The 115,343-nt window shown below is 62.2% G+C and carries 104 protein-coding genes, 7 pseudogenes and 1 other annotated feature (1 of these 112 running past the window's edge); of the genes and pseudogenes, 36 read left to right on the plus strand and 75 right to left on the minus strand.

The features are described 5' to 3' along the window. Both A9977_RS28180 and A9977_RS28185 read right to left on the minus strand, forming a co-directional pair. A pseudogene (locus A9977_RS28180) lies at nt 1-613 on the minus strand (hypothetical protein); the annotation flags it as partial. A 468-nt stretch (nt 614-1,081) separates the two neighbouring features. Next, on the minus strand, nt 1,082-1,303 hold the full coding sequence (locus tag A9977_RS28185; protein WP_183028123.1) for a hypothetical protein: 222 nt from the start codon (nt 1,301-1,303) through the stop codon (nt 1,082-1,084). Nucleotides 1,304-1,462: 159 nt separating this feature from the next. Here A9977_RS28185 and A9977_RS34785 point away from each other — a divergent pair, with 159 nt between their 5' ends. After that, nucleotides 1,463-1,663, plus strand: a complete 201-nt coding sequence (locus A9977_RS34785) for a transposase (RefSeq protein WP_183028124.1) — start codon at nt 1,463-1,465, stop codon at nt 1,661-1,663. Between the two features lie 231 nt (nt 1,664-1,894). Next, a protein-coding gene (locus A9977_RS28195; RefSeq protein ID WP_183028125.1) for an IS3 family transposase occupies nt 1,895-3,138 on the plus strand; the annotation gives its coding sequence in 2 pieces (ribosomal slippage) (nt 1,895-2,195 and nt 2,195-3,138; 1,245 coding nt in all). A gap of 508 nt (nt 3,139-3,646) precedes the next feature. Here the strand turns inward: A9977_RS28195 and A9977_RS28200 are convergent. The 10 genes from A9977_RS28200 to A9977_RS28245 are packed head-to-tail and all read right to left on the minus strand — an operon-like array spanning nt 3,647 to nt 13,549. Continuing rightward, entirely contained in the window at nt 3,647-4,801 is a 1,155-nt protein-coding gene (locus A9977_RS28200; protein ID WP_183028126.1) for an acyl-CoA dehydrogenase family protein, read from the minus strand. A 14-nt stretch (nt 4,802-4,815) separates the two neighbouring features. Then, nucleotides 4,816-5,646, minus strand: coding sequence for a CoA ester lyase (locus A9977_RS28205; protein ID WP_183028127.1), 831 nt, complete (start codon nt 5,644-5,646; stop codon nt 4,816-4,818). Beyond that, entirely contained in the window at nt 5,643-7,004 is a 1,362-nt protein-coding gene (locus A9977_RS28210; protein ID WP_183028128.1) for an MmgE/PrpD family protein, read from the minus strand. The genes A9977_RS28205 and A9977_RS28210 overlap by 4 nt, the downstream gene beginning before the upstream one ends. A gap of 14 nt (nt 7,005-7,018) precedes the next feature. Beyond that, on the minus strand, nt 7,019-8,179 hold the full coding sequence (locus A9977_RS28215) for an acyl-CoA dehydrogenase family protein (protein WP_183028129.1): 1,161 nt from the start codon (nt 8,177-8,179) through the stop codon (nt 7,019-7,021). A 44-nt stretch (nt 8,180-8,223) separates the two neighbouring features. Further along, nucleotides 8,224-9,099 carry a MaoC family dehydratase N-terminal domain-containing protein gene (locus A9977_RS28220; protein ID WP_183028130.1) on the minus strand — a complete coding sequence of 292 codons (876 nt, stop codon included), beginning with the start codon at nt 9,097-9,099 and terminating at the stop codon, nt 8,224-8,226. Continuing rightward, nucleotides 9,066-10,436, minus strand: coding sequence for a class I adenylate-forming enzyme family protein (locus A9977_RS28225; protein ID WP_183028131.1), 1,371 nt, complete (start codon nt 10,434-10,436; stop codon nt 9,066-9,068). Before A9977_RS28225 ends, A9977_RS28220 begins: the two co-directional genes overlap by 34 nt. A 1-nt stretch (nt 10,437) precedes the next feature. Next, a complete protein-coding gene (locus tag A9977_RS28230) occupies nt 10,438-10,731 on the minus strand; it encodes a hypothetical protein (protein WP_183028132.1) in 294 nt (97 codons plus the stop codon). Between the two features lies 1 nt (nt 10,732). Next, nucleotides 10,733-11,926 carry a thiolase gene (locus A9977_RS28235; protein ID WP_183028133.1) on the minus strand — a complete coding sequence of 398 codons (1,194 nt, stop codon included), beginning with the start codon at nt 11,924-11,926 and terminating at the stop codon, nt 10,733-10,735. Beyond that, nucleotides 11,923-12,318, minus strand: coding sequence for a Zn-ribbon domain-containing OB-fold protein (locus A9977_RS28240; protein ID WP_183028134.1), 396 nt, complete (start codon nt 12,316-12,318; stop codon nt 11,923-11,925). The genes A9977_RS28235 and A9977_RS28240 overlap by 4 nt, the downstream gene beginning before the upstream one ends. Before the next feature lie 46 nt (nt 12,319-12,364). Next, on the minus strand, nt 12,365-13,549 hold the full coding sequence (locus A9977_RS28245) for a CaiB/BaiF CoA-transferase family protein (RefSeq protein WP_183028135.1): 1,185 nt from the start codon (nt 13,547-13,549) through the stop codon (nt 12,365-12,367). A gap of 149 nt (nt 13,550-13,698) precedes the next feature. On the opposite strand from A9977_RS28245, the gene A9977_RS28250 reads away from it, so the two are divergent. The 6 genes from A9977_RS28250 to A9977_RS28275 all read left to right on the plus strand — a co-directional run bounded on the left by A9977_RS28250 (nt 13,699) and on the right by A9977_RS28275 (nt 19,686). Then, the gene (locus tag A9977_RS28250; protein ID WP_183028136.1) at nt 13,699-14,604 is read left to right on the plus strand and encodes a LysR substrate-binding domain-containing protein; all 906 of its coding nucleotides are present in this window, start codon (nt 13,699-13,701) and stop codon (nt 14,602-14,604) included. A 58-nt stretch (nt 14,605-14,662) separates the two neighbouring features. After that, complete coding sequence (locus A9977_RS28255; RefSeq protein WP_310936213.1) at nt 14,663-15,751, plus strand: tripartite tricarboxylate transporter substrate binding protein; 1,089 nt, start codon at nt 14,663-14,665, stop codon at nt 15,749-15,751. A gap of 89 nt (nt 15,752-15,840) precedes the next feature. Then, the gene (locus tag A9977_RS28260) at nt 15,841-16,860 is read left to right on the plus strand and encodes a tripartite tricarboxylate transporter substrate binding protein (protein ID WP_183028138.1); all 1,020 of its coding nucleotides are present in this window, start codon (nt 15,841-15,843) and stop codon (nt 16,858-16,860) included. A gap of 7 nt (nt 16,861-16,867) precedes the next feature. Next, a complete protein-coding gene (locus tag A9977_RS28265) occupies nt 16,868-17,851 on the plus strand; it encodes a tripartite tricarboxylate transporter substrate binding protein (protein ID WP_183028139.1) in 984 nt (327 codons plus the stop codon). A gap of 15 nt (nt 17,852-17,866) precedes the next feature. Further along, entirely contained in the window at nt 17,867-19,069 is a 1,203-nt protein-coding gene (locus tag A9977_RS28270) for a CaiB/BaiF CoA-transferase family protein (RefSeq protein WP_183028140.1), read from the plus strand. After that, complete coding sequence (locus A9977_RS28275; RefSeq protein WP_183028141.1) at nt 19,066-19,686, plus strand: 2-hydroxychromene-2-carboxylate isomerase; 621 nt, start codon at nt 19,066-19,068, stop codon at nt 19,684-19,686. Before A9977_RS28270 ends, A9977_RS28275 begins: the two co-directional genes overlap by 4 nt. A 1-nt stretch (nt 19,687) precedes the next feature. On the opposite strand, the gene A9977_RS28280 is transcribed toward A9977_RS28275, so the two are convergent. The 16 genes from A9977_RS28280 to A9977_RS28355 all read right to left on the minus strand — a co-directional run bounded on the left by A9977_RS28280 (nt 19,688) and on the right by A9977_RS28355 (nt 36,325). Next, the gene (locus A9977_RS28280) at nt 19,688-20,680 is read right to left on the minus strand and encodes a nitronate monooxygenase family protein (RefSeq protein WP_183028142.1); all 993 of its coding nucleotides are present in this window, start codon (nt 20,678-20,680) and stop codon (nt 19,688-19,690) included. A 10-nt stretch (nt 20,681-20,690) separates the two neighbouring features. Beyond that, the gene (locus A9977_RS28285; protein ID WP_405054713.1) at nt 20,691-21,596 is read right to left on the minus strand and encodes an SDR family NAD(P)-dependent oxidoreductase; all 906 of its coding nucleotides are present in this window, start codon (nt 21,594-21,596) and stop codon (nt 20,691-20,693) included. A 60-nt stretch (nt 21,597-21,656) separates the two neighbouring features. Continuing rightward, nucleotides 21,657-22,439 carry an enoyl-CoA hydratase/isomerase family protein gene (locus A9977_RS28290; protein WP_183028144.1) on the minus strand — a complete coding sequence of 261 codons (783 nt, stop codon included), beginning with the start codon at nt 22,437-22,439 and terminating at the stop codon, nt 21,657-21,659. Nucleotides 22,440-22,453: 14 nt separating this feature from the next. Further along, nucleotides 22,454-23,260, minus strand: a complete 807-nt coding sequence (locus A9977_RS28295) for an SDR family oxidoreductase (RefSeq protein WP_183028145.1) — start codon at nt 23,258-23,260, stop codon at nt 22,454-22,456. A gap of 30 nt (nt 23,261-23,290) precedes the next feature. Further along, complete coding sequence (locus A9977_RS28300; RefSeq protein ID WP_183028146.1) at nt 23,291-23,701, minus strand: PaaI family thioesterase; 411 nt, start codon at nt 23,699-23,701, stop codon at nt 23,291-23,293. Beyond that, nucleotides 23,701-25,263 (minus strand): class I adenylate-forming enzyme family protein, encoded by a 1,563-nt coding sequence (locus tag A9977_RS28305; protein ID WP_183028147.1) that lies wholly within the window; start codon nt 25,261-25,263, stop codon nt 23,701-23,703. Before A9977_RS28305 ends, A9977_RS28300 begins: the two co-directional genes overlap by 1 nt. 47 nt (nt 25,264-25,310) lie before the next feature. Then, complete coding sequence (locus A9977_RS28310) at nt 25,311-27,428, minus strand: long-chain-fatty-acid--CoA ligase (RefSeq protein ID WP_183028148.1); 2,118 nt, start codon at nt 27,426-27,428, stop codon at nt 25,311-25,313. A 16-nt stretch (nt 27,429-27,444) separates the two neighbouring features. Then, nucleotides 27,445-28,605: an acyl-CoA dehydrogenase family protein gene (locus A9977_RS28315; protein ID WP_183028149.1), complete on the minus strand. Its 1,161-nt coding sequence runs from the start codon at nt 28,603-28,605 to the stop codon at nt 27,445-27,447. A gap of 10 nt (nt 28,606-28,615) precedes the next feature. After that, nucleotides 28,616-29,440, minus strand: coding sequence for an SDR family NAD(P)-dependent oxidoreductase (locus tag A9977_RS28320; RefSeq protein WP_183028150.1), 825 nt, complete (start codon nt 29,438-29,440; stop codon nt 28,616-28,618). Between the two features lie 33 nt (nt 29,441-29,473). After that, nucleotides 29,474-29,896: a MaoC family dehydratase gene (locus A9977_RS28325; RefSeq protein ID WP_183028151.1), complete on the minus strand. Its 423-nt coding sequence runs from the start codon at nt 29,894-29,896 to the stop codon at nt 29,474-29,476. Between the two features lie 14 nt (nt 29,897-29,910). After that, nucleotides 29,911-30,354, minus strand: a complete 444-nt coding sequence (locus tag A9977_RS28330; RefSeq protein ID WP_183028152.1) for a MaoC family dehydratase N-terminal domain-containing protein — start codon at nt 30,352-30,354, stop codon at nt 29,911-29,913. A 7-nt stretch (nt 30,355-30,361) separates the two neighbouring features. Continuing rightward, entirely contained in the window at nt 30,362-31,546 is a 1,185-nt protein-coding gene (locus A9977_RS28335) for a lipid-transfer protein (protein ID WP_183028153.1), read from the minus strand. Between the two features lie 120 nt (nt 31,547-31,666). Further along, on the minus strand, nt 31,667-32,710 hold the full coding sequence (locus tag A9977_RS34700) for an AraC family transcriptional regulator (protein WP_310936214.1): 1,044 nt from the start codon (nt 32,708-32,710) through the stop codon (nt 31,667-31,669). Nucleotides 32,711-32,728: 18 nt separating this feature from the next. After that, a complete protein-coding gene (locus A9977_RS28345; protein WP_183028154.1) occupies nt 32,729-33,898 on the minus strand; it encodes a CaiB/BaiF CoA-transferase family protein in 1,170 nt (389 codons plus the stop codon). A 481-nt stretch (nt 33,899-34,379) separates the two neighbouring features. After that, nucleotides 34,380-35,258 carry a tripartite tricarboxylate transporter substrate binding protein gene (locus A9977_RS28350; protein WP_183028155.1) on the minus strand — a complete coding sequence of 293 codons (879 nt, stop codon included), beginning with the start codon at nt 35,256-35,258 and terminating at the stop codon, nt 34,380-34,382. A gap of 122 nt (nt 35,259-35,380) precedes the next feature. Then, a complete protein-coding gene (locus A9977_RS28355) occupies nt 35,381-36,325 on the minus strand; it encodes a LysR family transcriptional regulator (RefSeq protein WP_183028156.1) in 945 nt (314 codons plus the stop codon). A gap of 161 nt (nt 36,326-36,486) precedes the next feature. Between A9977_RS28355 and A9977_RS28360 the strand changes: the two genes are divergently transcribed. Then, complete coding sequence (locus A9977_RS28360; RefSeq protein WP_259652192.1) at nt 36,487-38,124, plus strand: argininosuccinate lyase; 1,638 nt, start codon at nt 36,487-36,489, stop codon at nt 38,122-38,124. 2,115 nt (nt 38,125-40,239) lie between these two features. Further along, complete coding sequence (locus A9977_RS28365; protein ID WP_183028157.1) at nt 40,240-40,848, plus strand: Crp/Fnr family transcriptional regulator; 609 nt, start codon at nt 40,240-40,242, stop codon at nt 40,846-40,848. A gap of 828 nt (nt 40,849-41,676) precedes the next feature. Here the strand turns inward: A9977_RS28365 and A9977_RS28370 are convergent. The 9 genes and pseudogenes from A9977_RS28370 to A9977_RS28410 form a co-directional block, all read right to left on the minus strand. Continuing rightward, nucleotides 41,677-43,212, minus strand: coding sequence for an EAL domain-containing protein (locus A9977_RS28370; protein WP_183028158.1), 1,536 nt, complete (start codon nt 43,210-43,212; stop codon nt 41,677-41,679). A gap of 315 nt (nt 43,213-43,527) precedes the next feature. Then, nucleotides 43,528-45,699, minus strand: a complete 2,172-nt coding sequence (locus A9977_RS28375; RefSeq protein WP_183028159.1) for an adhesin — start codon at nt 45,697-45,699, stop codon at nt 43,528-43,530. A gap of 648 nt (nt 45,700-46,347) precedes the next feature. Next, nucleotides 46,348-46,782: pseudogene (locus A9977_RS28380) on the minus strand (DDE-type integrase/transposase/recombinase); the annotation flags it as partial. Nucleotides 46,783-46,808: 26 nt separating this feature from the next. Then, nucleotides 46,809-48,443 (minus strand): IS66 family transposase, encoded by a 1,635-nt coding sequence (gene tnpC, locus A9977_RS28385; protein WP_183028160.1) that lies wholly within the window; start codon nt 48,441-48,443, stop codon nt 46,809-46,811. A 66-nt stretch (nt 48,444-48,509) separates the two neighbouring features. Then, entirely contained in the window at nt 48,510-48,848 is a 339-nt protein-coding gene (gene tnpB / locus A9977_RS28390; RefSeq protein WP_183028161.1) for an IS66 family insertion sequence element accessory protein TnpB, read from the minus strand. Between the two features lie 7 nt (nt 48,849-48,855). After that, nucleotides 48,856-49,209: an IS66-like element accessory protein TnpA gene (gene tnpA, locus A9977_RS28395; RefSeq protein ID WP_183028162.1), complete on the minus strand. Its 354-nt coding sequence runs from the start codon at nt 49,207-49,209 to the stop codon at nt 48,856-48,858. A gap of 72 nt (nt 49,210-49,281) precedes the next feature. Further along, a pseudogene (locus A9977_RS28400) lies at nt 49,282-50,096 on the minus strand (IS3 family transposase); the annotation flags it as partial. Continuing rightward, nucleotides 49,702-49,818, minus strand: a sequence feature (AL1L pseudoknot). (Overlaps the previous pseudogene by 117 nt.) A 298-nt stretch (nt 50,097-50,394) precedes the next feature. After that, nucleotides 50,395-50,916, minus strand: a complete 522-nt coding sequence (locus tag A9977_RS28405; RefSeq protein ID WP_183028163.1) for an IS3 family transposase — start codon at nt 50,914-50,916, stop codon at nt 50,395-50,397. Beyond that, nucleotides 50,913-51,161 carry a transposase gene (locus tag A9977_RS28410; RefSeq protein ID WP_310936215.1) on the minus strand — a complete coding sequence of 83 codons (249 nt, stop codon included), beginning with the start codon at nt 51,159-51,161 and terminating at the stop codon, nt 50,913-50,915. Before A9977_RS28410 ends, A9977_RS28405 begins: the two co-directional genes overlap by 4 nt. Between A9977_RS28410 and A9977_RS28415 the strand changes: the two genes are divergently transcribed. Continuing rightward, entirely contained in the window at nt 51,141-51,761 is a 621-nt protein-coding gene (locus A9977_RS28415) for a zincin-like metallopeptidase domain-containing protein (protein ID WP_183028165.1), read from the plus strand. The genes A9977_RS28410 and A9977_RS28415 overlap by 21 nt on opposite strands. A 14-nt stretch (nt 51,762-51,775) precedes the next feature. Then, nucleotides 51,776-52,063 (plus strand): annotated as a pseudogene (locus A9977_RS34790) (H-NS histone family protein); the annotation flags it as partial. 26 nt (nt 52,064-52,089) lie between these two features. On the opposite strand, the gene A9977_RS34505 reads toward A9977_RS34790, so the two are convergent. Further along, nucleotides 52,090-52,575, minus strand: coding sequence for a hypothetical protein (locus A9977_RS34505; RefSeq protein ID WP_259652194.1), 486 nt, complete (start codon nt 52,573-52,575; stop codon nt 52,090-52,092). Between the two features lie 339 nt (nt 52,576-52,914). Between A9977_RS34505 and A9977_RS28425 the strand changes: the two are divergent. Then, nucleotides 52,915-54,158 (plus strand): annotated as a pseudogene (locus tag A9977_RS28425) (IS3 family transposase). 39 nt (nt 54,159-54,197) lie between these two features. Beyond that, nucleotides 54,198-54,410, plus strand: a pseudogene (locus A9977_RS28430) (DUF3363 domain-containing protein); the annotation flags it as partial. 163 nt (nt 54,411-54,573) lie between these two features. Here A9977_RS28430 and A9977_RS28435 read toward each other — a convergent pair. From A9977_RS28435 to A9977_RS28475, 9 genes and pseudogenes are all read right to left on the minus strand, one after another. Beyond that, nucleotides 54,574-55,932, minus strand: coding sequence for a DUF3526 domain-containing protein (locus A9977_RS28435; protein ID WP_183028167.1), 1,359 nt, complete (start codon nt 55,930-55,932; stop codon nt 54,574-54,576). Beyond that, on the minus strand, nt 55,929-57,356 hold the full coding sequence (locus tag A9977_RS28440; protein ID WP_183028168.1) for a DUF3526 domain-containing protein: 1,428 nt from the start codon (nt 57,354-57,356) through the stop codon (nt 55,929-55,931). Before A9977_RS28440 ends, A9977_RS28435 begins: the two co-directional genes overlap by 4 nt. Continuing rightward, the gene (locus tag A9977_RS28445; protein WP_183028169.1) at nt 57,353-58,111 is read right to left on the minus strand and encodes an ABC transporter ATP-binding protein; all 759 of its coding nucleotides are present in this window, start codon (nt 58,109-58,111) and stop codon (nt 57,353-57,355) included. Before A9977_RS28445 ends, A9977_RS28440 begins: the two co-directional genes overlap by 4 nt. Nucleotides 58,112-58,139: 28 nt before the next feature. Further along, on the minus strand, nt 58,140-60,302 hold the full coding sequence (locus tag A9977_RS28450; RefSeq protein WP_183028170.1) for a TonB-dependent siderophore receptor: 2,163 nt from the start codon (nt 60,300-60,302) through the stop codon (nt 58,140-58,142). A 135-nt stretch (nt 60,303-60,437) separates the two neighbouring features. Beyond that, nucleotides 60,438-60,815, minus strand: a complete 378-nt coding sequence (locus tag A9977_RS28455) for a hypothetical protein (RefSeq protein WP_183028171.1) — start codon at nt 60,813-60,815, stop codon at nt 60,438-60,440. A gap of 37 nt (nt 60,816-60,852) precedes the next feature. Continuing rightward, nucleotides 60,853-60,996, minus strand: a pseudogene (locus A9977_RS28460) (GTP-binding protein); the annotation flags it as partial. Between the two features lie 28 nt (nt 60,997-61,024). Beyond that, on the minus strand, nt 61,025-61,453 hold the full coding sequence (locus tag A9977_RS28465; RefSeq protein WP_310936216.1) for a transcriptional repressor: 429 nt from the start codon (nt 61,451-61,453) through the stop codon (nt 61,025-61,027). Between the two features lie 55 nt (nt 61,454-61,508). Further along, on the minus strand, nt 61,509-62,210 hold the full coding sequence (locus tag A9977_RS28470; RefSeq protein ID WP_183028172.1) for a MarC family protein: 702 nt from the start codon (nt 62,208-62,210) through the stop codon (nt 61,509-61,511). Nucleotides 62,211-62,222: 12 nt separating this feature from the next. After that, on the minus strand, nt 62,223-62,564 hold the full coding sequence (locus A9977_RS28475; protein ID WP_310936217.1) for a BCCT family transporter: 342 nt from the start codon (nt 62,562-62,564) through the stop codon (nt 62,223-62,225). Between the two features lie 538 nt (nt 62,565-63,102). Here A9977_RS28475 and A9977_RS34510 point away from each other — a divergent pair. After that, the gene (locus A9977_RS34510; RefSeq protein WP_259652195.1) at nt 63,103-63,237 is read left to right on the plus strand and encodes a hypothetical protein; all 135 of its coding nucleotides are present in this window, start codon (nt 63,103-63,105) and stop codon (nt 63,235-63,237) included. A 506-nt stretch (nt 63,238-63,743) separates the two neighbouring features. Here the strand turns inward: A9977_RS34510 and A9977_RS28480 are convergent. The 3 genes from A9977_RS28480 to A9977_RS28490 form a co-directional block, all read right to left on the minus strand. Next, the gene (locus A9977_RS28480) at nt 63,744-63,953 is read right to left on the minus strand and encodes a hypothetical protein (protein ID WP_183028174.1); all 210 of its coding nucleotides are present in this window, start codon (nt 63,951-63,953) and stop codon (nt 63,744-63,746) included. Between the two features lie 918 nt (nt 63,954-64,871). Then, nucleotides 64,872-65,186 carry a UBP-type zinc finger domain-containing protein gene (locus A9977_RS28485; RefSeq protein WP_183028175.1) on the minus strand — a complete coding sequence of 105 codons (315 nt, stop codon included), beginning with the start codon at nt 65,184-65,186 and terminating at the stop codon, nt 64,872-64,874. A gap of 1,204 nt (nt 65,187-66,390) precedes the next feature. Beyond that, the gene (locus A9977_RS28490) at nt 66,391-67,368 is read right to left on the minus strand and encodes a PA2169 family four-helix-bundle protein (RefSeq protein WP_183028176.1); all 978 of its coding nucleotides are present in this window, start codon (nt 67,366-67,368) and stop codon (nt 66,391-66,393) included. A 190-nt stretch (nt 67,369-67,558) separates the two neighbouring features. Here A9977_RS28490 and A9977_RS28495 point away from each other — a divergent pair, with 190 nt between their 5' ends. Beyond that, nucleotides 67,559-67,831, plus strand: a complete 273-nt coding sequence (locus A9977_RS28495; protein WP_183028177.1) for a DUF3253 domain-containing protein — start codon at nt 67,559-67,561, stop codon at nt 67,829-67,831. Between the two features lie 186 nt (nt 67,832-68,017). Here A9977_RS28495 and A9977_RS28500 read toward each other — a convergent pair whose 3' ends face one another. Continuing rightward, entirely contained in the window at nt 68,018-68,443 is a 426-nt protein-coding gene (locus A9977_RS28500) for a MarR family winged helix-turn-helix transcriptional regulator (RefSeq protein ID WP_183028178.1), read from the minus strand. Between the two features lie 216 nt (nt 68,444-68,659). On the opposite strand from A9977_RS28500, the gene A9977_RS28505 reads away from it, so the two are divergent. The 3 genes from A9977_RS28505 to A9977_RS28515 all read left to right on the plus strand — a co-directional run bounded on the left by A9977_RS28505 (nt 68,660) and on the right by A9977_RS28515 (nt 71,081). Further along, complete coding sequence (locus A9977_RS28505) at nt 68,660-69,148, plus strand: tripartite tricarboxylate transporter TctB family protein (protein ID WP_183028179.1); 489 nt, start codon at nt 68,660-68,662, stop codon at nt 69,146-69,148. A 15-nt stretch (nt 69,149-69,163) separates the two neighbouring features. Then, nucleotides 69,164-70,681 carry a tripartite tricarboxylate transporter permease gene (locus tag A9977_RS28510; protein ID WP_183028180.1) on the plus strand — a complete coding sequence of 506 codons (1,518 nt, stop codon included), beginning with the start codon at nt 69,164-69,166 and terminating at the stop codon, nt 70,679-70,681. Nucleotides 70,682-70,826: 145 nt separating this feature from the next. After that, a complete protein-coding gene (locus A9977_RS28515) occupies nt 70,827-71,081 on the plus strand; it encodes a hypothetical protein (protein WP_183028181.1) in 255 nt (84 codons plus the stop codon). Between the two features lie 244 nt (nt 71,082-71,325). On the opposite strand, the gene A9977_RS28520 is transcribed toward A9977_RS28515, so the two are convergent. The 3 genes from A9977_RS28520 to A9977_RS28530 form a co-directional block, all read right to left on the minus strand. After that, nucleotides 71,326-72,720: an FAD-dependent oxidoreductase gene (locus A9977_RS28520; RefSeq protein WP_183028182.1), complete on the minus strand. Its 1,395-nt coding sequence runs from the start codon at nt 72,718-72,720 to the stop codon at nt 71,326-71,328. A gap of 5 nt (nt 72,721-72,725) precedes the next feature. Then, complete coding sequence (locus tag A9977_RS28525; RefSeq protein ID WP_183028183.1) at nt 72,726-73,685, minus strand: tripartite tricarboxylate transporter substrate binding protein; 960 nt, start codon at nt 73,683-73,685, stop codon at nt 72,726-72,728. 92 nt (nt 73,686-73,777) lie between these two features. Further along, the gene (locus tag A9977_RS28530; RefSeq protein WP_183028184.1) at nt 73,778-74,446 is read right to left on the minus strand and encodes a GntR family transcriptional regulator; all 669 of its coding nucleotides are present in this window, start codon (nt 74,444-74,446) and stop codon (nt 73,778-73,780) included. Nucleotides 74,447-74,856: 410 nt separating this feature from the next. Between A9977_RS28530 and radC the strand changes: the two genes are divergently transcribed. The 4 genes from radC to A9977_RS28550 all read left to right on the plus strand — a co-directional run bounded on the left by radC (nt 74,857) and on the right by A9977_RS28550 (nt 80,028). Further along, nucleotides 74,857-75,387 (plus strand): DNA repair protein RadC, encoded by a 531-nt coding sequence (radC, locus tag A9977_RS28535; protein WP_183028185.1) that lies wholly within the window; start codon nt 74,857-74,859, stop codon nt 75,385-75,387. A 401-nt stretch (nt 75,388-75,788) separates the two neighbouring features. Beyond that, a complete protein-coding gene (locus A9977_RS28540) occupies nt 75,789-76,085 on the plus strand; it encodes a helix-turn-helix domain-containing protein (protein ID WP_405054711.1) in 297 nt (98 codons plus the stop codon). Between the two features lie 699 nt (nt 76,086-76,784). Continuing rightward, nucleotides 76,785-77,306, plus strand: a complete 522-nt coding sequence (locus A9977_RS28545; protein WP_183028186.1) for a S26 family signal peptidase — start codon at nt 76,785-76,787, stop codon at nt 77,304-77,306. Nucleotides 77,307-77,895: 589 nt separating this feature from the next. Then, nucleotides 77,896-80,028, plus strand: coding sequence for a DUF3363 domain-containing protein (locus A9977_RS28550; protein WP_183028187.1), 2,133 nt, complete (start codon nt 77,896-77,898; stop codon nt 80,026-80,028). A 117-nt stretch (nt 80,029-80,145) separates the two neighbouring features. Here A9977_RS28550 and A9977_RS28555 read toward each other — a convergent pair whose 3' ends face one another. Continuing rightward, a complete protein-coding gene (locus A9977_RS28555) occupies nt 80,146-80,454 on the minus strand; it encodes a helix-turn-helix domain-containing protein (protein ID WP_183028188.1) in 309 nt (102 codons plus the stop codon). Between the two features lie 221 nt (nt 80,455-80,675). On the opposite strand from A9977_RS28555, the gene A9977_RS28560 reads away from it, so the two are divergent. The 3 genes from A9977_RS28560 to A9977_RS28570 all read left to right on the plus strand — a co-directional run bounded on the left by A9977_RS28560 (nt 80,676) and on the right by A9977_RS28570 (nt 83,446). Further along, entirely contained in the window at nt 80,676-81,224 is a 549-nt protein-coding gene (locus A9977_RS28560; RefSeq protein WP_310936222.1) for an XRE family transcriptional regulator, read from the plus strand. Nucleotides 81,225-81,549: 325 nt separating this feature from the next. After that, nucleotides 81,550-82,299, plus strand: coding sequence for an SDR family oxidoreductase (locus A9977_RS28565; RefSeq protein ID WP_183028190.1), 750 nt, complete (start codon nt 81,550-81,552; stop codon nt 82,297-82,299). A gap of 94 nt (nt 82,300-82,393) precedes the next feature. Beyond that, entirely contained in the window at nt 82,394-83,446 is a 1,053-nt protein-coding gene (locus A9977_RS28570) for a patatin-like phospholipase family protein (protein ID WP_183028191.1), read from the plus strand. A gap of 265 nt (nt 83,447-83,711) precedes the next feature. Here A9977_RS28570 and A9977_RS28575 read toward each other — a convergent pair whose 3' ends face one another. Then, a complete protein-coding gene (locus tag A9977_RS28575; protein ID WP_183028230.1) occupies nt 83,712-84,620 on the minus strand; it encodes an AraC family transcriptional regulator in 909 nt (302 codons plus the stop codon). 384 nt (nt 84,621-85,004) lie between these two features. Here A9977_RS28575 and A9977_RS34705 point away from each other — a divergent pair, with 384 nt between their 5' ends. Next, entirely contained in the window at nt 85,005-85,253 is a 249-nt protein-coding gene (locus tag A9977_RS34705) for an SDR family NAD(P)-dependent oxidoreductase (RefSeq protein ID WP_310936218.1), read from the plus strand. A 32-nt stretch (nt 85,254-85,285) separates the two neighbouring features. Beyond that, nucleotides 85,286-85,429, plus strand: a complete 144-nt coding sequence (locus A9977_RS34710; protein ID WP_310936219.1) for a hypothetical protein — start codon at nt 85,286-85,288, stop codon at nt 85,427-85,429. A gap of 349 nt (nt 85,430-85,778) precedes the next feature. On the opposite strand, the gene A9977_RS28585 is transcribed toward A9977_RS34710, so the two are convergent. After that, the gene (locus A9977_RS28585; RefSeq protein WP_183028192.1) at nt 85,779-86,042 is read right to left on the minus strand and encodes a helix-turn-helix domain-containing protein; all 264 of its coding nucleotides are present in this window, start codon (nt 86,040-86,042) and stop codon (nt 85,779-85,781) included. A 193-nt stretch (nt 86,043-86,235) separates the two neighbouring features. On the opposite strand from A9977_RS28585, the gene A9977_RS28590 reads away from it, so the two are divergent. Next, nucleotides 86,236-86,844 carry a helix-turn-helix domain-containing protein gene (locus tag A9977_RS28590; protein ID WP_183028193.1) on the plus strand — a complete coding sequence of 203 codons (609 nt, stop codon included), beginning with the start codon at nt 86,236-86,238 and terminating at the stop codon, nt 86,842-86,844. Between the two features lie 223 nt (nt 86,845-87,067). Here the strand turns inward: A9977_RS28590 and A9977_RS28595 are convergent, their stop codons facing one another. Next, entirely contained in the window at nt 87,068-87,985 is a 918-nt protein-coding gene (locus A9977_RS28595; protein WP_183028194.1) for a LysR family transcriptional regulator, read from the minus strand. 210 nt (nt 87,986-88,195) lie between these two features. Between A9977_RS28595 and A9977_RS28600 the strand changes: the two genes are divergently transcribed. From A9977_RS28600 to A9977_RS28610, 3 genes are read left to right on the plus strand one after another with little or no spacing between them, the layout of a single operon-like run. Further along, nucleotides 88,196-89,083 carry a tripartite tricarboxylate transporter substrate binding protein gene (locus A9977_RS28600; RefSeq protein ID WP_259652196.1) on the plus strand — a complete coding sequence of 296 codons (888 nt, stop codon included), beginning with the start codon at nt 88,196-88,198 and terminating at the stop codon, nt 89,081-89,083. 34 nt (nt 89,084-89,117) lie between these two features. Next, on the plus strand, nt 89,118-90,785 hold the full coding sequence (locus tag A9977_RS28605) for a carboxylesterase/lipase family protein (protein ID WP_183028196.1): 1,668 nt from the start codon (nt 89,118-89,120) through the stop codon (nt 90,783-90,785). A 22-nt stretch (nt 90,786-90,807) separates the two neighbouring features. Then, the gene (locus tag A9977_RS28610; RefSeq protein ID WP_183028197.1) at nt 90,808-92,217 is read left to right on the plus strand and encodes a dipeptidase; all 1,410 of its coding nucleotides are present in this window, start codon (nt 90,808-90,810) and stop codon (nt 92,215-92,217) included. Nucleotides 92,218-92,376: 159 nt separating this feature from the next. Here the strand turns inward: A9977_RS28610 and A9977_RS28615 are convergent, their stop codons facing one another. Further along, a complete protein-coding gene (locus tag A9977_RS28615; RefSeq protein ID WP_183028198.1) occupies nt 92,377-92,757 on the minus strand; it encodes a response regulator in 381 nt (126 codons plus the stop codon). Between the two features lie 288 nt (nt 92,758-93,045). On the opposite strand from A9977_RS28615, the gene A9977_RS34795 reads away from it, so the two are divergent. From A9977_RS34795 to A9977_RS28635, 4 genes are all read left to right on the plus strand, one after another. Next, on the plus strand, nt 93,046-93,288 hold the full coding sequence (locus tag A9977_RS34795) for a DUF1508 domain-containing protein (RefSeq protein ID WP_405054714.1): 243 nt from the start codon (nt 93,046-93,048) through the stop codon (nt 93,286-93,288). A 384-nt stretch (nt 93,289-93,672) separates the two neighbouring features. Continuing rightward, the gene (locus tag A9977_RS28625; RefSeq protein ID WP_183028200.1) at nt 93,673-94,803 is read left to right on the plus strand and encodes a polysaccharide biosynthesis/export family protein; all 1,131 of its coding nucleotides are present in this window, start codon (nt 93,673-93,675) and stop codon (nt 94,801-94,803) included. Further along, complete coding sequence (locus tag A9977_RS28630) at nt 94,800-95,234, plus strand: low molecular weight protein-tyrosine-phosphatase (RefSeq protein WP_183028201.1); 435 nt, start codon at nt 94,800-94,802, stop codon at nt 95,232-95,234. The genes A9977_RS28625 and A9977_RS28630 overlap by 4 nt, the downstream gene beginning before the upstream one ends. After that, complete coding sequence (locus A9977_RS28635; protein ID WP_183028202.1) at nt 95,231-97,459, plus strand: polysaccharide biosynthesis tyrosine autokinase; 2,229 nt, start codon at nt 95,231-95,233, stop codon at nt 97,457-97,459. The genes A9977_RS28630 and A9977_RS28635 overlap by 4 nt, the downstream gene beginning before the upstream one ends. Before the next feature lie 116 nt (nt 97,460-97,575). Here the strand turns inward: A9977_RS28635 and rfbA are convergent, their stop codons facing one another. The 16 genes from rfbA to A9977_RS28715 all read right to left on the minus strand — a co-directional run. After that, the gene (rfbA, locus tag A9977_RS28640; RefSeq protein ID WP_183028203.1) at nt 97,576-98,478 is read right to left on the minus strand and encodes a glucose-1-phosphate thymidylyltransferase RfbA; all 903 of its coding nucleotides are present in this window, start codon (nt 98,476-98,478) and stop codon (nt 97,576-97,578) included. Between the two features lie 129 nt (nt 98,479-98,607). Further along, nucleotides 98,608-99,678 (minus strand): dTDP-glucose 4,6-dehydratase, encoded by a 1,071-nt coding sequence (gene rfbB / locus A9977_RS28645; RefSeq protein WP_183028204.1) that lies wholly within the window; start codon nt 99,676-99,678, stop codon nt 98,608-98,610. Nucleotides 99,679-99,790: 112 nt separating this feature from the next. Further along, a complete protein-coding gene (locus tag A9977_RS28650; protein ID WP_183028205.1) occupies nt 99,791-101,806 on the minus strand; it encodes a nucleoside-diphosphate sugar epimerase/dehydratase in 2,016 nt (671 codons plus the stop codon). Nucleotides 101,807-101,933: 127 nt separating this feature from the next. After that, nucleotides 101,934-102,239, minus strand: a complete 306-nt coding sequence (locus A9977_RS28655; RefSeq protein ID WP_183028206.1) for a VanZ family protein — start codon at nt 102,237-102,239, stop codon at nt 101,934-101,936. Between the two features lie 70 nt (nt 102,240-102,309). Beyond that, a complete protein-coding gene (locus A9977_RS28660) occupies nt 102,310-102,900 on the minus strand; it encodes an acetyltransferase (RefSeq protein ID WP_310936220.1) in 591 nt (196 codons plus the stop codon). Continuing rightward, nucleotides 102,884-103,444: a sugar transferase gene (locus A9977_RS28665; protein ID WP_183028208.1), complete on the minus strand. Its 561-nt coding sequence runs from the start codon at nt 103,442-103,444 to the stop codon at nt 102,884-102,886. Before A9977_RS28665 ends, A9977_RS28660 begins: the two co-directional genes overlap by 17 nt. After that, a complete protein-coding gene (locus A9977_RS28670; protein WP_183028209.1) occupies nt 103,441-104,385 on the minus strand; it encodes an SDR family oxidoreductase in 945 nt (314 codons plus the stop codon). Before A9977_RS28670 ends, A9977_RS28665 begins: the two co-directional genes overlap by 4 nt. After that, nucleotides 104,382-105,512 carry a glycosyltransferase family 4 protein gene (locus tag A9977_RS28675; protein WP_183028210.1) on the minus strand — a complete coding sequence of 377 codons (1,131 nt, stop codon included), beginning with the start codon at nt 105,510-105,512 and terminating at the stop codon, nt 104,382-104,384. The genes A9977_RS28670 and A9977_RS28675 overlap by 4 nt, the downstream gene beginning before the upstream one ends. A gap of 168 nt (nt 105,513-105,680) precedes the next feature. After that, nucleotides 105,681-107,660: an asparagine synthase (glutamine-hydrolyzing) gene (asnB, locus tag A9977_RS28680; RefSeq protein WP_183028231.1), complete on the minus strand. Its 1,980-nt coding sequence runs from the start codon at nt 107,658-107,660 to the stop codon at nt 105,681-105,683. A 123-nt stretch (nt 107,661-107,783) separates the two neighbouring features. Continuing rightward, a complete protein-coding gene (locus A9977_RS28685) occupies nt 107,784-108,923 on the minus strand; it encodes a glycosyltransferase (protein WP_183028211.1) in 1,140 nt (379 codons plus the stop codon). A 59-nt stretch (nt 108,924-108,982) separates the two neighbouring features. Next, a complete protein-coding gene (locus tag A9977_RS28690; RefSeq protein ID WP_183028212.1) occupies nt 108,983-110,353 on the minus strand; it encodes an O-antigen polymerase in 1,371 nt (456 codons plus the stop codon). Nucleotide 110,354: 1 nt separating this feature from the next. Next, nucleotides 110,355-111,599, minus strand: coding sequence for a hypothetical protein (locus A9977_RS28695; protein ID WP_183028213.1), 1,245 nt, complete (start codon nt 111,597-111,599; stop codon nt 110,355-110,357). Between the two features lie 8 nt (nt 111,600-111,607). Beyond that, complete coding sequence (locus A9977_RS28700) at nt 111,608-113,122, minus strand: oligosaccharide flippase family protein (protein WP_183028214.1); 1,515 nt, start codon at nt 113,120-113,122, stop codon at nt 111,608-111,610. Nucleotides 113,123-113,126: 4 nt separating this feature from the next. After that, nucleotides 113,127-113,696, minus strand: coding sequence for an acyltransferase (locus A9977_RS28705; RefSeq protein WP_183028215.1), 570 nt, complete (start codon nt 113,694-113,696; stop codon nt 113,127-113,129). Then, nucleotides 113,696-114,871, minus strand: a complete 1,176-nt coding sequence (locus tag A9977_RS28710; RefSeq protein ID WP_405054712.1) for a DegT/DnrJ/EryC1/StrS family aminotransferase — start codon at nt 114,869-114,871, stop codon at nt 113,696-113,698. The genes A9977_RS28705 and A9977_RS28710 overlap by 1 nt, the downstream gene beginning before the upstream one ends. A gap of 132 nt (nt 114,872-115,003) precedes the next feature. Continuing rightward, nucleotides 115,004-115,343, minus strand: the final stretch of a protein-coding gene (locus A9977_RS28715; protein ID WP_183028216.1) for an NAD-dependent epimerase/dehydratase family protein. Its footprint extends 782 nt past the window's final position; only the last 340 of its 1,122 coding nucleotides appear in the window; its start codon lies beyond the right edge, outside the window — the gene reads right to left on this strand; the stop codon is at nt 115,004-115,006.

A 115,343-nucleotide genomic window follows, 5' to 3' on the forward strand; every position in this document is an offset into this window, starting at 1 on the left:
CCAATGCCAGGCCGGCGCCGCCGCCGCCCGCGCCGTCCCACATCGTGGAGCCGCCCGCGCCGCCGGTGACCGTGTGGCCCGCGGTGTCGACGGTCGCGCTCGCGCCCGTCAGCACCAGGCCGCCGCCACCGCCACCACCACCGCCCGAGTAGACGATGGCCGGCGGCGGGTTCGCGCCGGCCGTGCCGGTGAGGTCGCTGCCCAGCGTCACAGACGCGCTGGCGTTCACGGTGCCCGCGCCGCCGGCGCCGCCCGGGCTGCCGTTGGAGGTGGAGAACGCGCCGCCACCGCCGCCGCCACCGCCTGCGCTCAGGTCGGATCCGCCAGCCGCACCGCCGCCCGCGCCGCTGGCGGCGCTGTTGCTGCCGCCCGCCGTGCCGGCCTGGGCGGGCGTGCCGAACTGCGCACCCGCACCGCCGTTGCCGCCCAGCCCGGGATCGGGGTCGGTGGAATAGCCACCGGCGCCACCGCCGCCACCGCCGGCCAGCCCGCCCGCACCGCCCTGACCTTCATCACGGTCAGCCCGGCTGCCGTTGCCGCCGCCGGAAACAATCGTGGTCTGCGCCTGCACGCTGCGGATGGGAAGGGCCGAGACGGCCAGCACTGCGGCCAACGCAACCACATTAATCGCGAAGGCGGCGCTCGAACCATATTTCGGCGAACGCAAAGAATGAGTCGGCTCAGAACCAAGTCGGCCACTGTCGGCCTGCACGCAAGGGAGGGAATGAATTTTTTTCATGTTTCACAAGACGCACCGAAATGGGGCGATATGTGAGAATAGTAAAACATTAATACTACTTGTTAAGTAAGTATCCAGTACTTTTGGCGTAGGAGAAAACCTACCTTCACAAAGAGCAGCCCTAGGGCCGATGCCCAAGACCGGTATCTGACCAAGCTTCACTCACCGGCACGCATCGCTGCAACATGACCAATAACCCATCGCTGGGGGCTCTATTACACGAAGCCCACCCACCCCGTACGACGGTGTCTTGTCTACGTCAGACAAAGGACCGAGATTGAGATCAGTCTCGCGGCGGCTGGGGGTGTCCGAAAGCCCTCGGTTCCGAGCAGGGCTCATGCGTCAGCGGATGTCCAGCATTTCCCGGTGACCTTTTTCGGTGACCGCCACCACCTTGGCGTAGGGGACCTCCCCTGGCACCGCTTCTTCCGGAATCTGTGCGATGACGAGACCGGCGGCGCGTAGCAGCCTGATGGAATCGATCTCCTTTTTCCGGTAGGCGACTCTTGGCAGCGGCGCGCTGGCGACTTCCTTCAAATATTCCACGGCCGTGTTGTCCTCCATTGAATCCGGCCGAAGATACTGGCGAGGGAGGGCCTTTTGTCGGCCTTCAGGCTTAAGAAGTTGTCGGAAAAATCTGATGGAAAGTAAGCGGCCATTCGCCCCACTCGAGTAGATCCGCTGGCTAACGATGCTGTCCAGTTGACTTCTAACTGGACAGTTATGGACGTGAACCCGAAGTCGCGGCGCAGACACAGCGCTGAGTTCAAGGCACAACTTATGGCCGCGTGCGCGGAGCCTGGTGCCACGGTTGCGGCGGTAGCTCGAGCCTTCGGCCTGAACGACAACCTCGTTCACAACTGGCGGCGCGGTCGCGGCTGCGCGGGCGCTTCCAAGACCATCGGCACACCGCTGCATGAATAAGCGCCGGAGCTTGTTGCGCTGTCACTGCCTTCATCGCCGCCGCCCCCAGCACCGGCGCCGGCGGTCGCTCCGAGGGGATCCGTCTCGAGTTCAAGCGTGGGGCGATCGGCGTAAGCGTGACGTGGCGCTGAGCTGGCCCTTTGAATGACAGGACACGGTCTATCGCTTATCTTTAAAGATAGGAGTAGGACTGTGAGTACGACTAGGAATACGGATACCGTCGAAGTGATCATGAGGGACCAGCGCCGCAGGCGCTGGTCCCTTGCAGAGAAGGCCGCGCTGGTTCGTCGAAGCTACGAACCTGGCATGAGCGTGTCGCTCGTCGCACGCCAGGAAGGCGTTGCCGCCAGCCTGCTGTTCCAGTGGCGCAAGCTGGAGCGGCAAGGGGCGCTGACGGCTGTATCGGCGGGCGAGGCTGTGGTGCCGGCTTCGGAACTGGCAGCCGCTCGTGCCGAGATCGCCAAGCTACAGCGCGTGCTTGGCAAGAAGACGCTAGAGAACGAGATCCTCAAGGAAGCCGTGGAGTACGCTGCAGAAAAAAAGTGGATTGCGCGCTCGCCCTTGCTGGCCGGGGACGGCCAGTGAAGGCCGTCTGCCAGGCCCTGGGGTTGGCGCGCTCGAACATTCATCGCTTGCAAGCTCGCCCCGAGTCCTGGATCGACGCCCGGACACGACGCACGGCGCCTGTAACCGCCGTGGCCTTGCTCGACGAGATTAAGGCCCAGATCATCGAGTTGCCGACCTATGGCTACCGGCGTGCCTGCGCATTGGTGAACCGGCATCGAGCCACCACCGGTGCGCCGCGAGTGAACGCCAAGCGCATCTACCGCGTGATGGCGGCTCATGCATTGCTGCTACCGAAGGCGCCGAGACGGCGCCAGTCCAGCCGGCCCCATGAAGGCAAGGTAGCCGTCGCGCACAGCGACATGCGCTGGTGCTCGGACGGCTTCGAGATCAAGTGTGATTCGGGGCAGACCGTGACCGCGACCTTCACCAAGGACTGCTGCGACCGCGAGATCCTGGCCTATCGGGCATGGGAGGGCAAAGGGCTGCCGGGCGAGCCGGTGCGCGAAATGCTCATCGAGGCCGTGGAGAAGCGCTTCGGCGGCGTCGAGGGTGTTCCCAGTACCCACGCCTTGGAATTCCTCTCGGACAACGGAGGCGCGTACATCGCGGCCGAGACCCGGCAGATCGCTCGACAACTGGGCCTGAAGCCAGTGAACACGCCTGTGTGCAGCCCGCAGAGCAACGGCATGGCTGAGAGCTTCGTCAACACCTTCAAGCGCGACTACGTCAGCCGCATGGACCTCGCCAATGCGAAAACGGTGATGGCGCAGATGGCCGCGGCCTTCGAGCACTTCAATGAGGTGCGCCCGCACTCGGCATTGAAGATGAAATCACCCAGGGAGTTCAGGCAGCATCGCGCTGCCCAACAGCGTCTTGCTCACATCGAGCAGGCGCTACATTGCGAATAGCCCGTGTCCTGAAATACGGGGGCAAGATCAACCAATCCCAGAAAAAGAGAAGCCCAATGGGGACCTTTCCTGGGTTCGCTATCTCGCCGCAACCCTACTCTCAGCTTCGATGCTAGGAGTCTGGACGCCGAGACCCCGACGCTGCGTGCGATGCGAGCCTGTAGCATCCGGCGCTTGCGCAGTTCGATGATGAGCGAAGCCTTGGCGGAATCGATAGCCCTGGGAGAGGGTGTGGGCCTGGACGATGTCTTCACACGCGCGGCCTCACCACCGGCCAGATAACGGCCAAGCTACTTCCTGGCCGTCGCGGCGGTGACGCCGTGCGCGGCCGCAGCGCGGACAGCATCGAGGCGCCCGCGCGGTCATCTGCTTGACCATCTCGACTCGGCCGGCAAAGGTAAGTCGGGCATCTACAGCCGCGCCGCCCGGGCTTGGTGCCTAATGTGATGCTAGGTACGTTTGGCAGCCTTTCTAGTTACCACCCAGCCCCACCCCATCAGTGCTCTGTTCAACGCGCAGCATCCCGAATCATGTTTCGAGCAATCACCAACTGCTGGATTTGGCTCGTCCCCTCGTATAGTCTGAACAGCCGCACATCGCGGTAGAAGCGTTCGATGCCATGATCGGCCACATAGCCCGAGCCGCCGAAGATCTGCACTGCGCGGTCGGCCACGCGGCCGCACATCTCCGACGCAAAGAGCTTGCAGCATGAAGCCTCTGTGGCCACGTTCTCGCCGTTGTCCCGCCGGCGCGCAGCATCGACCACCATGCATCGAGCCGCATACACTTCCATGCGGCTGTCGGCCAGCATGGCCTGCACCAGCTGGAACTCCGCGATCGGCTGACCGAACTGCTTGCGTTCCACCGCATACGCCAGCGCGTCTGCAAGCATGCGCTCGGCCACGCCCACGCAGATCGCCGCGATGTGGATGCGGCCTTTCTCGAGCACCTTCATCGCAGTTTTGAAGCCCATACCCTCCTTGCCGCCGATGATGTTGGCGGCTGGCACGCGGCAGTTCTCGAAGATCACGTCGGCCGTATGCGCGCCGCGTTGTCCCATCTTCTTGTCTGGCTTTCCGATAGTTATGCCAGGCGTGTCGCGTTCGACGATGAAGGCCGACACGCCGCCCGCCCCCTTGTTGGCCGGGTCGGTGCGTGCCATGAGCGTGAAAAGGCCCGCATGCGGCGCGTTGGTGATGAAGCGTTTGGTGCCGTTGACCACATAGTGATCGCCTTCGAGTCGTGCCGTGGTACGCAACGAAGCGGCGTCGGAGCCGGCCTCGGGCTCAGTCAGTGCGAAAGATGCGATCAGGTCGCCGCTGGCCAGCAATGGAAGGTACTTGTCCTTCTGCGCCGTCGTGCCGTCGATCAGGATGCCCTGCGAGCCGATGCCAACCGTGGTGCCAAACAGGGAACGAAAGGCCGGCGAGGTGCGCCCCATCTCGAACATCACCAGCGACTCCTCCTCCATCGTCAGGCCCAGGCCGCCGTAGTTCTCCGGCACGGTGAGCCCGAACAGACCCATGTTTTTCATAGCGCGCACGATGTCCTGCGGAATCTCGTCGGTGTCGGCCACCTCCTGCTCGGCGGGCACCAGACGTTCCTGAACGAAGCGGCGCACGCTGTCGAGCAAGGCATTGAGGGTCTCGGGGTCGCGGATCATGTCGTCTCCTGGGTCTATTGAATGGAAGAAGAAAGTCGCGCACGTGCGAGCAGTGCCTCGGCGCGAAGAATCACGGGTCGGTCGACCATCGCGCCATCGAGTGCCACAGCCGCACCACCCGCAGCAGCTGCGGCGGCTAGCGTGCGACGCGCGGAGTCGATCTGCGCGGTCGTTGGCGCAAAGGCTGCATGCACCGCGGCCACCTGGCGCGGATGGATGCACAGCTTTGCGCCGAAGCCCAGCCGTCGGGACCGGCTGCTTTCGGCGTACACGCGCGCAGCGTCGTCCAGTGCGGTACTGACACCGTCAACAGGCGACGCGATGCCTGCCAGTCTGCTGTGCAGGACCAGTTGCGAGCGGAAGAACAGCAGTTCCTCGTCCTCGCCGTCGATACCTAGGTCGAGCTGGAAGTCGATGCTGCCAAACACCAGCCGTTGCACGCCAGGCGCGCGAGCGATGGCCAGCGACGCCGCGATGCCGTTGGCGCTCTCAATCAAGGGCAACAGAGCGCACCCCGGCAACGCCAGCCCCAGCGCCGTCAGGTGGGCGGGCTGCTCGGCCTTGGGCAGCATCAAGGCTGGTGCGCCCATGGCACAGGCCTGTACGTCGGCCGCATGCCACGGCGTGTCATACGCGTTGAGGCGGACTACGATCGATGTGCCGACCGCTGCACCCGCACGCCGTGCGCGCAGCCACTGCGCAACCGAAGCGCGGGCAGTCGGCTTGTCGGCATCGGGCACCGCGTCTTCCAAGTCCAGCACCACCGCATCGGCGCCCGAAGCCATGGCCTTGTCAAAGCGCTCGGGCCGGTTGCCCGGCACGAAGAGATAGCTGCACGCGTTCACGGCAGCAGCGCCGACACGTGCGGCCAGTCGACCAGTGTCCAAACGCGTGCGATGGCGGCCTCCATCTCGGCCGCACTTGCGCCCTGCGCATAGGCGCCCAGCTGGCGCGCCTTCGTCTCGATCTCGTTTCGCTGCAGCGTGTTGCCGGGATCGCCCTTTGGTTCATCCACGCGGCCGTGCAGACAACGGCCGTCGTGGGTCCGCACCTCGACCTTGCCAATCCAGCGTTGCGGGTAGGCCGCATCAACTTCGGAGTCGAGCTGCATGCGTACTTTGCGTCGTATCTCGACCACGCGTGCGTCGAGGAAGTGAGCATCGAACTCGGCCAGTCCAGCGCGGTCGAAGACCGCGATCAGCCCGAGCACCGTGCCCATCGAGAACTTGCTTTGATGCACGGTCTGCGGCTCGACCACCGGCCCGAGGACGTCGATCGCGCCCTGGTGGACGAACGTCGTCACCTGCACGAGATCGGTCGACTGCAGCCCGTTCCTGCGCATCACCTGCTGCAGCGCATCGGCTGCCGGATGCGTGTGGCGGCACGAGGCGTGGAACTTGAACGAAGTTTCCGCCAGCGCCCAACGCGTGCCCAGGCGATCTGTCAGCCGTGTGGGATCGGCATCTCGGGACAGGCCCGCGCCCATGCCTTGGGCGCCTTCGAGGATGCGCCGCGCACCCGTGAAGCCTTCGCGCGCCAGGTACGCCGCCGCGAGGCCGTCGGCAGCGGCCTTGGCCGTGTGCAGTTGCTTCGAGTCCGCGGCGTCGCGCAGGAATTCCCACAGACCTGCGGCCTGCGTGCCGGCCGAACCGAACGCATGGAGCATGCGCACCGCGTCGAGCCCGAGCAGCCGGCCGACAGCCGCGGCCGCCGCGACGGTGCCAGCCGTGGCGGTGGTGTGGAAGATCCGGTAATGCGATCGGCCCAGGAACTCACCCACGCGAATACCGACCTCATAGCCCGCAACCGATGCCACAAGCAAGTCGCGGCCCGAGGCTCCGATCGCCTGTGCCACCGCCAACACCGGCGGGAACACCACCGCCGCCGGATGGAATACAGAGCCGTTGTGCACGTCGTCCTGCTCGGCCACATGTGAGGCCGCCGCATTGACCATGGCCGCGAACATCGGGGTGGTCCGCGTGCGCGAGATCAACACCTCGCTCGGACCGGCAGTCGGCCCCATCGCCCGCGCGAATCCCGCGATGGCCTCGACTGGTCGCGAGCCCTTGCCCGCCAACGTAGAACCAAACCAGTCGAGGAACAGGTCTTCCGTACGACGCAGCACCGGCGCCGGAATGTCCTCGAAACGGAGGCTGGCGGCGAACGCGGCGAGAACGCGCGACGGATGGTCTTGCTCAGTCATGGCAGTGCCTCTCTTCAGAACGAACGCGGCAACCCCAGTACGTGCTCGGCCACGTAGCTCAGGATCAGGTTGGTAGAGATGGGTGCGACCTGGTAGAGCCGCGTCTCACGGAACTTTCGCTCCACGTCGTATTCGTTGGCAAAGCCGAAGCCGCCGTGAAACTGGATGCACGCGTTGGCTGCTTCCCAGCTGGCCTTGGCCGCGAGGTACTTGGCCATATTGGCCTCGGCGCCGCAGGGCTGGTGCGCATCGAACAGCCCGCAGGCCTTCCAGCGCATCAGGTTAGCCGCCTCAACTTCGATATAGCTCTCGGCAATGGGAAACTGAACACCTTGGTTCTGCCCGATCGGGCGGCCGAAGACCACGCGTTCGCTCACGTACTTGCTGACCTTGTCGATAAACCAGTAGCCGTCACCGATGCACTCGGCCGCGATCAGCGTGCGCTCAGCGTTCAAGCCGTCGAGGATGTACTTGAAGCCCTTCCCCTCCTCTCCAATCAGGTTTTCGGCCGGAATCTCGAGGTTCTCGAAGAACAGCTCGTTGGTTTCATGGTTAACCATGTTCGGGATCGGACGCACGGTCATGCCGCTCTTCTCGGCCTTGCGCAGGTCGACCATGAAGATCGATAGGCCCTCGCTCTTCTTCTTTACCTCGGCCAGCGGCGTGGTGCGCGCCAGCAGGATCATCCAGTCGGAATGCTGCACTCGGCTGATCCATACCTTCTGTCCGTTGACAACGTAACGGTCGCCCTTCTTCACCGCAGTGGTCTTGACCTTGGTGGTGTCGGTACCAGTGGTGGGCTCGGTCACGCCCATCGACTGCAGCCGCCATTCGCCCGCAGCGATCCTGGGCAGGTACAGCTCCTTCTGCGCGCGCGAGCCGTGACGAAGCAGCGTGTTCATGTTGTACATCTGGCCGTGGCAGGCACCGGAGTTGCCGCCGCTGCGGTTGATCTCTTCCATGACCACCGAGGCTTCGGCCAGACCCAGGCCTGAGCCGCCATACTCGGTAGGGATCAAGGCGGCCATCCAGCCGGCCTTTGTGAGCGCATCGACGAAAGCCTCGGGATAGGCGCGTTCGTGGTCCACCTTGCGGTGGTACTCGGCCGGGAATTCGGCGCAGAGTGCGCGTACGGCGTCGCGGATGTCTGCGTAGCTGTCGGGAATGAAGGTCATGGGCTAGATAGGATCGATGAAATTCGTGGGGAAAGGCCTTAGCTTCAGGCGAGAGTGGCGGTAGCTTCCATGCACAGGACGCCGGAAGCCTTGCGCGCCCACAAGCGCACTCCGAGGCCGTCGGACTGCGGTTCGGCGCAGGCGGCGAAGCGCTCGGTGTGCACGATCGGGCTCAGCGCGCGGAATTCGAAGCTGCGGATGACCGCATCGGGCCGGTGTGCTGCCAGCCGGTCGCGCAGGTGGTCGAGCAGCAGCGTGGCGATCAATGGGCCGTGCACCACCAGTCCCGCATAGCCTTCGACCTGCGTCACGTAAAGCTGGTCATAGTGGATGCGGTGGCCGTTAAAGGTCAGCGCCGAATAGCGGAACAGCAGCACCTCGTCGGGCACCACCTCGCGTACCCACACCGGGTCGGGCGATGCCTGCGCAGGCACTGGCGCAGGCGTTTCGGGCACTGGCGCTTCACGGTAGACGATATCGTGCACGTCGGTCACGGCCAAGCCACCGGCACCGCTCAGTTCGTGCTGCACCTTGACGAACACCAGCGTGCCGGTGCGGCCGGTGCGCACTTTGACCTCGGCGATGCGCGACACGCGCGTGACGGTCTCGCCGATCCGCAACGGCTGGTGGAACTGCAATTGGCTGCCGGCCCACATGCGCCGCGGCAGCGGGACCGGTGGCAGGAAGCCGCCGCGCCGCGCGTGGCCGTCGGTGCCGATGTCACGGCGCCGCGTTTGCGGCAGGAAATAGAGCCAGTGCCAGGGCGGTGGCAACTCGTCCCCGTCGACTGGCAGCGGATCGTCGCGGTCCAGCGTGGCGGACAAGGCCGCCACGGGTGCAGCCGTGACGACGTCGGTGTGCGTCTCGCTGCGGCCGATCCATTCGGTCAGCCGATGCATGTCGGTGTCTTTGCTGTGCATTCGATATGTCTCTGTGGGTTCAACCGCAGCGTCAGGAGACCGGTCGGTCGAAACTGTCGCCTAGCTCGCGCTTGACCACCTTTCCAGTCTCGCTGCGCGGCAGTTGCGCGATGAGCACGAGCGCGGCCAGCCGTTGCGACTTTCCCAGCCGGTGGTTGGCACATGCGCGCAACGCGGCCTCGTCGATGTCGTAGCCCTCGCCCCACTACGAAGGCGGCGGGCGTCTCGCCCGAGCGTGACGAAGGCACGTCGACGACGGCCATGTCATCCACGGCGGGGTGCTGCTGTAGCACTGCTTCGAGGTCGCTCGGGTAGAGGTTGAAGCCACCCGAAATGAGCATGGCCTTGCGCCGGCCGACCAGCACCACAAAACCGTCGGCGTCGAAGCGGCCGACATCGCCGGTGCAGATGAAGCACTTGCCTTCGGCGTCGAACCACTCGGCCCCGCGCGTCACGTCGGGTAGCCCGTGGTAGCCGCTCATCATCGTGGCAGAGTGTTCGACCATTTCGCCGACCGTGTCCAAGGACAGCTCGAGCCCCTTCTCGTCGATCGGCCGGATGTCATTGCCGGCGCTGGGCCGCCCGATGGTTTGCAGCTCTTCCGGGAAACGATGCGCCTGCAGCTCGGTGCGCCCACCGCCTTCGGTCATGCCGCGGTACTCGGTCATCTCAACCGGCCAGCGGCGCAAGACCTCGGTCTCGAGCGCCGCGGCAAAGGTCGCTCCCGCACTGAACTTACGGTGCAGCGCCGACAGGTCGGTGTGCTCTAAATCGGGATGGTCCATCAGCCGGTGGAACTGCACCAGCACCAGCAGGGACTGCGTGGCGCGATGCTGCGCGGCCAGTGCCAGGTAGCGCCCGACATCAAAGCGTGCCATCAGCACCAAGGTGCCGCCCAGGCCCAATGCGCCGAACAAACAGGTGAGCGTCAAATTCGAGTACAGCGGAATGGCCGGTAGCGTGACCGCATCAGGCCCGCAGCCGCCGACCGGCGCACGTTGCAATTGGGCACAACGCATGTGGGCCGATTGCAAGACGCCCTTGGACACGTCGATGCTCTTCAACGAATAGATGATGTTGACGGGCGCTTGCGGGGTAAGTGTTGCAGGCGTCGCCGCCTTGACACCGGCCAACCATGTCGACCACGGTATGCCCTGCGCGTCGCGGTCGTCGACCAGCACGCGGGTCAGCGTCGCGTCGACGGGCCAGTGGGCGCCTATCTCGGCGTCGGTGCACAGCCGGCGCACGCCCGCATTCGCGGCCAGGCCGATGAGCTGTTCGACCGTGGCCGACGGCGGACGTGGCGCTACCACCACGCCCGCGCGCGTGGCGCCCAAGTTAGCCACGACATAGACCAGCGATGTGGCCGCGCGATTGCGATGCTGTCGCCCGGCCGCAGCCCGGCTCGTGCAGCGCCGCCGCCACCCGTTCGACCCGCCGGTCGAGCATGGCGTAATCGAGCACCAAGGCCCCGTGCTCGCCCTCCAGCACCAGCGCCGGATGGTGCCGCGCAGCCGCGCTTGCAGTGCGCACCATATCGGGAATCAAGCCGAAGGCAGCGTCAGCGCCTGCCGCAACGGCGCGCGCCAGCCGGCAGCCGGCAGCCGGATCTGATGCGACACAGCCGCTCATCTCACAGCGCTTGTTCGAGGCCGAGGATCGCGGTGGCCTGACTCGACAGCGTGCCGCCGTTGCCATGCGCCAGCGCCGTCGTGACGCCGGCCACCTGGCGCGCGCCGCCCTCCCCGCGCAGCTGTCGCACTGCCTCGATGAGCGCGAAGATGCCATACATGCCGGGGTGCACGCAGGACAACCCGCCGCCGTTGGTGTTCACCGGCAGCCGGCCGCCGGGCGCGATGCCGCCGTTCTCGACGAAGGCACCGGCCTCACCCTTGTCGCAGAAGCCCAAGTCCTCGAGGAACAGCAACGTGTTGATGGTGAAGGCGTCATAGAGCTGCACGACGTCGATGTCCTTCGGCGCCAGCCCCGCCATGGCGAACGCATTCGCACCCGACTCCTGCGCGCAGGTAGTCGTGAGATCGTGCATGGCCGAAACCTGGCGGTTCCAGACTGCAGTGGCATTGCCCAGTACATAGACCGGCTTATTCGGAAGGTCGCGGGCGCGCTCGGCGCGCACCAGCACGTAAGCGCCGCCGCCGTCACTCACCAGGCAGCAGTCGCGCACGCTCAACGGGTCGCTCACCATGCGGCTGGCTAAGACGTCTTCAATGTTCATCGGATCGCGCGCGAAGGCCTCCGGGTTGAGCGCGGCCCAGGCGCGTGCCGCCACCGCCACTTCCGCCAGATGACGACGCGTGGTGCCGTACTGGTGCATGTGGCGCGAGGCCACAAGCGCGTATGCCGACAGCGGCAGCATCGGGTCGTAGGCCATCTCGTAGGGCTGGGGGTCGAGGAATCGGCGCGACGCCACGACCTCGCGGCGGCCGAAAGTGGCGCTGCGCTGTGCGCTACCGTAGCAGACCAGCACCGCATTGCACTGGCCCGACTGCAGCGCCATCATGGCCGGCAGCAGATGCGCGATGAAGCTGCTGCCGCCCAGCATGGTGCCGTCAATGTAGCGCGGGCGCAGACCCAGGTATTCGATGGCCGGCATGGTCCACATGGTGGCGCTGGCACTGGCGGTACAGAAGCCGTCGATGTCGCTCATACGCAGCCCGGCGTCGGCCACGGCACGGTGCGCTGCCTGTGCCAGCAGTTCCATGTCGGTGAAACCGGGCGTCTCACCGCAACCGAAGGTGGCCACGCCTGCAATCGCGGCGCTACCGCGCAGGGCCCGCAAGCCCGGGGAAACCTGGACGTGGCTCATGCGGCGTCTCCGGACGGATCGAACACCACCAGTCCGCGGCCGTCGGCAACCTGCACGCGCGCCTTCACGCGCAGCCCGATCTTCACCTCGGTCGGCGGGATGTTCTCGACGCGGCTCATCAGTCGTACACCTTCGTCGAGCTCGACGATCGACACGTTGTAGTCACCCCCAGCCTCGGGCTTACGACGCACCGTGGTGACGGCATACACCGTACCGGTACCGCGCGGCACAACCCATTCGGGCACGCTGCCGTCGAAGGGACTGAACTCGCGGGGGTAGTACACATGGCGGCCGTCGACGGTGCCGCGCTGGATCAGGAATCGACCCTGATCCAGCGCGGCCTGATGCCAGGCCTGCACGCCGGCGGCGGGCGCGGGGGTGGAGGAATTCATGGTGAAGCGGGTCTCAGTTGAAAGAAGAAGGACTCGGGGGCGCTGCTCAGACAGCGCCTTCGGCGTGCAACGCAGCGATCTCTTCGCCGTCGAAGCCCAGTTCAACCAACAGCGCATCGGTGTGCTCGCCGATCGCCGGGACCGGATCCATGCGTGCCGCGAAGGCGCTGTTCGTGGCCGGAGGGCGCAGCGCGGGCACCGGACCCGCGGGCGTGTGCACCTCGGTCCAGCGCCCCCGCGCCTTCAGCTGCGGGTGCAGCCACAGGTCGGCCGCAGCGTTGACACGCGACTGCGCGATCTGCGCGCGTGCAAGCCGGGTTTCTACCTCGGTAGTGTCGAGCGACGCGAACACTTCGGCGATCCGTGCGTTTAGGGCCTCGCGGTTGTGCGATCGCAGCGTGTTGGTGATGAAACGCGGGTCCTCGGCCAACGCGGCATCCAGCAGCACCTCGGCGCAGAAGCGGTGCCACTCGCGCTCGTTCTGCACGCCCAGCATCAAGGTCTGCCCGTCGCCCACGCGCGTCGGGCCGTAAGGCGCGATGCTAGGGTGGGCGCCGCCGGTGCGCGCGGCGGCCGGCTGGCCGTCGAACGTGTAGTACATGGGGTTTCCCATCCACTCAGCAAGCGACTCGAACATCGCCACATCGATGTGCGAGCCCTGGTCGGTACGGGCGCGCAGCAGCAATGCCGACAGGACGCTGGAATAGGCGTACATACCCGCGCTCACATCGGCGGCCGAGAAGCCGGCACGCGCCATCGCGTCGCCGTTGCCGGTGGCCGACAGCAGTCCGGCCTCGGCCTGCACCATCAGGTCGTACGCCTTCTTGTCGCGGTAGGGGCCGTCAGCGCCGTAGCCCGAGATGTCGCACACGATCAGGCGTGGATGCGTGGCCTGCAGGGTTTCGAACGACATGCCCAGCCGCGCGGCCGCGCCCGGTGCCAGGTTCTGCACGACCACATCGGTGCGGGCCAGCAGCCGTTCGAGGATAGTCCGCGCACGGGGGTGCTTGATATCGAACGCCAGGCTTTCCTTGGATCGGTTGGCCCAGACGAAGTATGAAGACTGGCCCCTGACGCGCTGGTCGTAGTGGCGCGCGAAGTCGCCCACACCCGGTCGCTCGATCTTGATCACGCGCGCGCCCTGGTCGGCCAGGTGGCGCGTGCAGAGCGGCGCGGCCACGGCGTGTTCGAGTGCGAGCACGATGACGCCGTCGAGGGGGCGCAAGGGCATGTAAGTCTCCGGTTCTCTGGGTGGATGGCCGTCATCGTGCCGGCGCGGTGGGCGCGGCGCAATTCGCAATTGCTGAAGGGGGTGTTCGGAATCGGCATGACACCTCGCATGGCCGCAGAATGCACGTACTTCCGGCCACGCCTGCATCCATGCACTTCGACCTCTTTGACCTGCGCCTCTTCGTCTTCGTCGCGGAAGCATCCAGCCTGCGGCGCGGCGCCGAGCGGGCCTGCATATCTCTCGCTGCGGCCAGTGCGCGCATCAGGCAGCTCGAAGACGGCATCGGCAGCCAGCTGCTGTATCGCCACCCCCAGGGCGTAGCGCTCAGCCCCGCCGGAGAAGCATTGCTGCACCGCGCCCGGCTGGTATTGCAGCAAATTGACCACCTCAAGTGCGACCTGCGCGAGTACGGCGCGGGCATCAAGGGGCATGTGCGCATCCTCGCCAACACTACAGCGATCAGCAGCGCGTTGCCAGCCGCACTGGCGAGCTTCCTGGCTCGCCACCCTGATGTCGACATCCATCTGCGCGAACGCCTGAGCCAGCAGATCGTGATGGACATCCACGAGGCACGCGCCGACATCGGCATCGTGGCCGGCGACGTCGACACCCAGGGGCTGGACGTGTACGACTTCACAGGCGAAGACCTGGTGGTGGCCGTACCGCAGGGCCACGCTTTGGCGGCGCGGGCCAGGGTGAGTTTTACTGAAACGCTCGACGAGCACCATATCTCGCTCGCTGAGGAAAGCGCGCTTGCGAGCTTTCTTCCACCACTGGCCAAGGCCATCGGGCGCAGCCTGGAGTTCCGCATACAAGTAAGCAGCTTCGAGTCGATTTGCCAGCTGGTGGCCGCAGGCGTCGGCATCGGCATCATTCCGCGCTCGTCGGCGCAGCGGCATGCGCGAACCATGAAGCTGAAGGTGGTTGCCCTCAGTGATCTCTGGGCACGGCGCGAAAGCAAGGTCGTGAGCCGAGCAAACGCGACCATGCCCAAGCTCGCAACTGATCTCATTGCCCACCTGGCCAACTTCAACTTCGAAGAACGGCTCTTGTAGGGCATCGGCGCGCTTGCGGGTTAACACCCGGTACACGCGCGTTTGTCACTTTCTGCCAATGACCGCAAACGCTGCGGCCATGGTGCGTGCGGTTCTTGCGGCACAAACTGCCCGGCGGCGCGTCATGCGCCGCCTCTCAGAAAAGCAGGAGACAAACAACATGACTCAACGTGCCATTTCACGTCGCACCTTCGTGGCGGCCACGGGGGCGATAGGCCTCGGCGGCACCCACGCCATGGCGCAGGGGCCGGCCGATGCCTACCCCTCGCAGCTCATCCGCATGGTGGTGCCCTATCCGGCGGGCGGCGCCACCGACATTCTCGGTCGCATGATGGCTGTCAAGCTCGCGCAAGCGTGGGGACAGACGGTCATCGTCGACAACAGGCCGGGCGCATCGGGCACCATCGGCAACGACGTGGTGGCCAAGGCCACGCCCGACGGCTATACGGTACTGTTGGCGATCACCGCCATCGTCCAGGTGCCGGCGCTGATGCCGAAGCTGCCGTACGACGTGCTCAAGGACCTGCAACCGACGGCGCTGGTGGCCAGCACCAATTCGGTCCTGGTCGTGCCGAAAAGCACGCCCGCCAGAACGCTCCAAGAATTCGTTACGCTGGTGAAGGCATCGCCCGGCAAGTACAACTACGGCTCGTATGGCGTGGGCACGTCCTCGCACATCCAAGGATCGCTGCTGAACATGCAAGCCGGGCTCGACCTGGTCCACGTGCCCTACAAGGGCGCGGCGCCGCTGCTGCAGGACCTGCGCGGTAGCCAGCTCTCGGCAGCGCTGATCGACATGGCCACCGTGCGCCCGCACCTCGATTCGCTGACGGCGTTAGCCGTCACGGGCACGCAGCGAAACAAGCTGCTGCCCGACGTGCCGACCTTCGCGGAACTGAAGTTTCATTCGTTTGAGCCCGTGGGATGGTTCGGCCTGTTCTTGCCGGCGGGGGTGCCCCCACCCATCGCGAGGAAGTTGTCTGACGAGAGCAACCGCATCTTGCACATGCCCGATGTGATCGAGAAGATCGAGGGCCTGGGCATGGCACCGGGCGGCGTCGCCACCGACAAATTCGAGCGTACCGTGCGAGACGACGCGGCGGTGTACGCCAAGATCATCCGCGACGCCAACATCCGGCTCGATTGACTCGCTTCGACAACGCCGCCGCATCGCCCTTTCTCAGCGAAGCCCATGCCGCACATCGACGGCACCGATAGAAAAACTAGGAGACAGACATGAGCCATCCCACCCTTTCCTGCTCGCCGGCAAGCGCCGCGGCGGCCACCACCCTCTCGCGCCGTAACCTGCTGCGTAACACCGGCCTGCTCGGCGCAGCCGTTGCGGCCGCGCCCTTCGTACGCGCTTCGTCGTTTCCGACCAAACCCATCATGTTGATCGTGCCCTTCCCGCCCGGCGGCATGATGGACGCAGTGCTGCGATCGCTGGCCGAAGCTGCAGCGCGCGACCTCGGACAGCCCGTGGTGCTGATGCACCGCGCGGGTGCAGGCGGGGTGACCGGCGTAGCCGGCCTCACCACGATGGGCGACGCCGACGGCTACACGCTGGGCGTGATGCACAACTCGGTGATCCGCTGGCCACATATGACAAAGGTTGATTGGGACCCACGCACCGACTTCACCTACGTGATGGGTCTGGCTAACCTCACCACCGGCATCGCGGTGGCTGCCGACGCGCCATGGAAGAGCTTGGCCGAACTACTGGCGGATGCCAAAGCACGCCCAGGTGCGATTAGTTGGGGCAACATCGGCGCAATCAGCGCCAACCGCATCTATGGCGAGCGGCTGGGACGAGCAGCCGGCGCCAAATTCAACTTTATCCCGTTCAAGGGCGGCAGCGAACAACTCACTGCGGTGGTCGGCCGTCACCTCGACGTGTATGGCGACCCTGGCTTCGGAGCCATGGCGCTGGGCGGCAAGATCCGGCTGCTGGCCACCTTCACCGAGCAACGCCTGCCGCGCTGGCCACAGGTACCCACTGTGCGTGAGGCGGGCTACGACCTGGTGGTGCAATCCCCCTTCGGGCTGGTGGCGCCCCGGAAGATGCCGCCTGGCGTGCTCGAACGGCTGCAGTCGGCCTTCATGAAGGCGGCCAGCGATCCCAACTACATCCGCACTCGCAACGATTTCGACCTGGAGCCCTGGGTGGTCGATTCGAACACTTACCGCCAGTACGCGGTGAAACAATTCACACAAGAGAAGGTGATGCTCGATGAGATCGGCTTCAAGCCCGAATGAGCGGGCCATGAGAGGTTTCATCACACGCCGCGCCGGTCTGGGCCTCCTCGCCGGCCTGCTGTCCGCCTCGCTAGCCTTCTCGCAAGGCGCTGAGAACTTCCCGAGCAAGCCGATCCGTATCATCGTGCCCTTTAATGCGGGCGGGACGACGGACGTGCTAGCGCGCTCCATCGGGCAGAAGCTTGCCGAAGCCTGGGGCCAGCCAGTGATCGTCGAGAACCGCCCCGGTGCCGCAGGCTGGCAGGGCATCGTGGCCATGGGCCATTCGCCGGCCGACGGCCACACCATCGGCCTGACGATCTCCAACATCATCTACGCGAAGTCGCTGTACGCCAGTCTGCCCTTCGACATGGAGAAGGACTTCGCGCCTGTTTCGATGATCTCCCGCTCGCCGGTAGCGCTGGTGGTGCTAGCGAGCTTTCCAGCCAATGACCTCAAGGGCTTCGTGGCGCAGATGCGCGCCAACCCCGGCAAGCACAGTTACGCGTCGTTCGGGCAGGGCACCACGGCCCATATCTTTGGCGAGACGCTCAAGCTCGACAACCACATCGACCTGGTGCACGTGGCCTACAAGGGCGCCGCGCCGGCTGTGAACGACCTACTGGGCGGCCAAGTGACGGCGGCTTTCCTCGACACCGGCACTGTGTTGCCGCTGCTGCAAGCAGGCAAGGTGAAAGTCCTGGCGCTCAGCGGCACGCAGCGGCTGAGCGGTGCCCCCACGCTACCCACCTTTCTCGAGCAAGGCGCGAAGGGCTTTGAGCCTGTGGGTTTCTTCATGGTACTGGCGCCGGCCAGCACCCCGCTTGAGGTGGTGAACAAGCTCTCGGGTGGCATCGCCAAGGCGGTGAACTCCACGGACCTCAAACGCCGCATCCTAGACATGGGCCAGGACGTGGCCGGCAGTACGGCGCAGGAACTGGCCGCAGCCATTCGCGCCGACGCAGCGCTATTCGACCGCACCATCAAGCTGTCACACATCAAGATCGACTAAAACGGAATGGCCCCAATGCAAGCACCCTACGCCGGCATCCGGATCGTCGACCTGTCCGCCGTCGTTTCGGGGCCGATGGCCGCCGGGCTGCTCGCAGACCAGGGCGCCGACGTCATCAAGGTGGAGACGCCCAAGGGCGATCTCACGCGGTTGATCGGCCCGGCCAAGAACGGCCTGTCGACGCTGTTCGTCGCGATCAACCGGGGCAAGCGCTCGATCGTGCTCGACCTGAAACAGGCCGAGGGCGCGCTTGTGCTGCGCGACCTGGTCGCGAGCGCAGACGTGCTGATCGAGAACTTCCGCCCCGGCGCACTGGCGCGACTGGGCTTCTCCTACGAGGCCGTGGCAACCTACAACCCAGGCATCGTCTATACGTCGATCTCGGGCTTTGGCCAGACCGGTCCTCACGCCGGCTACCGTGTATACGACCCGGTGATCCAGGCCGTATCGGGCTTCGCAGACTCTCACCCGAACCCCGACACCGGCGAGCCGCAATTGCTGCAGACCCTGCTGTGCGACAAGATCACCGCGCTCACCGCCGCGCAGGCCATTGGTGCCGCGCTGCATGCGCGCCAGCAAAGCGGCAAAGGGCAGAAGGTCGAGCTGTCGATGCTCGACGCGGCGTTGTCCTTCCTTTGGCCAGAGGCGCTGTACAACCATTCGCTGGTGGACCCCAACGCTGCCCCAGTGGTGCCGGAGTTCGGCGCCAACCAGAAGCTATGGCGCGCACGCGACGGTTGGTTCGCCATGATCACGCCCCAGGACGACGAGTTCGCGGCCATGTGCCGGGTGCTCGACCTGGCATCGCTGATCCGCGATGAGCGCTTCGTCTCGATCCCTCTGCGCCGACTGAACCAGCCCGCCTTGCGCGCCATCGTCGAGCCGCTGGTGGCGGTGCAGGACGTCGACGCCCTCGTGGCCCGCCTCGGCGCGGCCGGCGTACCGGTTGGTAAGGTGAACCACAAGCACCAACTGGCCGCCGATGCGCAGGTGATCGCCAACGGAGCCCTGCAGGAGACTGAGCAGCCGGGATTGGGCCAGGTGCGCTTGCCTCGCGCCGCGGCACGTTTCCCCGCCGTGCCACTGGGCCCCGCACCCACTGCACCTCGCCCGGGCGAACACAGCCGCGCCATACTGCGCGAGCTTGGGCGCAATGACGCACAGATCGATGCGCTGCTGGCCAGTGGCGCGGTGCACGCGTTGGCGGAGGCTGCATGAACGCATCACCCGCCGGAAGCCTCGACTTCTACTTCGACTTCATCTCGCCGTACGGCTACTTCGCCTCGCAGCAGATCGAAGCGCTGGCCGCACGGCACTGCCGCACGGTGCGCTGGCATGCGTTCCACATGCGCGCCGTGACGCGCGATGTGCTGGGCATGCAGCAGGCCCTGGTCGATGTGCCGCTCAAGGGAGACTACGTGCGGCATGACGTGCGCCGAATGGCACGCTACTTCGGCATTCCCTATGCACCCGCGCCGACGGCAGGCTTCTCGAGTGTGAACGCGAGCCGCGTGCTGTGCCTGCTGGCCGAGCGCGATGCCGCGGCGGTCGCCCCGTATGTGCACGCGGTGTTCCGCAGCCAGCATGCGATCGGCGAATCGCCCAACACCTGGGCACAATGCGCGGCCTTGGCGGTCGAGGCCGGTGCCGATGCTCGGTGGCTTTTGGCACCCGAGCAGGAAGCGCGCGGGCGACTGCTCTTCACCGAGGCCACCGAGGCCGCGGTCGCGCTCGGCGTCTGGGGCACGCCGAGCTTTGTGGTCGACCAGGAGATGTTCTGGGGCTGCGACCGCCTGCCTCAGCTCGACGACTGGCTGCGGCGCGGCGGCTACTGAATCATACGAAAGCGACGGGTTCGGCCACAAGCCGGTTGCGCGCCTGCGCTTGCTTTAGCGCCAGGGTCGCCTGGCGGTACTCGATGGCCATGCGGTCGATGCGCACCGCGACCGGATCGACCGCGTCAATCAAGCCGATGCCCTGGCCGCAACCCCAGATGTCCTTCCACGGCTTGCGCGTGCTGCCGAAGTTCATCGCCGAGGGATCGCTCACCGGCAGCGCGTCGGGATCCATCCCGGCTGCGCGGATAGAGGGCTTGAGGTAGTTGCCGTGCACGCCGGTGAACAGGTTCGAGTAGACGATGTCGTCGCTGTCGCTGTCCACGATCATGCGTTTGTAGGCCGCATCGGCGCGCGCCTCCTCGGTCGCGATGAAGGCCGAGCCGATGTACGCCAGGTCTGCACCCAGCGCCTGCGCTGCCAGAATCGCCTGCCCGCTTGCGATCGCACCCGACAGCGCCAGCGGGCCGTCGAACCATTGACGAATTTCCTGCACTAGCGCAAACGGGCTCTTCACCCCCGCATGGCCGCCGGCACCGGCCGCCACAGCCACCAGGCCGTCTGCGCCTTTCTCGATCGCCTTGCGCGCGAAGGCGTTGTTGATCACGTCGTGCAGAACCACGCCGCCCCAGGCGTGCACGCCCTGGTTGATCTCGGCGCGCGCGCCGAGCGAGGTGATCACCAGCGGCACCTTGTAGCGCTCACAGGCCTGCATGTCGTGATCGAGTCGGTCGTTGCTGCGATGCACGATCTGGTTGATGGCAAACGGCGCCGCGGGCGCTTCGGGATGGGCGCGATCGTGTGCGGCCAGCGTCTCGGTGATCTCGGCCAGCCAGTCGTCGAGCAGCGTGGCTGGGCGCGCATTGAGCGCCGGCATCGAGCCGACGATGCCGGCTTTGCACTGCGCGATCACGAGCGCCGGCGCACTGATGATGAAGAGCGGCGAGGCAATCACCGGCAGGCGAAGCTTCTGGAGGCAGAAGGGGAGTGCCATGGCGTGATCCTCAGACCGGGTCCCAGCTGAACACATCGCCGGAGCGGTCGAGCGCGAAGTACTGCGCCTTAAGTGCCGGCAGCGCATGGCTGGCCACCATTTCTGGCGTCCAGCCTTCGGAGCGATGCACCGAGCGGATCGGGCGCGGCTGGCTGATCAGGAAGATCTCGTTGTTACGCACAGCGAAGATCTGACCGTTGGTGTCGGCCGCCGCATCGCTCGTCAGGCACACGGCCAGCGGCGCGATCTTCGCCGGCGTCATCTGCTTCATACGCGCCACGCGCTGCTGCTCCGCCGGTGTCTCGGTGGGGATCGAGCCGATCATTCGACTCCACGCAAAGGGCGCGATGCAGTTGGAGCGCACGTTGAACTTCTGCATGTCAAGCGCGATGGACTTCGACAACGCGGCCACACCCAGCTTCGCCGCCGCGTAGTTGGCCTGTCCGAAGTTGCCGATCAGCCCCGAGGTCGAGGTCATGTGCACGAATACGCCCGACTGCTGCGCCTTGAAGTGCGGAGCGGCGGCGCGGCTGGTGTAGTAGCTGCCGTACAGGTGAACCTTGATCACGGCGTCCCATTCTTCATCGCCCATCTTATGGAAGAAGCGGTCGCGCAGGATGCCCGCGTTGTTAACCACACCATCGATTCGGCCGAAGTGGTCGAGCGCGCTGGCGATGATGCGTGCTGCCGAGGCCGACGTTGACACGCTGTCAGTGTTGGCCACGGCCTGGCCGCCAGCCACGCGAATCTCATCGACGACGCGCTGCGCCGGGCCGGCGTCCGAGCCCTCACCGGCTACCGACGCGCCGATGTCATTCACCACGACAAGGGCGCCGGCCTGGGCCATGGCCAGCGCGATATCCCGGCCGATTCCGCCGCCGGCGCCCGTTACGACTATCACCTTGTCAGCCAACATTGGCTTTTCGTTCATTGTGTTGCTCCTGTAGCTCTGTCTGTTTCGTTGATCAGAATGAAATCAAGCGGCAGGCCACTGGAAACGCGCGGGGCGTTTCTGCAAGAAGTCCTGCACGGAGTCGCGGTGCGCGGGCGTGCCCATGGCCAGCGACTGAGCGCTCGCTTCGAGTTCAAGCTGCGTCGTGATGTCGCCACTCGATGCCACAGCGCGCTTGATTAGCGCCACTGCCACCGGAGATGCGCCCACAAAACTCGCCGCAACCGCCCGCGCGCGCGCCTGCAACTGCTCGGGCGGCTGCAGCTCGGCCACCAGGCCCAAGCGCAGCGCCTCGTCGGCGCTGACCTCGCGCGCCGACAACATCAGTTCCTTGGCGCGCTGCGGGCCGACGATGCGCGGCAAGGTGTAGAAGATGCCAAAGTCGGGCACCAGGCCGATCTTGAGGAAGGACACGCACATGCGCGTGCGCGGGGTGCCGATCACGTAGTCGGCCACCAGCGCCAAGCCGAAGCCCGCGCCGTAGGTCGCGCCGTCGATGGCGGAGATCACCGGACGGTCGAGCGCGATGAGGTCCTGCAGCCACCCGTGCACGCCGTGTAGGCGCGCATGCCAGCCCTCGTTGTCTAGCCCCGCGCCTGCGATGTTGCGCAGATCGCCGCCCGAACAGAAGTGGCCGCCCGCGCCTGTCAGCACCACAGCTCGGATGTCGCTGCGGCGCTTGATGTCGGCAATGGCGTCGGCCAGCGCGTCGCGCAGGTCTGGGCTCAGTGCGTTGCGGGTGGCGGGGTTGTCGAGCGTCAGCGTCGCGACCTGTTCGGCTACCTCGTATCGAAGGGGGGTGTGCATGTCTTCTTTCTCCGTTATGTCTTGAGTGCCGTACCGAGGTCGCGCCCGCCGTGCAGCGAGCTGCCGCCGTCCACGGGAATCACTGCACCGGTGACGAATGAAGCCAGCGGCGAGCTGAGCACCATCGCCATGTCGGCAACCTCGGCGGTGGTGCCGAAGCGTCTGAGCGGGATCGACGCGGCCATGGCCTCGAGCGCGCCGTCGCCGGGCGCGAGGCGACGCACGCCCTCGGTGTTGCCGATGGGGCCCGGCACGATCGAGTTCACGCGGATGCCGTCGGGACCCCATTCCATCGCCAGCACGCGGGTCAGCATGTCGAGCCCGGCCTTTGCCGCGCACACATGGGCCTGGTAAGCCGTGGGGTTGATGGCTTGGGGAGCGGAAATGTTGATGACCGAGGCGCCCGGACGGCGCAGGTGCGCATGCGCGGCACGCAGCACGTTGAACCCGCCCACCAGATCGATGTCGACCACGGTGCGGAAGCCCTTACTCGACATGCCAAGCGCTGGTGCCACGAAGTTGCCCGCCGCGCCGGACACGAGCACGTCGATGATGCCGAAGCGTTCGCACGCGGCCCCCAGGGCGGCGTCGATGGCTTCGTAATCGCGCACGTCGGCGCTGTAGCCTTCGGCACCATGGCCGTGGGCACGTAGTTGCGCCAAGGCACCGGCCACGCGCTCGGCCGATCGGCTCGCGATGGACACGCGCGCACCCCGTCGCGCGAAGGCTTCGGCGATCGCCAGGTTGATGCCGCTGCTGCCGCCGGCCACGAATACATGGCGGCCGCTAAAGTCGAGGAGGTCGGTGGAGAGAGTTTGCATGTCTTGTCCTGCAATGAATCTGAGAAGGGCTCAGCGGTGATCCAAGTAGCGGAATGAACCGATGCTGCGTGCCACCACGCGGCCCTCGGCGTCGGTGACGCAGGCCTGACACTGCACCACGCTGCCGTCGGCGTCGACGCTCAGCACCTCGCCGTCGGCCGTCAGCCGGCCATGACCTGGTTGAAGGTAGCTGGTGTTCAGGTTGAGCGTGACTGCCGTTTTCCTGAAGTTGACGCGAGAGACCGCTGCGCTGGCCATGACCACGTCGACCAGCGTGGCGACGACTCCGCCGTGCATCGAGTGCGTCGGGTTCAGCAGTTCAGGCCGCATGTCGACCACTAGCCGGGCGCGTCCATCGCGGGAGAACTCGCGACGCACGCCTAGCAGTGCCATGAAGGGCAATGCAGCAAAGGCCTCGGCGCTGAACGAGGGTGCCTGCATCAGGCTCCGGCCTCGGCCACCCGCTCAGCGCAACGGCGTGCATGCTCGGCGCGCAACGTGGTCTTGAGCACCTTTCCGGCGGCCGACAACGGCAGCGCATCGATCCGCCGCAGGCTGCGCGGGCACTTGTAGCCGGCCAGCTGCGTGCGGCACCAGGCAACGAGCGTCTCGAACACCACGGCTTCCTCTGCGCTCGCCAGCGCTGCGTCGGCGTGCAGCACCACTTCTGCGTGCACCGATTCGCCCCAGCGCGCATCGGCCACGCCGATTACGGCTGCATCGACCACCGACGGATGGCTGCGCAACGCGGCTTCAACCTCGCCCGAGTAGACGTTCTCGCCGCCGGTGATGATCATGTCCTTGAGCCGGTCGGCAATGAAGAGGTAGCCGTCGGCATCCATGCGCGCACCGTCGCCGGTGTGGAACCAGCCTTGGCGCAATGCCTGCGCGCTGACCTCGGGCAGGTTCCAGTAGCCGCGCGTGACCATCGGTCCGCGCACCACCAGTTCGCCGACTTCACCGCGCGGACAGTCCTCGCCGCGCTCGTCGACGATGCGGATTTCTGCTCCGAGACCGGCTCGCCCCACCGAGCGCAGCAGACCGCGTGCAATGGCTTCGGGTCGGTGATTAACAGGCAAGTTGATGCAAACCGCGCCGGCCGTCTCGGTCAGGCCGTAGGCTTGGAAGAACTCCGCATGCGGCCAGGCCGCCAGCGCGCGGTCAAGCAAGTCGGGCGGCATAGGCGCCGCACCGAAGGCAATGCGGGTGAGACTGCGCGCGCGCGCGGGCAAGAAACCGGGCGCATCGAGCAGCGCCTGCAGCATTGTGGGCACAACGATGATGTCAGAGATGCGGTGCCGCTCGACGGCATCGAGCACAGCGTCGGCACGAAACTGCGGCAGCGTGATGCAGGTGCCTCCCACGATGCTCTGGCCGACGAAGCGGCCCAGCCCAGCCACATGAAACAGAGGGGCTACCAGAAGCGACACGCTGTCGGGTGCATTGTTAAGCTCTGCGCCGCGCGTCATCGACGCGCTCCAGAAGTTCATGTGCGAGAGCATCACGCCCTTAGAACGGCCGGTGGTGCCGCCGGTATAGAGGATCGCAGCCAGCGCGTCGCCGCCGGCACGCACGTCTTCGAGCGGCACCCGATCAAGGGCCTCGGCAGCCAGCGTGTCGGCGCCGGCCACAGTGACGATATCGGCCAGCTCGGCCGCGGTGGTCGCGAAGGCAGGATCGGCCACCAGCAGGGGTGCGCCGCAGTCCGAAATGGCATGGCGCAGCTCGGGCACGCTCCAACGAACGTTCATCGGGCAGGCGATGGCACCGAGCCACCAGCAGGCGAGCATTGTGATGACGATCTCATCGTTGTTCGGCGCAAGGATGGCCACGCGGTCGCCGTGCGAAATGCCATGCGTCTGCAACACGGCGGCGCGCCGACCGACCTCATCTGCTAGCCGGGCAAAGCTCCAGCTGCGCTCGTCTTCGGGAGCCAGATGGCACAGGGCGATCTTTTCGGGGTGGCGCTGCAGCGAGCGGTGCAGACCTTGGGTGAGATACATCGTTTGTCTCCGACGTGGGTTGTTGTCTGTCTCGGGGAATGGGCAGGCTAGCGCGGCGCCCGGTAGCGGAAGGTGCCCATGGCCTTGGCCACCACCTCGCCGCTGTCGTCGACCACTTCCGCCTCGCAGAAACACACCGAGCGGCCGCCGCCAGTGGCACGCCCAGTGGCTCGCAACCGGCCCGACGCCGGCCGCATGAAACCGATGTGCATATCGATGGTGACGACCTCGCGTGCGAAGTCAATGCGGCTCAGCGCGGCATTGGCCATGGCGCTGTCGAGCAGCGTCATCACCACGCCGCCGTGGCCGGCACCGTGGTTGTTCAGCAACTCGGCGTGCAAGTCGAGCGCCACCACCGCGACGCCCTGGCCCACGGTCTCGCGGCGCATGCCAAGCAGGCCGAGGAAGGGCACGTGGCGACCGGAGCCCGAGGCCGGCAACGTAGGTTCGGCCGGCGCAGGCGTCGCAACGGCAGTCGCGCATTCTTCCTGAATGGCGCGCCAGAGCACCTTGCCGGTGCTCGACTTGGGAAGCGCAGTGCGGAACTCTATGCGGCGCGGCACCTTGTAAGCTGCCATGCGTTCCCGACACCAGACCTCGAGTTGCATGGCATCGAGCATGGCGTCGGGGCGGCATACCACCACCGCGCGCACTGACTCGCCCTGGCGAGCATCGGGTGCCGCCACGACGCAGGCTTCGTGCAGGGCCGGGTGCTGGTACAACAGGCTTTCGATCTCGGCCGGCCACACCTTGAAACCGCTTACGTTGATCATCCGCTTAAGCCGGTCGCGCATGAAGAAGTAGCCCTCATCGTCCATCACGGCGAGGTCGCCAGTGCGGAAGAAGCGCCGGCCATCGCGTTTGAAGAAGGCCGCGGCATCGGCCACGTCGTCGCGCCAATAGCCTCGCATGAGCTGCGGCGCGCTCGTCACCAGCTCGCCGGTCTGGCCGGGCGGAAGCTCGCGCAAGGTTTCGGGATCGACGATGCGCGAATCGACCCCGAAGGCCGGAATTCCCAGGCACTGACGCTTGCCCCGGCCCAGCGGATTGCAATGCAGGAACGACGCGGTTTCGGTCAGGCCGTAGCCTTCGATGTAGCTCAGGCCAAAGCGGGCCTTGAGCATCACGGCCACAGCCTCGGGCATGGCAGCGCCGCCGCCGTTCAGGATCTCGAGACTTGACAGGTCGCGCCATTGCGCCTCGGGATGCGCGAAGAAGTCGTTGAGCATCGCCGGCGGCGCTGCCCAGGCACTCACGCGCGAGCGCTCGATCAGCCGGGCGGCCGTGGCCGCATCCCAGCGCGGCATCAACACGACAGTGGCACCCACGGCCATCGGCATGAGCAGCGCGTTCTGCATGCCCAGAAGGTGGAACAACGGCGCCACGCCCAGCACCACCGAGTCCGCATGTAGCCCGCGCCAGCGCACCGCCGACAGGGTCGAGGCCAGTAGCGTCGCGTGCGTATGCATGCACCCCTTGGGCCGCCCGGTGGTGCCCGAGGTGTAAGGCAGCACGCAGAGGTCGTCGACGTCGATGGCCGGCACCGACGGCGACAGCCGCGTCGCTAGGGCGTCGGCCCAACCGACCATGCGCGGATGGTCGAGCTGCAGGCGCGGTACGGACACGGCGTCGAGCAGGGGCAGGATGCTGTCGCGGCCATCATCTCCATCGGCCCCGAGCGCATCGGCGTAGCAGTGCACCACCGCATACCGCAACCGGCCGTCGTCGAGCGCAGCCTGCACTGCGGGCAACAGCTCCTGCGCCAGCATCGCCACACGTGCGCCGCTGTCGGCGATGAAATGGTCCATTTCCAAAGCGGTGGACATCACGTTCACCGGCACCACCACGGCACCGCTACGCACGATGGCATGGAAGGCGATGGTGAACTGCGGGCAGTTTTGGCTCAGTAGCAACACACGGTCGCCGGGGCGGACTTCGGCCTGGCCCTGCAGATGAGCTGCAAGCGCATCGGCATCGGCGCGCAGCTGCGCAAAGGAGGTCGCCTGGCCGAAGAAAAGCAGTGCGGCCTTGTCGGAGTGGCGTTCGGCCGCCGCATCGAGCACGTCGCAAAGCGTGCTGCGCGGCATGTCGATTTCTTGCGGCAGCCCGGCCGGCCAAGCCGCGGCCCAGGGCGCTGAAGATGAGACGGGTGTAGCGGACGTCATGAAGGTACCACCTGTGTCATCTCGTCATCGCGCGCGCAATGATTTCCTTCATGACCTCATTCGCGCCGCCGTAGATGCGCCCCACGCGTGCATCGGTGTACATGCGCGAGATCGGGTATTCGCTCATATAGCCATAGCCGCCGTGCAGTTGCAGGCACTCGTCGATCACATGGCTGGTGGTCTCGGTGATCCACCACTTGGCCATGGCGGCCGTGGGCACGTCGAAGGTGCCGGCGACCAGCCGCGCCACGCAGTCGTCGACAAAGGTGCGCGCGATCGTGGCGCGTGTCTGGCATTCAGCCAGCTTAAAACGCGTGTTCTGAAGATCGATCAGCGGAGCGCCGAATATCTGGCGCTGGGTGGTGTAGACCAACGTGTCATCGACCGCGCGCTGCATGGTCGCAGCCGAGCCCACGGCCAGCAGCAGCCGCTCGCGCGGTAGTTGCTGCATAAGTTGCGCAAAGCCGCGGCCCTCCTCTCCGCCAAGCAGGTTGGCCACGGGCACTCGCATGTCGCTGAAGAACAGTTCGACCGTGTCCTGGCCCTGCTGGCCGATCTTGTCGAGCAGCTTGCCACGACGGAAACCAGGCAGGTCGTCGGTCTCGATCATGACCAGGGACACGCCCTTGGCACCGGCCTGCGCATCGGTCTTGACGGCCACGCAGATCAGCCCCGCATGCAGACCATTGGTGATGAAGGTCTTTGCGCCATTCACCACGTAGTAGTCGTCATCGCGCACCGCGCTGGTCTTGATGCGCTGCAGGTCAGTGCCGGCACCGGGCTCGGTCATGGCAATGGCAGCGACCAGTTCGCCTTTGGCCATGCGCGGTAGCCAGCGCTGCTTCTGCGCCTCGCTGCCGTAGGCCAGAAGGTAGTGCGCCACGATGCCGCTGTGCACGTTGATGCTAAAGCTGTTCATCAGCGCGCGCATCTGCTCCTCGCAGATCACGGCCTCGTGCAGGAAGCTGCCTCCGCCGCCGCCGTAGACTTCGGGAATGCCGGCGCATAGCAGGCCGAGTTCACCGGCACGACGCCAGATGGCACGGTCGGCGTGCTTCTGCTCGCCCCAGGCATCCTGGTGCGGCACGCATTCGGTGTGGAAGAAACGCCGCGCGGTTTCGCGCAGCATCTGCAGTTCGGCGTCCATCCAGGGACGCGGGGCCGGCACGAGACTCATGGTGGCGGCCTCAGGGACGACCGCCGCCGCACACCAGAACCTGGCCGCTGACGTAGTTCGATTCAGGAATGCAGAACATGTAGACCGCCCCAGCCGCCTCTTCTGGCGTGCCGCCGCGGCCCAGCGGAATCAGCGACTCTGCATTCTTCAGGATCTGCGGATTCACGCCCACCTTGATGCGACGGCCGTCGATATCGATGCTCGCGTCAGCCTGCGCGTCGGCTTCGGTCAGGCGCGTCTTGATCAGGCCGAAAGCCACGCTGTTCACGTTGACCTTGTAGCGGCCCCACTCCTTGGCGAGCGCCTTCGTCAATCCATTGATGCCTGCCTTGGCAGCCGCGTAGTTGGCTTGGCCCGCGTTGCCGTAGACGCCCGAGGTTGACGAGATGTTCACCACCTTGCGGAACACCGGCGTACCGAGTTCAGCCTCCTTCTTGGACGATTCTCGGATAAATTCGGCCGCTGCGCGCAAGATGCGAAAAGGCGCCGTGAGATGCACCGCCAAGATGTCTTCCCACTGCTCGTCGCTCATCTTCTGGATCACGTTGTCCCAAGTGAAGCCGGCGTTGTTAACGATGATGTCTATGCCGCCGAAGCTCTCGAGCGCAGTCGACACGAACCGCTGGCCGAAGTCAGCCTGCGTGACGCTGCCGATGCAAGCCACGGCCTCGCCACCGGCAGCGCGCACCGCCGCCACGACTTCATTCGCAGGGGCCGCGTCGAGATCATTCACTACGATGCGAGCGCCGTCGCTGGCCAGCTTGAGTGCGATCTCGCGGCCGATGCCGCGGCCCGAGCCCGAGACCAGTGCCACCTTGTTCTTGAGTTTCTGCATATCTTGTGTCTCCGATGTGTTTTCGTTCGAATGTCAGGTGAGTGCGACGACCGCATCGCCGGCCAGCCGGGCGTGCCCGTCCTGATCTACAGTCTCCAGCGCCAGGCGCACGCGGCGCTCGCCGTCGACCACCAGTTTTTCGGTCACGGTTCCGCGGCAGTGCACACGGGTTCCCAGCTGCGTGATCGCGACGAAGCGCACGCCGTACTCGCGCAGCGCGTGCTGCGGCACCCAGTTCGTCAACAGTCTCCCCAGGTAGGCCATGGACAGCATGCCGTGCGCGAAGACGTCCTTTTGGCCGGCCGCATGTGCGAAGTCGATGTCGACGTGGATAGGGTTGTGATCGCCAGATGCGCCGCAGTACAGCGCAAGCGCCAGGCGCGAGATGGGTTCGGTCTCGAAGGCCGGTAAGGCGTCGCCGACCTGCAGCGCGTCGTAGTTCGGTAGTGATTTCATGGCGGTCTCGCTCCTCATCCGTTGCGCATGACGGTGACGGAACGCAGCTCGGCAACGAGCGCTCCGTGCTGGTTGCTCACTTTCGTCCGCCGCACCACGAACTCCAGGGCACCGCCCTTCTTGTCATAGATATCCTCGATGCGCTGTTCGAAGCGAAGCACGTCGCCAGCATGCGCGGGTGCGTAATAGACGAAGTGCTGCTCGCCATGGAGCAGGCGCCGATAGTCCAGGCCCAGCAGCTCGCGCACGGCGGCGGGGTTGGGCGCATCCATTTCCAGGCAGAACAGGAAGGTGGGTGGCACCTGCATGCCGGGATGGCCGGCCTCGCGCGCAGCGGCTTCGTCGCTGTATATCGCTTCGGTCTGGCCGATGGCCTTGGCGAAGAAGCGCAGGCGGCTGGCCTCCACAGGCACGCTGAAAGGCGCGAGCGCATGGCCGATGTAGCGGCGATCGATCATTGGCGTCTCAAGCGGCTTGATACAGTGTCACGACGCACGCACCGCCCAAGCCCAGGTTGTGCTGCAGTCCGAACCGCGCGCCCTCGACTTGGCGCTGGTCGGCTTGGCCGCGCAGTTGCCAGGTCAACTCGGCGCATTGCGCCAGGCCCGTAGCACCCAGCGGATGCCCCTTGGACAGCAGGCCGCCGGATGGATTGGTCACTACCCGTCCGCCGTAGGTGTTATCGCCTTCGAGGATGAACTTCTCGGCCGTGCCTTCTGGCGTCAGGCCTAGGCCCTCGTAGGTGATCAGTTCGTTGGCGGTGAAGCAATCGTGCAGTTCGACCACGTCGATGTCCTCCGGGCCGATGCCTGCGGCTTCGTAGACCTGCTGAGCGGCGGCCTTGGTCATGTCGTAGCCGACGACCTGGCGCATGTCGCCGGCGTCGAACGTGCTGGGCATGTCGGTGGTCATGGCCTGCGCGGCGATCGACACGCGCATGTCGAGACCGTGGCGGCGCGCAAAGTCTTCAGAGCACAGGATGGCGGCGGCCGCGCCGCAGGTCGGCGGGCAGCATTGCAGTCGCGTAAGCGGGTCGAACACCTTGGGCGATGCCATCACCTCGTCGAGCGTCACGGTGTCACGGAACACGGCCATCGGATTGCGCGCCGCGTGCTGGCGGGCCTTGACCGAGATGCGGGCAAAAGTGTCTGGGCGGATGCCGTGCTGCTTGATGTAGTCGCGGCCGGCGCCGCCGAACAGCTGCGCCGCGCGCGGCGCGGTGGGCTCGTAGCCTTGCAGCGTGGTCATGGTGTCGGCGAAACGGGCCATCGGCGAGGGACGGTCCTCGTAGGCACCCTTGAGCGCACCCGGAACCATCTGCTCAAAGCCGAGCGCGATCGCGCACTCGACCATGCCGCTCTCGACCGCCTGGCGCGCCAGGAACAGCGCGCTCGAACCGCTGGAGCAGTTGTTGTTGAGGTTGAACACCGGCACGCCGCTCAGGCCCACACGGTAGATCGCAGCCTGGCCCGCGGTGGAGTCGCCGTAGACGTAGCTCACGTAGGCCTGCTGCACTTCGCTGTAGGGCACGCCTGCGTCATCGAGGGCCAGCCGTGCGGCGCGCTCGCCCATCACAGTGTACGGGTCGCTCTTGCCAGGTTTGCTGAACGGGATCATGCCGACACCGGCTACGAAAACTTTGCGTTTCATCTCGGACTTTCCTTGAGAGTCGCCACCCGCGGTGGCATGCCTCAAGGATCGATCAACGCGGTTGCGCTTCCAATGGCGCAGACGACCAACTTGCTTGGCTGAAACTGCCAGTTTTGCGGATCAGCGTTCACGCAGTCGGGTCTGACGGTATTCACCGGGCGCGACGCCTGTCCAGTGCTTGAATGCACGATGGAAGGTACTGGCCTCGGAGAAGCCCAGCTGGCTCGCGATCTCGGGCAGTGTGAGTTCGGGCCGCGCGAGGCATTCGATGGCGGCGTCGCGTCGCAAGTCATCCTTGATACCGCGAAAGCCCTGGCCCTCGTCGCGCAGCCTCCGGCGCAGTGTCTGCGGCGTCATGGCCAGGTGCTTGCCAATGGCTTCCAGCGAGGGCAGCTCGCCAGCCAGATCGCGGCGCAGGATGCGACGGATGCGCTCGGTCACGCTGGTCTGATCGCGGTACTTCACCAGCAGGCTGGCCGGCGCCTGACGCATGAACTCGCGCAGACTCTGCTCGTTCTGTACTACCGGCAGCTCGAGCCAGCGTGCATCAAAGTGCCAGCCAGTACACGTCGCCGCATCGCTCACCGGGGCCTGGAACAAAGTGGCCGCATCGCTGTGCAGTCCATGGCGCGAGAGCGGATAGTCCACCGCGATCAGCGGCACGCGGCGCGCCACGAGCCACGAAGCCAAGCCGTAGGCGAGGAAACAAAAGGCGCGCTCGGCGTACGCCAACGCGGGCGTGAGCGCGGTGCGCGGCACCAACCGCAGGCCCGCCACGCCTTCGCTCACATGCAACCGCGGCGTGAAGTCAGTGATCAACAGCCGGTAGTGCCGCAGGCCGACCTGCATCGCCTCGCCCAGCGTGCGCGCCGCCAGCAGCATCTGGCAGCACTGCACGAAGCTGCCCAGCGGCAGCGGCCGGCTGCACAGAGCCCATAGCTCGTCACGCAGGGTGCGCCGCAACACGAAGATGAGTGCTGCGTATTGCGCCTGCGTCACGCGCGACAAGGGCGAAGCGAGCAGGGCCGGAGGGATGCCTGCGCGTTGCAGCAGCGCCTGCACGTCGATCCCACGGTTGCGCGCGCCGAAGAGAATCTGCTCGACCTGCTGGATCGCGATGGTGTGGTGGGTGAAGTTGGCGGCGGTCACTGTGGTGCAAGTCACGGGGTGAAACCCCGCTTTTTACCTCACGACGCCCTCAGCCTCGAGCGCCGCCACGGCCTGCGCGTCATAGCCCGCCTCGGCCAGGATCTCGCGGTTGTGCTGACCGGGCAGGGGCGCGGGCCGCCGCACCGAGAAGGTGTAGTCGGTCATCTTCACCGGGCACGCGATCTGCACCGCACCGCCCTCCTCCTGCGGTGCAATCACGAGTCCGCGCGCTCGGAAGCGCGGCTCCTGCAAAGCTTCCTCCAGGCGCAGCACTGGCGAGACGCAGCACTCGGTGCCGTCAAACTTCTGCTGCCAATGGGCCATCGTCTGGGAGCCGATGATCTCGATGAGCTCCGCTCGCACCGCATCGTTCTGCGCCGCATCGGCGGGCTGGTGCAGCGCCTGCAGGTCGGTGCGGCCGATGACCTGGCAGAAGCGATCCCAGAACTTGCGCTCGAGTGCACCCACGGCCAGGTGACGCCCATCGCGTGTGGCATACACCGCATAGCATGGCAACCCCCCCGACAGCTTGTCGGTGCCGGCCGGCCGGGTCTGGCCATGCACCGCCAGCGTGACCATCGGCACCACCGCGTGCGCCAGCATGCTGTCGGCCATCGCGATGTCGACATGGCGGCCGCGACCGGTGCGCGCGGCGTCGAAGAGCGCGGCCAGTAGGCCCATGGCCGAGGTCAGAGAGCCACCGATGAGGTCGGCCATCGGAATGTTCGACAGCGCGGGCGCGCCCCCGCGCTGGCCGACCTGGTCGGTCACGCCGGTCACCGCGCAATAGTTGAGGTCATGGCCCGGTTCGTCGCGCGCAGGGCCAGTCTGACCGTAGCCAGTGATGCTGCAGTAAACGAGCTTCGGGTTGATGCGCGCGAGCGCCTCGTAGCCCACGCCCAACCGGTCGGTTACGCCAGGGCGGAAGCTCTCGATGAGCACGTCGGCATCTCGCGCCAACGCATGCAGCACGGCTACGCCCTCGGGCTTCTTGAGGTCGAGTCGCAGCGCGCGTTTGTTGCGGTGGACAAGGCCGCGCAGGGCCGGTGCTGCGTAGTCGCCGGCGCCGGTATCCTCGATCTTGATCACGTCTGCGCCCATGTCTGCCAGGTGCATAGAGCAGACCGGCCCCGGCAGCAGCCGGGTTAGGTCCAGCACGCGAATGCCAGCGAGCGGGGGCGAATCTGTCTTGAGCAGCGGCATCCGATGGGCGGTCATTTTTTCTGAGTTGGCATAAGGGAACCCCCAGTCTAAGAAAGCACTTTCATGACGGCGATGGCCGATTGAATGAATCAGATTGGCCGCAATGATCAAAGTGCCCTCTGGCAGCAATCCAGGCCGACCTCTTGTAGAGGCCCATGACCGTACCGATCTCGTTAGCGTCAGAGATACAGATGCCATGAAGCTTCGCGCGTACTCGGCTGCCGTTTTTCTACAACGCGGACGTCAAGAATCCGATGATTCCTCAAGGCGCTCAATCTCCCGGCACCTCAATCAAACATGCTGGTATGTGCGCTCACCAAAGCTTCAGCGGCTCCAGGAAGTTATCAGCTGATCTTTTTGGTTAGATTCATCGACCAGTAAAAGTATCCCAAAGTTGACTTGCAGCAGATCACTCGCCTCAGCCTCAATGCTCTGCACAGCATCCTTGGGAATTCCCTCATGCGGAGCTTACTCATGGAATCTAGATTAACGGCGACTGGCTCACCACTTTGCGTAACCGGGCCTCTTCAGCCAGCACAAACCGCTCGAAATCGGCCGAAGACATCGGCCGCGCCGGCAGATCGCCCAGCCCCTGCCTCAGCGCATGGAACGCCGCGTCGGCCAGTAGCACCTGTACGGCGCCTTGCAGCACCGCCGCTACCTCCGGCGCGAGCCCTCTAGGCGCTACCAAGCCAGACCAGATTTCGAACACCACGCCCTGGAGCGCCCGCCCTTCATTCACGGCAGGCGTCTGGGGACTGGCTGGATCCCGCATAGCTGACAACGTCCCGAGCACGAGGTGACCCCACTGCCGGGCCTGATTCAAGGCTGCGGGCAGAGGCACCATCGCTGCATCGATGCGCCCGCTCGCCAGATCGATCATCAGCTGTGCACCACTCTGGTAGGACAAGTGCAGCAGTTGTACGTCTGCGGCCTTGGTCAGCGCCTGCGCCGCCATGGCTTGGAGCGATTGCCGCCCCGTCGCGCCGATTGAAAAGCGCCCCGGCAGGCGTCGGGCTTCGTCGATGAATGCATCGATGCTCTGCACCCCCAAGCCGGCGCGCACGACCAGTGCCATTGGGGCACGGCCGTACATCGCGATCAACGAAAAGTCCGAGGCCTGGTAACCCCATTGGGGGTTCACTGCCGGGGCGACTACCAGCTCACTAGGGGTTCCAAACATCAGCGTGTAACCATCCGCCCTGGCCCGCAGCAGCCGCCGCGCCGCCAGACCGCCCGAAGCGCCCGGCATGTTTTCCACCACCATCGGCTGCGCCAGCTGCATCGCCATTGCAGCCGCCATACGGCGCGCAGTCGTGTCAGCTTCGCCGCCCGCGGCGTAGGGCACGACCAGCGTCATTGGCCGCCCAGGAAAGGCCGAGGCGGCGCCGGCCGAGGCAGTGCATCCTAAACCGCATGCGCCGAGGGTGAACAGAAAAGACCGGCGCTCGCATTGCTTTGTCGCAGTAGGCAATTGCCCCCTCATGTCGGCACCCATTGCCGCAGCCCCTGAATCGTTCGCGCAACGGCCGACGCCGGCTGCAGCATAGCGTCGGCACGCGCCACGATACCCAGTGGGGCCAGGGACACAGCTGCCGTACGCAGCACGGCAATCCGCCCCTCGTTGACGAAAGGCCGAATCAGGTTGAAGGGAGTCAACGCAAGCATGTCGCTGTGGGTTAGCAGCGCATGGCTCAAGAGCACCGAGCGGGTAGACATCTGGCAGGTCGACGGCGTGCCACCCAGCCGCGCGAACAACTCGGCGAACTCATGCGGCGCGATTCCGGTCAACGGCGGCGTGAGCCAGATGTGCGTAGCGAGCAGCCGGTCGGGCACGGGGTCAAGCGCGGCCAGCGGGTGGTCTGCACGCGCGACCACCACGAAGCGGTCTTCGAGTACCGGCATGAAGACGTGGCCGCCGGGCAGCGAGGCAGGCTCGCGGCACAGCAGCAGGTCGGTACTGTCGCGCTCGATCAGGCCGAGGATGTCGTCGGCCGAAACTTCCTGGATATCAAGCGCGATGTCCGGATACACAGCACCAAAGGGCGGCAGTGCCGACGTGAGCCAGCCCGCCACAGCCGCGCCGATGGCAGCGATGCGCACCAGCCCACGCGTGCCGCCCTGCAGCGCCACGACGGTGAGCGCACATGCCTGCATCTGCCGCAGCGCGTTACGCACCAAGGGTAGCAAAGCCATACCCAACGCCGAAGGACGCATCCCGCGCGCATGGCGCTCAAACAGCGGCGCACCCAGAACCGACTCAAACTCGGCGAGCGCTTGAGTAGCGGCTGGCTGGCTCAAGCCAAGAGCCGATGCTGCCTTTTGCAGGCTTTTCAGCTCGGCGATGTCCACCACCAGCTGCAGGTGTTTGATGCGTGCGCGGCCGACCAGACGCGAGAAGAGTTGGGCAGGCAGCACTGGATGCATTGATTATTCGAATGCCTTTGAGCATAAATGAATTTGACCCGTTCGCCCATCTTCTTAAGACTCGCGACACGCAGTCGGATTCCGCAGAGACCCTATCTGGACATCAGATCGCCGTTCGCGCACCAACCGACGGTACTTCCCAAACATCGGATACAGACTCAATGAAGATCCCCAACTCCGTCGTCCGTAGATACGGCGCGCTGCACCTTCCCGCCTCGCTCATGCTCAGCGGCGCCCTCCTGGCCTGGGTGGGCGCTGCAAGCGCTGCCGACACACTGGACACGATCTGCCGCACCACGGAGGAGTGCCAGGCACAGGTGGCCCGCCTACAGGGTACGGTGAAAGGTGAGGCGACCAGCGCGCTTTCAAAGCAGCAGGATGTCTTCTACTGGTTCGGCCGCATCAACATGGCCTCGACCGTTGTGCACGCCGAACAAGGCATCATTCCGGCATCGCTGGCCGGGCGCATTGCCCGCGGCGTCAGCTACTCCGTCGACCAAGCCGCACAACCCGGGGGCAAGAGACCGACGGATGTGCTGCAGGTCGAGAAAATCATCACGGACCAGGTGGGACCCCAAGGCACTTTGATCCACACGGGCCGCAGCCGACAAGACATTCACTCGACGCTGAACGCCGCGCAACTTCGCCTGGAAGTGTTGGACTACGCCGATGCGCTGGACGCGGTGCGGAAGCGGCTGATCGATCTAGCCGGCAAGCACGTGGACACCTACGTGCCGGCCTACACCAACGGCGTTCAGGCCATGCCCATCAGTTATGCGCATTACCTGCTCGCCTTTGCGGACTCCTTCGAACGCGATGCCACGCGCATCCGCGAGGCCTATGCGCGCCTGAACCTCAGCCCCATGGGCACGGCAGTGTTGGCCAACTCGAGTTGGTCGGTCAACCGTGAACGGCTGGCGGCGCTGCTGGGCTTTGACGGATTGATCGTCAATTCACTGGACGCTGGCCAAATCAGCACCTATGACGTGCCGCTGGAGGCAACGGCCATTGCCAGCTCCACCGCGATCCGGGTCGGCGCCTTCCTGCAGGATGTGCATGTGCAGTACCACCAAACACGCCCATGGTTGCTGCTAGGTGCGAACAACACCTACACCAGCAGCGCCATGCCCCAAAAGGCCAATCCCGGAGTCATCCAGAACACGCGCGCCAAGGCGACCGACGTGGTGGCCTCGGCACAGGCCGTGACGCTGCGCGCGCACAACGTGACGCCAGGGATGATCGATTACAAAAACACCGCCAGCGCATCAGGCGCCAAGACCTTCGTGCTCGGCGTGGAGATGCTCCAGCAGTTCGACGGTGTGCTGGGCGCGTTGCAGATCGATCCAGCCCGCGCATTGGAAGAACTTGAGTCCGATTGGATCACCTCCATGGAGCTGGCTGAAACGCTGCAACGCACGCACGGCGTACCGTTCCGCGTCGGCCACCATTTCGCATCCGAGATCGTGGTGTATGCGCGCAACCAGAATCTGCGACCCAAGGACTTCCCGTACGCGCAGGCACAGCGCATTTATGCCGAAGCCGGCAAGAAGTATCAGTTGGCCCAGTCAGAACTGCCGCTGGACGAAGCCACCTTCCAAGCCACGCTCTCGCCCGCCAACATGGTCCGCACACGCACCGGCACTGGCGGACCGCAGCCCGCAGAAGTGCGCCGTATGCTGGCCGCGGCCGGCGCAGCGCTGGTGCGTGATCAGGCTTGGGTCAAAGCTCGTCGCTCGCGGCTGATGGAAGCGGAAGCGTCTCTGAACCGCAGTTTCATCGAGTTGACCCGCAAGCCCTGAAGGCAACCCTGTTCAGACAGCCTAGAGCGGAGATCCGACCGGACTGCTTTGTCGGTTGTCTTCGATGGCCAGTCCGATGAACCCGCGAACCAATAGGTCGTACTTGATCTGCTCGAACATCCTCAAGCTCATGATGAACCCCGCCGCTGGCAGGGACGTGACCCTTGGCCACTACGTGGGAAAGGGTGAGGCTGCGGTGCGCGCGGGCTGGTAGACCGTGGCCGACTATGTAGAAGGGGCTTTGGCTCATCGACCATCGTCAGCACCGCCCCGTTGACGCGCGGCAACACGCGCCTGTCCACAACGACGAAGTCCGGGGTTGCAAGATTAGTTGATCTCGATCTCGGTGGCCGTTGAGATGCAGCTCGGCGAACTTACACGGAGGCCGTCGCTGACAACCTCTGTGTGGGCTGCCGCCTCGCTGCTATGGCGGAGATAGAGCGGGTCAGTGCTCCGCATGGCCGACCGTATGTTCTAGCGAGATGAAGACAACAAGAGTTGGCCATCAACGACTCGGCTTGCTTGGTCAACTTCCTACGGCGGCAACATCCAGAGCCTCAACCGGATGCCTGTCCTATCAGTAGCAACGCGAGTGATGTATTCCCGATCAACACACGCGAAAGCTGAACTCTTCATGGGCACGAAAAACACTCAAACAGTCCATCATCTTCCTTGACGGGCGCATGACATCTATGCACACATTCAACTCATAGATGTTCGTGGAGTTCACACAGCTGATGAGTGAACAGCCAGATCGAGAGTTATCGTTTATAGCTGGAGTTGTGAACGAACCAACAATCTGTTTGTACGTCGGCGGAGGCAGAGACCTCGGTGGCTAGGCGAGTTAGCCACGGAGTCATCACCCTCGGCTCACATGGCGATCTGATCTCCACCCTCGCCCCATCCTCGCTTTCAGCGCGCCTCGATCTCGAGGCTGTCCACCGTCGCTGGGAGTCATTCACGCCGTACAGCATTTAAGTCCTCTTTCAGAGAAGAAAGCCACTGGTCAACGATCCTGTGAATCGTCGTCAGTGTGATCCGTGACACATCGACCTCGAAAAACATGTCTCGATGAAACAAAATGCTTCTTATTATTACGGCGCGACACATCTAAGAATGCCGTCCCGAGAGAGCCGCCGATGAGTTATGCAGGAAACAAGACGCCCCCGGGGAGCAAACCGGCCACACCGGAAGGTCGAATGAGTTTGAACGATGCGAACATGGACTGTTCGTATGGGTCCCGTGCGACCGCGCATTCAAACACCACTGTTGTCCGTAACGTCATCGCACCCGCACGTGACATGACCCCAGCGATTGCTTGGCTCTCCCTCGCAAACGTCGTAATTCGCGCATTCTTCAGTGCCCCGAAAGTGCCAGCCAAGCATGCGGCGGAAGTTGGCAGGGAATGGGTTGTCGTGACATTCGGCAACTGCACTCGACTCTTTCTGTTCTCGGGAAATCAACGAAATCCTGCTGCTGCCTTTAGTCGGGACCTTGCCGATGCCATCCAACAAGAAGCAGAAGGGAAACAGACTACTGTTGCATTGGATTCGATGGGCAGCAAGATCGCACAACGGCGAGATCACAACATCTTCCTACGATCACTGAGAGTCAGCACCGCCCTTGAAGGCGGCCAATATTTCCGAGCAAATGCAAATTCAGAAGGCCTGCTCAGTGAGTCTCAGAAGAGATTCTCCACCTCGGCAGCGTTGAGTTCATGTGGGCTGCGTTGCAGGATAAGCGTACAGACTTCAAGAGCTTGCAAAGAGACTGCGTGGCGCAGACGACGGCCACTCTTCGTACCCGATGCAGGCCGCTTTCGAACACCCCCTTCAGCAATTGCGAATTGCTCTAACGGCAAGGCACCGGCAGGATGCCCGGCATACCTCTCCCCTTCCCTGCCTTGCGCCCCTCGACAGCGTAGCTTGCTCATGCTCGCAACGAACAAATCGCTCTGATACAGCTTCTTCCTAAATCACCGGTCAATGATCAACAAGTTGACGGCGGCAAAAAGTGTGATCGTCAACTTCCAAAGATCACATGAATTTTAGGAAGTATTTCTCGCACGTCGCCACCTCAATCGGCAGGTCTCGCAAAACCCCTTACTCCCCCACCATGTATTTGCACCCACTCACCCGCCATCTCCCGCAATTCGAACGCGACGATCTGCAAAAGCTTGTCAGCATTAAATCATACAAACGCAATCAGCGCTTGCTGGCAAACGGAGAAAAATCCGAAAGAATACTCTGTGTGGCCTCAGGATTGCTAAGAGTCTCTTTGGTGTGCAATGATGGTGGCGGAGAAGTAATAACAGACTTTGTTCGACGAGAGGAATTCTTCCTTCCCCAGGTTTTGCAGAACGATGACTTTGACAGTGCAGCAACAGTCGTTGCGGCCCTGCCATCAGATGTCTATGAAATACCATTATCCGCAGTGCGAGCGCTATGCATTAAGTATCCTTATTTTACGATCGGATTGCTTGAACATGAGTCGAAAAGACTTGGCGCTCTACGCATGCAACTGCAGCGAGTAACCACTTGCCCCACGGAAAAACTTATAGACTGCGTAATGCATGAACTTGCCAAAATCGCCCCTTCGGAGGGCGGAGGCTATGACAAGCGCATCAGCCAAGCGAATATTGCATCGTACGCAGGAGTCTCACGCGAAGTCGTGAACAAAAAAATGAAAAGCATCGAGAGCCGAGGTTTGGAAATTAAAGGATAAGGTGGCTTCGCTTCCCCTCGAATTCCCAACAACATAGTTATCCCCTGACAGCAGCGAAGCTATTTGAAGGGCCACATCCGATCGACCAGGAAATTCCTGCTCGTTTCTCAAAGCACCCAAAACAGTCTAAAACGCATTACCCCAGCGTACAGTTTCGGAAATTTCGCTGCAGGCCGATACGCGGGACTAAACCATGAAAATTATGAAATATGGCTGCGCTTGCAGGCCGCCGTCATTGGAACGAATCCAACGCCGTTACTGGATGAGACTCTTGCCGGGACTGCGCGCATACCATTGCAACATCTGCGGCGATAGTTACTTGGCCTCCAAGCGAGAAATAACAAACACTTTGATCACGCACAGGAAAAGGGCGTTTCATAAAAAGACTCAATCGGGTGAAATCTGAATTTTTCGCCCCACAAACCTCAGTCGCATTCCATTTTTTCACTCTACAGCCAAAAATGAACGAAGAAGTTATACTGGCTATTGTAAATATGGGAGGGCAAGCCCCTGAAATCGAAGGGAGCCAATCCGTGCGGATGGTTGCCGATTTCTACCGGCGTCTCGACAGGCCTTATCCCGATTAAGCGTTTATCGAAATCACTGATCGCTATTGGCGCAACAGTGTGGCGTTTTGCCGATAGAGACTTTTCTGTAGCGCACACTGACACTGCACACTCTGGCACTTGAGTTGTGCGGGCAACCAATTTATACTCATCTCACGCACTCCGGAAATCCACAGGCCAGCAAATCCAGTCGCATTCCGAATCGAAGCCATCTTCAGTACAGTGTTGCAGAAAGCGCAACTGCCATTGACATTTAAGAACATTACTTAGCTCGATCGCTGCCATTTCGATCGTTCGTAAGACTTAGATTTGCGCGCGAAATTTTGGGTCGCACTGATTTTTTTGATTTCTCGATCAGCTTATCAAATGCCGCAATCGAGCTTGGCTTCCCGAACAGCCATCCTTGGGCAAACTGAACTCCATTTTTGAGTAAGATCTCCGCTTGCAGTTGCGTTTCAACACCTTCACCAACCATTTCGAACGATATTTTTTTGGCCAAAGCAAATATCGCGAGTGATACTTCAGACGCTTGGCCATGGCCTACAGCGGCGTGCACAAAGCGTTGATCAATTTTAAGAAGATCGGCCTTGGTGCAGGCTAGTACATCTAGGTTGGCGTAACCAGTGCCGAAGTCGTCAATTGCCACTCGTATTCCAAGGGTTCGGATCTGAGAGATCCTCGCATCCAGGCCTTCATCTGCGAGACTTGTTTCGGTGACCTCCAGCCAGAAGCAAGTCGCCGGAAGGCCGGTCACTCCAAGCAGTTCGGTAAGGAGCTTCAATGCCAGGCCTGAGGTCAGATCCAATGCCGAAAAATTAATGCTGATGTGCATGTCCAGATGCGTTCGAAGGAACAGTGCAGTGTCCCGAGCTACGAGTTGTACAACGCGACGTGTCACGAGCGGCATAAGCCCTGCACGCTCGGCTACACCAATGAATCGATCGGGCGGCACGAGCGTGCTGCCCCGCTTCCATCGGATCAGAGCCTCTGCGCCAACATATTGCCCACTGCGCAAGTCGACGATCGGTTGATACTCCATGTAAACACGATCAGTTTGTAGCGCGCGGCGAAGGGCAGCCGGTATGGATGTAAAGGTACGCAGAGAGTAGAAGAGGAGAATGGAAAGGCTCAATCCGAGCAAAGCACCCCATGGAAGAAAAAAAGCTGCCGCGTCGTAGATGCTGGCCTGCACTCTTGCTGAGGGAATGTCCACGAATGCAAGATAATCAGTATTTTCTGAAGCACTTACACCTCGCACCCCGGCCCCATCAAAAAACAAGGAGAACGCTCCACGTTCAGTTTCCTTCTGACTGTTCGGAGCAGATGCTCCTCGAAAGAAGACGACCGGGCCTCCGTCTTTGATGCGGGCGCCCAGCGACATGTCTAGCAGGGTCGGCAAAAACAGGGAAGCCACTCCGCTGTGCACAAACACCACAACATTACCTTGCAACACGGCGAAGTATTCATGGCCATCGCGCGTCGGTTTGGCTCCTAGATGGAGTTCCCGACTTCCTTTGACATGGTCAGGTGGCTCGAGAAGATAGCCATTGGTACCGGGTCCGAAAGTAGAGCACCGAACGTGATTATCGCCAGGAGCCACACGTCCGATGGCTCCGATGTAGCTATAGCGCGATTGAACCGCCGACATGAGCGCGATGTCGTTAGCGTCACAAATTTTGGCCGGATCGACTTCAACGCTGGCTGCGGCGATGGCATCGTCAATCTGAACGGCGATAACCTCGACGCGTCGAAGTACGCTAGCTGATAGTTCTTCCGCACGCCCCTTCGCTTGCTGCACACCCTGCAGACACGCCAACCATATCGCGCCGAGGAGGCAAACAGCAAGAACGCACAAGCAAGCTAGGGCAGCAAGAGCACCGCCCGCGGGTAAAGCGGTTTTGCATGCGGCCACGAACTTCCGAAAAACTCTAGCCTGTTGTAGGTTCGACGCCTTGTCAGGCCCTTGCATCGCAGCGGCTCCCGCGGACACGCTCGGTCGAACAAAAATAGAAAAAGGCCATGACGATCAGGCTGGCACGCCCTGTATGAGTGCAGGATTAGGGCGAAGTAGGCCCAAAAGATCTCACCGTGCTCCTTCGATGTCTAGTTCAACTCACCAAGCGTAGCCCAGTTGAACACGTGTCGCAATCCTGCTGGTGCCACTGGTCGTCGGGCCCGAGATTCCCACTCCCACATTCAAGGCATCGCTGACCTGGTAGCCCCATGCGGCACCCACGGCGCTCTGACCAGAGTAAGCACCCAAGGCAACGCCTGTCCAATGCTTTCCTGGCGCAAGCGCCGGCAACTGAGGCATCGCCAGCGCAGCAGCCACACCCTTGGCCGCGAAGGTCTTGGCTTCTTGAGTTGATGCGTCTACAGCGTGCTGCACCTGCCCCAGGTTGGCAGCATCGGTTGCCAACGTACCGGGCGCTACGTTAGCGATCTGACGTGTGAGGCCCGATGCCGCATTCCCCACCGACACGGTGTTGTCACGGGTTGCAACGGATCCTTGGCCCAGCGCAACGGAGTTGGAACCAAGGGCCAGCGTGTTTGCGCCCAGGGCCACAGAGTTGTTGCCCGCAGCGATCGCATTGTTGCCCACTGCAGTGGTTGGATCCGCCAATGCTCTTGCGCCTGCACCGATCGCTACGGAACCAGCGAAGTTAGCCTGCGCGCCATTGCCGATCGCAGTTGTATCGTCCCCGTTGGCGCTGGCGTTCGGACCAACAACTGTTGCTCCTGTGCCCGTGGCCTTGCTGCCGGTGCCGCAGGTGACGTTTCCGCCATTGAAACTGCACAGTCCGTTCTCGAAGGCCCTGTTCATGACATCTTGCAGCGCCGTCACTTGCTGAGTCGTGAAGACGTTGGCGGTCACGACCGCCACCTGCTGTGCTTGCTGCACCTGTCCAAAGTTCGCCGCATCGGTGACCGCAACGCCTGCGCGCACGTTACGGATCGTCGTTCCTGCGCCGCCGTTCGCATTGAGTTCGAGTTGCGTACCGCCAGCGGCGTACTGCGCAGAGTTCCGCCCCAGGCGCTGAGCATCGTCTGCCGTGACCTGCGCTGCGTTTGCAGAGGATTGCGCTTGGTTGGCGGCACCTAATGCGGTGGTCGCTGTACCCTGCGCCGTGGCTGCAGCACTCACACCGGCATTGGCCGTGATCTGCGCAGCGTTGGCAGCGCCCAGTGCTGTGTTGGCTGTCCCCTGTGCTGATCCTGCGGCGCCAAAAGCCGAATTGGCTGTGGCCTGCGCGTTGTTGGCAGCGTTCTGAGCTGAGTTGCCGACTCCCAGCGCAATACCCGCGACGGCGTTGGCGGCGTTCGCCGCCTGATGCGCGGCACCCGCGGCGCTATAAGCAGCGCCTGCCAAACCCAGGGCACCGTCGGCCGTGCTTTGTGCAGTGCCCGCCGCGTTCTGCGCTGCTTGCCCAACGCTCAATGCCGTGTCGGCCGTGCCTTGCGCCGACCCAGCAGCGCTTGCTGCCGTGTTGGCAGAATTCTGTGCTGCGCTTGCAGCAGTCTGGGCCGAATTGCCCACCCCCAGGGCGATGCCCGCGAGATTGCTGGCGTTGCTCGCAGCGTTCTGCGCAAGGTTGGCGCCGCTGTATGCGGCGCTTGCCAACCCGAGCGCGCCATCGGCCGTGCTTTGCGCAGCGCCGGCTGCGTTCTGCGCTGCTTGCCCAACGCTCAACGCCCTGTCGGCCGTACCTTGCGCCGACCCAGCAGCGGTTGCTGCTGCGCTGGCAGAATCTTGTGCCGCGCTTGCAGCAGTCTGGGCCGCAATGCCCACACCCAGAGCCATGCCCGCGAGATTACTGGCGTTGTTTGCAGCGTTCTGCGCCAGATTGGCGTTTCCGTAGGCCGCGCTCGCCAAACCCATTGCCCCATCGGCCGTGCTTTGGGCTGTTCCGGCAGCATTCTGGGCTGCGGTACCAACTCCCAATGCCGCTTCCGCAGACGACTGGGCCGCGCTCGCGGCAGCCGAAGCTGCATTCGCGACAGAGAGCGCATTGCCAGCGGCAATCTGCGCTGTGCCGCCTGCGTTCAACGCGAGTGTCGCAGTGCTCTGCGCCGAAGAGGCCGTGCTCTGTGCAGCGCTGGCAGCGTTGTTTGCCACCGCTGCAAGACTCAAAGCATCATTGGCAGCGCCTTGCGCCTGAGTTGCCGCGGCCCGGATATCGTAGGCCTGTCCGCCGTTGATGACATCTTTGCTGCCCGGGGCGATATTTCCATCGCCCACTTGAACGAACCACGCCGGCGTGGGCTCAGCAAGAGCTCCGGTCATGACGGTCGCGACAATCGCGCCAAGAATACTACGAACAAAGCGGGGCCGATGTGAGTGAGAAACGCGAACGTGAGACGACAAGGATAACTCCAGATCTAGTAGATTTTTATAGAGAAGTGAACGCCAAGGTTGGTCGCACTTCCAGCATTTCCGATGCCAGTCAGAAATGTACTTTTCGAAACAACAAAGAATCTACTAAATCATCTGCTGTGTGATTGAGATCACACAATCTCGAGCGCTTGCCGAAAACTGCTAATCTCGACTCTTTCTTCCCCGATACCGACAACACTCGGTGGATAAATTTCCCGCGTTAAGCGATGGCTAAGGATTTGATTAGTAACGGCTTAGTGCCGCGAAAAATGGCAAGGCATCATTGCTGGCACGGCTCTCAAGCATCAGTTCCTTCAGAGCGTGGCAGCTTCGAAAAATCCGGAGGCCAGTGCGAGAGTAGACGTCATAACCATCCATCCTTACACTCGAGGCACCAACGTTAGAGCCTCAACACGCTTAAAGACCGAGTGTCAGCGAAATGAAGAATGGACACACCGCCATCAATCTCCATTCATATGCACAAGAAGTGCTTAAGAGATTGGCGAACCACGCGCTTAATGAATCGCCCCAGCTTTCAAGGAGGCCGGTTGGTTTAAGTCAGACCGCCACCGCGGTGGCCTGACCGGCGAGTTGCCGGTAGTAGTTTGCCTCGGCTTCTGCCGGCGGGATGTACCCGATGGGTTCGAGCAGGCGATGGTGGTTGAACCAGGACACCCATTCGAGCGTCGCGAACTCCACGGCTTCCTTTGTTTTCCAAGGTGCTCGGCGATGGATGAGTTCGGCCTTGTAGAGCCCGTTGATGGTCTCGGCTAAGGCGTTGTCATAGCTGTCGCCCTTGCTGCCCACCGAAGGCTTGATGCCGGCTTCGGCCAGCCGTTCGGAGTACCGGATGCTGACGTATTGCGACCCTCTGTCGCTGTGGCATATCAGGCCCCCATCGCGCTCGGGTTGCCGGGCATACAGGGCTTGCTCCAGCGCATCGAGCACGAAGTCCGTTCGCATTGAACTGCTCACGCGCCAGCCGTAAGCGTCCGGTGAACACGCCCTTGACGCGCGCGTCAGGCAGCTGATGGCAGAGGCTGCCACCGATGTGGCAGTAGTTCGCCGACGAGGCGAGCTTTGTGCGTCGGCAAGCGCTGCAGCACATCCTTCAGGTACGCATGCGGGTCGAGCCCGTTGAGCTTGGCCGACTGGATCAAGCTCATCACGGCCGCGGCGCGTTGACCCGCGCGCAGCGAGCCAGCGAACAGCCAGTTCGAACGCCCGAGTGCGATCGGCCGGATCTGGTTCTCCACCCAGTTGTTGTCGATCGGGAGCTGCCCGTCGTCGATGTAGTGCGTGAGCGCAGCCCATCGCTTGAGGCTGTAGTCCAGTGCGCGCGCCAGCCCCGTTCCGTCCGTCGCGCGCAGACGTTGCGCGAGCATCCAGGCGTGCAGCGAGTCCGCCAGCGGGCGCGCCTTCTCTTGTCGCAGCCGCAGTCTCTGGCTCGCATCCAGGGTCCGCGCTTCGCGCTCGATCTCGTAGAGTTCGCCGAAGAACCTCAGGGCCTGCTCGGCCACCGCACTTCCGGTGTTCGCATGCAGCTCGAAGAACTTGCGCCGAGCGTGAGCAGCACAGCCCACCTCCGTCACGCCCTGCGCGAAGCTGGCTTTGTAGCCGCTGAAGTCATCGCACACCAGCTTGCCGTGCCATGGCTGGTTGTCTTGCTGCAGGAACGCACGAGCGTGTTCGCCCGCGCGGCTCAGCGCGAAGTCATAGACGACGGCCTTGAGGTCTTCGAACACGCCTGGGCAGTACGCCCAGAGGTAGGCACGGTGCGTCTTCTTCTTGCCCGGCGCCAGCATCGCCACAGGTGTCTCATCGGCATGCAGCACGCTGTGGCCCAGCATCTCGTCCTTGAGTGCATCCACTAAGGGCTGCAATTGAACGCCGCAGGCTCCGACCCACTCGGCCAGCGTCGAGCGCGACAGCGCCATGCCTGCCCGCGCGAAGATGCTCTCCTGCCGGTACAGCGGCAGGTGGTCGGCGTACTTGGCCACCAGCACCTGGGCCAGGAGGCCCGCAGTGGGGATGCCCTTGTCGATCACCTGCGCGGGAACCGGCGCCTGAACCAGGGTCTCGCACTTGGCGCAGGCCCACTTGCCGCGGATGTGGCGCTCGACCGTGAACACACCAGGCGTGTAGTTGAGCTTCTCGCTCACGTCCTCGCCGATGCGCTTGAGGGCGCAGCCGCAGGTACAGGTCGTCGATGCCGGCTCGTGGCGATGCTCTGTGCGCGGCAGGTGCACCGGCAGCGGCGCGCGCCTCGGCTGTCGCGGCGCATCGTCGGATGCCGCTGCGGGCCTGAGTTGCTCGAACTCCAGTTCGATGGCCGCGATGTCGGCCTCGATGGACTCGTCCAGCAGGCTCTTCTGCGTTGCGTCCAGCTGCTCGCTGCGGGCGCTGAACTTCCAGCGCTTGAGCACCGCGATCTCGTGTGTGAGCTGATCGATGCGGGCCTCGCTCCACACGAGCTTGCGGTCCTTCACCTGCATCTCGCTGTCGGTGTGCGCGATCTGCGCCAGGCGCTGCGCAATCTCGGCGTCCTTGCCGGCGATGACCGCATCGCGATCGTCGATCTCCTTCAGAAGGCTCTGCGCCAGAGCCCGAAGCTGCGCCTCGCCAAGACCTTGCAGTTGATCGCCGCTGAACATGAGCAGCAGTGTGCCGAACTCGCCTGCGCCCCTCCATCCGCGAACGCCCCAATTGCCCGCCCCTGGCTACACCACGCGGATCACGCTGGCCTCGCCCAGGCGCTGCCATGGAAGGCCCAGTATCAAGGCATCGAGTTGCTCGCGCGTCATGGCCATCGACGTTGTGCCCAAGCCCGTACTGGCCCAGAGGAACCGGCCCTGGTGCAGCCGCCGTGCGCACAACCAGACGCCGATCCCATCATGCACGAGCACCTTCAGGCGATTGGCACGACGGTTGGCGAACAGGTAGGCGTGATGCGGACGCGCTGCGCCGAACACCCTCACGACACGACCGAGCGCCGTGTCGGTGCCGGCTCGCATGTCCAGGGGTTCCACAGCCAGCCATACCGCGTCGACGCGGATCATGTCCGGCTCACCGCAGCACCTCGCGGACCCATGCTGCACAAGACGCAGCGCCGGCCATCGGCCAGCTGACCTTGACCGTGATGGCGCCGCGGTGCAGTTCGATGGCGATGTCACTCGCCGCCATCGGCGCTTGCGCGGCCAATGGCACCGCGACGAACTCGAGGGCAGGATTCGACGTGGGAGCTTGCGACATCCCGGCCAGGCGGCGCCACTTGTGCACGAGGTTGGCGTTCAGGCCGTGAGCCAGTGCGATGCTGGCAACGGAGGCATGCTGCTGCGCGCATTCGGCGAGGACTTGTGCCTTGAGCGCGGCGCCATGACGCCGCCGTGAGGATTGTTTGGAGTCTTCCAGGGTGTCCACCTAACTTGTGTTGGTGGACACCATCCTTGCCGCGACAGCAACCGCATTCAAGATGGGATGGCCGGACGCTTACCGCCAGCCCACGATGCGACGGGCGAACACGTCGATGACGAAGGCCACGTACAACCAGCCCTGCCAGGTCGAGACATACGTGAAGTCGCTGACCCACAGTTGGTTCGGTTGCTGCGCCCTGAACTGCCGGTTGACCCTGTCCATCGGGCACGCGGCCTTGGCATCACCGACCGTGGTTCGCACGACCTTGCCACGCATCACGCCGCGCAACCCCAGCTTGCGCATCAATCGCTCGACCGTGCAGCGGGCGACGGCCACGCCTTCGCGTACCAGTTGCCGCCACACCTTGTCGGCACCGTAGACCTGCATGTTGGCCTGCCAGACACGCTGAATCTGCTGCGCCAGCACCTCGTCGCGATGCGCTCGGGCACAGCGTTTGTGGGGCTCCCGCAGCAGCGCTGCATGGCGTCGATACGCTGACGGGGCGACCTGCAAGACCTTGCAGAGCGGCTCGACCCCGAAGGTATCGCGATGCTTGTCGATGAAGTCCCTCAGGACTTGAGCCGGCGGTCGAGCTCCGCCTGGGCGAAAAACGCGCTGGCCAGCTTCAGTATTTCGTTGGCCCGGCGCAGCTCCTTGTTCTCGCGCTCCAGTTCCTTCATCCGCTGGGTCTCACTGGTCGTCACGCCTTCGCGCACGCCCGCATCGACTTCCACGCGTTTGACCCACTCGTGCAGCGTCTGCGGCACGCATCCGATCTTCGGTGCAATGGACTCGATGGCCGCCCACAACGACGGGTACTCCCCACGGTGCTCCTGCACCATCCTCACCGCGCGCTCGCGCACCTCGGGTGAGAACTTGTTCGACTTGCTCATGGCTCAATCCTCTCAGAGTGTTGAGCCTCCTCAAAAAACGGGGCGATTCATAAAGGCCACGATTGGTCACCAACTAGAAAATACCAACAGCAGATCGAGAAGGAAGGAGCGACGACCGCTCTATGCTCTCGCATGCCGACGAATCACAGTTCAAGTTGCACTGTCAACACAGCGCATGTATTTGAAGGCCAACTTAAAGATCCACTTCAGCTGCAGTCGAGTTACAGCCGAAATTTTCGGTCCGCGCCTGACGAGATCGGTTGCTCTTCAGTCCTTTGCTAGGGCGACCGCTTCGTCCTCAAAGAGAACTGGGCTTGCCTCTTCGCCACAAGGCCATCAGGAGCGCATCGCTCACCATTCGAGCCTGCATGGTGTCGCTCATCGACCAGCCCACAATACGACGCGAGTACAGATCCATCACCGCTGCTGCATAGAGCCAGCCCTCTGCCGTCCAGATGTAGGTGAAGTCTGCAACCCACTTCTGGGTGGGCTCCAGCGCACCGAACTCGCGCTGCAGGTGGTTCGGTGCAATGTGGTTCTCCAGCCTGCTCGCGGGGTCTCCAGGCAGCCTGCGGCGCTTGCGCCTGGCTTGCAGGTTCGCCGCCTTCAGGTCGTGCCATACCCGCGTACTGCCGTAGGTGCGGTCGCTGAGCTCGAAGCTCTCCCGAATGCTGCGTGTGAGCCTCGCATCGGTCTGGCTGTGCTCGCTGGCGGCACGACCGAACCATTCATAGAACCCGCTGGGCGAGACGTTCATCGCCCGGCACATGACCCGCGTAGGCCACACGTCGCGATGGCGAACGATAAAGGCGCACTTCACTGCGGGTCCCTTGCAAAGTAGCCGAGCGCTTTTTTTAGGATGTCGCGCTCCGTGGTGACCCGACGGAGTTCCCGTTGAAGGCGCTCGACCTCAGATGCTGATTCGCTGCGCAATGGCTTGTTGGGTCGCATGTCGAGCACACCTCCATGCTCCTGGCTGACCCACCGACGCAGCACGCTCTGCTCGATGCCGAGGTCCAGCGCAATGTGCGTGACCTTCGCTCCATGCTGCTTGACCAGCTTCACCGCTTCCCGCTTGAATTCGTCCGTAAACGTTCTTCTCGTCCTTGGCATGTCTGCCTCCTAAACACATCATGTCATTCGATGTGTCCGGGAAACCGGGGGAAGCCCAGCAAGCCGCGGATCCGCCACGGCTTCGACCGCGCGGCATATGCACCGCGCGCGGATCAGATCCTGATGCCCGATGTCGCGTGCTTCACCAGTCCCGAGGCGTACTGCGCTACGGCACTTCACGAGCTCGTGCACTGGACCGGACATCCTGATCGCCTTGGACGCAACTTCAGCCAGCGCTTCGGCGATGCGGCCTACGCCTTTGGGGAGCTGGTGGCCAAGCTCGGCAGCGCCTTCGTGCTGGGGCACACCGGGCTGGTCGAGGCGACGATCGAGGGGCATGCGGCGTACCTCGACCATTGGCTTCAGGTGCTCCGCAACGATCGCACGGCAATCTTCACAGCTGCGCCGCACGCTTGCCAGGCGTTCGAATACATCCTGGCAAGAGAGATGCCGTCTCACGACCATGCGCAATGTCCCGCGACCGACGAGCAGATCGATGGAACGCGACTCCCGTGGCCTCAGATCCGCAAGTCACTACACTCCAATGTTTAACTCTTCTGTTGTCGATGTCTAAAACTTACGCTCAACTCGCACGCGAGATCGCCGCACTTCAAGCTTTTGCCCAACGGCAGTTGGCCATCGAGTCCAAAGGTGTCGTCGCTAAGATTAATGAGCTGATCGCCAAATACAACCTTTCAGCGGATGATCTCAAGTTCTCGCCGAGCCCAGCGTCGTCGGTGAAGCGTGCGACGTCTTCCAAGGGGGCGAAGGGAAAACGCGCTGCTGGTGCAAGGGGCGCGCGGTACGGTGACGACAAAGGCAATGTCTGGGGCGGACGAGGCCCACGGCCGGCTTGGTTACGCAGCGCAATTGCTGCGGGTCACCCTATCGAGAGCTTCTTGACGGGCACGAGGCAGGCGCCTGCAGCGTTGCCGGCCGTAGCAGCACTCCCCGTAAAGAAGATTTTCGCCAGAAAGGTTGCCGCGAAGAAGGTCGCTGTAAAGTTCTCTGTATCCGGGCGGGCCGCCAGCAAGCCGGTGCCGCCTTCGAAGGCGGTCTCCAAGCCGTCGAGCCCTGCTGCATCCGCCACGACGACCGCAAAGACGTCAGCTGCTAAGAAGCCCGCAGCCAAGAAACCAGCCGCGTTGCCCGTAACGCCGACAAAGGCTACCTCCAAGAAGTCGCCTGTCAAGAAGGTCGCTACGGCGAAACCTGTCAAGCAACCTGCTGGGAAGAAGTCGTCGCCCGCGAAGAAGTCAATACCGGCATCCAAGACGGCGAAGCCTGCATCGACCGTGGAGAAGATCTCGGCCGTCAAGCTGTCGGTCGCGCCGGCGCCTTTGTCCGACGCGTCGACGACCGCCATCGCCTGAGTGGGGCGCAGTGCTTCGCGCCGCAAAAGCGCGAGGCTCGCCGCTCAGGTAAGAGCTCTTGCGGCTCGGTTGCAGCACTACAGCGGCTAGCGCCGCAGTCTGAACGTAATTGTCTAACGAAGGCCGTCGTTGCATGATGCGCAGGCGGCGGGAAGCATCTGACCTGACCCGCAGACCCGCTTGGGAGGTATGCGCTAAAAGAGATGGGGCGCACCAGTCAAGGATGGTATGAGCTGGCCCCTTGAATGACAGGACACGATCTATCGCTTATCTTTAAAGATAGGAGTAGGACTGTGAGTACGACTAGGAATACGGATACCGTCGAAGTGATCATGAGGGACCAGCGCCGCAGGCGCTGGTCCCTTGCAGAGAAGGCCGCGCTGGTTCGTCGAAGCTACGAACCTGGCATGAGCGTGTCGCTCGTCGCACGCCAGGAAGGCGTTGCCGCCAGCCTGCTGTTCCAGTGGCGCAAGCTGGAGCGGCAAGGGGCGCTGACGGCTGTATCGGCGGGCGAGGCTGTGGTGCCGGCTTCGGAACTGGCAGCCGCTCGTGCCGAGATCGTCAAGCTACAGCGCGTGCTTGGCAAGAAGACGCTAGAGAACGAGATCCTCAAGGAAGCCGTGGAGTACGCTGCAGAAAAAAAGTGGATTGCGCGCTCGCCCTTGCTGGCCGGGGACGGCCAGTGAAGGCCGTCTGCCAGGCCCTGGGGTTGGCGCGCTCGAACATTCATCGCTTGCAAGCTCGCCCCGAGTCCTGAATCGACGCCCGGACACGACGCACGGCGCCTGTAAGCGACGTGGCCTTGCTCGACGAGATTAAGGCCCAGATCATCGAGTTGCCGACCTATGGCTACCGGCGTGCCTGCGCATTGGTGAACCGGCATCGAGCCACCACCGGTGCGCCGCGAGTGAACGCCAAGCGCATCTACCGCGTGATGGCGGCTCATGCATTGCTGCTACCGAAGGCGCCGAGACGGCGCCAGTCCAGCCGGCCCCATGAAGGCAAGGTAGCCGTCGCGCACAGCGACATGCGCTGGTGCTCGGACGGCTTCGAGATCAAGTGTGATTCGGGGCAGACCGTGACCGCGACCTTCACCAAGGACTGCTGCGACCGCGAGATCCTGGCCTATCGGGCATGGGAGGGCAAAGGGCTGCCGGGCGAGCCGGTGCGCGAAATGCTCATCGAGGCCGTGGAGAAGCGCTTCGGCGGCGTCGAGGGTGTTCCCAGTACCCACGCCTTGGAATTCCTCTCGGACAACGGGGGCGCGTACATCGCGGCCGATACCCGGCAGATCGCTCGACAACTGGGCCTGAAGCCAGTGAACACGCCTGTGTGCAGCCCGCAGAGCAACGGCATGGCTGAGAGCTTCGTCAACACCTTCAAGCGCGACTACGTCAGCCGCATGGACCTCGCCAATGCGAAAACGGTGATGGCGCAGATGGCCGCGGCCTTCGAGCACTTCAATGAGGTGCGCCCGCACTCGGCATTGAAGATGAAATCACCCAGGGAGTTCAGGCAGCATCGCGCTGCCCAACAGCGTCTTGCTCAGATCGAGCAGGCGCTACATTGCGAATAGCCCGTGTCCTGAAATACGGGGGCAAGATCACCCTATCGGAAACTCCCAAAGGGAGAGACAGAACGCGGCATCTACCGCACTTCCGTCCAACTCTCGGTCGGCCGATTTGCCGTGCTCGACGATGGAATGGGCTTTAGCCTCGTGTCCTGGCGTCCCGCTTTGGAGCGAAGCTTGGGGCAACGGGTAGCAGTACATTCCGGCGGGAAGGCAATTCAAAGGGAGCTTGGTCGTCAACTAGGCATAGACCGATAACTTGCAGGCAAAGGAGCCTGAATGACCTCGCACAGAACACGCTCAAGTACTTCTACGCCTACCGGGCCATCACGGGGGGCCGCCGGTGCTCGCGCCTCCCGCCACAAACGTCGTCACCCTTGAGCTAGCAATCAGCTCAATCCAGCGCTTTCTAAACACCTTATCAACCGAGCCTGACCCGCCGGACGGCGGTGCGACCGAACAGCAGACCGAGCGCGGCCCACAGTCCCAAACCGAGCATTTGCTGTACCGGCGATACGGACTCCGTCACCCCGGGCTCGAAGCGCGGCTGTCTCGCAAAATCCTCCGAGCCGAAACGCAGCTCTTTGAAGAGAAAAGTGTAGTAAAAGCTGCGCAGCCGAGCATGAAACGCCGAGATTCGATCCTGGTAGGCGAGTTGCGCTTGCAGATCCGTTGCCGCCTGTCGGTGCAGCGCCGCCTGCACGCCGACGCCTGGCAGCAACCACCCCAAGCGCTCCGTCCAGCGCTGGCGCGTGAGCAATCCTTGACGATAGGCCGCAACCTGCGGCGCCACGCTCTCGTCGCCGAGTTGTTGGAACGCGTAGTACCACTTCCAGTGAAATCCAGCTGGCAAGGGCGCTGTGTCTTGCCATTGCGGGTGCGTGCGGAAGAACCTCGCCATCGTGTCCTCCCGCGGCAGATCCCACGCGGCATGGACCGTCTGGCGCTGCGCCAGCATCAGTTCGACGCCTTCCCCCACCGGGACCGCGCGCGCCAGCGCAGCGTTGGCGAGGGTCGGCACGATGAGCGTCAGCACGGCCCAGCAGCCCATCAGCGCCGTGGCATTGGCCACTGAACTGCCGCCGCGCGTGACCACGACGAGCGCCAGTCCTGTCCAGAACGCCAGATAGGCAGCCGTGCTCAGCAATGTTGTGGCCAGCGCCATCCATGTCATGCCATTGGCCAGTGCGCCCACTAGCACAGGTAGCACCAACCCCGCGAAGACCAGACCCGCTCGCAAGCCTGCGCGACGCAGCCAGAGCCTCGGCGCGGCACTCGGCATCGCCAGCAAGGTGCTCAGCCGGCCGGCTTGGCGCTCCCCCGATACCAGGTCATGCAGCAACGCCACGATGAACAGCGGCGCGAGATAAACGAGCACGAAAGCGAAGTCAAAGCGCCCCGCAAGCGCGAGTTCCGGATTGAAGCTCTCACCTTCGTGCAGCTGCGCCTGCAACGCCAGCGCGCGCACGCGCAGTACATAGGGCGATACGTCGCGCAGGCCGATCGCAAGAAAAGCTGCACTTGAAGGCGGATCCCATGTGGTCTGGAATGTGTAGTACGCCGCCGAGCCCGCGTCAGCGCCTTGCACGTACTTGCGTGCCTGCGCATCCAGCTCCTCTTGTTGCAAAGCGGCCACGCGAGCAATGGTTGCGTGCTCACGCGCGACTTCGCATGTACCCGAAATCACTGCGAGCGCGGACAGCACCAGCAGTAAGGCCAGCGCCGCGAGCGCCAACCGCGAGCGCGAAAGAAGGCGCCATTCATGACCGAGCCAGCTCATCTTGCGGCTCTCCCGAGACGGCGGGTGGCGAGCGCAAGCAACCCAGTCAGGGCCGCGAGCCACGCAAGCAAAACGATCGCGCCCGGCGTGGCCTGCCGCAATGGCTGCGAACTCGGCGCCGCTTCGAAATGAAAGTCGGCGACGCCATGCCAGTGCTGGCGATCGATGCGGTTGTCGCGGCTGGAGCGATCACCGGCGAAGCTGAGTTTCTCGGCCTGCATGCGGTTGAGCGTCTGCACCAGGTTGTAGCGATGCTGCTCGCCGGCTTCCGCGAAGCGTTGATAGCTGAGCAGGTCGGTGCCGGAAAGAGACATCGAAATGCGCCGCAGCGCAAGGGCCGGGCTGAGTAGCGCGAAGCTGTCGACTCGCCGCAGTTGCGCCTGCTGGCGCGCGAAGGCGTCGTTGGTGTAGCGCGCGAATAGCTCGCTTGTGAGGCGCTCACCTTCCATGCCGACCAGGCCTTTATAGTTGACCGGCAAATCCTCGATGCGCGAGACGCCATACGACGCGAGGATCTTCTTCTTGAAGTTGGCGAAGTACGGGTCGTTGGAGTTGTGGCCGTCGCCCAGAGCAGCGAGGTCGCGGGCCACGGCGATGTCGGTCTCCAGGCGCGTCGGCAGCGCATGGACGGAGGCCACGATTTCGGGCGCGAGCCGCGGCAGGAGGATAACGCCGATAGCCCATGCCGCGAGCAAGGCGACGAGCGCATCGCGTCCGCGTCGGAAGAGCGCCGATGCAGCGACGATGCCGATGAGCCAGATCAACATCCACACCGCGTAGCCGGCGCTCAATGCTGCGGCAAGAACGCCGGAATCCGGCGTCTCCGTGGACATCCAGCCAAGCGCCGCGAAGGCCGGAAGCAGGACTAGCGCGGCGATGGCGCCGAGCGCAAGCAGCTTGCCGGTCAGGATCTGCCGAGGCCTCACGCCTTGCGCCAGCAACATGCGCAAGGTGCCGCGCTCCTGCTCGCGCGTCACCGAGGCATGCCCGATGAAAATCAGCAGCAGCGGGGACAGCACCTGTAAGACGAATGCGGGCGTCAGCTGGCCGAAGCGCAGCAGCAACGAAGACTGCCGCACGTCGCCGAAGTTTGCGCTGTTCTGACGATGCCCTTCGAGAAACAGCGTGTGGCCGGTGTAGGGGTCTACGCCGGAATCGAAAGCCGCCAGCGGATTCAGAGGCCTAAAAACGAAATGCCCGTAATGAACCATGCGATGCGGGTGTCGGTCGGGCTGGGCTTCGAACTCATGGTCGACCTGTGCCTGATGGTGCGCCCGCGCTTCGGCCGTCGCACGTCGGTTGTCCCATGACGTGAACGTGGCCACAGCGGCGAGAAGCAGCAGCAGGGAGAGGCCCAGCACGGCCACGCGGTCGCGACGCAGCAGCCGCCATTCTTCGCGCGCAATGCGCAGGGTCGGGCTCATGTTGTCGACTCCTGGCCGGCGTAGCGACGGTGCAGTGCCCGCACGTCGAAGCGCTCAGCGCTCGCAGAAGCCGCGACTTCCGCCAACAGCTTTCCGCCGCCGATGAAACCGATGCGGTCGGCTACGTCGGCCGCGCCAAGCAGGTCGTGTGTGACCATCAGGATTGAGACCCCCTGAGCCCGCAGCAGGCGCAGCAGCCGGCTGAACTCCGTGGTCGCATGCGGGTCCAGCCCCGAGGTCGGTTCGTCCAGCAGCAGCACCGGCACCCTGCGAGCGAGCGCCAATGCAATCGACACCTTCTGGCGCATGCCTTTCGAGAAGCCTGACACCCGCTGACCGTGCGCAGCTCTGTCGAGCCCGGCCATTGCCAGGGCGTCGTCAATCCCTTGCTCGGCCTGCGGCTGGCCTGCCAGATCGAGCAAATAGGCGACGTTCTCGCGGGCACTCAGGTGCTCGTAAAGCGCGACGTTCTCGGGGATGTAAGCCAGCTGGCGCCGCGCCGCCGCGGGATCGGCGACACAGTCTGAGCCGTTTACGCGGACCCGTCCGGAAGCGGGCTCCACGAAGCCGAGGAAGAGGCTCAACGTTGTGGTCTTGCCGGCGCCGTTGCCTCCAAGCAGCGCGTAGATTTCGCCGCGCTCGACGATCAGGTCGAGCCCGTTCAGGATAGTTCGCGAACCGAAGCCGGCCACAACGCTGGAGGCTTCGAGCGCGGGCGGCAACGCGGGATCGCGCGTGGGGGTGATCCGCGTCATGAGATGGAAGACTTCATGGCTGTAGGGCTCAGAACTTGGCCTGCAGGCCGACGGTGATGGCGCGCGGGCTGCCCGGCGTCACCCACACGCGGCTGTAGGAACTGGTGTAGTAGGTTTTGTCGAACAGGTTGTCCACGTCCAGCGTCAGGCGCAGTGCCGGAGTCAGGCGCCAGTACGCAACCAGCTTCGCGGTGGTGTAAGACGGCAGGTCGAAGGCGGCTGCGTTGGCATTGGCTTCGGCCTGCGTGCGGGCCTGGCCGAGGCGCTTGCCCACGTGCGTCACGCCGCCGCCGATGCCGTAGCGCTGGCCATTGGCTAGTGCATCTTCATAAACGGCGAGCACGCTGCCGTTAACGCGCGGCACGTTGAGAAGTTGGCCACCGACTTCAAGCGTATTGTCTTTAGCGATTTCCACGTCGTTGACCACAAGGCTGGCGTTGAGCCGCCAGTGCTTCGTGACCTGTCCGGCGAAGTCGATCTCGAGGCCCCGGCTGCGAATCTCTCCCGCAGAGATCGAGTAGCCGGTGTTGACCGGGTCAGCGGTCAGCACGTCGCGCTTGCGGATGTCGAAGAGCGCTGCGGTTGCACCTATGCGACGGTCCGCGCTTTCCCATTTGGTGCCGAGTTCCAGCGATCGCCCGTTTTCCGGCGCGAACGCGGCGGCCGCGAAATCGGAGCCGACGTTGAGTCGGAACGAGCGGCCTGCGTTGGCGAATAGAGTCCATTGTTCCGTCGGCAGCCAGCTGACGCCGATGCGTGGCGAGGTCGCGGATGGTTCCTGATTGGCTGTGACGTTCGTTTTCCGGTTGAGCAGAGACTGGCTGTAGTTGTCGACTCGCACGCCTGCAACCAGGCGCCATCCGGGTGCCAGCTTGATAGCGTCTTGGAGATAGATCGCCGTATCCCGCTGGTGCTCAACCGTGTCGGTGTTAGGCGTCGGAACAGGCTGAAGTTGCCCATAGACCGGGTTAAAGACGTTGATGGCGTAAGGCCGTGGGCCGGTGGGGTTGACGCGCAGCATCAGCGTGTCCATCTTGAAGCGGAAGCTCTCGACACCGAAGAGCAATTCGTGTTCGATGGATCCGGTGTTGACGTTGCCTTGCAACTCCGCCTGCAGCGCAATGTCGTCGGAGTCGTAGTTGCGGAACCGGCGCTGGCGCGTCAAGTCGCCATTGGACTGAAGCGCGGTTGCTTCAGTGGAGAAGCCGTTCACGGAAGTTCCGCGCCAGGACAAGCCCAACCGGCTGCGCCAGGTCGAATTCCATTCGTGGGAAAGAATGAACTGATGCGTCTGGTTCTGTACCGTCACATCGCCATCAGCAGGTTCGCCGAGGAAGCGTGTGCGCGCAATCGCACCCAGGCTGTTGTTGACCGCGACAACGCCGCGGTCCAGTGGCGTCTGATGGCGCAGGTACTCGCCGGTGTATTCCAGCAGCGTGTCGCGCCCTAGCTTCCAGGTGAATGCGGGTGCGATGACTTGCCGTTTGGCGCCGATGTAGTCACGAAAGCTGTCGCGGTCCTCGACCGCCACGTTCAGGCGATACGCGAAGTTGTCGCCGACGGGGCCCGTGCTGTCGAAAGCGCCGCGCTTCTGGCCGTAGCTGCCCACATAGCCTTCCACCGCATTGGCCGCTTTCCACTGCGGGCTCTTCGAGACGATGTTGAGCGTGCCGCCGGGCTCGCTGCTGCCGTAGAGCGCGGCGGCCGTTCCTTTCAGGAACTCGATTCGCTCGACGCCGGCCAGATCGCGCGGTGCATTGAAACCGCGGTTGGACGAAAAGCCGTTGAGCAGCGTCGCCATGCCGGTGTTTTCGTTCCCGGGCAGGCCACGGATCGCGATGTTGTCCCAGAGGCCGCCGAAGTTGTTCTGACGAGAGACACCGCCCACGTAGTCCAGCACGTCGTCGAGCTTGGTAGCTCCCAGGTCGTCTATGGCCTGGCGCGTGACGATGCGAACAGACTGCGGCAGTTCGCGCAGCGGAAGGTTGGTCTTGGCCCCTGCCGCTTCATCCGAGTGATAGGCGCCGGATTCCGTTCGGCCGACGACCTCGATGGTCGACAAGGTGGCGTCGGCTCGCGCCATCGATGTCTGGGAGAAGGCCGGCCCCGCAAGCAGGGCTGAGATGGCGATGGCGAGCGGAGGCAGGCCGAACGCAGGAGCACGTGTGCCCGTCGAGTGGATGGAGGTCATGAAAAAGCAGTCGATGGACGGTCCCGGCGCGCGATCACAGGCGCGGCATGGCACAAAGGCGGATGCGCTGCCGATGCCCGTGGGCGTCGGACAGCTCGAAGAAAGATGGGGGTGAACCCGCCGGTGCGGCAGGCGTCAGCTCAAGGTCGGGGGATCGCGCGCGGCGAAGCACCAAGGGCCGGTACTCGGCACGAAAGCCGCCGGGACCGGAGGCGATCGCCGGGCCGTGTGGTCGGACCTTTCGGCCAGCGAAACCGCAGCCATGGGCAGCGCGGTGGCCTGCTGTCCGAAGGCTTGGCACCAGGCACACACATCGCGTACTTCTTCGCCTTGCTCCGAGGCCAGGATGTCCTTGTCGGTTGACGAATTCCCTGCCTGGACAACGTCCGGCCCGACCTGTTGCAGGTGCTTCGCATCGTGCATCGGCATGCCGACGGCCGTGTTGAAGAACACGGCCAGGAGCAGAAGTCGAAGCAGGAAGGAAGACATGGGCAGGCTGGAGGCGCGGATCATCCGTGTCTCAACCGCGAGAGACGCGCAGACTAGGGCGCGCTGCGTCGATGTTGACCTCGCTCATGTCGTTGACGATCACTGCGACTTGGCGGCCCTCACGATTGTTCAGGATGTGGTCGAGCAAGGTGGTTTTGCCGGCGCCACGGAAGCCGCACAGCACGGTCACGGGAAGGCGTTTCATGAATTTTTAATTGATATTATATTATCAATTAGACCATATGATGGCTGCTACGTCGGGGCGTGTTTCTTCTTTTTTCCCGTTTGCTAGGCGAAGCGGCGAGGCCCTTGCCGAAGTCGGCGCAAAGACCGTACAACGTGATCTCGTGTGACTCCACTTTGAACCCACGGGGAGCGAGGGCCGCGAAATCGCCCAGGCACTGGTGGACATCGAAAACACTTCCACGAGCGCCACTGGAAATGATGGTGGTGTCCGTGGTGGGCAGTTTCGAATCGCGGCGCCTCGCCAGGCAGTTCGACCAGGCGAACATCCAATCCTTGACCAACAACTTGAGGTCGCAGTAAACGGTCGCCAGCCCGAAGCCGGGCACCGTGTGCTGCGCGCGCTCTTGGATTGCAAGCGGAAGCAGCGGGAGCGACGAATCGGTCACAACCGCGCGAATGACAGTTCGCTGCCGCATGCCTCGCTGCAAAGGCGCGGCAGCTTCCTTTTTCAGAACAAGAGCTCTCTTTCGCTCAAGATTTCAGCGGCAGCATCCCGTCGCGCAGCATCCCCACGCCCAGTTCATACACGCCGTCCCAGACGATCTGCACGCCCAGGCACAGCAGGATGAAAGCCGACAGCCGCAGGAAGATCACCGAGCCCGCCTCGCCGAGCGGCTTGAGCAGTCGCTGCGCGTAGCGAAAGGCCAGGTACAGCAGCACGCCGACGGTCAGCAGCGCCAGCACGCCGCCGCCCATCCGCGCCAGTGACAGCGACAGCCGCGCGTCGGCCAGCGACACACCAACCGTGATGGCGGCTGCGATCGAGCCGGGTCCGCAACTGACCGGGAAGGTGAGCGGATAGAAGGCCTGGCGCCGCGCCATGTCGGGCGTGAAGCTCTCGGCCAGCTCGGTGCGGCTGTCTACTGTGGCTTGCGTGGCGGTGAGTAGTCGCCAGGCCGTGGCCGCCACGAACATGCCGCCGCCCACGCGCACGATGGGCAGAGAGATGCCGAAGAACTCCAGCACGTAGGAGCCGACCAGCATCGCGCCCAGCAACAGCCAGAACATGTTGCGTGCGATGCGGCGCGCCAGCAGCGCGCGCGTGGCCGGGGATGCACCCTCGGTCAGGCCCAGGAAGATGGGCGCCGTGGCGGCCGGGTTCAGGATCGGCAACAGAGCGGCAATGACGAAGAGAAAGCTCTTGCCGAAGGCGCCCAGAAGTTCAAGTGTCACTGCGTTCCTGTGTCAGGGTGTGGGGGGTGTGTGGTCGACGAACTCGCGCACGCGCCGACGCAGCGCGCACTCGCGGCGCTTCTCTTCTTCGTGGTCTTCGCGCAGGCCGCGCCACAGCGCGATGGCCATCAGCACGATCACGCCCACAAGAGGCATGCGACGACGATGGTCGCGGTCTGAGCCGACTTGAGCCCGCAGGCCAGCAGGCCAGCAGGCCAGCAGCAGACTGATGGCGATGCCCGAGATCAGCACGCCCCAGGCGAACTTCACGCGCGCGCTGGGATTATCGTTAACGCCGGTGCTCATCATGCCCAGCACAAACACGGCGGAGTTGCCCGAGGTCACGAAGAACACAACGACCACCGAGCGAAAAGGCTTGGATCATGCTGGTTCGGAATCGCAAATGCGAAGAACTCTCGGCCGTCATGTAGCCGCACGCTGTCGTGCTCAGAGCATCCGTAGTTCTCCCCAGCACCGTTGTGGCGTGAATCCAGGCCGCGAAAAGCGCGCTCAGCGCGCGCCAACGGTTGCCTCGTCGGGCCTCGATGAATCCAATGTTTGCCATTACTGCTTCCCTTGCTCGATTCCTCCACCGTCACGCCCTGCAGGCCCCCCGGCCTGGATGTCGAGCTTGGTGCGGCTCAAGCAGGACAGGATCAGCGCGGATGGCGACGGCCAGAAAGCGAAGGACTTGATAGCGCTCAAGGTTGATGCATCCAAACTGGAAGGAGGAGTCGAAGGTTCGGCTGGCCCAATCCTGCCACGGATCCTCGTCACGTTCGGGTACGTTAGCTAGCCTTGGACTTTGATCCTCCGAATGACCTGCGCCACCCAGCTTATCCTGCAGGTTTGCGGCACACATTCGCCGTGCGCTTTCAGAGGAATTCATCGTATGAAGGCCTTGCACTTCATCGTTTTAGTGATTGTTGGTGGCATGTTGTTTCTTGTGATGAGAGGGTTTTCTTCCGCGTGGGCTCTGCTTGAGCTGGCTTGGTCGACGATTTTCGGCTTAGTCAACCGCTTCTGATCTTGGGCAGCAACGGCCTGGGACGAAGCCTGTCCGTTGCTCGTGCCACGCGGCTGACGGCTCGCTGCGGGTCAAGACTGATTGGCAGCGTTTGCGTGAGTCCCTTTGATTGCGCCTGCGTCCGGCGGATCAGTCTTGGTCGATCCTGAGTCCGGTCCTGGCCCGGTGTAGCCGCTCGCGACGCCGTCGCGAATGAGCCCAACGCGGCCGTTCCAATACGCTCTAGGGCGCAGCCAGTCGTGCCGCAGCCGTGAAGCAACGCTTCGTTGCTGTCGTCCTTGGCCGACTCGCGTCAGTCATCAAGCACGAACTTCTCGGCGGGCACGACGGTCTCGCGCTTGTCGGCCATCAGGAGCCGGCGCGCGCGGTTCAAGCAGGGAGCACTCCGCTGTTGCCACGAAGGCCCGGATTCGGGCGGCGACCTCGAGCGGCCCGGTATGTCAGCGCCGTCGTCGAGGTAAACGGTGCCCAGGAACGGGTGGCGGGAAGCGCGTAACCGATCTCGCTCAGTTTTTGATAGGTATGCGGGTGAGCAGTCCATCGTCGAGTTTCATCAGGGCAGTGCTGGCTCCCCTTTGAAGGTTGATCACCTCTTTCTCGGCTTCTTCAAGGCTTGAGAAAGGGTTGGGGCTTCGTGCGAGGAGGGCGCCCTCCTCGTCGAGCAGTCGCCACTGGAAGCCTTCACCTCCAGCCAATGGTCCGATCACAAACTTCATCCGGCAGTTTCCTCCATGTCGTGGGTTACTTAGTTAATAGCGAACGGGTGCTAGCCGCCCTCGCTTCAATATAGCCAAGGCCCAAAGGACTAAAGAGCAACTTTGGCTATTTCCATTTGTATCGGAAGTGTTCGGATGTTTTAAATGTTTGTGTTGTAGATCCTTTTTCTTACACGGACTTTCGCATGGTGGGAATCGTGGCCCCCATCGGGTTCTGTGCCGGCGCTGAGGCCTCAATGGATGACAGCAGTGTTGGGTGGGCCGAAGGTCGGTACGGCAGGTATGTCGCGATGCGCGGCATAGAGATGTGGTCCGGCTCGCGGGTTCTCGGGTTGGCGCGCGCGGGGGGCCGTAGTGACGCGAACGCCGCGGCGCCCGGTACCGGTGTAGGCTAAGCAGCAGCGCTGACCTTATTGGGGTTGGCGCGCATCCGCCTTGATGACTGTAGGCAAGCGCTCGTTGTGCGCTGGGTGCATCGGAACAGGCCGATCTCGCTAGCCTTAAGCAGGGTGGTACAGCGAGGGTTGTCAGAGGCAAGGCGCCAGCGTCTTCGGAGGTCCGCTTTACGGCCGCATCCTGCCACAGGTGACTTGGCGGCATCGGCCCAAAGCGGACGAGCCCGCGCTGGCCCAGCAAGCGCACCCTCGCAGAATCAGAATCAGAATCAAAGATCCAAGCAAACACGACCAGGTGCCAAGGGCTTGGCGCTTTGCGGGAGGGATCGATCAATTCGTGTCCCCCAGCCGAAAGAACCTGATCGCGGACACTCCTGGAACGAGGCCTTTGCCCATTGGGCGACAGCTTCTTGCCATAGCGCGATTGCATCTTGAAGAACGACACGGGCGTCCGTGCACGCCGCTACATCTCGCAGGCCGAGATCCGACTGCAAATTCAGAGAGGGCTTGAGTTGCAGCTGCATCAGACAAACCGGGGGATCGGCCCGATCTGGGGCGTCGTGTCCTCGCCCAGATCGATTACCACGCGGTCGACGAAGCACCAACCCCAGCCTTCGGGCGGATCGTAGCCTTCGATGATCGGATGCGCCGACTCCTGAAAGTGAGCGCGCGCATGGCGGTTTGGTGAATCGTCGCAGCATCCCACATGGCCACAGGTGCGGCACAGCCGCAGATGGACCCAAGGGCTGCCGGTCTTCAGGCACTCCTCGCAGCCCTTGGCGCTGGGCACCACATGGTGGATGGCCTCGGCATGCGTGCATTGCTTGATCTTGCTCATTCGGTGCTCCTCATGAAGTGGTCAGATTTCGGTGGCGCGAGCGTGAGGGCCTGCTTGCCTCCGCCCATGGCGAACGCTACACGCTCGACGACGCCATGACAGGTAGTGTTGATGGCGTGAGCACTAGGAACGCTGGTTCCAGGCGGAAGGCCGAACGTCTCGGCGCCAGTGCCGGCCTGCATCGCGAATGATCGCTCTTTCCCAGGCGTCGAGCCTTTGGGCACAAATTCCGACAATGCGATCACCCTGGACGGCTGTCGGATCATTCCCCACGCCCTCTCCTCGCACCCTGCGCCGGGCTGTCCCGGCCGGTTCTCTCGGTTCTCTTTTATGGTCCGCGGCACAGCCTGTAGGCGCTCAGGGGCGAGGAACGCGTTCGCCAAGATGTGGACACGCTCTAGCGGCGCTTCGGCCGCAGGGGCTGCCTGCCGCCGCCCGGCAGCGTGCGCTAGCCTGATGGGTTCGTCTATCCGGACGCCCTCGGGCCCCAGCCCCATGGACGGCGCGAAGGCGAGTGCATGCTCCACCAAGGCGTCGCGTCGCGCTTTCGCCTAGGAGAAGCTCGGCCAAGGCTGCGGCGTTGGAACCGCCGACTGAGCAGTCGGCAACGCCTTGAGCCGCGAGGACCCACAACAGCCTATCGCCGCCCTCCCGAAAGCCGAGACATCGCACAAGGCCATCCGGGACCTCGAGTCGGATGCGGATGGCGTCTCTCGCCAGCGCCCCGAACTCGAAACGCGGGCGCGCACTTGCGGGAATTGTGGTCAGCTTGCCGCGTGAGATGCAGCCGCGACGACAGACTGGGCGCCGTCGCAGCCCTGTTTCCTGCTTTCCACCGGCCCGGTGCATAACTTTGGGGATAACTATGCGGCTAGACGCTCCGATCCGCAGCCATGCTCGCTCGCACAGAGTGCTCACCGTTTGAGCGCACACATTGGGGACAAATTCTTGCGCGCCGAACCAGTGAGCGCAGCTCGCAGGTTCCTCGGTAGTGAACACTTCCATCCCTTGGTGCCCCATTTTCACGGACGCCTCCGCAATGGGGCCCGGTGTGCAGCGCGTCCCCAACCACGAATCGTGGCTCGAGGATGCACCGGCGGCGAAACTTTCGGAGAGATGCCCAGGCGTCACGAAACGCCGCCCCAAGGCCATTGAAGCGGGCACCCTGGCAGGCCGCCCGCCCGCAAGGAGGGCACGTCTACGCCTATCCCCGCTGCCGTGCAGCCTTGCGCAGATCCCTGATCTGGTCGTGATTGCGCTGAGCGCCGTCAGCCTGCTTCTGGACCACCGCTCGAACATCCGCCGGCAGACTCTGCTTGAGGGCCTTGCGGTAGCGGGCCACGCCGGTGTCCTCACCGCGTTCGCATGACTCCAGAATCGAGAGCTCGCTGTTGGCGCCAACCCCACCCTTGAGTTGCACCCAGCCGCGATGCATCACGCCGACGGCTGTCCCGCCTGACGCCGGCCCCCCGCCGTAGTGCCGAAGCAGGGCAATCAGTTCCTCCCCGGCCTGTCGGCAGCCTTCGGCCCGATTCAGGAACAGTTCCTTGGCGTCAGCGCTTTCGACCGCATCGGCGCACGTGCGGAATCCGTACTCGCCGTCGCGTGCGTTCTCGAGCAGGTCGTTCAGGATGTCCACCACGTCTTCGTCGGACAGGTCCTCATGGCTGACGATGTCACTGCCGTTGGCCTGCTTATCGTAGTAGGTGTCGTCCGCCCGCTCCCACGCCGCCCGAGCGGCCGGACGGGCCTCTTCCCAGCCGAGGTTTGAGCCACCGCGACGAGATTCCCATTCGGTCGCCAGCGCGGCTTCCTCGGCCTCGAAATCGGTACCGCGCTGTGCGCGCCCCACCCAGCCCATCTCGTAGGCCGGCGCATAGTCGTCGTAGGATCTGCCGGCTTCGACGTAGCTTTCCTTGGCATAGTTCTCGCGCCAGTAGGCCTCTTCCATTGTCGGGTTGACGCCCTCCGCCGCGGCCTTCCCGCCAAGCCCGCCGACCACCGCGCCGGCCACCAGGCCCACCACCGTCCCGACCGGCCCGGCCAGTGAGCCCGCTGCGGCACCGGCCAATGCGCCGCCCGTGGCGCCCAGGCCCGTGCCCACCGGATGCGCGCCAGGCGCGCCGGTGATAGGGTCGCGATTGGGTTCGCCGTTGCCGAGTTTGCCGTCGTCTGTTGCCATGTCTGTCTCCTGGAACGCCTCATGAAGGCAATGAAGCTCTTCTTCGAAGAGCGGAGAGACGACGATGACATCCGTCGCACGGCGCACTTGTGGTACTGGCGAGCACGTCGACGTAGTCATCCACTGTCGCCGGACGTGTCTGGCTCAGGGCCGCCCAGGCACTTGTACACGGCTAAAGTCGTCTCTCGCAATGAACGACCGGAAGATCATCGACACGATCCGCACCTTGCTGGAGGCTCGCCCGGCGTCGGCTTCGATTTGTCCCTCGGATGTGGCACGTGCGCTGGCGTGCGATGAGGCGAGCTGGCGAGCGTTGATGCCGGAGATCAGGCGTGTTGCCGCGACGCTGGTGGCTGCCGGCGAGTTGCAAGTGACCCGTGGCCAAGCGGTTGTGGACCCACTGGCTCTCGGGGGCCCGATCCGGCTGCGCAGCCTGCGCGCTGGCAAGAGATCGTCGGGGTAGGACCGCCGAATGATCGGTGGACTTGCGCTGCTCGCTCGTCAGCGCGCAGTCTTCGAAGGCACGGGATGCCATCGTCGGGCCGCGTCGGCTCGTCACTTGGTATGGACACAGTAACGGTGCTTGGCATACGACGCAGGAGCTTTGCATCGCGACGTTGGAGGCTTCGGGGCCTTCAAGCCCCAATGCCTACATTTCCCGCAGCTGCGTGCTGCTCACAACGGCCACGACCTTCGCCAGATCTGCGACATGACTGATGTGCCTCGCGGCGAGGACGTCGAGTTTCTTGCGGCCGGCGGGCAACAGATGCACTTCCACTGATCTGCGATCTGCGGTGCTTTCCTTGCGCTTGACAAGCCCCGCCTCCTCGCAACGCGTGACCAGCGCAACCACCCCATGCGCCTGCGCCTGAAGGCGCTCTGCGAGTTCACTCACCGAAGCCCACTCCCGCCCCGGGAAACCTTGTGTGTGCAGCAGCAGCTGGTACTGGAGAACCGTGATTCCTTCCCCCCGGGCCGCGTTTTCGCTGAAGCGCAGAAACGTGCGCAGCCGGTACCTGAAGTCCGAGAGCGCCTCCAGATGCAGCTTATCGACGTGATCGTTTTTTTTGGGCATAGGTCTGACCGAACAGTAAGCGTCGCAACGAATGTATCAGCGCTGCAGGCAGCGTGATCTCCCTCATGGGGTTTTTACTCATAACGTGACATATTTATACTCATACCATGATGTATCTGACCGCAGCCTGACCTGCGCCGTACTTCACGCCGCCCTCCCATCGCGACACGCCGATGCAGACGAGGGCTCACCGAACCCTTTCAAGAGAGATTGCCTATGCAGATCAAAAGCCAGAGGAACTTCTTCTCAGGCCTCATGTTCACCATCGTGGGCGCCGCGTTCTCGTTCGGCGCCACCGGCTACAACGTCGGAAGCGCCGCACGGATGGGACCGGGCTACTTCCCCTTCATCCTTGGCGCACTCCTGGCCGTGCTGGGTCTGGTGGTCATGGCCCTTTCGCTCAAGGGGACCACTGCCGACGGCGAGAAGGTGGGCGCGATCGCGTGGAAGCCACTGGGTTTCATCATCGGTGCCAACGTGCTGTTCGGCATCCTGCTGGCGGGCCTGCGAAGCATCGGCCTGCCGGCCATGGGACTCGTGATCGCGATCTACGCCCTGGTCGTCGTGGCCTGCATGGCTGGCGCGAACTTCTCCATGCGGCTGTCGCTGATCCTGGCCACCGTGCTGGCCATCGGCAGCTACCTGACCTTCATCATCGGCTTGAAGCTTCAGTTTCAGGTCTGGCCGACCTTCATCAGCGGCTGAGCCGAGCGAGCATCCATGACTGATCTGATCAACAACCTCTCGCTCGGCTTCGCCACCGCGGTGACGCTGCAGAACCTCGCCTACGCTTTCATCGGCTGTCTGCTGGGCACGCTGATCGGCGTCCTCCCGGGCATCGGTCCGACGGCCACCATCGCCATGCTGCTGCCCGCGACCTACGCGCTGCCGCCCGTGGCCGCACTCATCATGCTCGCGGGCATCTACTACGGCTCCCAGTACGGCGGGTCGACCACGGCCATCCTGGTGAACCTTCCGGGCGAATCCTCGTCGGTCGTGACGGTGATCGACGGCCACCAGATGGCCAAGCAGGGCCGCGGCGGGCCGGCACTGGCCGCGGCGGGCCTGGGCTCGTTCTTCGCTGGCTGCGTGGGCACCCTGATCCTCGCGGCGTTCGCGCCGCCGCTGACGGAAATTGCCTTCAAGTTCGGACCGGCGGAGTACTTCTCGCTGATGGTCCTGGGCCTCATCGGCGCCGTGGTGCTCGCCTCGGGCTCGTTGCTCAAGGCCATCTGCATGATCCTGCTGGGCCTGCTGCTGGGTCTGGTCGGGACAGACGTCAACTCCGGCGTCGCACGCTACAGCTTCGACATTCCCGAGCTCACCGACGGACTGGGCTTCATTGCCATTGCGATGGGCGTGTTCGGGTACGGCGAAATCATCGCCAACCTCGCGCGTCCCGAAGAGGAGCGCGAGGTCTTCACGGCCAAGGTCGAGGGCCTGATGCCGACCAAGGAAGACTTCAAGCGCATGCTGCCCGCCGTGCTGCGCGGCACGGCGCTGGGCTCCTCCCTGGGCATCCTGCCGGGCGGTGGCGCCCTGCTCTCGGCCTTTGCGGCCTACACGCTCGAGAAGAAGATCAAGCTCAAGCCCGGCGAGGTGCCCTTCGGCAAGGGGAACATCCGCGGCGTGGCAGGTCCCGAGGCGGCCAACAATGCCGGTGCGCAGACGTCCTTCATCCCCATGCTCACCCTGGGCATTCCACCGAACCCCGTGATGGCGCTGATGGTGGGCGCGATGACCATCCACAACATCCAGCCCGGCCCGCAGGTCATGACCAGCAACCCCGAACTCTTCTGGGGGCTGATCGCCTCGATGTGGATCGGCAACCTGATGCTGGTGATCCTGAATCTGCCGCTGATCGGCCTGTGGATCAAGCTGCTGACGATTCCCTACCGCTGGCTGTTCCCGGCCATCGTGCTGTTCTGCGCCATCGGCGTCTACTCGACGAACAACAACGTCTTCGACATCTGGCTCGTGGCGATCTTCGGTGTGGTGGGCTATGCGTTCATCAAGCTGGGATGCGAGCCCGCACCGCTGCTGCTCGGGCTGATCCTGGGCCCGATGATGGAGGAGAACCTGCGCCGCGCGCTCCTGCTGTCGCGCGGCGACTGGAGTGTCTTCTTCACCCGGCCCATCTCGCTGGGGCTGCTGATTGCCGCGTTGCTGCTCATGGCCATCGTCCTGCTTCCCTCGATCCGATCCAAGCGCGAGGAGGCGTTTGTGGAAGACGTCTGACGTCTGAGTGCAACGGCAGCCCCAGCGGCCCACGCGGCCCGCTGAAGGGCGAGCCCCAACGGGTCGATGCCATCCCTGAGTGCTCGGTGCAGCACTCGGTGGCCTCCCCGCTAGTGCAACGATCGCGTTGCCACGGCCCAAAGAGATGCCAGTCTCTGTATCGATCGCGCTGGCCACTCCAGGTCAGCCCGCCCTCCATGGGCAGGCGGCGACGCGCATCCGGGGCGGGCGCGCCGATGTGCGCAAGACGCGCTGCGTGGCCACGCCCGTCGCAGTACACCAGAGCCCGGTCGTCAAGGCCTTCTGCGAACGCTTGGTCAAAACGGGCAAGCGCAAGAAGGTCGCCCTTGTCGCGACCATGCGCACGCTGCTGACGACACGCAACGCCCTCGCAAGGTGATGCAACCGCTGGGACGATCCGACCCAGCCTGCTTGATTGCGAGGACGGTTGCTCAGAAGTCGGGGTGCAGTTGGAACAGAAGACCTGCAGCCGATGCACAACTTGCCATCCAGGAGACACAGCGTCGGCATTGAAACGCCCACGTCGCCGACCCACGGCGTCGGGGCCATACGACACCGCAGCCGGCGCGGCGGACCTGACGGTCAACGGGCGGGGGAGCCCTCGCGCCGGACGGCCGGGAGGCCTACATCGTCCCCTTGACCTCTTCCCCATGCAACGGCATGCCGAGCGCACGGAGCTTCTCCTGCACCTTCGCGACGTCGACCCGGCGCACGTTCACGCCCTGGTCGATCGCCACCGCCGCGGCCACGCCGGCAGCCTGACCCGTTGCCATGCAGGCCGGCATGTTGCGCGAGCGTGCGTGGGCATCGTGGTCGGCCGAGATGCAGCGGCCCGCCACCAGCATCTGCTCGACGCCGTTGGGCAGCAGCGTGCGGTAGGGAATCTCGTAGGGACGCAATCCCTGGAAGTCGACGTCCGCGCCCTTCGGGTCGTGGATGTCCAGCGCGGAGGCGTCGGCTGCGATGCTGTCGTCGAAGTGCGTGCCCTCGATCGAGTCCTTGCCGCTGAGCGTGTATTCGCCAATGATGTGGCGCGTCTCGCGCACGCCCAGCACCGGCGCGATGGCCTCGATGCGAGCGTTCTCGAAGCCAGGGATGCTCTCGCGCAGGTAGCGCGCAACGCCCTCGATCTGGCGATAGCACTCCAGCACGGCATTCGTGAACTGCACCGGATCGAATACGTTCACGCCCGTCACGCGGGTTCCGTTCACGTACATCCGGCCGTCCGCGGTCTTCAGCGTGATGTTGTCGCGTTGCAGCTGGACGCCGGTCTTCTCCTGCCACTGGCGCAGCGACTGGTTGAAGCCGGTGAGCCACAGGCCGTAGTTCAGGCCCTCTACGGTCTTCGGAATGGCACGCGCGGGAACGTCCTCGGTCGTCGCCGCCCAGTCGGCCAGTCGCACCAGATCGACGCGGTCCATCGTGAAGTACATCGAGACCGGCTGCATCACCTCCGCCTCGCCCCCGGCGCCCATGACAAAGGGCGCGCCGGCGCGCACCGCCATGTCGGCATCGGCCGAGCAATCGATCACCACCTTGCCGGCGATGAACTGGCGGCCGGTCTTGCTCTCCACAATCACACCCTTGACCGTGTCGCCCTCCATCACCGGGCTCGACACCACCGTCTCGAAGAGGATTTGCACACCGGCCTCCGCACACAGGCGGGTCAGCAGCATCTTCATCATCTCTGGGTCGCAGGGCGACGCGATCTTCACGCCGCCGGTCTTGACCACGGCCATGTAGTCGTCACCCGCGCCACCCACCGAGCGTGCGAGGTTCCATATTTCCAGCGGAAGTCCGCCGACCAGCGCGCCGGAAGGCTTGGTGTTCAGGCCCAGCGTGAGGTTGCCGCCGAGCGAGCCGAAGCGCTCGATCATGACCACGCGCTTGCCCTGCCGCGCGGCCGAGATGGCCGCGAAGGGGCCGGTGGTGCCGCCGCCGACGACGATCACGTCGGTCTCCATCAGCAGGGGGATCTCGCGTGCGGGTTCGGTGATGAAAGTCGTATGGGTGTTCATGCTGTTCATTCCAGTTCGATATGGGCCCGCTTGACGACCGGGCCCCACTTGTTGATCTCATCGGCCATGAAGCGGCCGAACTCCTCGGGCGTGTCGGCCACCACCGTGGCCCCCATTCCGGCCAGCCGGTCCCTGATGTCGGGCGACTTCAGGACGGCGACCAGTTCCTTGTTGAGCCGATCGACGATCAGCTGCGGCGTGCCCGCCGGCGCGAGCAGGCCGAACCACGCGGTGGCTTCGAAGTTGGGGTAGCCGGCCTCGGCCATCGTCGGCACGTCGGGCAGCGCGGCGGCGCGCGTCTTGCTCGTCACGGCCAGTGCCTGGAGCTTGCCGCTCTTGATGTGCGGGGCGACGGGCACGATGTTGTCGAACATGATGTCGACCGAGCCGCCCATCAGGTCGACGTGCGCCGGCGGGCTGCCCTTGTACGGCACATGCAGCATGTCGACGCCCGCGAGCGACTTGAAGAGCTCACCCGACAGCTGGTGCGAGGTGCCCAGCCCCGACGACGCGAAAGTGACCTTGCCTGGCTCCTTCTTCGCCAGCGCGACCAGGCCCGCGACATCTTTGACCGGCAGGCTGGGGCGCGTGACCAGCACCAGCGGCGTCATGGTCATCAGCGTGACGGGCACGAAATCCTTGGCCGGATCGAAGGGCAGCTTGCGGTAGACATGCTTGCTGATCGGCAGCGCCGCCGTGGCGATGGTCAGCGTGTAGCCGTCGGGGGCCGATTTGGCTCCGATGTCGGTGCCGATGTTGCCGCCGGCGCCAGGACGGTTGTCGACCACCACCGGCTGGCCCAGCGCCTTGCCGAGACGCTCGCCGACCAGCCGCGTGATGGTGTCGGAGGCTTGGCCTCCCGGATAGGGAACGATGATCTTGATGGGCTTGCTGGGGTACTCATCGGCGTGTGCAGCCATGCACAACGCCCATGCGGCGGCCGCAGCGAGGGCAATTCGCTTCATGGTTTTGTCTCCTACATTTTTCGGCCGCCATGCCGGCGGCCCTCGTCAGGAACGGCAGCGTCCCTCGGGACGACCGCCTCGGAGTGGGCGGCTCAGGCCGCCTTCTGGTTGGCAAAGGCTGTGGGCACGTGGGCCCGCAGCGTGGTTTGATAGGACCTTCTGACGTGCTCCGCGGCCAGCGCCTGTGCACGCACCTCGTCGCGCGCCTTCACGGCCTCGAAGATGGCGCGGTGATCGCGTACCGCCGCAAGTCGGCGCACCGGGTCGGCCTGGGCCACCGTGCGCCGCGAGATCACGATCTGCGCATTGAGCGAATCCAGCATCGTCTTGAGCCGCGAATTCTTGGCGGCCTTGATCAGGACGCTGTGGAAGTCATGGCCGAGCTGCACCCAGGTCGCGTCGTCGGTCTCGCACTCGTAACGAAGGCACAGACGCTCGAGCTCCGCAATCTCCTCCGAGGTCGCGCGCAACGCTGCGTACCGCGTGGCGCTCGCCTCCAGCACTTCACGCAGCTCGAAGAACTCGCGCAGGTCGTCCAGCGAACGGCGTGGCACGGCATAGCCGCGCGAGGGCAGCTCCTCGAGGTAGCCATCCCGCGTCAGTAATTTCATCGCCTCGCGGATCGGCGTGCGGCTCATGCCGAGCCGCTCCGCCAGATGGATCTCGTACAGCGCCTCTCCTTCCTGCAGCAGCCCCTGCACGATCTCCTCGCGCAACTGGCTGTAGGCACGGGGCGTGAGGCCTGAGGTCTTGATCGTCATACTCTGGATTCTCTGTGTATACACAACGTCCACAGTGTGCAGCGCCGGGTCCTTTCCTGTCAACACAGGCTCGGGTTTGCACCAAGACTTTCGTGCGTCGACCGGCTAGGCCGGGCCGCGCTGTGCGTGCTGCGCATCAGGCCACCTGCGGTGTCCTGCCCCTTCGGGCTTCCATCGCTGACGCCTGCGGCCCGCGGCAGCGGGCCTGCGCGCTGCGCTTGCCGAGAAGGATGCGACGGGGGGGTGGGGCGGCTTGCTGTTCCCTTTACCGTAGCACTGCGTTCTCGCAGTCAAGGTCTGCGCGCACGCTGTGCGCTTGCGGCCTTCAGCCGTCTGACGAACCCTGACAGCTGCGCTGCGCCGTGCTGCTCACGGTCTCGGGCAATCCCGCCCGATCACCGGAGTTCACCATGTCTCAAGATCTTGTTTCGTCGCTGGCGTCTCTTTCATGCACGACGTGCCCTGCCCTGCTGGTGCAGGACCTTGCCGGCCAGTACCGGCCCGCCAGCCCTGAGGAAGTGCTGCAGGCCGCACAAGGGCTGCTGCGTGCACGGCTGCGCGATGGCGACGCGCTGACATCGCCGGCGGACGTGCGGGCGTTTCTGGGGATGCGACTGGGTTCGCTGGCGCATGAAGTCTTTGCGGTGGTGCACCTGGATGCGCAGCACCGCGTGATCGACTACGTGGAGATGTTCCGCGGCACGCTGACGCAGACGTCGGTCTATCCACGCGAAGTGGTCAAGGAGGCCCTGGCACGCAATGCGAGTGCCCTGCTGCTGGTGCACAACCATCCCAGCGGTTCGACGACACCCTCGAGGGCCGACGAGATCCTCACGCAGACCTTGCGCACCGCGCTCGCGCTGGTCGATGTCCGGGTGCTGGACCACCTGATCATCGGTGGCGACACCCTCACGTCGATGGCCGAGCAAGGGCTGCTGTAGACGTGCGGCATGAGATGCGAGCAGGCTCCGGGCCCCCGGGGCCCGCAGGGCCGTCGCGCGGCCTTCCCGGGACCATGGGGCCATCCCTGGCCCCTCTGGACGCCATCGAGCGGTGAGGATCTCGCGGCCATGCATTCAACTGAATGGCCAGCGCACCGACGCACCCAGCGCCAGCCCACCTCCTCTTTTTGCTAGTGGTGGTGGTGCATCTCAGGGGATACAAGCGAGGAACCGGACGCCAGCTTCGATGCATTGCGAGCTGACGCGACGTCGCCCGCCGAAGAATCGCCCTCTTCCCGGCCTGGCAAGCGACGCCGCGCTGCGAATGCAGGCTGGCGCCGGCCTGCCGTCGGCTGCAGGTGCAGTCGACATGTTCGACAACCACGACTCAGGAGTCAGGCATGGCCATCGAAGACCGCTATCCGTACAGCTTGAATGCGCGACCGGCAACGCAGCCTCTGGCTGCGCCGGCCCTGGCAGCCGACACGGCGTTCATGAACACCCTGGAGGCGGGTGCCTTTCTGCGGCTGTCGCCGCGCACCCTGGAGAAGTTGCGGGTGAACGGCGGCGGACCGCGATTCCGCAAGCTCGGCGCACGCGTCGTCTACACCGTGGTCGACCTGCGCGCCTGGGCGGACACCCGCATCCTCGGCATGACCTCGGACCCGGGCAACCCCCAGCGCGCGAGCGTGCGCTGAATCGCACGGGCGGCTGCACGCCATTCCGCCACCCCGGTCGCGCGCTGTCGCCACTTGCCGCTCGCTCTGCGCGGCCGAAGAGGTGCCTGGCGAATGGTTCGCGCTCTCGGTGAGCCGTCATTCCGATCGTTCACGCTGCCCCAGTGCTGGATGCGGATCGCCGGGCCCTTGCGGCGGCCATGGAATGCTCGAGTGGGCCGAAGCAGGCGCATTCGGGCGGCAGCCAGCGCGGCGTCTCGCAAGAGCTTACGCATTCGAGCGAGACGCTGCATCAAATCTCGCCGAGAGCGTTCGCCTTTCCCCTCGCCGCGGCGGCGGCGTCGGCTGTCCGGCAGGCCGGCGCCTGATCAACGACTGGAGCGCAAGTCATGCAGCCATATCGTTCACCCTCCGAGTTGCCAGCGCGGTCACGCCGCCTGACCCAACCCTGGTCTGACAGCCGGTCGGGGCCGACGCCATCTGGCGCAACACCGGCCTTCGGCTTGACCCGGCGTCCTCCCCTTCTGCTGTCGCCGTCCGCGTTTCCAGTCACAGCAGTGACATCCGCACGCTGCGCGATCGCGGCCATCGCGCAGCCACGCGGAAGCGCGGGTCCTCGCCAGTCGTCGGTCTTGGGAGTCGCGGCCTTGAAGCGATCGGCGAGCTCGGCGCGCTGTACGCCGGGCGGCATCGGAGCCACTCCATGACGAGGTCGCTGTGATGAGAGCGCGAGGATGGTTGCTATGGGCCAGTGTCGGCGTGATCGCGCTGTGCAGCACGCCCCTGCGCCACGGCCCGGCCCGGCTCGTGTACAACGCGACACCCAGCGTCGCGCCGGGCTGGTACCTGATCGAGGCACCCGAGCGCGCCGCCGCGCCGCGCGTCGGCGCCGTCGTGCTGGTGCGCCTTCCGTCCGAAGCCGCGCGACTTGCGGCGCAGCGCGGCTACCTGCCTGCGACGCTGCCTGTGCTCAAGCGCGTGGCCGCCGCGGCACCGCAGCTGGTCTGCACGGATGCGCACGGACTGCACATCGACGGCGTGCGCAAGACAAGTGTTCATGAGCGCGATGGCCAGGGCCGTGCGCTGCCCGCATGGCGCCAGTGCCGCCCCCTGATGGCCGACGAAATCTTCCTGCTGGGCGACGCGTATGCGACATCGTTTGACAGCCGGTACTTCGGGCCGGTGGATGCATCCCTGGTGGTCGGCGAGGCGCGCCCGTTGTGGACGTGGGGCATCCCATGAAAAGCGATCTGCCCTTCATTGACGAGGCCGAAGAGCGGAAGGCTACCGTGACGATGGCACGCCGTGCCCGGTGTGGGCCAACCCTTCTCGTGCGTGCGATCGTCCTGTACTGGCGCCACGCCACGGCGTGCGCCGCGGGCGCGGCATGCAAGAGCGCGCGTTCGCTGCCGAGCGGCAGCAAAGCGGCCGGCATTGCGCCCATGAACGCGATCGCTCCTGCCTGCGCATCTGCGCAGATTCGCGGGGGCGGCACGCAGTTGAGGCCACGTGCGCGCGCACTCCCCTGTGGACTGTGTGCGCAGCAGCGCACCACATTCGCACGCAGAGACGCGGACGCCGGACCCGTTCGTCCTGCGTGTCATGCGGCGCGCGAAACGCGACTTGGCAGCGCCGCGCTTCCCGCGAGCGGGGACAGGGACGAAGGTCGAGGTTCGCAGCTGGTATGGAGAAAATGGGAGAGAGGGCAAGATAAAAGCACCGGCACGTCCTGGGCGCAGGACCGCATGCAGCCTTGCTTGAAGACGGCACGCCACGGGATGGGTACAGCGCCGTCGCCGTGCCGTGCGCAGCAGCGCCGGGAGCCGCGGCCATGAGTGTTCAGAACGAGGACAAGTTCCAGATCCGGCTGGCGCCACCGGCTTCGGACCGAGGCCCGCGCACGAAGCGGTTCATCTCGCAGGTCGTCACCGCCGTCGCGAAAAGCCCCGGCGCCGCAGGGGTCCGAGGCACCACGAGACGATCCGCAAGCGCGACCTCCGGTGGACGGCCCGCATGGACCTTTGGTCGCGGCCAGGTCGCAGCCCGGATGGCCACCCGTTCGGCGCGCCCCGATGGCAGGCGCGCTGTGGTCAAGGCGAATCTGGTGCGGCTCGGGCCGGGCAGCGGCCCGTCGGTTGCCGCGCACTTGAAGTACATCGATCGCGAGGGCGTGACACGCGACGGCGCGAAGACCCAGGCGTACGGACCCGAGACAGACGCCGCGGACCTCGAAGCCTTCGCCGATCGAACGAAGGATGACCGTCACCAGTTCCGCCTGATCGTCTCGGTCGAGGATGCCGGTGACGTGGAGGACCTGCGAGCTTTCACACGGGAATGGATGCAACGCATGCAGGTGGACCTGCAGACCCCGCTCGAGTGGGTGGCGGTGGATCACTGGGACACCGACAACCCTCACACCCACGTCATCTTGCGCGGTCGCGTGCGGCAAGGGCGCAAGGAGGTGGACCTCGTGATCGCGCCGGACTATCTGGCCGAAGGCATGCGCGGGCGCGCCTCCGAAGTGGTCACCGATTGGCTCGGACCTCGCACCGAGCTCGAGATGCGCCAGGCACTGCAACGCGAGACAGAACAGGCACGCCTGACCTCCCTGGACCGCACCTTCCTCGCCCACGCGGTCGACGGGATCGTCGACCTGGCAGCAGTCACCGCGAAGGGTGAGGCGGCTCAGCCACACGGCGGCCACCCGCTTGCGGGAGGGTCGTCCCACGATGCAGCGTTGACCGAGGAGTTCGGCCCCGCAACGCGCAGCGGACGTCCCACGATGCTGCGGCGCCGGCTGGAGCAACTGGCGGGAATGGGCATGGCCAAGAAACTCGACAGCCATCGATGGCAGCTCTCGAGAGACTTGGAACGGGTGCTGCGCGCGATGGGCGAGCGCCACGACATCGTGCGCACGATGCAGAAGGCCTTGGGCGCACAGCGTCGCGTGCTCGACCCTGACCCGGCGCCCCGGCAATCCATCGTGGGGCGAGTGGCCGATCTTCGAGCGGCGAAGGGCTCGCATGCGCTCGGCTACCTGGTGGTAGACGGCATTGACGGGCGAGCTCACCACATCACCCTGCCGCTGGGCGTGGATGCCGACACGATCCCGATCAACGGCATCGTCCGCGTGACAGCGCATCTGGCGCGAACAGGCCCTCCTGCAGCGAAGGGAGCGCAGGACCGTGCAGCTCCCCTAGAGGCTCAGCCTCCGTCAAGAAAAATTCTCCGAGAAGACCGCGATCTCCTGAACCGAATGCCGCCAATCGTGGGCTCGGCCACAGCTCTGCGCAGCGTCCTCAGCGATCTCAACCGCTTGACCCTGCCCAGTTCGGTGCGCTGCAGCCCGGATCCGGACCGGCAGCCGGCGCGGACGGCACGCAACACCGACGAGGTATCACAGCGGGCCTCGCCCTTGGAACCTACCGCCACGTCGGCTACTGCCACTCCCTCGGCCCCTCACGTCGAGGTTCTCGCACGCTCGGATCTCGCCCAGCAGGTCGGCAGTCTTGGCCCGACCTGGCTGGATCACACCTTGCTTCAAGGCAGCGCGCCGCTGGCCGTCACAGGTTTTGGGGGACAGGTACGCGAGGCGCTGGAGCAGCGTGTGCAGGCGCTGGAATGCGCGGGGCTGGCTGCCAGACAGGGCCAGCGCATCACACTGGCGCGGGATCTCATCAAGTCCCTGGAACAGCGGGAGTGGAAAGTAGCAGTAGAGCGGCTGGAGCAAGCAATGAAACGTCCCTACCGAACCCCTCGCGAGGGAGAAACAGCACGCGGCATTTACCGCACTTCGATCCAACTCTCCGCCGGCCGCTTCGCCGTGCTCGACGATGGAACCGGATTCAGCCTCGTGCCCTGGCGCCCCACACTCGAACGCAGCCTAGGACAGCAAGTAGCAGCACAAACGCGCGGACGTACCGCTCACTGGGAGTTCGGCCGTCAGCGAGGCATTGACCGCTGACCGGCAAGTAGAGATACGCTTGATCGAAGCCGGCAATGCGTTTGAGTCGACGCGAACGCTCCGAACTGCACCGAAGGCGCGGACGGCTTCTTCAGAAGCCTTACGGTAGAGATGCTTTCACCGATCGGAATCGACACTCGGCGGGAGACATAACAACCTGGCTTCAGTTTCCAGCAGCAGCTCCCCTGCCGTCCTACCGAGCGCAGTAGATATGCGCAGGATCAACACGAGCGTCGGCATGTGCTCACCGCGCTCAATTTTTCCCATGTGCGAGCGCTCAATGCCAGCTTGGTGAGCCAGAGCCTCTTGCGCCATACCGTCTGCCAAACGCATAGCTCGCACAACTTCGCCGAACGCGGCCGCAGGCGCCGCCTCAAAAGTGGTCGCGCCAGAAGGTCGTCCGCGCTGGGCTGCTCTCTTCTCCATGGACACGAGCGTCCAATGAAGAGATAATTCAAACCACGTTATCTTTAACTCTTGTTGCAGCGCTTGTCCTGGCGGCGCGGCAAAGGTTCGGACTGATGAGTCACGTGCGCTCGATCAACTCACCGTTTCCCACAGCGCGGCCGTTCTTGGTACACAAGGCGCTCTTGCGCGCAAAAGTCGGCAATGCTTCGGTTGCCCCCCGGAGCGAATGTGCCTGCCGTATCGGCAACCAGGTGCGCGCTTTACGCATCGCGGCTGGAGCATCCGGGGGTGAACTGGCAGCTAGTTCTGGAGTCTCCAGATCCATGCTCTCTCGTATCGAACGGGGCCTTGTCTCGCCCTCGGTTGAGACTCTTGATCGCATCGCCAACGGACTGGGGGTTCCGGTATCTCGCTTCTTTAGCGACCAGACCGTCCGCACGGACTTCTCTCATGTTCCTTCTGGGCGGGGGATCTTGATAGACAGGGTGGGTGCCGTCTCAGGGTATCGTTACGAGCTCCTTGGTCATCAGCTTTCAGGAAATCTATTCGTAGAGCCTTACCTGGTCACCCTTCAGTCCCAAGCCCGGCCCTATGTCACTTTCCAGCATCCCGGCATAAAGTTCCTTCACTTGGTCACCGGTCGAGTCTCCTATCGGTACGGGGCGAAGCTCGTGAAGCTGGCACCCGGGGACTCGCTGCAGTTCGATGCGACCGTGCTGCATGGGATCGACGCCATCGAAGAGGGACCTGTGAGCTATTTGTCAGTCGTATTCACGTTACGCGATTGATCGCTGGCTTTGAAGGCCTAGGGATCGTCCCTGGACTGGCGAAATACTTGAAGTAACAGCCGCCAGCACGGCGCACGCGCGCGGATCGGCCGCGCACTGGGAGTTCGGCCGGCAGCGCGGCATCGAACGCTGACGACGCGTGCCCTTGCACGCACTCTTCGGAAGCCCTATGGGAGATTCCCGACACGAACTGGATGCGCCTGATGTGAGGGCACTTCAGCCCATTTCCGGACTTCTGAAGAATCATTCAGGATCTTTAGATGTAGAAAGTCCTGATTCCGCTGGGTATCGTTGGCCCCAACGCAACTACTCAACTGGAAATGCCATGAAATCCGTCCTGATCACCGGCTGCTCGTCCGGCTATGGCCTGCAAACCGCCCTCCACTTCCACGACAAGGGCTGGAACGTCATCGCGACAATGCGCACGCCGCGCGCAGACCTGCTGCCCAAGTCGGAACGCATGCACATCATTCCCCTCGACGTGACCAGGCCTGAGAGCGTTGCCGCGGCGATCCAGTCGGCCGGCCCGATCGATGTGCTGGTCAACAACGCCGGCATCGGCGCCATCGGGGCCCTCGAAGCAACGCCGTTGTCGACGATTCGCGAACTGTTCGAGACCAACACGTTTGGTGTCATCGCGATGATGCAGGCGGTCATTCCGCAATTTCGACAGCGCAAGGCCGGCGCGATCGTGAATGTGACCTCGAGCACCACACTTGCATCGTTCCCGCTTGCCGGGGCCTATACCGCAAGCAAGACGGCCATTGACGGCCTCACCGGCTCCGTGGCTCACGAGCTCGCGGCCTTCAACATCCGGATCAAGCTGGTTGAGCCGGGCTATGGCCCCGGCACTCGCTTCACCGAGAACGGCGGTGCACGCATGCAAGGCCTCATTCCAGCGGCCTACATGCCGTTCGCTGAGCCGATCTTCGCCGCCTTCGCCAATCCAGGCGCCGTGACGAGTTCGCAGGACGTCGCCGACGTGGTGTTGGAGGCTGCCAACGACATGTCTGATCGGCTGCATTTCGCAGCAGGCGCGGATGCTGTCGCCCTCGCGAACGCGAAGGCCAGGTAAAAGGCGCGCGGGGATCACACGTCGCCTGACGTGCGCGTCAGGTATCCGTCGCACGAGCCCCGCGCACTTTGATCACCTCTCCACCAAGGCAAGCATGAAATTCTTCAGCGCCAGGTCTCGCAGCGCGATCATGGCGACACTTCTGTCGGCATTCGGACTCGCGGGCTGCACGAGCGTCAGCGACGAGCCACGCTCCCTGTTGTCGCCCAGGACGCTCGCGGACGTTCAACGCAGTTCGCGCTCCTCTGCCGTGCACTCGAACAAGTCCACGCCCACGATCGCCCTGGTGCTGGGCGGAGGGGGATTGCGCGGCTTCGCGCACCTGGGGGTGCTTCGGGCTCTGGATGAGGCAGGAATACAACCCGACATTGTTGTTGGCACCTCCGTAGGGGCGATCGTTGGTGCAGCCTACGCGAGCGGGATGTCAGCAGCCGAGATCGAGTCCATCGCGCGTGGTGTCAGGATTACCTCCCTGATAGACCTCACATTCAGCAAAAGCGGGCTCATGAGGGGCGACAACATCGCCAGCTGGGTCAATTCGATGACCTCGAATGTTCCCATCGAGAAGTTTCCCCGCCGATTCGCTGCTGTGGCAACTGACCTGGACAGCGGCAAGGCTGTGCTCATAGACCAAGGCTACCCGGGGGCCGCTGTGCAGGCCTCCGCAGCCGTGCCCGGCCCCAACGTGCCTGTTGCCTACAAGGACGGCCACCTGGTCGACGGCGGTATCACGAGTCTCGTGCCCGTGCGCTTTGCGCGCGCGATGGGCGCGGACCTCGTGATTGCCGTGGACATCTACTGCACGGGATCGGGAGGCACCGGCCTCGCGATTCCATCCGTGCTGCTGCGAGTCATGCGGATGCAAAGCTGCGCGGTCGCCGCAGCGGAGATGGCAGAGGCGGATATTCTCATTTCACCGTCTGTCAGCGTGTCCGGGATGTCGGCAAAGAATGAGCAGGAGCTGGCCATTGCTGCAGGGCATGATGCCGCGGTACGAGCGCTTGCCGGCATCAAGTCCCGTCACACTCCAAAGAATGACCTCGTCGACCTGTTACCGCCCGCTGTTGGCGGCAACGCGCAGCCTGCCGCATCCGCTGACATCCATGCGGAACCCCAGCCGCATCGCCCGGGATCCGCCCCCGTCTAGGCGGCGTTGCCCCATGGCGAGAACGAGCGCGTCCAGATCTGCCCGTTCGCTCAACACGATGCAGTGGTGGCCAAGAAGGCGCAGCCTGCCGAAGCAGGTCGGAGGCATCCAGTGCGGACAGCAGGCAGAGGGGATGTGTTTGCCGGGCGCCGGTGTAAGCGGAACGTCCGACGGGTTGATCGGGCACGCCGACGGACATGCAGTAGTAAAACCGCGCCGTCTACAGCCATGGCCTTGACGATGACGGCCACGATGTGAATTGCCGCTAGCCTGGCCCGGACCCGGATGCAGCGTAGCGGCTGGGCGATTGGCCGACGTGCCGACTGAAGGCAACGCTGAATGTGCTCGTGGAGCCATAGCCCACGCGCTCGGCGACTTCCGAGACAGAAAGCCTTTCCCGCCGCAGAAGATCCTTTGCGATCTCCGTTCGCCAGGACAGCAGGTACTCCATCGGTGCGACGCCCACCGTCCGGGTGAAGCGATCAAAGAATGCCGACCTAGACAGGGCCGCGGCTTGGGCCAGTTCGGCGACCGTCCAGGCATGACCCACCTGCGCGTGCATCTTCTTCAGGGCGGGGGCCAGCCGCTCATCGCCCAAGCCGCGAAGCAAGCCTGGCGGAGCACTGCCCGTCGTGACCGACCGCATCGCTTCGACCAGCATCATCCCGATCAGGCGCGAAAGCATGAACTCGCTGCCGGGCTTCTGGTCCATGTACTCCTCCCCCACCATGCGAACGAGCTGCGCCAGGCGCATCGAATTCTGTACATGGACGACCCCGGGCAGAAGGGAGATCAGGAGCTGAGGATCGGCGTTGTCGAACAAGAACGCGCCCCCGAGCGAACGCATGTCGGGCGCCCCTCGTTGCTCGCCGTAGCGTCGTTCCTCTGCACCTTCAGTCATCGTTTTCGGATCGAGATGGATGCAGGGGGCAGGACCAAAGCTCGAGATGGTGAACGGTGGGGTCGCGGCCAGCAAGACAAAGTCGCCAGCGCTGAGCGTGAAGGGTTCGTGGCCATCAACCGCCAGCAGGCAACTTCCCTCCAGCATGATGCAAAAGCTGGGCTTTCCATACTCGGAGTACCGGACAGCCCAGTCTCCCTTGCCGCTTATCGGATTGGCGAAGACGGCCTGCGGCTGCAGAAGCCGAACTACTTCGGTCAATGGATCGCTCATTGCACTACCGGACGAATGCCAAACACATTTGGACTTTACCAGGCAGATAGTCCTGATCGACCCCGTACCGTTCACTCCACGCAACAGAAAGAGATAAGCCGCACTGATCAGCAGCTGCTCCATTGCGTGCCACGTCCCTGCGGGTGGCTGCGACGTGGTTGCCACCATATGCAGCGATTTGCTCTCGGCTTCGGAGCGGCTTCGAGCCCTGCGACTCGACGTCACGAAGCCCCGGAGCATCGCCCGCGCGTTCGAACTCATTGGCGCCATCATCGACATACTGGTCAACAACCCCGATATTGGCCTGTTCGGCGCCGTCGAGGCGACCCAGATGGCAACGGCGCGAGAAGTTTTCAAGACGAATACGTTCCGCGTGATTGCCATGTGCAAGCGATCATCCCGAAGCTGCGGGAGCGTCGCGAAGGAACCATCATCCACGTGACATCGAGCGCGACCCTGGCCCCGAAGCCCTTGGTGGCAGCTTATACCGCCAGCAAGACCGCGATCGAGGGATTCACCTCCTCGCTTGGGCACGAGCTGAAAGACTTTCGCACCCGCATGAAACTCGTCGAACCTGGCTACGGGCCTGTCACCAGCTTCACCGCGCATAGCCGCAGCGCATCGAGGGATTGATTCCACCTGCGTACGAAGCCTTTGCTCATTGCATGTTCGCATCGCTCACCCAGCCCAAGGGCGTGACCATGGAGTCCGATGTGGCCCAGGCCATCTGGCGTGCCGCGACCGAAGAATCCGACCCACTGCACTACCCCGCTGGCGCCCATGCCGTCGTGCTGGCGCTGATGAACTAAGCCACTTGGCGCCTCTCCGATCGATTTCTCACTTTGGACGAAACTGCATGAACAGCTCGACGAACACCGGCGCACGCCTCACGCTCGCGACCGCGGCGGTCACTCTGGCGTGTTTTTCATCATCGTCGTGTCGGGTTGCACGGGCTGAGTAAGCAAGAACTGCCTGCCTCCTGCAATACAGCATTGGGCGCGCCGTCCCTACGCGACGAGCCTCGCTCGCCAAAGGGGTTGCACTCCGAAGTCAAACCAAGGCAGTAAAAGCTGCGAATGTGCACCTGTGTTCCATGGGCCGCGCGCGGGATCGCCCGAGATACTGGACCAGAGTGGCTTATGCCAGAAGGCGACTCGATCAAACACTCGTAAGCCGCTCGACGTCGTAACGCCGCTGCACGGCCTGTATCAGCTCCCACGGCTCGACTCTTAAACCGACCGAAAGTCTAAAAAGGCTCGACAGTGAAGGACTCGTCTTCGCAAGTTCAAGCTTCGCCACAAAAGTCCGATTGATTCCCGCTGTGAGCGCCAGTTCGTCCTGGCTTATGCCGAGAGCAGCACGGCGAGCTTTCAACTCGGACGCGAGTGCCCGCAGCAACGCAGGATCTTGACTGGAACGCATGCACCGAGATTCACGCCATTGGTGTTTCTATGCACCCGCTTTTATGGTACAAATCACTTATGATTGCCTGCGCTATGCCGAACGTAGCATTTGCGCGGCTCTACCGCCCTTTCAAGGATTGGCCAAGACCATGGCTACGAGTCTTCTACCGTCTCCTTTCCCCACAGGTCGCCCCTTCCGGCCGCTGGCGTCGATGCTGCCTGCGCGGACTCCCTCGTCGGTAGCGCCTCGCCGGAGTGACCCCGCACTTCGCATTGGCCATCAAGTCCGCTCGCTCCGGATCGCAGCCGGCGCCTCGGGCGGTGAGTTGGCATCCCGTTCCGGTGTTTCTCGATCCATGCTCTCGCGCATCGAACGTGGACTCGTCTCTCCTTCCGTCGAATCTCTTGATCGCATCGCGAGCGGGCTCGGCGTTCCCGTCTCCCGCTTTTTTAGCGACCAAACCACTCGCACCGACTTCTCCCATGTGCCCGCTGGGCGAGGTATCTTGGTAGATCGCGTGGGCGCCGTGGCGGGCTACCGCTATGAACTCCTTGGCCACCAGCTTTCAGGGAACCTGTTCGTAGAACCTTACCTGGTCACGCTTCTGCCCGATGCTCAGCCCTATGTCACCTTCCAGCATCCCGGCATAAAGTTCGTACACGTGGTCAGTGGTCGAGTCTCCTATCGCTACGGCGCCAAGGTCGTAAAGCTGGCCCCCGGAGATTCGCTCCAATTTGATGCGACCGCGCTGCATGGAATCGAAGCCATTGAAGAGGAGCCCGTTAGCTACCTATCAGTTGTCTTCACGTTGCGTGACTAGACGCCTCGCAAGCACTGCCAAGATTGCAGCGGCCTGCGGATAGGCCGAGGGCGTGGAGAGCCGGACGACGTGATCCTAAGACACTGATCGTCCCGACGCTATCGCGGAACACGTCTCAAATCTCACTCCGAGCAAGCATTCGTCCAAGATCATGCCTGCCCCACTGGGACAAGACGGCTAAAGTAGCTGGCCTTTACACACAAGAGAGCACCGACAGGCCGGGTCACGTCCCGATCTCGGCCTGCGTCAGCGTGATGCAAAAATCGCGCACGAGTTTCAAGGGAGGCGGTTCGGTCCGGCCTTCGAGGGTGATGAAGGCCAACTGCACGCTCAGCCCGGCATCGGGCTCGAGCCGGAGCTCCACCAGTTCTCCCTTGGCCAGAAGCTCATGCGCCGATGCCAGCATGCCGAGAAAGATGGCATCGCTGTTCTGAACGGCGGCAATCAATGCCCCGATCTCGTCCGACGAGATGTGAAGCCAATGCTGCGGGTTTGCATCGCGTCCGTAGCACTCGACCAGGATGCGCGCCACGTCGTCGCTCACGTTCGACGAGATCAAGGGGTACCGCACCAGGTCCTCGAAGCGCATGGCGCCGCGCCCCTCCGACAGCAATGGATGTCCGCTGCGGCAGATGAAGCCGGAGCGCATGGTCGGCAGCAGCTCGATATGCAGGTCCTCGCGCGGCAGCACCACCCTGTAGGTCAGCACCACGGCATCCAGCGTACGCGCCCGCAGCGCCGCTAGCTGCACATCGGCGGCGCCGCTGCGAATCTGCAGGCTCACCTTCGGATGGTTGCACAGCATCTGCGTCAGCAAGGGCGCCGAGAACAGTGCACTCGACGCCCCACCCAAGCCCAGCCGCACTACGCCGGCCTCGCCGTCCGCCAGCAAAGCAGCCGCACGCTTGAGCTCATGCACCTCCATGGAGATGCGCTTGGCGCGCGCCAGCGCCATGGCACCGAAAGGCGTGAGCTCGTTTCGCTTGCCCACGCGATCGATCACCTGCATGCCCAACTCCTGCTCCAGCACCTGGATGCTGCGACTCAGCGCCGGCTGGGTCAGATGGACCTTTTCCGAGGCCCGGCTGAAAGAGCCCGTCTCGGCGAGCGCCAATAGGTGGTCGAGCTGCTGAAGATTCATGGCGATCACCTCATGAGTACGACTCATGGTAACAAAGTAAATAATGCATTGGACGGCCTTGACAGCAGTTCCTAGCATCCGACCGAACTACTTCCACACAAGGATTCGGTCATGAAAAGTTGGTCCCGATGGCTCTGCGTACCCGCCCTCCTCGCCCTGGGGACGCTCTCGATGGCGGAGTCCAAATACCCCTCCAGGGTGGTCTCTCTGATGGTCCCCTATGCCGCCGGCGCGGCCAGCGACATCACAGCCCGCGCGCTGAGCGGGCCGGTAGGCAAGGACCTGGACGGGCAGGTCATCGTCGAGAACCTCGGCGGCGCCAGCGGCACGATCGCCGCGGGCAAGGTGCTGACGGCGCCGGCCGACGGCTACTACCTGTTCCAGGGCTCGCCCAGCGAACTCATCCTGCCGACGATCGTCAACAAGAGCACCCGCTACAAGCCGGAAGACTTCCAGTGGGTCGCGCCCGTCGCCACTTCGCCCATCATCGTGGTCGTCAGTTCCGCGCTGCCGGTCCAGTCGCTCGACGAACTGGTCCAGCTCGCACGGTCGCGCAAAGCCGCGCCGCTGTCCTATGGCACGACGGGCGCGGGCACCTTGTACAACCTGCTGGGCGAACTGTTCATCAAGCGGACCGGCGCCGAGATCACGCACGTGCCCTACAAGGGCGGCGCGCCGCTGATCCAGGACCTGATCGGCGGGCAGATCGACTTCGCCTTCATGCCCTACCAGGCCAGCTATGCGGACTTCGCGAAGCAGGGCCGCCTGCGCGTCATCGGCGCGCTGGGTTCCGCCCAGAGCCTTCCGGCGCAGTTCAAGGGCGTGCAATCGAGCGCGGACAGCAAGGCTCTAAAGGACTTCAACTTCAGCATCTGGACCGGCTACGCCGTCAAGAAGGGCACGCCGCGCCCGGTCGTGGAGCGACTCAATGCGGCGATCACCAATGCGCTCAAGGATCCCCAAGCACGGGACCTGCTCGAGCAACAGGCCAAGACGATCTTCGAGCCCATGAGCGTCGAGGCGGGCGAAAGCTTCTACGCCAAAGAGATCGCGCGCTATCGCGAGCTGGTGAAAACCACCGGCTACGAACTTCCGTGAACCACCCGTCACTTCAAACACCGGAGACAAGCACATGAAGCACATCAGATCGACATGGCCCGCCCTTCTCGCAGCACTGGCCCTCGCTGCCTGCGGCGGCGGCAATGACGGCAGCGCCCCCACTACGCCAGCGGTCGCGGCCGACAGCTCAGCGCCGCCCGCGCCGCCAACGGCCCAGGCCGCCAACATCGCCCTCACGACCGAAGGCACGGTGGCCGGCGTCACGGGCTCCGGGTCGGTCGCCTTCCTGGGCATCCCCTACGCGAAGCCGCCCGTGGGCGCGTTGCGGTGGGCGCCGCCGCAGCCACCCGCGGCACACGACGGCACGCTGCAGGCCACGGCCTTCGGTAGCGCCTGCCTCCAGGGGCCGGGCATCGAGACCAAGTCTTCGGAAGACTGCCTCTACCTGAACGTATGGAAGCCCGCGAACGCCAAGCCCGGCGACAAGCTGCCGACGCTCTTCTACATCCATGGCGGCGCCTTCACGATCGGCTCCGGCGCCCAGGGCCCGGCCGCGTTGGCCAGTCGCGGCGTCGTGGTGGTTAGCATCAACTACCGCCTGGGTGCGCTCGGCTTCCTGGCCAACAAGGCGCTGCGCACCGCCAACAAGGACGGCAGCCTGGGCAACTTCGCGCTGATGGACGAACTCGCCGCGCTCGACTGGACCCGGCGCAACATCGCGGCCTTCGGCGGCGATGCGAGCAACGTAACTGTGTGGGGCACCTCCGCGGGCGCCACGCAGAGCTTCTCGCTGCTGCAATCGCCCAAGGCCGCGGGGCTGTTCCAGCGCGTGGTTATGCAGAGCGGCGGATCGGCCGAGTACTCGAACCCCTCGATGGACAGCTCGCTGGCCGTCGGCGACACCGCCGTCGCGAAGCTGGGCTGCGCCACCGCCGCGGACGTGGTGGCCTGCCTGCGCGCCGTCCCCACGTCGGCACTGCTGGCGCAAGGCGGACTCAAGTGGCGGCCGACGGTGGACAACAAGATCCTCACGCAGACGCCCGCACGCGCCTTCGAAACCGGGAACTTCAATCAGGTGCCAGTCATGATCGGCGGCGTCTACGACGAAGGCACGATATTCGCCGACACCTCGGAGACCGCCGATAACTATGGGCTCTATCTGCACTCGCTGGCACCTGCGGGCTACGATACGAGCAAGCTCGACGCGGCCTATCCCGCTGCAAACTTCGCAGTACCAGCTCAAGGTTATGCGCGAGCCTTGGGCGACTCCTTGTATGCCTGTGCGAACAGCGCTCGGCGTACCTCGCTATCGGCATGGGTGCCGGTCTACGGCTACGAGTTCGTCGACCCGCAACTGTCGTTCCCGGCTGTGGCGCCGAAGAGCTTCTACTACGGCTCTTCGCACGGCATGGACTCCTACTACCTGACCGGCAGCGTCGATGCCCTGACGTCCTACCCTTACTTCGACCAGGCCAGCACGACACCCGACGCCACCACGACGGCGCAACGCAAGGCGCTATCGGAGCAGGCGATCACCTACCTGCTGAATTTCGTGCGCAACGGCGATCCGAACGGCGACGGCCGCAACGTCGGCACGCGCTGGCCGCGCTTCACCGGCCGTGCCGACCGGACCATCCTAAGCCTGACCTATCCCGCGGCCGTGGCCACCACCGATGCCTTCGAGCGAGCGCACCAGTGCGACACGGTGTGGGGCCCTGGCGTTTTCCCGCCCCTTTACTGACAACGCGAACAAACCACATCCGATGAACGAACAACCCGTGATCGACCACCTCCACGCACGCCAGCCGGCGATCGTGGACTGGCTCAAGACCTTCCTACGCATTCCGAGCGTCAGCGCGGATCCGGCCTTCGCGCCCGACATGGCCGCGGCGCGCGAGCTGCTGCTGGCACGGCTGCGCGAGATCGGCCTGAGCGATGTGCGCCTGCTCGACGGCGGCGGCGAACCCGCCGTCTACGGCGAATGGAACGGCGCGCCCGGCAAGCCGACGCTGATGGTCTACGGCCACTACGACGTGCAGCCCGCCGACCCGATCGCGCTGTGGCGCACGCCGCCCTTCGAGCCGACCGAGATCGACGGCCGGCTCTATGCACGCGGCACCTCTGACGTGAAAGGCTCGACCACCATCGCGCTCGAGGTGGTGGCCGCCTACCTTGCGGTGCAGGGCGGCTGCCCGGTCAACATCAAGGTGTTCCTCGAGGGCGAAGAGGAAACTGGCAGCCCGTCGCTGCGCACCATCGTCGAGCGCCACCGCGCGCTGTTGAACGCCGACGCGGTGCTGTCCGCTGATGGCGGCCGCGCCAGCGCAAGCGTGCCAACCATCAACACCGGCGCACGCGGCAATGCGCAGCTCGAAGTGCACCTGCGCACCGCCGCCAAGGACCTGCATTCGGGCCGCTATGGCGGAAGCGTGCGAAATGCGCTGCACGAGATGGCGCGCCTGGTCGCATCGCTGCATCTGGACGACGGCGGCGTGGCCGTCGACGGCTTCTACCGCGGGTCCGCGCCGCCCACCTCGAAGCAGCGCGCCGACACGGCGGCCTTCCCCTACGACGAGACGGCCTTCTTCTCGGACGTCGGCGGCAGCTCGCACGGCGAAGATGGCTACACGCCGCGCGAACGCGTCACCCTGCGCCCGGCGCTCGACGTCAACGGCCTGTGGGGCGGCTACACCGGCGAGGGCGGCAAGACCATCGTCCCTTGCGAAGCCGGCGCCAAGCTCACGGTGCGCGTCGTCGAAGGCCAAGACCCGGTGGCCGTGCTTCAGGCCGTTCTGCAGCATCTGCGGCAACGCTGCCCCGCGGGCTGCACGCTCGAGGTGATCGCAATCAACGACGGCTCGCCCGCATCGAGCTTGGCTCCCGAACATCCACTGGTGCGCGCCGCCGAGGCGGTGCTCGCCCGCGAATCGGGCCAGCAGGCCATCCATGTGCGGCTGGGCGCCACCGTGCCGATCACGGCCATCTTCAAGCAAACGCTAGGCATCGACACGCTGATGTTCGGCTACAACCTGCCCGACGAGGACTTGCACGCCCCCAACGAGTTCTTCCGGCTGAAGTCGATTCAGGAAGGTGCACGCGCCTGGACTCAGCTGCTGGCCGAGCTGGGCCGGTGCACGCCGGCATCTTTCCACCGAACGGCGCAGTCGGCGTAGGCACGCCCCCGTCCATCGGACGCGCACGCCATCAGCGGCGTGCGCGGGGTCGCACCGGTGGAATGTCTTACGTCAATACCTCGCGCGGCACGCTCAGGCGCCTTCACTGGCGGCCATGCAGCCCGACGGCCGCCACACCGTCGCCACTTGCACCTCAGCTCAGGTGCCGGCCACCCGCATCAACGCGCCGGCATAGGCCATGAAGGCATCGAACTGCGTTGCCTTGTCGAACACCGCGTCGGCGCCTTGAGCGATCGCGCGATGCGCGGAGGCCTCGGCATAGTTGGTGAGCACCACCACGCGCTGATGCGGCAGCCGCTGCGCGCAGGCCTTGATCACCTCCATGCCCGACCCCTCTTCGAGGAACAGGTCGGTGACCATCAGGTCCCATCCCTGACCGTTGCGAGAAAGCCATCGGGTGGCCTCTGCTTGCGAGGGTGCAATGCCGACCACTTCGCAGTCGACGGCGTCCTCCAGCAATCCGAGGAGCACATCACGAATGGAAGGGTTGTCTTCAACCAGGAAAACACGAAGCGTCATGAAGAAAATGCGATAGATCGACGCGACATCACGGCACGTCGACGATGCGAAATCGGTGCGAAAAAAGAGCAGCGCGCTCGACGCGGAGAGCGCGCCGATGGATGCACCCGGAAGTCTAGCGGCTCACGTCGCGCAGCGTGAACGGGCGGCGAGCAGGACCCGCCTTCCGCCTACAGACAAGGTATGGCTCAAATGCTTAAAAAACTGAGCCAATGGCCGATAGCAAGGTGTCAAAGAAGAGACAATGCTCGGCGTGCCATCACGGAGCGCAACAGGCAAAAGCGAACGATGAAATATGTAGTGATACCCGTCAGGGGTGGCCGCTGGGTTTGGGAGTTGCGCGACGCGGAAGGCGATGCGGTGTGCGGAAGCACAGGAAATTTTCCCACACGCGATGCAGCGCTGCAGGCCATCCATGCGGTACGCTCCCTGACCCAGAAGGCGAAGATCTTCGACCCACTGGGGAATGTGTTGGAAGTCGGTGCCCCAGATAGCGCCGCTCCGAACACGCCGAACGCAACGCCCTCGTAGCCCCTCCTACTTACGCGGCACACACGGCGAACCTGCTCGAGGCTCTGCGCTGGGTTGCGCGAGTTGTGCGCGAGAGACAGTTTGCGCACAGCCCTCGCCAGAATTTGAATACAAAAGTTTCCTGAATTCGAAGGCCTCCCATCTTTATGGGACAGCTTTGCCGCACTTCGTCATTTTTGCGAATTAAGCCTTGGCTAGAATTGCAAACGACGCTGCTTCGTCCCTGAAGTGCGCGCCGACTTTCAGTCTCACCGATGCCTTCTCTGCGCCGTGCGCAGTCGGAACGAGCAGCGGATTGACCGGCTATGCGTCATCACCGAGACAGTCAAGGAACAACCAGTTTTGAAGCGCTTTGCATCGAAAAATGCCGCACGAGGCGGGTGGATGATTGCCGTCTGCGCCAGTCTTCTCGCGCTGCAAGGCTGCGCGGTGGTCACGGCTCCGGGCTTCGGCTATGCCGACGCGGGCACGCGCACCAGCGTGCCGCTGGGACAGTATGTGGCCGGCGACCCGGACAATCCTGCGCAAGGCGTGATCATCCCAATCACCAAGGACCTGATCCAGGCCCAAAGGCTCTCGCAGCCGCGCGACGTCGCACCGGAAGTCAAGGCACTGTTCGGCACGCCCGTGCCCTATACCATCGGCCCGAGCGACGTGATCGGCATCGTGGTGTACGACCATCCCGACCTGCTGCCCTCGGCGGGTGCGGTGATCAGCCAGCAGGCCGACCCTACTGGCATCAGTGCTGCACCCGGCTTCATCGTAAGTGCTTCCGGTGAGATCAGCTTCCCCTATATCGGCCGCACCAAGATCGCAGGACTGACGGAAATCGAAGCCAGCGACATGATGGCCAAGAAGCTGGCCCCGTACATTCGGGACCCGCAAGTCACGATCCGGATCGCATCCTTCCGCAGCCGCCGCGCCTTTGTCGAAGGTGAAGTGCGCGTGCCCGGCATGCAGATTTTCACCGACGTGCCGATGACGCTGCCACAGGCCATCAGCCGCGCGGGTGGCATCACGGCCGCGGGCGACCGCACCATGGTCACACTCACGCGCAACGACGTTACGACGCGCATCGACATGCCCTTGCTCGAGGCACTGGGGGTCAACGCGAACAAGATCTTGCTACAAAGCGACGACCTGGTCTCGGTCCGCAACCGCGAGGAGAACAAGGTGTATGTGATGGGTGAGGTCACGCGCCCCGCTGCGCTGCTCATGAACAACGGCCGGCTGAGCCTGAATCAAGCACTGGGTGAAGCCGGTGGCGCCAGCGTGCTCACGGCCAACACCTCGCAGATCTATGTCATCCGCAACAACGCGCAGGGCGACCCGGCGCTGTTCCACCTGAATGCCGCTTCACCCGCAGCGCTCGCACTGGCCGAGAACTTCGCGCTCAAGCCGCGTGATGTGGTGTATATCGATCCCGTCCCGCTGGTGCAATGGAACCGCATCATCAGCCTGATCCTGCCAAGCGCGCAGGTGGTCAGTCTTGGCAGCGAGATCAACGCCCGGTGAAGTCGGTTCTAGTGGTCTGCATCGGCAACATCTGCCGAAGCCCGATGGGTGAAGCCCTGCTGGCTGCCGCGTTGCCGCAGTTGTTGGTGTCGTCCGCCGGTACGGGCGCGCTTATCGGCCACCCAGCCGACGACATCGCCAAAGCGCTGATGAGCGCGCGCGGGCTCGACATCGAGACCCACCGAGCGCGCCAGCTCACGCAACTGATGTGCCAGCAGGCCGACCTGATCCTCACCATGGACGACGGCCAGCGCCGCCATATCGAAAGCCGTTACCCGCTCACGCGCGGCAAGGTATTTCGATTTGCAGAAAGCCTCAAGCAGGACGTGCCAGACCCTTATCGCCAGGGTCAGGACGCATTCGAACACGCCCTGCAACTTATCGACGCCGGTGCCCAAGCCTGGGCCGAACGGATACAGAAATTCAAATGACGCCTTCAGCCGCCGCCTCGCTCCCGCCCCAGAACCCTGCGGCAAAAGACGACGAAATCAATCTGTCGGAATACGTCGACATCCTGCTCGACCGCAAATGGTTGGTGATGGGCGTCACGGCTGTTGCCGTGGCTATCGGTGTGGCGTACGCGTTGCTGTCGACACCGGTCTACCAATCTAACCTCTTGGTGCAGGTGGAAGACTCTGCGCCCGATGCCAAAGGCTTCCTTGGGGACTCCGCGAGCCTGTTCGACGTGAAGACACCGGCCAGCGGTGAAATTCAGATTCTGAGATCACGCCTAGTGTTAGGCGCCGCCGTCGACCAGACAAGGCTTTACATCGAAGCAGAGCCGCGCTACTTGCCAATCGTTGGTCGCTGGCTGGCAAACAGGGCAGACGACCTGTCGAACCCCGGCTTTCTCGGAATCGCTGGCTATGTAAGCGGCAAGGAGCGGATTGAAGTCACGCAGTTCGATGTGCCACCGGCATTGGAGGACGGCAAGCCATTTACCGTCACGGCAATGGGCGAAGGCCGCTATACGTTGAGCAACGAAGACCTCGGGGAAACGCTGACCGGTACCGTTGGCCAACCGCTGTCGCACACCGCTGATGATGGACCTATCACACTTTTGATCACCAAGCTCGATGGCAAGCCTGGCGCACAGTTCGTTATGTCGCGCGACTCACGCCTAGGCACCATCGAGGATCTTCAGAGACGCCTGCAACTCGGTGAGCAAGGCAAGCAGTCCAATGTGATCAGCGTGTCATTGGAAGATAGCGACCGCCCTCGCCTTTCAAAAATTCTCAACGCCATTGGCGAACAGTACGTACGTCAGAACGTTGAGCGCAAAGCCGCGGAAGCACAAAAGACCCTTGGATTTCTCGATGAGCAGTTGCCCGAGTTTAAGCGGCAGCTAGAAGCCTCAGAGGATGCATACACCAAGTTCCGCAACAAGAACGGCACCATCGCTTTCGACGAGGAAGCCAAAGGCGTGCTGGGCAAGGCGGTCGAACTGCAAACGAAGCTGCTTGAAGCGCAGCAGCACCGCCGCGAGCTCGCGGCGAAGTACACAGACATCAACCCACGAATCAAGACCGTCGACGGCCAGATCAGCGCGATCCAAAGCGAGCTCGGCGCGCTCAACACCCGTGTGAGCGCCATGCCAACCATTCAACAGGATGCGCTGCGACTGGAGCGTGACGTACGCGTGAACGGAGAGCTATACAAGTCGCTGCTCAACAGCGCGCTACAGCTACGCTTGGTGAAAGAGGGCAAGGTTGGCAACGTACGCCTGCTCGACCAAGCCGTTCAGCCCAAAAAACCGATCAAACCACAGAAACCCATGATTGTGGCTCTGGCCCTCGTACTAGGTTTGCTCGCTGGCGCTGCGTTGGCCATAATTCGCAGCCTGTTCATGGGAGGCATCCGCAACCCAGACGAGATCGAAGCACACACGGGACTTAATGTTTACTCCGTAGTGCCCTTCACTGCGGAGCAGGTTCCTGTCGACCAACGCAACGCCTCGAGCGTGCAATTGCTGGCAGTGCTACACCCCGAAAGCCCTGCCATCGAGGCACTGCGCAGTCTGCGCATTGCATTGCAGTTCGCCACATTGGAGGCTGGCAATAATCGGGTGATGATCACCGGAGCGACCCCGGGCGTTGGCAAGAGCTTTATCTCCGCCAACTTCGCAGCCATCATGGCCATCGCAGGCAAGCGCGTGCTGCTGATTGATGCCGACATGCGCAAGGGCCATATCCACCAAGAACTCGGCATGAAGCGCGAGAACGGCTTGTCGGAAGTACTGGCCGGCGTGCTCACGCCTACCCAGGCAATCCGAACCCAAGTCCTGCCAAACCTGGACGTACTGACCACCGGCAAACTGCCTTCAAACCCGGCCGACATGATGATGTCGGAGACGTTCAGCCGCTTGCTGGACACGCTGTCGGAGCAGTACGAATTGGTGATCATCGACACCCCACCTGTGCTGGTGGCGGCAGACGCCGCAGCCGTTGCACCCCATGCAGGCGTCGTGTTGCTGGTAGCACGTGCCGACCAAACGCAGCTTGGTGAACTCAATGAAAGTGCCAAGCGCCTAGCCCATGCTGGCAAGACCGCGAGCGGTGTTCTGTTCAACGCAATGGACATGACGCGACGCCACTACGGTAGCTATGGCTACAAGTACGGCGGCTACCGATATACCGAGTACAAGTACAAAAACTGATTCGCTACTCCAACCTTTGAAAAAAATGGTTTTCGTTAAGCAGAGGGGCATTTTTTGGAAATTTTTTTGCCCATGGCAATCATGCCCCCTCTAACCTCAGCCTCAGATCCAAGCGACTATAACGATTCCAATTGCATTGAAGCACTCTCCGCCAGCAGGTGGCTCAGGTATTTGCCATAGCCGCTCTTGTGCAGCGGCGCCGCCAGCCTGGCCAGCTGCTCGCTGTCGATGAACCCGGCACGCCAGGCGATCTCCTCGGGGCAGGCGATCTTCAGGCCCTGCCGATGCTCCAGCGTGGCGATGAACTGGCCGGCTTCGAGCAGGCTCTCATGCGTGCCCGTGTCCAGCCACGCATAGCCGCGCTGCATGATCTGCACGTTCAGCTGGTCGCGCTCCAGGTAGGCTTGGTTGACGGCGGTGATCTCGAGCTCGCCGCGCGCACTCGGTTTCACCGCCTTGGCGATGTCCACCACCTGGTTGTCGTAGAAGTACAGGCCGGTCACCGCGTAGTGGCTCTTGGGCGTCTCCGGCTTCTCCTCGATGCTGCGGGCCTTGCCCTGCGGATCGAAATCAACCACGCCATAGCGCTCCGGGTCCTGCACGTGGTAGGCGAAGACGGTGGCACCCGAGGCTTGCGCGTCGGCACCGCCGAGCAGTTGCGCGAAGTCGTGGCCGTAGAAGATGTTGTCGCCCAGCACCAGCGCGCTGGGCGCGTTGCCGATGAACTGCTCGCCGATCAGGAAGGCCTGGGCCAGGCCGTCCGGGCTGGGCTGCACCGCGTACTGCAGGTTCATGCCCCACTGGCTGCCGTCGCCCAGCAGCTGCTGGAAGCGCGGCGTGTCCTGCGGCGTGCTGATGATCAGCACGTCGCGGATACCGCCGAGCATCAGCGTGCTCAGCGGGTAATAGATCATGGGCTTGTCGTAGACCGGCAGCAGCTGCTTGCTCATGGCCAGCGTGGCGGGATGGAGCCGGGTGCCCGAGCCGCCGGCCAGGATGATTCCCTTGCGATTTGTCATTTGACCGGTATCTCGTATTGAAACATCTTGCACAGCATGTGTGAGGCGATCTTGCCAAAATGGCAGGGCCAGGTGAAGTGGCACTTTAGGCTTGGCGCCGGGCTGGCCGCCGTGCCAGCAGCAGCACCTTCATGCCGCGGCCTTGGCGTCGTATTGCTTCTCGACCCATTCGCGGTACGCGCCACTCTGCACGTTGCGCACCCAGTCGCCGTGGGCCAGGTACCAGGCGACGGTCTTGCGAATGCCGCTGTCGAAGGTCTCGGCCGGCTTCCAGCTTAGCTCGCGTTCGAGCTTGCGCGCGTCGATCGCGTAGCGGCGGTCGTGGCCCGGGCGATCGGTCACGTAGCTGATCTGCGCCTTGTAAGGCTGGCCGTCGGCGCGCGGGCTGAGTTCGTCGAGCAGCGCGCAGACCGTGTGCACGATCTCGATGTTGGGCTTCTCGTTCCAGCCACCCACGTTGTAGGTCTCGCCCAGCCGGCCGGCCTCGAGCACGCGGCGGATGGCGCTGCAGTGGTCCTTCACATACAGCCAGTCGCGTACCTGCATGCCGTCGCCGTACACCGGCAGCGGCTTGCCGGCCAGCGCATTGACGATCATCAGCGGGATCAGCTTCTCGGGGAAATGGAAGGGACCGTAGTTGTTCGAGCAGTTGGTGGTCACCACCGGCAGGCCGTAGGTGTGGTGCCAGGCGCGCACCAGGTGGTCGCTGGCGGCCTTGCTGGCCGAGTACGGGCTGTTGGGCTCGTACTTGTTGTCTTCGGTGAAGGCCGGGTCGGTCTTGGAGAGCGAGCCGTAGACCTCGTCGGTCGAGACGTGCAGGAAGCGGAAGGCGGCCTTCTCGTTGGCCGGCAGCGCGCTCCAGTAGCCGCGCACCGATTCGAGCAGGCGGAAGGTGCCCAGCACGTTGGTCTGGACGAAGTCCTCGGGCCCGTGGATCGAACGGTCGACGTGCGACTCGGCCGCGAAGTTCAACACCGCACGCGGGCGGTGCTCGGCCAGCAGGCGGTCGACCAGCGCGCTGTCGCCGATGTCGCCTTGCACGAAAACGTGGCGTGCATCATCCTGGAGCGAAGCCAGCGTCTCCGGGTTGCCAGCATAGGTGAGCTTGTCGAGATTGACGACCGGCTCGTCGCCTTGGGCCAGCCAGTCGAGTACAAAGTTGGCGCCGATGAATCCGGCGCCGCCGGTGACAAGGATCATGTGGGAAGCTTCTTGGTCTGGGTCGATGGATGCGATGCGGCATCGCATTCAGCCGCATTGCACAATAGTGCAGAGTAAAAGCTGCAGTTTTCCCAATGGCGCTGCCTGAAAATTAAGCCGGCAGCAACGGCTCCGGCTCCGGCTCCGCTGGCACCCAACCGCTGTCGGCATAGGTCTGGAGGCTGCGGCGACGGTCGGCTAGCGAGGCTACGGCGGGCGTGCGCTGGTGTTCCAGATGCACCCAATCCACCACCTCCGCATGGGGTTGATAGCCCGGCAGCATCTGCTTCAGCACGGCCTTAAGCGCGGGCACGTCGTTCTCCGCCAGTGCCGCATTCAGCATGCCAAACAGCCGCGACAACTCTTCCCACGGCGGGCATTCTTCATGCGCCTTCATCACGCGCGGGTGCATCGTAGGCATGGAGTTGTCGCCGATAAGTAGCTCTTCGTAAAGCTTTTCGCCGGGCCGCAAGCCGGCAATATGGAAGGCGATGTCGCCATCGGGCGTCGCTTCGTCGCGCACCGTGCGACCCGAGAGTTCGACGAGCCGGCGGGCCAGGTCGATGATGCGCACCGGCTCACCCATGTCGAGCACGAACACGTCGCCGCCCACAGCCATCGTGCCGGCCTGGATCACCAATTGAGCCGCCTCGGGAATGGTCATGAAGTAGCGCGTGATGTCGGCGTGCGTGAGCGTGATGGGCCCGCCCGCCTCGATCTGCTTGCGAAACAACGGCACGACCGAGCCGCTCGACCCCAGCACATTGCCGAAACGCACCATCGAAAAACACGTGCCCGACTGCCCCGACTGTTGAGCCAGACCTTGCAGTGCCATCTCTGCCACGCGCTTGCTCGCGCCCATGATGTTCGTGGGCCGCACGGCCTTGTCTGTACTTACCAGCACGAAACGACGCACCTGACTGGCCATGGCGGCCTGCGCCGTGATCAGGGTGCCCAGTGCGTTGTTCTTCACGCCTTCGGCCGGGTTGTGCTCGACCATGGGTACATGTTTGTAGGCGGCCGCATGGTAGACCGTGTCGGGTCGCCAGGTGCTCATGATCTCGCGCATGCGCGCTTCGTCACGCACCGATGCCAGTAGGGGCAGCACGCGCAGGCCCGGCGCCTGGGCCAGCAGCTCCTGATGAATCGCATAGAGCGCGTATTCGCTCAGTTCGACCAGCAGCAGCGTGCTGGGGGACTGCATAGCGATCTGCCGGCACAGTTCGCTGCCGATGGAACCGCCGGCGCCCGTGACCAGCACCACCTGCCCACGGATGGGGCGCTGCAGCAGATCATCGACCGGTGCCACCGGGTCCCGCCCCAGCAAGTCTTCAATGTCGACCTCAAGCAGGTCTTGCACCTGCACGCGACCATGCGCGAGGTCGGCCATGGCGGGCAGCGTTCGCACGTGCAAATGAAGCGGCAACAGGTCGCTGAGGATCTGCGCCCGGCGCTGATGGCTGGCCGAAGGCATGGCCAGCAACACATCGGTAATTCCCAGAGCCGCGCTGTTCAGTTTGAGCCAACGTATGGGATGAATGCGTACCCCGTTCAGCGTGCTGCCCTGCAAGTGCTCGGCATCATCGATGTACGCCCGCACGACCATGTCCTGGCTGTGCGCCAACGCCGCAGTCAGTTGCCTCCCCGCACCGCCCGCACCGTAGATCACGACCTGCGGCAGCGTCCTCCGTCGCAAGGTGCTCACATACATACCGCCCAGCCAATAGCGCGCCACCAGGCGGGAGCCACCAACAGTCAGGAACAACAGTATTGGTGTGATCACTCCGATGGTACGCGGGACACCTGGCAATCCAATGAAGCTGAACATCAGCACATAGCCGACCGCAAACAACGCACAAGCCTTGACCAACGCCAACAGCGCCGCCCCCCCCGCATAGCGGAAGATGGCCCGGTAGAAACCCGAGACGACGAAGAGGGGAAGTGCCATCACAATGGCCATGACCACCGCCAGCCACTGGACGCCTTGCAAGGCGATCCATTGCTCATAGCGAAGACTGAAGGCCAACCAGACGCAGAGCACGCAAAGGCTGGCGTCAACGGCCAACGCCAACAAGCGTTTGGCAGCGCGAGGCAGACCGAGCAAGGGCTCGGCCAGACGATTGATCAACGGGAAACTCCTAGCTCGAACACGATTTCGGCAGACTGTGGCTCAATTGTGTCTCGTTATCGTGTCAGCTGTGCTCCCGCGTTCATGGGACGCGAAGAAAAACACAGTCGACCTTAGTCTTTAGTTTTCATTCCTTCGCCACATGCCCGCGCAATAACAACAGCGCGCAGGCTTCGCCGACCAGCAAACCGATGCCATCGGCCAGGAGATCGCCCCACTCCGCAAAGCGATCGGGCGTGAAAGACTGAAGAACTTCGATCAACCCGCCGTAGGCCAGCAGGCCTGCAAGCATGGCCCACCGATGCCGCGGCCAGGCCGCGTGCCCAAGCATGGCCAACACCGCGAAGCCAAGCATATGGTTACTTTTGTCCCAGCCCGTGGACGGCATGCTCGGCGAAGGCGGCATCAGGCTGAACGCCAGCAGTATCAGCATGGCGAATGCCAAGAGCCAACGCCAAGTCACAGGTCTGAACATTTATCGGCATAGTCTCCGCACGAAGACCTCATGCGGTAATCCCTTCACCGGCTCGCAGTACCTGACCTGCGGGCACCTTGACTCCGTACCCTAGGACCGCGCCTGCCTGCAACCAGGCCCCGCGCCCCAACGCTGAGCCACCGGACATGCAAGCCCCTACGCCCAAGTGGCCGAAGGCCTCTACAAGACAGTCATGATCGACAACGGCACCACAGTTAGCGATTGCACCTTCAGCCAAGCACGCCTGTGTTCCGATGACGGCGCCCGCCATCACCGCACATCCCGGACCAATCAATGCACTGGGAGACACAATGGCTCTGGGATGAACTACTGTCGCCAGTGGAAATCCAACAGCAGCAACGTATGCATGCAGCGTCTCGCGGAGCGCATTTCTTCCGATCGCGACCACGACCGCATCGACCTGCCCTCGGCAGGAAGCCAACTCACTCGTGCCTCCCCAAACAGGGATGCCCCCTAAAAGTTGAACTCCATCAGGGGCATCGTCAAGAAAGGCAGTGAGTTCGTACTCCTGCCCTAACAAGACCGCCTCCGCCACCGTACGACCGTGCCCTCCGGCACCGATGATCAACAGACGCTTCATGTCAATGCGAGACACCATCGCGCCTCAGCACTTTGACAAAAGTGAGCCAAAGGACATGGACATCGAATGTCAAGGATCGACGATGAAGATACTCAACATCGAGTCTCACCTTCGCCGGAATCGGGAGTTCGTCGCGTCCATTTACCTGAGCCCAACCTGTAAGGCCAGGCAGCAGTAGATGCACCCCTTGGTTTGTACGCAGCGAAATAAGATCGTCCTGATTGAACAGGGCTGGCCTCGGCCCTACGAAGCTCATGTCGCCAACCAAAATGCTCCAAAGCTGCGGAAGCTCGTCCAGGCTGCTTTTACGAAGAAAGCTGCCAATGGGGGTGAGGTGCGAACTTGCGTTTGCGAGCAGATGAGTGGCCACCGCAGGAGTACCAACCCGCATGCTTCGAAATTTTGGCATCTTGAAAATCTTATTGCCCTGACCAACTCGCTCTGACCAGTACAGTACGGGCCCTGGTGAAGTCAAACGCACCAGCAGTGCCACCACCAACACCGGAATGGCCAAAATAATCGCAGCCAAAAATGCTAACAATAAATCAAAAACCCGCTTCATGAGAAATCTCTCGCAGCTTTCTTCAATCCTACAGCAAGGGATATCGGTGGCCTCCACTGGAGGGTAGTGCAAGTTTTCTCGATATCGACTTGCAGCGATCCGCAAAGACGTCGTGCGACCTCTCGTTTTCCTACTAGTGCAGCCCCCCATTCCAACAATGCTGCCGGCAAAGGAATCAATCGCGTTTTGCAGCCCAGAGCAACTCCCATGTAGCGGAGTAGTTGCGTTGTAGAGACATCTTCGCCATCAGAGACTAGGAAAATTTGTCCGCTCGCTGCAGGGTGCTGAACACAAACGACGAGAAGATCTACCAAGTTGTCTAAGGCGACAAGGCTACGACGATTCTTGATGGCACCCAAAGGCAATGGTACCCCTCGGCTAAGCCATCTCATCATGGCCGCGAAATTGGCCTTCACCCCAGGCCCGTAGACCAACGGTGGTCGCACGATCACAAGCTCCATTCCGGAACTTAAGGCGAGTTCGCGTAAGGCATTTTCCGCTTCGAGCTTAGAAACGCCGTAGGGGTCGGAAGGCGAAGGAACATCGTCCGAATGAAATGGACGACCTTCTACAGTCGATTCACCATGTACTTTGATCGAACTGACAAAAATGAACCTCTTCACTCCAAAAGCTGCTGCTTGCCGTGCCAGACGCATAGTGCCATCGACATTAACCCGTCGAAATTCTGCCAGTGGATCCGATGTCACCTCATTCAACACATGAACGCGTGCTGCCGTGTGAACAACTACGTCAACTCCGGCTAGCAAGATAGACCAATCAGCGGAGTCCGCCAGATCTCCTACCGAAATCCATTTCTCATTTTTCCTTGAAACCTCTAACGTCCTCACACTTCCCACGGCGCTAATTCCTGGCTGTCCTTCGAATCGGCGCCAAACTGTGTTGCCAACAAATCCGTTAGCTCCGGTGATCAATATCTTCATGTTGCAGTCACCATTTTCTCATAAAGATCTAGGTGTGCATCCACAACCCCGGTTAAATCGAAAACCTCCTCAGCCAATTTTCTTCCAGCAATGCCCATCTTCTCACGAACGTCCGGAGCATTGATAAGAATCTCCAAGGCGCTAGCCAGAGCCGCGGCGTCCCTCACTGGTACTAACAAACCCGTGATACCTGACAAAATAGCATCCCTGCAGCCAGGGACATCGGTCGTAATCACCGGCCGCCCACACGCAGCAGCTTCAATAAGAACCTTAGGCAAGCCCTCTCTATAAGAGGGAAGCACAACAACGCTGGCTTCTATAAGCACGGAAGCCATGTCGGGGCGATGCCCCCATAGCTCCACGATTCCATCTCTAGCGATTTTTTCCAAATCATCCGAATCAAGGCTTGTCGGATTTGCCTCATCGACGGACCCGACCAGCACAAATCGCGCCAAAACCCCTTTAGAGTGGACGATTCGTGCCGCCTCAACAAATTCTGAAACCCCTTTATCAAAGAGCAAGCGGGCCGCCATCATGATGACAGGAATCCCAGTCGGCAGCGGCATTGAACGATACCTAACCAAATCAACCCCAGAACCGCGAATCAGGAGAGCTCGATCAGAGTTCAGTCCAGAAAATTCACAAAGAATTTCTTTGTCATTCTCATTTTGGAATATCACCCTAAGCCGTCGATTTGACAACACAAATCTATAAATCTGTGCAATCAGCCACCTCCGAATTTGAGCACCTAAGCCTCGCGCTGTAAACACGTACCCTAGCCCAGATATTGCAGCGACCACACCAGGCACATTTACCAATCGCGCTGCAACACCCCCCAGGAGCACAGGCTTTATCGTTACAAGATGAATAACATCTGGGCGAATCGCACGAAACAAAAAAACCATCTCATACAGAGAGCGTATAGCATTGATAATAGCCGCTCCATTTCGCTTCAAAATCAGCTCATGAACAATCAAGCCATTCTCACGAAACTCCTCGGCCCTATCCGTCAATGCAGTCGCAATATGGACCTCATAGCCACTCTTTTTCGCCGCCAAAGCAATTGGCATCCTATGCGACGCAAAAAACCAATCAACATTCACGACAAATAATAGTATTTTTGACATATCTATTGCGATATATTGAACTTAAATTTCAGCAACAAATCGAAAAAAATCTGCTTTTTTTAGCCATTCGAAATAAAAATAAAAATCAAACGGTGATTTATCTGAGCAATATTTTTATGTCGACTCAATGTTTAGCCACCACCTTTAAATCAAAAATCTACGTAAATCTCATCGCGTTGCGCGATCACCAGGAATTTGCTCCGTCAACCAAGCCTGGAACATCAATACGCACCAAAGCTGGTGATGCCAATTACGCTGCCCACTCAAATGCTCTGCCCATTTTCTCCGCACGAGAGTTGAGTTTAAGTAGCCTTCTCGTTTGAGACGTGATTCACTCAGTAGGTTCTCCGCCCAAGCGCGTAAAGGGCCACGCAACCAACTGTCAATTGGAACGCTAAATCCTTTCTTAGGTCGTTCAATCAAACTCCTAGGCACATGACGAAAAAGCACTTGACGCAACACCCATTTAGGCGTCCTAGTCTTGCCTTCCAATCTCACCTTGTATTCCATTGGCAACTGCCATGCAAATTCCACAATACGATGATCGAGAAATGGGACACGTGTTTCAAGGCTCACTCCCATAGCAGCGCGATCGACCTTCGTCAAAATATCATCTGGAAGATAAGTCTGCAGGTCCAGCGCCATCATTCGTTCAACATCCGTCAAGCCGGTTAAATCCAACATTGGATCGTTAAACGCCGTTTTTGGCTCCCCCCCCCCCAGCACCACTTCGGCAGGATTAGACCAATAGGAAACCATAGATCGGTAGAGTTCAGCTGGAGACCCTGCCGCCATAACACCCGCACCTTTATGCAATTTGTCTCCCACATTTGGCCATCGGCCCGCAAGCGGGGTTGAGGCCGCAAGGCGGTTTAGACGATCAGGCGACACACTTGTAAGCCCTTTGGCCAGCCCCCGTCGTAGCGGTAGAGGAAGCATTGACAGGCGACGCCATAATTTTGCCGTAAAAGCATAGCGGTTATAGCCGCAAAATAATTCGTCTCCCCCATCACCTGATAGCGACACAGCGACATGCTGACGAGCCAGCTGGCTAACTAAAAACGTTGGAATCTGCGAAGAATCGGCAAATGGCTCGCAATAGAGACTAGGGAGACGGGGAATAACAGCTAATGCTTGCTCTGGCGTGACATACATTTCCGTGTGCTCAGTGCCAAGATGCTTGGCCACGGCTTGAGCATGCTCAGCCTCGTTATAAGCTGCGTCGTGGAAACCCACGGAAAAAGTCTTAGTTGGACGATTTGACTGCGATTGCATTAACGCAACCACGGCTGATGAATCGATTCCGCCTGAGAGAAACGCTCCGAGCGGCACGTCAGCCATCATTTGTTGTCGAACCGCGCTTTTAAGCAGAACCTCTAGTTCATCGACAGCGTCTTCAGCGCTACCTTTGAAGCGGTTAGAAATGCCTCTTTGCGCAGCCTCTACATTCGACCAATACTGTTGAATGAGGGGCTCCGTAGCAGTCTGTGACACTGTTAGCAAGGTGCCGGGCAGCATCTTGCAAATTCCCGAATAAATGGAATGAGCGCCGCCGATGTTGTTGTGTCGCATGAACAAGCAAAGCGCGTCGCGACTAATTTCCGCTTTAAAAGCAGGATGCGCTCGCAATGCTTTGAGCTCTGACCCAAACAAAAATACAGCACTCCGCCCACTACCTTGCCAACCGTAGTAAAGCGGTTTTTCACCTAACCGATCGCGTGCAAGCGTCAGTTGTCGTAACTGCCTGTCCCAAACCGCAAAGGCGAACATACCGATAGCACGTTCGAGCGTTATGCGGATTCCCCAATGATCGAAACCTGCTAGAAGGGTTTCAGTATCAGAATGTCCCCGCCAGACGGGAACGTCCCCACGCTTGGCGAGTTCAGCACGCAAACCCAAATGATTGTAGATCTCACCATTGAATGAGATTACGAACCGCCCTGACGCAGAAATCATAGGCTGTGCGCCGGCGGAAGACAGCTCAACAATCGACAAGCGACGATGTCCGAGTCCGATTGCAGCCTCCCTGTCGAGCCACTGCCCATCGGCATCAGGTCCTCTATTGGCAATCGAATCCGTCATCGCCTTAAGACGCTGTCCCTCATTACCTAACCATTCACCACCTAAAAAACCCGCAAATCCGCACATATCAGAAACCTTTTTCAACCTCACATGACAATGCTGTTCGCAGATTTCAACACGCGTCCCGTACAGCAACGGCGAAACGGGAATAATTCGAGTTAAACCGCAGATCTCAAAGCGTGTACCGACCTACTGCTCCACACACGACTTCCAAATATCGTGATAACGTTCGCACATGATATTTAATTCAAAGTTATTCATAATGTGTGCGCGGCAGGCTAGTTTCTGCTCTTGCCATTTCAATCCCCCACGACTAAAACTGAAGTGGGCTTTCTCCAATCCTGCAGCCAAAGCATTTCTATCTTGAGGCACGACAACCCAGCCATGATCTCTAACAATAACAGCGGCGTCACCGACATCAGTAGTAACACATGGAGTGCCGCAAGCCATCGCCTCCGCAAGAACATTCGGAAATGCCTCGCCCAAACTGGATAGGACATGAACATCAATTGCATTCATTACCGCTGGAATATCAGCACGCGGTCCCATAAGTATTATGCGATCGGCAATGCCCGCCTCTCTAATCCAAGCGCGCAATACGTCATTCTCTTCACTCATTCCCACCCCAACGAGTAAACAGGAAAATTGAATACCGCAACGCTTCAATTGGCCTAAAGCGTCCAACAAATTTCGATGATCCTTTTGCGGATCAAATCTTGCGACCATACCGATCACAAACACATCGTCCGCCAATCCGATCTCAGCACGAAGACTGGCTCGGCCCACCAGATCAACATCAAATCGTGCCATGTTGTAACCATTGGGAATATAAACGAATTTATCAAAACAATAGCCCATAGCCTGATGTACAGCGGTTGCTTGCAACGAGCAACTGACAATTATTTTAGGCACCCAGCGGGAAAGATACATGCATAGGCGCGCGATCGCTAGAGTGGTGCGACTATTGTGCTGCGGATCTAAATTGGCGTGCCTGATTCCCCAAGCGACAGCCCGAATTCCCGAAAATCTCGCTATTAGCCCACCGATCAAATCAGCGTGATACATCCAAGTCTGAACAACATCAGGCTTAATTTGACGAAAAATCTGATACAGCTTGATCAGGCCCGAAAACACAATCTTTCCACGCGGGAAATTTAATGCGTAAACCTTTGCACCGACTGCCTCAAGGCGTTCCGAATAAATACCCCGATCAGTGAGAGAAACGACAAAGTGAAGGTAACCACTCCCCTTGTCATTTTCTATCAAACGAAAAAGCACGGCCTCAGCACCGCCGTTATTTAGACCAGTAATGACATGAAGTACATTCATTTTTACCAACCAAAACCCCAGTCACAACCAGAACACTGCAAAAAGATGTGAAAAGTTCTTCATAGACTCCATCGAACACGATGGAAAAATCGGCCTATGACTATATAAGAATAAAGCATCAATACAAAGAAAATCGACAGTGAAATTGTCGAAGGAATAAAAAGCATCATTTGCTGCAAAACAAGCAGCGCAAGATAGGGCACAACCAAATATGCCTCATCGCCGCGAAGTAGAATCCAAACCCTGTGCATTACCGAATACAAGAAGAATCTCATTGCCCCAAAAAAGAAACCTCCAACCAACGGAAATAGATACGCAGACACGCCGGTATAGTATGGCGGAATGATGCAATCAGCTTCTCTGCCGACCAAATTTCTAGTATTAATACAAGAAAATCTTAACCCATCACTTACCAATTGATAACTTAAACTCTCGAGACCGAAAGACGACAATATTCCGCTTGGGAAAATCCCAAAAATCGAAAGAAGAACATCATTTGCCAAAAAAGGGCCGGTTGTAAAAAAGTTATTGACGCCCGCATCAATCGAAAAAAGTAAATGTGAAAACGGATCGAGGACACCAGCTTCTTGAGACGCGGTAGAAAATTCGATGCGAGTACCGGAATATAGAAATCCAGAAACAGCAGCAACAAACTCTTTGCCGAAAAGAAAAACAAGAAATGAGAAAGCAAAGAGCAGTGAAATAATCACCCAAGACTTCAATGAGGTTTTCGACCGCCCGTAAGCAAAATATATCAACAATGGCGTTACAAAAGTCTCAAACAAGGCAAATCGCGACACTGTAGTTAGGTACGCCAGCACGCCAATTACAAAGAAAAGAAAAAACGAGGATTTTAGGTTTTTCTTTTTTGCAACAATAAATGGGAATGCTGCAATGCCATACAGACCGATGATTGTAAAACGCTTAAGAAAGAGAAAGCCTTCAAGTCCATCAAATTCTGAAAAGTCGCCTCCTCGTGAGGCACTTGCACTGGTTAGTGCTCGCTCAAACCCCACTGCCGAGAAATAGAAAGAGGCACCCAGAACGGAAAATATCAATAAGAAGTAAAAAAATCCCAATGGGTTAATATTTATTCTTTTTGATTTCTCCACGAAAGATTTCGCAGCTGCCGATGAGAATCTTTTCAGGAAAAAAAATCCAACAAATGCTCCGAACGCATATGCCGCAATGTGAAGCAATGAGATTGAGCTAATATTTTCCAGATCATTGCGATAAAACTCGTACTGCTGAGGAATTTTAACAATTCCCAAGAATAAGAATAACGGAAAAATTCCGATCCCAAGGACATAAAAATATTCAATCGACAGGAATACTGGCCAAAAATTGGAGCGACGAAAAATTCTAAGGAAAACCCCCCCCATTACCAGCAAGTAGAAAATGGGACAAATGATGCCGAGAAAATAGTTCACGCTACGTCAATGAAAATAAACTATCGATAAGTTTGCTGCAGCCCATCTCACGCTCTACAAATATCTTTGAATCTTGACTCAAATTTCTTCGAAAAGAATCATTCTCAAGTTTTACAAGTGCGTCAAAAACATCACTCGCATTTTCTGCAGAAAGAATAGGATTTTTATAAGGAAAAACACCCAATTCCATTGCCTTGTTTACGTTTGCAATTAATGGCCGCCCCAAGAATAAAGCGTAGGCTCCAATCGCCCCCATCCAATGAGCGCCAACCTGATCAAAGCAGATGTCTGATTTTAAATAAAGATCAATAAGCTTGTTAAATGGCATTTCCTTATGCCAAACTACAATTTCATTAATCCCGAGATCTCGGCACAACTGTTTTGCATGCAGAACATCTTCGCCCTTCTCTACGAAGTGCACTTCAATTCTTTTGTTTCTTTTCCAGTACTCGGCGATTCCCTGAATCATTATATCGTTTCCCTTTGAATACTCTCGATTTCCATCAGGGAACGTTTTGTATAAGAACCTAACGCCGGAGAACAGGATTATTTTACTTTCCGGCTCTTTAATTTCTCTCGACACACCTGCCAATGGCTCGAAAGAAACGTCGTAGCGCTCCCAAACACTCTTACCTTCTGCCCTAAGTTGCCCTACGACTTCATCACCAGAAATATTAAATCCGTGAGGGAAATAAATTACGGCATCTGAAGAAGAGAATCCGGCGTATTGCTGCTTTACAGCCTTCTCTATTAATCTTCCAGCGAATGCTGAAGGCAGAAAATTAAATATCGATCTATTTTTAAAGGAATTCGATAGGTTTTTAGCATTCCCCCTATTGGCCCATACATCCAAGTCAGACCCGTGAGACAACGCCACAACTTTTCCTTCTGTCTTAAGCCACGGTGCCAAAGAAACAAAAAAGCCGTTTAGAAAAAAGCACGAGATTGCTTTCTTCGTCCGCGACCTAATATTCTTCATGACTCTTTTCGCGTGCAGCCTAGAGAAATACGGCAACATCATTTGAGTCGGCATTTTTAGCTCAACGACCCAATTTGGGTACGGGTATCCAAGGCCAGCATAATGATTTTCCGGCCTTGAAAGAGCATCAGTGGGAGGCGCATCAACAAAGTAGAGGACATCGTAGCCGCGCCGTCTCAGTTCCCAGGCGTACATCATCGGCATAGCATTCATAGAACCCATGAAAACTATGACGCCACTCTTATCAATTTTTATTTTTTTTCTCATTTGGCTTGTCAGCTATTTTTTAGCAGAAAATTACGGGCACGCTTACGCAATGAACTTGAAGCAGAAATGCTTGTCAAGCATAACAGTGCGCCGGAAAATAAGATCAAGACTAGGGCGACTTGCCGCTCTTGGGGCCAAGAAATTAGGATGAACAAAAGGCTAGCAACCAGGGTACCGAAAATGGCAATGCCACCCAAGTCGTGAAGCAACCATTGCCAATGCAGGCCAGACCTAAATCGTCGATGCACGAATGGAATCCAAATAAGAAAATACGTCGCGTTGACACACAACCAGGCATAGCCAGCGCCAATTGCACCATGTCGCCATACGGCCCATATCATGGATGGAATTAGGAAGACTACAAACAATATATTGCCAACGAGATGCAACCTCAGATCGCCTTTGGCAAATTGTAAATAGTAGGGTAACGCACTTAGAGCCAGGAATCCGTACCCTATTGCATACAATCGCAGCACCGGCGCAGCCTGCATTGCCGCATGAGAATCACCTGTCCAAACCCAAAGTACTTGTTCAGCGAAAAATGCAAGCACCAAACAAGCGGGTAAAGCAATCGCTGCAACCAATTGCGTCGCGTTGCGATACAGTCTAATCAATCCCATTTCATCACCTTCCGCGTGCAGTCGAGCCATTCGAGGCAACAATGCACTGCTGATCGGATTGGTGATCATCATGACTCCACTTGCAGCCAATACGGCCAGAGTGAAATAACCATAGTCCGCTAGTGGTAGGATTTTTGACAGTACAAGTTTGTCTGCTTGAGTGACAAAAATCCAAATAGACGATGTAAAAGCGATCGTTAGCGAGAATCGGATAAGCGGCTTGAGAGGTTTCATCAGCAGCGTCGGAGTCCATCCAAGCCGTTCGCGTTTGGGAAACAAGGGAAACGAGCGATGCGCATGAGAGGCCAGGCCACACAATTCAAACATGGCCACCAGCAGTTGGTAAGTAAAAAAAACTGCAGGTGAATTTCCGACCCAAATCAGAACGGGAAGCACAAAAACGAATCTAAACGTTGCAATTAGAGCGTTAAAACCGCCTAGCCACACCAACTCTTCAGAGCCTGTTATACACCCTCTATATAGGCCCGCGATCCAACGAAATGCAATCCCCACAGCCATCAACTGCAACGCCAACTCCACTTGTGCAACTGAGAGGGTCTTTACATTAAGCCAATTATTCGCAATCCACTCCGAAAGTCCCACCATTGCCCCACCTCCAAGCAATGCGATCCCCAGAAATATAATCTGCAGCGCACGCAGCAATCGGCGATAGCTCAATGCATTGGTCGCTCCACCTTTGAAACGCGCGGTCTCTCGAGCAACCATTGGGGTCAAACCCATATCCAAAAGTCCGAACCACGCTTGCAACGTCGTGAAAAAGCCCACTAGCCCATACGCCTCGGGCCCCATATACTTTAGGTATACCGGAAGAATCAGAATTCCAATGAGCGTTACGTATATTTGCGACGCGTAGCTCGCCAATATATTTCTCTTGAATGACACGGGTTTATCCTGCATTGCGGGCTGTAAAACACCGCTCGATGCTCAGCAGATCACGTTTGCGTTCCTTAATTCGCCTAGCCGGATTGCCTGCATAGATGCCAAATGCCTTGCAGTGTTTGTTTATGAGGCTTAGCGCGCCTATTGCAACGCCTTCTTCTAGTGTCACTCCAGGCAAAATGACACTTCCGCTACCCACTATCACGTGCCTATCCAGGAATACATCCGCATGGGTGACGTTGGTGTACTCATCCGGAACAGTAGGGTTTGTCATTGCCCCTCCGGAGTAATCGTCATTACTTGAATAGATGGATACTCGAGATGATATGTTGCAAAAATCCGATAATTCAATTTTCCCGCCGCCAATCAATGAAGAATATACTGCGATGTGCACGTAATCACCGATTGAAATTCCGCCAAGACCTGCCGAGAGCACGCAAAAATCATCTATTCGAACATTGTTACCTAGCGCTATGCGATTCACTCCATAGAAGGACGCGCGATCGGAGATTTGAAGATTCTCGCCAGCAGACAAAAACCCTAAGGCCTTAATCGCATCTTGACTCAACATTGCCATCAGAAGGTCGCGAGAATTATTTCAATGACGCGTTTTTGATTATCCTCGCCCATGGCAGGATAAATCGGCAAGCAAAGCACTTTTTGCGCTGCTGCGCTAGCCACAGGAAGATTTTCGCGATGCGCCGAAACCATTCCCCTATACATAGGAAATTCCGAGATCAAAGGGTAAAAATATCTGCGCGCATGGATCCCGTTGTCTTTGAGTTTCTGATACAAGCCATCGCGGCTCAACGGGTAGTCAGCCCCAACCAGAATGGGGAAATAAGAGTAGTTGGCCACTCGCTCGCCGGCATCTTGCAGGCAACGAATCCCGGGTACGTTCTGCAATGCTCCACGGTAAACTGCATCGATGCTTTGGCGCTTGGCCAATGCCGCGTCGACGTGCTGCAGTTGCAACATGCCGAAGGCCGCATTGATCTCGCTCATTTTTCCATTGATGCCCGGTGCGACCACCGTAGTTTCATCCACAAAGCCAAAGTTCTTCAAATGATCAATGCGCTGTTTGGTCTTGGCATCTGGACAGACGATGGCGCCACCTTCAAACGTATTGAAGACTTTGGTGGCGTGAAAACTGAGCACCGACAGGTCGCCGTGGCGCAGCACGCTACCGCCCTCGTCCTGCACAGCAAAGGCATGGGCGGCGTCGTAGATTACCCGCAGGTTGTAGTTGTCCGCAATCTTCTGGATTGCATCTACGTCGCAAGGGTGGCCGTAGCAATGCACTGGCATGATGGCGGTCGTATGCGGGGTGATCGCCGCTTCAATCTTTGCCGGGTCGAGGTTCAGCGTGTCCGGGTCAACGTCAGCGAACACGGGTTTAATGCCATTCCACAAGAGCGAATGAGCTGTGGCCACAAACGAATAGGGGGTGGTGATGACTTCTCCGGTCACCCGCAGAGCTTGCAGCGCCGTGACCAAACCCAGCGTGCCGTTCGAGAAAAGCGCTAAGTGCTTCACGCCCAGATACTCGCACAGCGCCTTTTCAAGCTGTTGGTGAAACGGACCACCGTTGGTGAGGATCTTGTTGTCCCATATTTCCTGCAGATACGGGATAAACTCTTCCAGCGGGGGCAACGCTGGCTGAGTGACATAAATGGCTGGCGCCGTGTCTTTGGCGTCAGTGTCAAGTTCCGCCTGCGTTGGCGAGACAAGCGCCAGGGGTGTCTTTGGCATATGCATTTCCTTCGATTCGAGGTAGGGCGACAAATCGCGCTGGGTGACTTTGGGTCAGTTGATCGCCCTCGTTGAGGATGAGCATCAACATGAGATCGCTTCAACCGATGCAAGTACCAGGGGTCGCTTAAATCAACTTTTCTGTGCTATGTACCAAGGCATGGCGAGCGCCAGACCTTCGCTGATGCGTTGGGTAGGCACGTAGCCAAGTAGGCGCTGCGCCTTGCCGATATCGGCCAGGCTGTGTCGCACATCGCCAGCCCGAAAGTCACGGCGCACGGGCTGTGCGTCTTGAAGGCTCGGGTATTGCGGCAGCAGTTTGCCGTGCAGTTGGGCGTACAGCTCGTTCAACGTGGTGCGGTCGCCAACTGCGACGTTGTAGACCTGGTTCACGGGTGATGTTGAGCCCTCCCACCCGCCCTCTCCGGGCGGGAGATCGGCCACAGTGGCGGCCAGCAGATTCGCTTGAACG

Source organism: Variovorax sp. UMC13 (assembly GCF_014170375.1).
Classification (GTDB): domain Bacteria; phylum Pseudomonadota; class Gammaproteobacteria; order Burkholderiales; family Burkholderiaceae_C; genus Variovorax.

Bases quoted from the DNA above. Each gene is read 5' to 3' on its own strand.
- A9977_RS28665 (WP_183028208.1), bottom strand. From the start codon at position 103,444: ATGAAGCGGGTTTTTGATTTATTGTTAGCATTTTTGGCTGCGATTATT.
- A9977_RS28300 (WP_183028146.1), bottom strand. From the start codon at position 23,701: ATGCAGGCACCCTCGTTCAGCGCCGAGGCCTTTGCTGCATTGCCCTTC.
- A9977_RS28325 (WP_183028151.1), bottom strand. From the start codon at position 29,896: ATGAAATCACTACCGAACTACGACGCGCTGCAGGTCGGCGACGCCTTA.
- A9977_RS28610 (WP_183028197.1), top strand. From the start codon at position 90,808: ATGAACGAACAACCCGTGATCGACCACCTCCACGCACGCCAGCCGGCG.
- A9977_RS28375 (WP_183028159.1), bottom strand. From the start codon at position 45,699: ATGACCGGAGCTCTTGCTGAGCCCACGCCGGCGTGGTTCGTTCAAGTG.
- A9977_RS28305 (WP_183028147.1), bottom strand. From the start codon at position 25,263: ATGTATCTCACCCAAGGTCTGCACCGCTCGCTGCAGCGCCACCCCGAA.
- A9977_RS28710 (WP_405054712.1), bottom strand. From the start codon at position 114,871: ATGCCAAAGACACCCCTGGCGCTTGTCTCGCCAACGCAGGCGGAACTT.
- A9977_RS28550 (WP_183028187.1), top strand. From the start codon at position 77,896: ATGAGTGTTCAGAACGAGGACAAGTTCCAGATCCGGCTGGCGCCACCG.
- A9977_RS28320 (WP_183028150.1), bottom strand. From the start codon at position 29,440: ATGCAGAAACTCAAGAACAAGGTGGCACTGGTCTCGGGCTCGGGCCGC.
- A9977_RS28215 (WP_183028129.1), bottom strand. From the start codon at position 8,179: ATGACCTTCATTCCCGACAGCTACGCAGACATCCGCGACGCCGTACGC.
- A9977_RS28555 (WP_183028188.1), bottom strand. From the start codon at position 80,454: ATGGAGAAGAGAGCAGCCCAGCGCGGACGACCTTCTGGCGCGACCACT.
- A9977_RS28500 (WP_183028178.1), bottom strand. From the start codon at position 68,443: ATGCCCAAAAAAAACGATCACGTCGATAAGCTGCATCTGGAGGCGCTC.
- asnB (WP_183028231.1), bottom strand. From the start codon at position 107,660: ATGTGCGGATTTGCGGGTTTTTTAGGTGGTGAATGGTTAGGTAATGAG.
- A9977_RS28285 (WP_405054713.1), bottom strand. From the start codon at position 21,596: ATGTTGGCTGACAAGGTGATAGTCGTAACGGGCGCCGGCGGCGGAATC.
- A9977_RS34505 (WP_259652194.1), bottom strand. From the start codon at position 52,575: ATGGCGGTCGTCGACGCGTCGGACAAAGGCGCCGGCGCGACCGACAGC.
- A9977_RS28455 (WP_183028171.1), bottom strand. From the start codon at position 60,815: ATGATCCGCGCCTCCAGCCTGCCCATGTCTTCCTTCCTGCTTCGACTT.
- A9977_RS28415 (WP_183028165.1), top strand. From the start codon at position 51,141: ATGCTGCTTGACCAGCTTCACCGCTTCCCGCTTGAATTCGTCCGTAAA.
- A9977_RS28330 (WP_183028152.1), bottom strand. From the start codon at position 30,354: ATGATCGATCGCCGCTACATCGGCCATGCGCTCGCGCCTTTCAGCGTG.
- A9977_RS34785 (WP_183028124.1), top strand. From the start codon at position 1,463: ATGGACGTGAACCCGAAGTCGCGGCGCAGACACAGCGCTGAGTTCAAG.
- A9977_RS28635 (WP_183028202.1), top strand. From the start codon at position 95,231: ATGACGCCTTCAGCCGCCGCCTCGCTCCCGCCCCAGAACCCTGCGGCA.
- A9977_RS28605 (WP_183028196.1), top strand. From the start codon at position 89,118: ATGAAGCACATCAGATCGACATGGCCCGCCCTTCTCGCAGCACTGGCC.
- A9977_RS28670 (WP_183028209.1), bottom strand. From the start codon at position 104,385: ATGAAGATATTGATCACCGGAGCTAACGGATTTGTTGGCAACACAGTT.
- A9977_RS28705 (WP_183028215.1), bottom strand. From the start codon at position 113,696: ATGGCAATGTTGAGTCAAGATGCGATTAAGGCCTTAGGGTTTTTGTCT.
- A9977_RS28590 (WP_183028193.1), top strand. From the start codon at position 86,236: ATGCTGCCTGCGCGGACTCCCTCGTCGGTAGCGCCTCGCCGGAGTGAC.
- A9977_RS28450 (WP_183028170.1), bottom strand. From the start codon at position 60,302: ATGACCTCCATCCACTCGACGGGCACACGTGCTCCTGCGTTCGGCCTG.
- A9977_RS28315 (WP_183028149.1), bottom strand. From the start codon at position 28,605: ATGAGTCTCGTGCCGGCCCCGCGTCCCTGGATGGACGCCGAACTGCAG.
- A9977_RS28335 (WP_183028153.1), bottom strand. From the start codon at position 31,546: ATGAAACGCAAAGTTTTCGTAGCCGGTGTCGGCATGATCCCGTTCAGC.
- A9977_RS28525 (WP_183028183.1), bottom strand. From the start codon at position 73,685: ATGAAGCGAATTGCCCTCGCTGCGGCCGCCGCATGGGCGTTGTGCATG.
- A9977_RS28465 (WP_310936216.1), bottom strand. From the start codon at position 61,453: ATGCGGCAGCGAACTGTCATTCGCGCGGTTGTGACCGATTCGTCGCTC.
- A9977_RS28675 (WP_183028210.1), bottom strand. From the start codon at position 105,512: ATGTCAAAAATACTATTATTTGTCGTGAATGTTGATTGGTTTTTTGCG.
- A9977_RS28615 (WP_183028198.1), bottom strand. From the start codon at position 92,757: ATGACGCTTCGTGTTTTCCTGGTTGAAGACAACCCTTCCATTCGTGAT.
- A9977_RS28355 (WP_183028156.1), bottom strand. From the start codon at position 36,325: ATGCATCCAGTGCTGCCTGCCCAACTCTTCTCGCGTCTGGTCGGCCGC.
- A9977_RS28250 (WP_183028136.1), top strand. From the start codon at position 13,699: ATGCACTTCGACCTCTTTGACCTGCGCCTCTTCGTCTTCGTCGCGGAA.
- A9977_RS28280 (WP_183028142.1), bottom strand. From the start codon at position 20,680: ATGGCACTCCCCTTCTGCCTCCAGAAGCTTCGCCTGCCGGTGATTGCC.
- A9977_RS28600 (WP_259652196.1), top strand. From the start codon at position 88,196: ATGGTCCCCTATGCCGCCGGCGCGGCCAGCGACATCACAGCCCGCGCG.
- A9977_RS28440 (WP_183028168.1), bottom strand. From the start codon at position 57,356: ATGAGCCCGACCCTGCGCATTGCGCGCGAAGAATGGCGGCTGCTGCGT.
- A9977_RS28515 (WP_183028181.1), top strand. From the start codon at position 70,827: ATGCCAGTCTCTGTATCGATCGCGCTGGCCACTCCAGGTCAGCCCGCC.
- A9977_RS28275 (WP_183028141.1), top strand. From the start codon at position 19,066: ATGAACGCATCACCCGCCGGAAGCCTCGACTTCTACTTCGACTTCATC.
- A9977_RS28660 (WP_310936220.1), bottom strand. From the start codon at position 102,900: ATGGTGTCTCGCATTGACATGAAGCGTCTGTTGATCATCGGTGCCGGA.
- A9977_RS28230 (WP_183028132.1), bottom strand. From the start codon at position 10,731: ATGAGCGGCTGTGTCGCATCAGATCCGGCTGCCGGCTGCCGGCTGGCG.
- A9977_RS28565 (WP_183028190.1), top strand. From the start codon at position 81,550: ATGAAATCCGTCCTGATCACCGGCTGCTCGTCCGGCTATGGCCTGCAA.
- A9977_RS28575 (WP_183028230.1), bottom strand. From the start codon at position 84,620: ATGAGCGATCCATTGACCGAAGTAGTTCGGCTTCTGCAGCCGCAGGCC.
- A9977_RS28255 (WP_310936213.1), top strand. From the start codon at position 14,663: ATGACCGCAAACGCTGCGGCCATGGTGCGTGCGGTTCTTGCGGCACAA.
- A9977_RS28520 (WP_183028182.1), bottom strand. From the start codon at position 72,720: ATGAACACCCATACGACTTTCATCACCGAACCCGCACGCGAGATCCCC.
- tnpB (WP_183028161.1), bottom strand. From the start codon at position 48,848: ATGATCCGCGTCGACGCGGTATGGCTGGCTGTGGAACCCCTGGACATG.
- A9977_RS28365 (WP_183028157.1), top strand. From the start codon at position 40,240: ATGTATTTGCACCCACTCACCCGCCATCTCCCGCAATTCGAACGCGAC.
- A9977_RS28585 (WP_183028192.1), bottom strand. From the start codon at position 86,042: ATGCGTTCCAGTCAAGATCCTGCGTTGCTGCGGGCACTCGCGTCCGAG.
- A9977_RS28570 (WP_183028191.1), top strand. From the start codon at position 82,394: ATGAAATTCTTCAGCGCCAGGTCTCGCAGCGCGATCATGGCGACACTT.
- A9977_RS28510 (WP_183028180.1), top strand. From the start codon at position 69,164: ATGACTGATCTGATCAACAACCTCTCGCTCGGCTTCGCCACCGCGGTG.
- A9977_RS34510 (WP_259652195.1), top strand. From the start codon at position 63,103: ATGAAGGCCTTGCACTTCATCGTTTTAGTGATTGTTGGTGGCATGTTG.
- A9977_RS28345 (WP_183028154.1), bottom strand. From the start codon at position 33,898: ATGCCGCTGCTCAAGACAGATTCGCCCCCGCTCGCTGGCATTCGCGTG.
- A9977_RS28545 (WP_183028186.1), top strand. From the start codon at position 76,785: ATGAGAGCGCGAGGATGGTTGCTATGGGCCAGTGTCGGCGTGATCGCG.
- radC (WP_183028185.1), top strand. From the start codon at position 74,857: ATGTCTCAAGATCTTGTTTCGTCGCTGGCGTCTCTTTCATGCACGACG.
- A9977_RS28260 (WP_183028138.1), top strand. From the start codon at position 15,841: ATGAGCCATCCCACCCTTTCCTGCTCGCCGGCAAGCGCCGCGGCGGCC.
- A9977_RS28625 (WP_183028200.1), top strand. From the start codon at position 93,673: ATGATTGCCGTCTGCGCCAGTCTTCTCGCGCTGCAAGGCTGCGCGGTG.
- A9977_RS28480 (WP_183028174.1), bottom strand. From the start codon at position 63,953: ATGAAGTTTGTGATCGGACCATTGGCTGGAGGTGAAGGCTTCCAGTGG.
- A9977_RS28685 (WP_183028211.1), bottom strand. From the start codon at position 108,923: ATGAATGTACTTCATGTCATTACTGGTCTAAATAACGGCGGTGCTGAG.
- A9977_RS28210 (WP_183028128.1), bottom strand. From the start codon at position 7,004: ATGACTGAGCAAGACCATCCGTCGCGCGTTCTCGCCGCGTTCGCCGCC.
- A9977_RS28295 (WP_183028145.1), bottom strand. From the start codon at position 23,260: ATGCAAACTCTCTCCACCGACCTCCTCGACTTTAGCGGCCGCCATGTA.
- A9977_RS28595 (WP_183028194.1), bottom strand. From the start codon at position 87,985: ATGAATCTTCAGCAGCTCGACCACCTATTGGCGCTCGCCGAGACGGGC.
- A9977_RS28290 (WP_183028144.1), bottom strand. From the start codon at position 22,439: ATGCACACCCCCCTTCGATACGAGGTAGCCGAACAGGTCGCGACGCTG.
- A9977_RS28485 (WP_183028175.1), bottom strand. From the start codon at position 65,186: ATGAGCAAGATCAAGCAATGCACGCATGCCGAGGCCATCCACCATGTG.
- A9977_RS28435 (WP_183028167.1), bottom strand. From the start codon at position 55,932: ATGAGCTGGCTCGGTCATGAATGGCGCCTTCTTTCGCGCTCGCGGTTG.
- A9977_RS34710 (WP_310936219.1), top strand. From the start codon at position 85,286: ATGTTCGCATCGCTCACCCAGCCCAAGGGCGTGACCATGGAGTCCGAT.
- A9977_RS28530 (WP_183028184.1), bottom strand. From the start codon at position 74,446: ATGACGATCAAGACCTCAGGCCTCACGCCCCGTGCCTACAGCCAGTTG.
- A9977_RS28185 (WP_183028123.1), bottom strand. From the start codon at position 1,303: ATGGAGGACAACACGGCCGTGGAATATTTGAAGGAAGTCGCCAGCGCG.
- A9977_RS28235 (WP_183028133.1), bottom strand. From the start codon at position 11,926: ATGAGCCACGTCCAGGTTTCCCCGGGCTTGCGGGCCCTGCGCGGTAGC.
- A9977_RS28490 (WP_183028176.1), bottom strand. From the start codon at position 67,368: ATGGCAACAGACGACGGCAAACTCGGCAACGGCGAACCCAATCGCGAC.
- A9977_RS28270 (WP_183028140.1), top strand. From the start codon at position 17,867: ATGCAAGCACCCTACGCCGGCATCCGGATCGTCGACCTGTCCGCCGTC.
- A9977_RS28265 (WP_183028139.1), top strand. From the start codon at position 16,868: ATGAGAGGTTTCATCACACGCCGCGCCGGTCTGGGCCTCCTCGCCGGC.
- rfbB (WP_183028204.1), bottom strand. From the start codon at position 99,678: ATGATCCTTGTCACCGGCGGCGCCGGATTCATCGGCGCCAACTTTGTA.
- A9977_RS28445 (WP_183028169.1), bottom strand. From the start codon at position 58,111: ATGACGCGGATCACCCCCACGCGCGATCCCGCGTTGCCGCCCGCGCTC.
- A9977_RS28695 (WP_183028213.1), bottom strand. From the start codon at position 111,599: ATGAGAAAAAAAATAAAAATTGATAAGAGTGGCGTCATAGTTTTCATG.
- A9977_RS28200 (WP_183028126.1), bottom strand. From the start codon at position 4,801: ATGATCCGCGACCCCGAGACCCTCAATGCCTTGCTCGACAGCGTGCGC.
- A9977_RS28495 (WP_183028177.1), top strand. From the start codon at position 67,559: ATGAACGACCGGAAGATCATCGACACGATCCGCACCTTGCTGGAGGCT.
- A9977_RS28310 (WP_183028148.1), bottom strand. From the start codon at position 27,428: ATGACGTCCGCTACACCCGTCTCATCTTCAGCGCCCTGGGCCGCGGCT.
- tnpC (WP_183028160.1), bottom strand. From the start codon at position 48,443: ATGTTCAGCGGCGATCAACTGCAAGGTCTTGGCGAGGCGCAGCTTCGG.
- A9977_RS28245 (WP_183028135.1), bottom strand. From the start codon at position 13,549: ATGCCCTTGCGCCCCCTCGACGGCGTCATCGTGCTCGCACTCGAACAC.
- A9977_RS28240 (WP_183028134.1), bottom strand. From the start codon at position 12,318: ATGAATTCCTCCACCCCCGCGCCCGCCGCCGGCGTGCAGGCCTGGCAT.
- A9977_RS28540 (WP_405054711.1), top strand. From the start codon at position 75,789: ATGGCCATCGAAGACCGCTATCCGTACAGCTTGAATGCGCGACCGGCA.
- A9977_RS28220 (WP_183028130.1), bottom strand. From the start codon at position 9,099: ATGCACAGCAAAGACACCGACATGCATCGGCTGACCGAATGGATCGGC.
- A9977_RS28505 (WP_183028179.1), top strand. From the start codon at position 68,660: ATGCAGATCAAAAGCCAGAGGAACTTCTTCTCAGGCCTCATGTTCACC.
- rfbA (WP_183028203.1), bottom strand. From the start codon at position 98,478: ATGACAAATCGCAAGGGAATCATCCTGGCCGGCGGCTCGGGCACCCGG.
- A9977_RS34795 (WP_405054714.1), top strand. From the start codon at position 93,046: ATGAAATATGTAGTGATACCCGTCAGGGGTGGCCGCTGGGTTTGGGAG.
- A9977_RS28350 (WP_183028155.1), bottom strand. From the start codon at position 35,258: ATGACGCTGGTCGTGCCCTACGCCGCGGGCGGCGAAGCTGACACGACT.
- A9977_RS28655 (WP_183028206.1), bottom strand. From the start codon at position 102,239: ATGCTGATACTGCTGGCGTTCAGCCTGATGCCGCCTTCGCCGAGCATG.
- A9977_RS28360 (WP_259652192.1), top strand. From the start codon at position 36,487: ATGAAGATCCCCAACTCCGTCGTCCGTAGATACGGCGCGCTGCACCTT.